This window comes from Corynebacterium ulceribovis DSM 45146 (assembly GCF_000372445.1).
Lineage (GTDB): Bacteria > Actinomycetota > Actinomycetes > Mycobacteriales > Mycobacteriaceae > Corynebacterium > Corynebacterium ulceribovis.
Genome location: NZ_AQUY01000001.1, coordinates 690,626 through 805,968, shown reverse-complemented (window position 1 = coordinate 805,968; position 115,343 = coordinate 690,626). Strand labels below are relative to the sequence as shown.

Sequence of the window (115,343 nt, the reverse complement as noted above, 5' to 3'; positions counted from 1 at the left end):
CAAGTTCAAGCGTTCGCTTGGCAGCGAAATACTGCCGAGGACGCCTTCCGGCAATGGTTCGGCAAGTTCGGCGTCCACGCCGATGGCGCGCATCTGGTTCTTTGGGGCAACGACCGCGGCTCGGAAGCCGTTGGTGTGGGTCAGGGAGCCAACTAGGCCACGAGGCCACATCGGCATACCCCGTTGGCCGCGCAGGATTGGTGTCATGGATGGGCGGCCCGTCAGGGATTCGATGGCACGGTGGGCGCACCATCGGGCGTCTCCGAATTCGGCTTTGCGGTGGTCGACTGCTCCGGATACCAAGGCGCGTTCTAGTGGATGCAGGCCTTCGAAGTGGTCTAAGGAGTTTTCGGCTGCCCGCATCTGATGAAACGTTGCTTGTGTCGGGAGCATTTCCCGGGTCAACACAATCATCGAACCTCCAATACTGGATACGGCCATTGTGTCCGCCATGGTCGGGATTCCCATTCGTGTGGGTACCCCAACGACACATCGACATGGGTTACACCGTCGACGGTGAGCTCTCGTGGCATGTGCAGATGACCATAAATGACTTTGTCAGCGTGGTAGCGGCGTGGCCAGTCCTGGGTATGCCGAGAGCCGGACCACAGCCCAATTTCTTTAACGAAAACTGCTGCCATTACTTCGCGGACCAACGGCCAGTGGTTGATCAGAACCGTAGGGCCTTGTACTTGGGCAAGGCGAAGCACGCTGTAGCGCAGTCGTTCACGGCACCATTCGACCGGATCTTTGAACGGTTTAATGGCAAATTCGTCAGTGAAGACGATCTGACGCTTATGTGCTTCCGCGATGGCTTGCTCGGGGGAAATCCCAGGCCGTCGCCAGGTGTAGTCGTACAGAGTGAACAGTGGGCAGATAGTGTGCTCACCGAACTTCGGGTATGGGTCCTCGGGAGTAAGCACACCGATGCGACGGCAACCCTCCACGAGCTCGTGGTACTTGTCCATGCCAACACTGCTGTCGGAGGAACGGGAAAACAGTTCATGGTTTCCCGGAACCCAGATAACTGTGTGGAATCGAGAGTTGAGTAGTGAGAGTGTCTTCAGGATCAACTCGGTGCGTTCAGCGACGTCGCCAGCGACGATAAGCCAGTCATCGGGTGACGTCGGCTGGACTAAATCCAGCTTCGGCCCATTCTGTTTGACGGCAATATGCAGGTCAGAGACGGCCCACAGTGTCTTCACGCTGTTTCCGCCTTTCTTGTCTGCTGAACTCACACACGAACCATAACACCAGATGTCACATCAATACCACTAATACCTCTGGCAACTTCTTTAACAGTTATTTAGTTAGCGCTAAGGCTTCCCACTCTCCGGAACGGTATCGCCAACTGACAAATGCCAGACGACACAAAATAAATGCCATCAGACCGCTCCAGATGCCCACAAGACCCCACTGGAAAACCAGTGACAGCCACACAGGCGGCAGAAAACCTATCGCTACGGACAACATCGTCGCGTTTCTCAGAAATGTTGCATCGCCAGCGCCTAAAAGTACCCCATCCAACGCAAAAACGACTCCACCTGCGGGAATCATCGCCACCAATATCCACCAAGGCCGAGCAATTGCTGATAGCACGGCGAGATCAGAAGTGAACAGCGCCGGCAGCAACCTAAAACCTGCCGCGAATATCAGCGCCAAAGCGGAGGCTAGTACCGTCGACCAAACAGTCACCGACCGTGCCGTTGTCCGAGCATGCTCCCGAGACCCAGATCCTAATGCCGCTCCCACCAACGCTTGCGCGGCGATAGCCAACGAATCCAACAGCAAGGAAATCAGATTCCATAGCTGCAGCAGAATTTGATGCGCAGCCAGTCCCGGTGCCCCACCCACACGCGGTGCCACAGCAGCAGCCGACAAAAACGCCACCTGGAAACTCAACGAACGCAAAATCAGATCGCGACCGAGCACCAACTGCACTCGGATCAGATGCCAATCTGGTCGCCAACTGCCGTGGTGATGACGAATCAATGCCGTCAAAAAGCACAGGGACGTAATGGTTTCACCAGCCAGGTTCGCCCACGCAGACCCGACGACTCCAAAGCGATTGACCATTGGCACCAAAATAAGTGTGGCCGGCACAATCCCGGCGAGCACAAAATACAGCGGCAACCTGACGTTTTGAATACCGCGAAGCCAACCATTTCCGGCTTGTGTCATCAGTGTCAAAGGAATGCCCCACGAGGCGACCTTGAGCCAGCTAGCAGCAGCACCGGCGATGTCACTATCGGCGGCTAACCACTGGGTGAACTGTCCAGCACCGGTGTGGATGACGGCTACCAGCGCCAACCCCACCAGGAATGCAATCCAGGTAGCTTGCACACCTTCATGGATCGCTCCAGCCCGGTCACCTTCCCCGAAGCGCCGTGCAGATCGGGCAGTTGTGCCATAGGCCAAAAACGTTAGCTGCGTGGTCACCATCGACAGCACAGTCGACCCAGCCGCTAACGCCGCCAACTCAACGGCGCCACGGTGTCCCACTACTGCGGTATCCAGCAGCACATATAGCGGTGGCGCCGCCAACACACCCAGTGCCGGCAGCGCCAACGACAGAATTTTGCCGAAGGACACCTGGTCCTTCGCTACTGCGTGGATGGAACCACCACTTCAACCAACGATTGCACCAACGCCGCTCGATCGCCTTCGAAGGTGTAGCCGGAAGCTCGGGTATGTCCCCCGCCGCCAAATACCTCCGCAATCTCCGCAACGTCAACAAGCTGCTGGGAACGCAGGGACGTCCGCCACACCCCTGGGGAGTACTCCTTGAACACGGCAGTGACATCGGTGTCGTTGGCAGTGCGGACAATGTCCACCACCTTCTCCACCTCGTCGTGGCCGACTGTCGACATCATGTCGTGGGTAACAGTCACGTGAATAAGACCCGAGCCACCACCCCACTCTGGGACCAAAGTCGCCGTACTCATTGCGGCGCCCAGCATTGGGAAGAAGTCGAACTTCATGCCATCGAGCAGCTCAGTGGCAATGAGCTTCGGGTCCAGTCCGAAGGACAACAGCTTCGCGGCGATGGTGTGCATCCGTGGTCGACCCCAGCGGAAGGAACCAGTATCGGTGACCAACCCGGCGTACAGGCAATGCGCAATGTCGCGGTCAAGGCCAATGCCCCACACTTCAATCAAATCGAATAGCAGCGAAGTGGTGGATTCGGCTTCGGTATCGACCAAGTTAATGTCGCAGAAGCCATCGTTGGAGTCGTGGTGGTCAACAACGATGCTGGTTTTCGCGTTGCGGACATAGTCCTCGAGGGCGCCGGTGCGGGCAATAGAGCCGCAGTCGACCACGAAAACTGCATCCACCTCGTCAACCGGCGGCAACTCGGCGTACGGGGTGAATTGGTCGGACGCTGGAATGGAATACAGCGATTTCGACAGCAGAGCGTTTTCCCCATAGGTATGCCATACCTGGCGGCCAGCTTTACGCAGCGCCAGCGCTAAAGCTGTAGCCGAACCAACAGCGTCAGCGTCCGCGTGCACATGGCAGATGACAACAACTTTCTGGGCCTTATTAATGGTGTCCAGAATCTCGTGCAAAACTGCGCCGTTACGACGCGAGATGGTAGTGCCTTCTACTGGTGCGATCACTACCACTCACCTGGCTCTTCTTGGTCAGCCTCCGGCTTACGGTATGGGTCAGCATCTCCAGAATACTTGGCACCTTCAGCTTGAGCTGCAATCTCTGCATCGCGCTGACGAGCCTTCGCCAATACCGCTTCCAAGTGGGCGGATGCCTCTGGAACGGTATCGACCTCAAACTCTAGGGTCGGGGTGTATCGTACGCCGAGCCGGCGCCCCACCATGGTGCGCAGCTGGCCGCGGGCGCGAGCCAGAGAGTTCGCGGCGGCGTCCCAATCCGGTTCATCATCGATGTTTCGACCGCGGACGGTGTAGAAAACGGTGGCGTTGTGCAAATCGCCAGTGACTTGGCAGTCAGTGACCGTCACGAGTTCAAGACGAGGGTCTTTAATCTCCGAGCCAATCGCTTGCGCCACGATATGCATAATCTGTTTGGCAAGTTGGCGTGCGCGTGCTGGGTTAGCCACGATGTCACTCTCCTCGGTCGGGAACAATTCAGATTCTAAGAGTACCCCGATTCAAAGACACACAAGACAGCTGAACCCCGCAGACGTTCGAAAACGCTCGGGGCTCGGGCTACTCGTGGGACATTTGGGCGGGTTCAGGGCTTCACACGGTCACCGTCGGAATACCATCAGCGCCATTTTTACGTTGTTGACGATGAATCGGCCGAGCTGAAAAAGCAGGTTCCGACGGCGGCGCAGCGTCCGGGCAGTAGGCAGCGGCGCATGTTCTAGAGACAGGATGTAGTCATCTTTACCGCTGGTTGGATGTCCATGTGCTGGATTATTGTCGCTCATGACAAATTCCCCTTACTCCGGAATGAACTGCCAGCCCGGCAGCCCTTTGGCCTTGTAAATGAACAAGTAGTGCAGTACCAATTTGGTCCAGTGACCTGACAAACCGATTTCTCCGGTTGTGTAGCGCAAATCACGACCAGTTCGATACTTCTTCTTATCCGGCACGACCGGCATCATCACCATCGAAGCGGCTGAACCAGTCGTCAAACCGGTGCCGGCGGATGCAATACAAGCGGCACCCATTTCCGCCATGGATGCTTTATGCGGCATCGCAGCGTTGCCGTTTTTGATGCGATCGACGATCGATAGCGCGGCTGCCTTGCCCATTTCACCGGATGGCTGACCGGTACGGGGCGGGGATGGCGCGATACTTGTTCCGTTAGGACTAACACGCGGCCGCGAAATCTGGTGCGGCGGTGCAAACGCAATCCCAACCGCCCAGATGTTGTCGAAAGCAGCAGACTGACAGGTCTGCGGCCAGTCCGCTGCGGACCACTGCTCGAACGGCTTCTTGGTGTAGTCGGCATCGACCAGCATGAAGCCATTGGGCGCAAACAAATCGTCAGAAATGTCGGTGCCGTCGGGGGCGTGTGCGCTGAGTGGAACGCCACCAAAGGGCGGTAGCAGCATGGCGAAATCAAATGGCAGCTCGTGGTAGGAGCCATCTAGAGTTTCGAAATGAATGATGCCTTCTTCGACTTTGTGGACATGCGCGCCGAGAATGGCTTCTACGTCGCGCTCACGGAAGAGTGATTCCGTCCAAATCTTCGAGGTCGTTTCATAACCTTCTTGCATGAACACCATCCCGCCGACCCCAAAATCCCCGAGCTCAGCTTCATTGGTGAGGTAGATAAGACGGGCCTTGTCGCGAACCCCTGCTGCACGCAATTCATGGTCGACATTGAAGGTGTATTCAAAAGCGGCTCCCTCACAGGTGCAGGTACCGTGTCCCATGCCAACGACCAATGTCTTTTCCTCGCCGCGTTTCAGGTCGGCGATAACTTTCTGCAGTCCTGCTCTCGCCTCAACTGCGTGGTCGGCGGTACATACTGACAACGAGTGTCCGCCTGCGTCTGGTCCAAGTCCCTCAGTCATATCGAACCGCAACTGTGGTCCAGTGGCATTGATGAGGTAGTCGTAGCGCAAGCGCTCGGTCTTTCCTTCTTGGCCGGGGCCAGCATAGGCAATGTCGACGGCCCCGCGGGAACTTGCGTCATCGCCTTCGGGCCAAATGGCGGTGGCATAGGCCTGACGGAAATCTATGCCTTTCTTGCGGTAGATAGGTGCGAGCGGAAAGACTACTTTCCTCTTCTTCATCCGCCCTACTCCGACCCAGATATTGCTTGGGATCCAGTTCCAATCGGAGTTAGGCGAGACGACTGTAATGGTGTGGCCTTCGGGAAGTAAACGGCTGAGATGGAGAGCCGCGGTATGACCGGAAACTCCAGCGCCGAGAATGACAATGTCTGACATGGTCAACTCCTAGCTAGTAGGTGGACACCCCCAACGCTATGCCCTAGGGGGTATATCTACAGCAAATGTGACATATGCCCCTTCCAAGCCACTCGCTGCATCCGATAGCTAGCAACCCGATCGGACACACTCTTTCCTGCTAAACCCCCGAGTGCTCGTCCCCGAGTGCTGGTCGCCGAGTAGACCACCTCAGACAGGAAGTTGGTCAAGAAAGCGAAAAGACCGGTCAGCAATTTGCTGACCGGTCTTCACTTCGTCGCTAAGCACACAACGTGGCGTACTTGGACTGCCTTAGGTACGTGGTACCTCAACCAGCTCGTAGGCTTCAATGATGTCGCCGACCTGGATGTCCTGGTAGGACAGCACCATACCGCATTCGTAACCTGCGGAGACCTCAGTGACGTCATCCTTCTCACGACGCAGCGAGTTGATCGATGCCTGTTCGGCAACAACCGTGCCATCGCGGACAATGCGCACCTTGTTGTTGCGGTGCACCTTGCCGGACTCGATCATGCAACCTGCAATCAGGCCGACAGCAGAAGCCTTGAAGGTAGCGCGGATTTCGGCACGGCCGAGTTCGCGTTCTTCGTAGATTGGCTTAAGCATGCCGCGCAGCGCTGCTTCCACTTCTTCCAGGGCCTTGTAGATGACCGTGTAGTAGCGGATTTCGACGCCTTCGGCATTGGCGTGCTCGGTTGCCTTGCCTTCGGAACGAACGTTGAAGGCAATGATGACGGCATCGGATGCCGCTGCCAGGTCGACGTTGGTCTGGGTGACAGCACCCACACCGCGGTCCACAACGTTGAGCGCAACTTCGTCGTCGACCTCGATCTTGAGGAGCGCTTCTTCCAGTGCCTCGACGGTACCGGCGTTGTCGCCCTTGAGGATGAGGTTGAGGACGTTGGTTTCCTTGAGGTGCTCGTCCAGGTTCTCCAGGGAGATGCGCTTGCGGTTCTTCGCCTGCAGAGCAGAGCGTCGACGTGCATCACGCTGGTTAGCAATCTGGCGGGCAATCCGGTCGTCTTCGACAACGAGCAGGTTGTCACCAGCACCTGGCACCGAAGTCAGACCCAAGACCTGCGCTGGGCAGGATGGACCAGCTTCCTCAATGTCCTTACCGTATTCGTCAATCATTCGACGGACACGGCCATGGGCATCGCCAACCACAATCGAGTCACCAACGCGCAAGGTACCGCGCTGAACAATGACGGTAGCCACTGGGCCGCGACCACGGTCAAGGTGCGCTTCAATCGCCACACCCTGTGCATCCATGTCTGGGTTAGCACGCAGATCCAGAGCCGCGTCAGCAGTAAGCAACACTGCCTCCAGCAGACCGTCGATGTTGGTGCCCTGCTTCGCGGAGATGTCGACGAACATGGTGTCGCCGCCCCACTCTTCGTCGGTCAGACCGTATTCGGTGAGCTGGCCACGAATCTTCTGTGGGTCAGCGCCTTCCTTATCGATCTTGTTCACTGCGACGACGATTGGCACATCAGCAGCCTTGGCGTGGTTAATTGCTTCCACGGTCTGAGGCATGACGCCGTCATCGGCAGCAACCACCAGGATGGCGATGTCTGTGGACTTCGCACCACGGGCACGCATCGCGGTAAACGCTTCGTGACCTGGGGTATCCAGGAAGGTTACGCGACGAGGCTCGCCGTCGAGGTCCACTGGAACCTGGTACGCACCGATGGTCTGGGTAATGCCGCCTGCTTCGCCGGAGCCGACGTTTGCACGACGGATCGAGTCCAGCAGTCGGGTCTTACCGTGGTCGACGTGGCCCATAACGGTGACCACTGGTGGACGGGAAGCGAGTTCTTCTTCATCGCCTTCGTCTTCACCGAACTGCAGGTCGAATGCTTCGAGCAGTTCACGGTCTTCGTCTTCAGGGCTGACGATTTCGACCTTGTAGTCCATCTCGTCGCCAAGCAGTTCCAGGGTTTCGCCTGGTACGGACTGGTTCGCCGTGGCCATTTCGCCAAGGTTGAACAGTGCCTGCACCAATGCCGCTGGATCGGCGTCGATCTTCTCCGCAAAGTCGGACAGGGTTGCGCCCTGACGCAGTCGGACGGTAGCGCCCTTGCCGTTTGGCAGACGCACACCGCCAACGACGGTTGGTGCGTGCATCTCCTCGTACTCATTGCGCTTCTGACGCTTCGACTTGCGTCCCTTACGAGGGGCGCCGCCTGGACGACCGAATGCACCAGCGGTACCGCCGCGACGACCGCCGCGTCCACCGCGTGGTCCGCCACCTGGACCGCCTGGGCCACCAGGTCCGCCGTGGCCACCACGACCGCGACCGCGACCACCTTCAGCACCGCCTGGGCGCTGTTGTGGCATCACACCTGGGCTTGGGTGCGCAGGCATCATGGCTGGTGTTGGGCGTGGGCCGCGTCCGGAACCGCCGGCTGCTGGACGTGCACCTGGCTTTGCGCCACCGCGTCCGCCAGGACGTGGGCCGCCACCGGAGCGTGGGCCGCCAGCACCTGGGCCTGGGCGTGGGCCGCCGCCAGGACGAGGTCCGCCACTTGGGCGTGGACCTGGGCGTGGGCCGCCACCTGGACGTGGGCTGTGGCGCTCTTCCTCACCCGTGGAGAACGGGTTGTTCGCTACGCGAGGGGCACGTGGACCTGGCTTTGGACCAGGCTTCGGGCCTGGCTTCGCTGCGCCACCTGGGCGGGCAGCTGGCTTCGGGATGTCTGCCGAAGCAGCCTTGTCCTGCTTGTCCTGCGCTGGAGCAGACGGACGTGGGCCTGGCTTTGCCGCTGGGCCTGGAGTTGGACGTGGGCCTGGCTTCGCCGCTGCGGTTGGCTTTGGCTTGTCTGCCTTCTGTTCCGCCTTCTGTGCGGCCGCCGCAGGAGTTGGGCCTGGCTTTGCACCTGGGCCTGGGGTTGGGCGTGGGCCTGGCTTGGCAGCGCCAGCCGCTGGCTTTGCCGGTGCCTTCGGGCGCGGGCGTGGGCCAGGACGTGGGCTTGGCTTTGCGTCAGGAACAGCCGACGTCAGGGATGGTCCAGGGGTTGCGTTGGCAGAAGGTGCGTCACCTTCGCCGTACAACGCCTTCATCTTCTTGACCACTGGTGGCTGAACCGTCGACGACGCCGTCTTGACGAATTCGCCTTCTTCCTTCAGCTTGGCAAGAAGTTCTTTGCTGGTGATACCGAGCTGTTTCGCCAGCTCATGTACACGAAGCTTTCCGGGCACTACTCTCCTCATGGTTGTGGGAGCTGCCCGGCTTAGCTAATCCAGGCAGGCTCCATTGTGATGGGTAATCATCGCTGATGCTTCATCGGATACTCATCATGGTTTTTGGTTCTTCCTCACTGATTGATCCACTTCACATACCTTCTCAATGTGTATGCGCACTGGATTCGCATCTACTTTCGCAGATACCTTCAACGCCCGACTAAACGCACGGCGCTGTTGGGCGATTTCCCAAGCTTCAATCGTTGGCGTCAGCCACGCTCCCCTGCCGGGTAAGCGCCGCTGTGGATCGGGAACTGCGATCACGCTATCGTCGCGGTTCTCCGCAACGATTCGCAGCAGCTCTGATTCAGGTCGGCGTTGCCGGGTTGCAATGCACATCCGCATGCGCGGCGCTGTTGCGCTGCTGGAATCTGCTTGCATCTACGGGTAACCGCACCTTCCGCTGTGATTAAAACTAAAGGGCCGTTGTCTAGGATACGCCACATTCCCGCAGAAAGGTTAACTGCCGGTTACGCGCGCCCTGTTTCCGAGCCATCGGAGTGGATGTCAATGCGCCAACCGGTCAATCGTGCTGCCAATCGAGCGTTTTGACCTTCTCGGCCGATTGCCAGAGACAGTTGATACTCCGGAACAACCACTTTCGCGGTCTGGGTTTCCAGGTCCACTACCTCCACCGACACCACCTTGGCTGGTGCCAGCGCGTTGCCGACAAATTTCGCTGGGTCATCAGACCAGTCGATAATGTCGATCTTTTCGCCGCCCAGATCATTCATGATGTGGTTAACACGCTGACCACGCGGGCCAATGCATGCGCCCTTGGCGTTCAATCCATCGACGGTCGACTTCACTGCCACCTTGGAACGGGCACCTGCTTCACGAGCAATCGACACCAGTTCCACAGCATCATCAGCTACTTCTGGCACTTCGAGTCGGAACAGGCCGCGAACGAGTTCCGGGTGGGTTCGGGACAGTTGGATCTGCACGTTGCGCATGCCCTTGGTCACCCCGACCACGTAGCACTTGACGCGCTGACCGTGTTCGTAGGTTTCGCCAGGAATCTGCTCGGCTGGCATCAAAATGCCGTCGTTGCCGTTTTCGCCACCGATGCGGACAATAACAATGCCCTTTTCGTTGGCCATTGCATCGCGCTGCACGACGCCGGAAACTACCTGCCGTTCCAGGTCGACGAATTCGCCGTAGGTCCGTTCGGTGGCAGCTTGCCGCATCCGGGAGTTGATCGCGGAGCGCACGGCGCCGGCTGCGTGGCGACCAAAGTCGCTGGGGGTGTCATCCGACTGCGAGATCAAGTTGCCGTCTTCGTCGTACTCAAAGACAGTCACGGTGACATCGCCGCTTACTGGGTCAATGTCTACCCGGTGCTGATCTGCGGCACCAGGCAATTCGGAGTAGCTTTCCGACAGTGCGCTTCGAATGGTTTCGAGCATGTCGGCGATTGCTACGCCACGTTCTTTTTCCACGCCACGCAGCGCGGTCATATCAATTTTCACTTGTTAAACCTCGAAATCGGAGAAGTCTTTTGCCACCAAGGCAGCCTGTTCGTCAGACAAAGTGGCGAACTCAACTTCTACCACTGCCCCGCCAATAGCTCCCAATTCTGCTAACTGCGTCGCACCTTTCGGCGAAATGAGAACTACCTGACTTTCGTCAGCCGATACCGCTCCTAGTCGTTGCAGGTCACCGCTTGGGAGTTTGACGAGCCGGCCTCGGTTCCGGCGGAAGTGTCGCGGGGCAGTCAATGGCGCTCCCACACCCATGGTGGTCAGTTCCAGGTTGTAGCCTTGTCCGCCAAATTTAATGGTTCCCGCTGCCTCCGCTGCGTCAAAAAGCTCGGAAACGTTGCGGGAAAGCGCTTCGAGTGCATCAAGGTCTGGTCGAGTGTCGCCATCAACCGCAATCGTGACCTGGGAGTGTGCACCGGCGCGGGTGATCTTCAGTCCTTCCAGGTCCAGGCCAGCTGCCTCCAAGGCAGGGGTGATTATCGGGATGAGCTCGGATTCTTTCGGCATTGCCATGCAGTTGAATGTAGCAGCCAAGAATCTGGCACCATAAGAGAGTGCCTTCCCACCCAGACTTCACCGCCGCCGCTCCCCTGTCCCGACGCAGCTTTTTGCGCCGTGTCATGCTCACGGGCGCGGTCGGCACGGCGGTGGCTGGCGGGGCGCTGACGGCCTGCTCAACTCTGCAGCACAGTGCCGACGATGGCATTCGTCAACTCCGAGATGTCGCCCGGATGAACGCAGATGCCTTGCAGGACAAGGACATTGCCGAGTTTCGCCGCAGCCAAGCTGACATATTGCAGGCCGAAGTGGTTCGCCAATGCGGAACCTTTGAAGATGGCACTGTGCCCGAAGCATGCCAGACGCAGCAATCCAGCCTCGGTTCAGTCTCTGCCCCCGCCGACGCAGATGACGCCCGCCTGCTTTTCGAAGCCGTCACCAGCAGCTTCGGCGCCATCAAGGCTCTGTCTGGCCCTTCAGCCGGTTTCGGCGCGTCAATTTCCACTGGCATCATGTTTGCGCTGCAACACGTCGACGCTGACCGCCTGAGCGAATTGACGGTCGATACCGGTGTGGGGCCGTTCCAAGGCGCGGAACTATTCACCTCCGAAGCCGATGTGGAGGCACTCGCTTTCGGCTTGACCAGCGAGTATGCCCTGCTGGATAACCTCACTACACTGCATGCCCGCAGCACCGATCCCGAGGAACGCGCCGCCATCGCCGCGGCGCAAAAGGCCCACCGGCTGATTCGCGACGCCGCCCTGACCAGCTTCGGCCTGCAGCCAAAGAAGAAGAAGTTGCAGGTCACCGCCCCAACACCTGCCGCAGGTTATGTGCTTATTGACGATATGACCGCCGAAGATCTGGCCAATAATGCTGTGCTGGTGTGGCGCGAAGTTGTCGAACGCGCCAATTCTGGGGACCTGCGGATCTGGGCGACCCGCTTGATGTCTTCGGCAGCACTGGCGGCGGCAGACCTGGCGGGGCTAGACCACGCCGTAACGCTGGCTAACCCCACTCCTGGTCGCTAGTTCGCGAGCAGCCCCTGCACAGTGGCCACTGCTACGTCATAGTCAATCTCGGATTTTTCGCCAGTTAGGCGGTTACGCAGCTCAACCTTCCGGTCCTGGAAACCGCGGCCAACCACAATGACATACGGCATGCCCAGCAGCTCCGAGTCCTTGAACTTCACGCCTGGGCTGACCTTTGGGCGGTCGTCGAGGAGCACTTCCACACCTGCGGCATCAAGCTCCGCTGCCAGTGCTTCTGCTGCTTCACCTGCTTCGGCGTCCTTATTCGCAATGACCACATGCACTGGGAATGGTGCCACCGCTGCTGGCCACACCAGACCTTTGTCGTCGTGCATCTGCTCGGCGAGCACGGCCACCAGGCGGGAGACACCGATGCCGTAGGAACCCATGGTTGGGCGGGCCCGGCGGCCGTTTTCGTCCAGAATGTCCAGTTCCATGGCGTCGGTGTACTTGCGACCCAGCTGGAAAATGTGGCCGATTTCGATGCCGCGGGCCAGAGTCAGCGTGCCCTGTCCTTCTGGCGCTGGGTCACCTTCGTGCACTTCCGCAGCCTCGATCACGCCATCTGGGGTGAAGTCGCGGCCGCATACCAAGCCCACCACATGCTGATTCTTCGCGTCGGCGCCGGTAATCCACGATGTCCCGGAAACCACTCGTGGGTCTGCCAACACCTTCACGCCGTTCGCCGCCAGTGCGCGCGGGCCGATGTAGCCCTTGACCAAAAATGGTGCGGCCTTGAAGTCGTCGTCTTCCAGCAGCGCTACTTCCGCTGGCTCAAAAGCCGCCTCGAGACGCTTCATGTCTACTTCGCGGTCGCCCGGCACCAGCACACCAACAAGTTCGGTCACCAGATCTGGCACCTGGCTGGCATCTCCGTTAGCGGCTTTCAGCGCAGCTTTCGCTTCTTCATCAGTAAGCACGCGGGTAACTTTCGTCATCACGCACTTCAACGTGTCGGCCGCAGTGACTGCCACACCGTTAATCTGCACACCGGCACCATTGGCCCATTCCACCAGCGCGTCAATGGTTTCGGCATCTGGGGTGTCGTGCACCACTGCTTCCGGCTGGCCCTCAATTGGCCGCTCGACGCCTGGCTGGGTGACGACTGCCTCAACGTTGGCGGCGTAGTCACCGTCGGTGGCGCGGACGAAAGTATCTTCACCGTTGGCGGACACAGCGAGGAATTCTTCCGAAGCGGAGCCGCCCATCGCGCCAGAGGTGGCGGCGCAGATGACGTAGTCGACACCAAGTCGGTCAAAAATACGCTGGTAGGCCCCGCGGTGTGCCTGGTAGCTAGCTTCCAGCCCGGCGTCGTCCATGTCGAAGGAGTAGGAGTCCTTCATGATGAATTCGCGGCCACGCAGAATGCCAGCGCGTGGGCGCTCTTCGTCGCGGTACTTGGTTTGGATTTGGTACAGCGTCGTTGGGAAGTCCTTGTAGCTGGTGTACATGTCCTTCACGGTCAGCGCGAAGACTTCTTCGTGGGTTGGGCCAAGCAGGTAGTCGGCGTCCTTGCGGTCCTTGAGACGGAACAGGCTTGGGCCGTATTCAGTCCACCGGTTCGTCTTTTCGTAGGCTTCGCGTGGCAGCAGCGCCGGCAGAGAGATTTCCTGTGCGCCAATGCCGTTCATCTCTTCGCGAACAATCTGCTCAACGTTGCGGACCGCTCGCAGCCCCAGCGGCAGCCAGGAGTAAATGCCGGGGGCAACACGGCGGATGTAGCCGGCGCGGACAAGCAGTTTGTGGCTTGGCACTTCTGCGTCGGCAGGGTCGTCACGGAGGGTGCGCAGAAATAGTTGCGAAAGACGGGTGATCATACGTTGAAGTGTATCTACTGCCCGTAGCGTTGGTGCGTTGGACTACGGTTACCGCATGCTGATTTTGCTGCCGCCGTCTGAAACTAAAGCTTTCCCTACCGCTGGGCCACCGCTGAATCTCTCCGAGCTGCCATTCCCCACCCTTTCGGACGTGCGCAGCAGCATCCTTTCCGACCTCATCAGCCTGTGCTCCACCACCCCAGATACCGCCCTTGACCTGCTCAAGCTCAGCTCGCGCCAAACTGGCGAAGTCAGCGCCAATGCGGACCTCCGATCCGCCGCCACTGCCCCAGCGCTTCAGGTCTACACCGGTGTGCTTTTTGACGCTTTGGAACCGGCGTCTTTGCCGCCGGAGGCGCACCGGGTTCTTACCATCGGCTCAGCCCTTTTCGGGCTAGTCGCGGGCAGCGACGCCATCCCGCACTACCGCTTGTCGGCAACGTCAAAGGTTCCGCACCCGGATGGCTCCACACCGACAATGCGGGCGCGGTGGGGCCGCACAATCACTGACGCCCTCGGGGACCTAGATGCTGGTTTGATCGTGGACCTGCGCTCTGGTGGCTACCGGAATCTAGGTAAGCCACCACAGGACGTACCTTCGCTCGAGGTGCGGGTGGTCACTGCAGCAGGCAAAGTGGTGTCGCATTTCAATAAGCACTACAAAGGTCAGCTGGCTCGCGCGCTAGCCTTATCCGGCGAGCATCCGGCTTCAGCCACTGAGCTCGTTGAGGTAGCCCAAGCAGCGGGTTTTGCCGCTCAGGCACTATCGCCTCAGCAGGTAGAACTGACGGTTTCATGAGACCATCAGGGTCATGACAACCACACAGCGCGGCAGCGTCTTTGACGTATTCACCACTTTTGGGCCTTTGGGCTTGACCAGTTTCGGCGGCCCTACCGCCCACTTGGGCTACTTCCGGGAAGCTGTGGTGGTTCGCCGCAAGTGGCTGGGCGACAAGGCTTATTCGGATTTGGTGGCACTCTGCCAATTCCTGCCGGGTCCGGCGTCCTCCCAGGTCAGCATGGGGTTGGGGCTGCATCGCGCCGGGCTGCTGGGAATGTTCGTTTCGTGGCTCACCTTCACGGTGCCCTCTGCCGTGGCGTTGGCGGCATTTGCTTGGGGGTTGGATTTTGTTGGTGAGCAGTCCGATGCCGGTTGGCTGATTGGTTTGAAGGCCGCCACTGTGGCGGTGGTGCTCCATGCGGTTTGGGGGATGGCCGCGAATCTGACCCCCGACGCGCGCCGGGCGTCACTGGCCTTGTTGGCGTTTTTGTCGGCGTTGCTTCTGCCTGGGTTTAGCGGACAGATTGTGGCGATTGTCGGCGCGGGCGCGCTGGGCTACTTCCTGCTGGCGGGACTGCCGGTAGCGAAGGAGGACTCAGACGATAACCTCAATTTTTCTGTCCCAGCGTGGTTGTCGTGGGCGGCGGCGGTGTTGTTTGTTGGTTTGCTGCTTGGTTTGCCGGTGGTCGCGCGCGCGGTGGACAATGTGTATTTGACGTTGTTGGATTCGTTTTATCGTTCCGGCGCTTTGGTCTTCGGTGGGGGCCACGTGGTGCTGCCGCTGTTGCAGGCTGAGACGGTCAACACTGGCCTGGTTGGTGCGGACGAGTTCCTCGCTGGTTATGCCGCTGCGCAGGCGGTGCCCGGCCCGCTGTTCACCTTCGCTTCTTTCCTCGGCGCGATTGCCGCAGGTTGGCAGGGTGCGATTGTCGCAACGGTCGCGATTTTCTTGCCGTCGGCGTTGTTGTTGCTCGCGGCGTTGCCAAGTTGGGCCAAGCTGCGGTCACTGCCGCAGGCCCGTCGGGTGCTCGCAGGGGTCAATGCCGGTGTGGTGGGGCTGCTCGCAGCGGCGCTCTACGACCCAGTCTTTATCACCGGTATCCACGGCGTGTGGACGATGGCGGTCGCCGCAATCGCGTTTATCGCACTGCATATGTGGAAAACCGCCCCGTGGATTGTGGTCCTAGGGGCGGCGGGTCTCGGCGCGGTTTTGGGCGCTGCCGGGGCTTTTTGACGATTACGTAGCGGCGGCGATGAAGCGCCGCTAGCTCGCGGCGTTGCCAGGGAGCTTGCGCTTGACAACTTTTCCGGCGTCATTGCGCGGCAGTTCGCTCACCCAGACGACGTGGTCTGGAATATTGTGCTGCGCGAGGTTCTGTGCCACCGCGTCTTTGATGTCCTGGTCTGTCAAAGCGGCTCCGGCTGGGGAGCTTTCCCGGACCACATACGCGGTCAGTACGGCCATCAGTTGGCCGCCTTGGTCACCTGAGACGTGGACGTCTTCCACACCGGGCAGTGTGCCGAGCACATCTTCAGCTTCCCGTGGGTAGCAGTTTTCGCCACCGCGGATGACCATGTCATCCGAGCGGCCATGGACGTAGAGGTAGCCTTCGGTATCGAAGTGGCCGAGGTCGCCGGTAGAGAGCAAACCTTGGTTCACCACTGGGGTATCTCGGTCGCTGATGTAGCCAGAGAACGTCAGGTTCGAGGCGGAGTGAATGATGCCAGTCTGACCGACTGGGACTTCCTGGCCGTTTTCATCCAGCACTTTAACCCGGGTGCCCATCGTTGGTTTGCCCACGGTCAAAGGGTTCACGGCGGTTTCGGGGCCGGTTGCGATAGCCACTTGGTTGTTTTCGGTGGAGCCATAGAAGTTGCACACCACTGGACCAAAGTGTTCGGTAAGTTCTTCGCACAGGTGCACCGGCAGGATGTTTCCAGCGGCAACCACAAAGTCGATATCTTTTTTGGTGTAGCCACGGCGGTCCATTTCCGCGACCTGTTCCTTCAAGAAAATAGCGGCGGAAACAATTGCATCCACGTTGTACTGTTGCAGGTCATCGACTGACTGCACGGCATCAAAGTAGCGACGCAAAATGATGGTCGACCGAGTCGACAATGCAAGGTTGACATTCAGCAAACCCCAGCCGTGGAATAGCGACGCTGTCAGCTGCAATGTCTTATTTGGCCCCCAAGGCACGCGGTCAATAATGCCACCGAGCACACGTGGGGTCCGTGGCGTCCGAATAGTCACGCCCTTGGGCATGCCGGTAGTGCCAGACGACATCACAATCATCGGCAGCGCCTTCGGACGCTTCGGCAAATCGACAGGTGCATGTTCGTCAATAAGCGATTGCAGCGAAACTTCCTGCGGACCGGAAGGATTACCAAAACCAATGATGCGGATGGTGCTGTCATCGGTGTGGATGTCTTGGGCGAACTCTTCGTCGGCAACCAGGACCGCCGGCGGGTTCTCCTTCAGCAGTGCGGTCAGCTGGGCGCCGGACGAATACGGGTTCAGCACCACCATCTGGGTGCCAAGGTAACCGCACACGACCTGTGGGTACATAATGCCGCGGCTATTGCGCGCCACGATCGCAATCTGGTCCCCGGGCTTGACGCCGCGGGCCGCCAGCGCGCAGGCAAAAGCTTTCACGTCATCGCGCAGTTCGCGATAGGTGCGGGTGCCAATATCGTCGATAAGCGCTAGGCGATTCGGGGAGACGATGGTGCCCATCTCCGCCATCATCGCCTGGGACATACCAAGCTCGAGCATCTTCAGCGCGATTTTTGGGGTGGTAACTGGGCTCAGCGGTGGCAACACACCGCGCGATAGCAGCTTCGGCAGGGATTGACCCAGGTGGAGGAGCTTATGCCACAGCGGCAAATTCGTAGGTGCAGGACGCCCAGACATCAATCTCTAACTTTCACGGTGTCGGTATGGCCAGCAGGTGACCAAAGAACTTTCTTACGCAAAACAATAGTGTGTCAGAGGACATAGCCGAAACTGACACGCATTGCAGACTACTCCTGCTTACTCGCGCTGCGCCGCAGCCTCGGCCTCTTTACCTTCAGCAATCTCCGTAGCGGAGAAATCATTAAACAGCAGCACCACAACCACCAACGCAGCAGTCAGACCCGCGCAGAGCAACAACGAGCCAGTGTAGCCCGCGGACAAAGCCTCCACTTCCACTGCTGACATCGCTGTCCGATCCAGCTGCGCATACGCCTCCCCCAGCTTGCCGCGCGTAATGGCCTCTGCGATACCGGACGCCGCAGCCAGACCCAACGGCCCGCCCAGTGTCTGCGCCACCAAACTCGTCGCCGTCAACGGACCAACATCTTCCGGTGCGACACCGGCGACCACCGATAGGGTCAGCGGGATCAGCACCAGCCCGATGGCAATACCGATGGCAAGCACCAGCACAAAAATGGTTGGGAAGTACTGGGCCTGTGGTGTGAGCTTCGACGAGAAAATGAAGCTGACAATTAGCAGCAGCCCACCGATGGTGACGATGACGCGAGGTGGCCGCTTCAGCGCCAAGTGGCCAGCCAACCCAGAACCAATCCCCATGGCGAAGGCAAACGGGATAAATGCCAACCCTGCTTTCAGCGGACCGTAACCCAGAACGTCCTGCACGAAGAACGCCACTTGCACCGTCATAGGCATCATCAACGCGCCGACCATCAAAATGCCAAAGAACGTTGCGGCGCGTGCTGGTCGGGAGAACATCGACAGCGGCATCACTGCCCCGCTGCGGCCGCGCTGCGAAATGAAAAACGCCACCAGCAGCACGACACCGGTCACTGTTGGGATAAGGGTTTCTGGACGCGTCCAGCCAGCGCCACCAGCCGTCAGGCCATACACCAGCAGGGTGGATGCCCCAGTAGCAAGCACCGCACCGGTAACATCCAGCGGAATTCGCCGCTCGGCTGGGAATACGCTGAGCGATGCCATCCCGCCGATGATGATGGCCAAACCAATCGGCACATTAATCAGGAAAATCCAGCGCCACGACGCCTCAGTCAGCGCCCCGCCAAGCACCAGCCCGAGCACCGAGCCTAAGCCCGTCATCATCGCGAACACCGAAAACGCCTGGTTGCGGGTTTTACCAGGCGCAAACGTTACCACAATCAGAGCCATCGCCGTCGGCGATGCCAACGCAGCCCCCAGTCCCTGCACTGCCCGGGCCACCAACAACAACCACGGGCCGCTGGCTAGCCCCGCCACTAGCGACGCAACGGTGAAAATACCGGTCCCGACGAGGAACATTCTCCGTCGCCCATAAGCGTCGCCAAGCCTTCCGCCGAGCAGCAACAACCCACCGTAAGCCAAGGCGTACCCAGTGATGACCCAGCTGCGGAGCGAATCAGATAGGCCGAGTTCGGTTTGGATACGCGGCAGCGCTAGGTTCACCACGGTGCCGTCGAGCACCACCATTAGTTGCAGGCCCGCTAGGACAAGCAGCGGGATACCCCAGGCGGACCCGTGCACGGGATAGCGGCTGATTTCCTGCGGAGCTTTCGTCATAAGGCTCGAGCCTACCTGCCTGGTGATGTATCACTAGTTTCATCACTCACTTTGAGCTGGTAGCCGATACGCTATAGCCATGTCATCTGTTGCGCCTCTGACGGGTCTACAGGCCCATCACCAGCTGGTTACCCACCTTGGCCCTATGGTCGCGGAACTTTTCCTGCCCGAACCACGCCGCACTGTCGATGTGCGAACGGTAGCTTCGACGCCGCTGTGGCGCGCACTGGACCTTTGCGAAATCAAAACCGCCCGCCGCACCGACCCAGCCGTGACGGACACTGATGTTGACCGTGCCACCGCTGCCCTAACCCAGGCGGTCATCGCCGAGGCGACTGAGGGTTGGCAGCGCTGTCTGGTGAACGGCGAAATTCCAGAAACTGAACTCCGGAAAATGATGCTCGGAGCCTTCAAATGGCTGGTCTACGCACCCGAACCAGTAGTCCTGCCCGCCGGCAACGACCTCGAACTCATTGTGGACACCGTCGCACCGCAGATGGCGGCGCAACAATTCCTCCACGAAGCCCTTGCGCTGTGTCGCTTCGTCGAGTCTAAACAGATGGGCCGCTGGCAAACTTACATCCGGGTCCTTGTCGACAGCATTGTGCAGGCCGACCGCACCGGCAAAATGTTGCGGTGTTTCACTGGGCTTATTGACGGACCGGCCGTGCGCGGGAAGATTACCTTCAAGCTCAAGCACACCGAGTTCACCGTCGGAAGTGAATTCAGTGCGACCCGTTCCGTCACCAAAGTGCCATATTTGGCGCTGGTGAATGTGTCGGTGGACGCTCGGGAATTTCTGCACCCAGAAGACTGGCTGCGGGTGGGACTGGCGCATGCTGGCTATGCGGCGCGGGTTCGGGCGGCCAATAGTCCGGTGCGGTTTGCTCCGCCGATTACCGCGCTGGATGTGAAAACGGCGACGCAATGGGTGGCCCATTCTGGGCTGACTCCGCGCGGGATGCACGCGGCAGCTGCGGTGTGTCGCACCGGTGATATGTCGGTGCCGGAGAAACTGCGGATTGCCCACCGTGCGTCGGTGACGCTTATTCCTGGGGCGCAGCGGGCAGTGCCCGAGGGTATTGTGCCGGACACCATCGGTATGGATGCCGTGCGCGCCAACGTCGTGGCCAATGTGCTCAAACGCCACGGGCAGGACAAGGTACATGCCATCCGCACTGTGGTGGAAGCAGAAGCAGTTCGCCGGTGGCGGGATGCTGCCGGAAGTATCGATGAAAAGAACTACCGCCAGCTAGCTGATGAATATCATCAGCTGCTGGCGGAATTCTTGGATGTTGCGCTGGCAGATGCGGAGATTTCCGCGATGCTCTGCCAGCCGTGGCAACTTGTCGAGCGGTACAGCTAGCTGGGCGCTACTTCCTGCTGGAGATTAACGCTCCAGCTTCAGCACTGCCTGGGACTCGTCCCAAACCTGCTGGTACAGGTCAGCGTCGTCAGCCAGGGTGATGCCGTAGGAAGGAATCAGTTCCTTCAGCTTAGGTGCCCACTCGCCCATCTTCGCGCCGAAGCAACGCTCAATCAGATCGATCATGACGGCTGGGGCAATGGAAGCGCCTGGGGATGCGCCGAGCAGGCCGGCGATGGTGCCGTCAGCGTGGTTAACCACTGCGGTACCGAATTCCAGGGTGCCACCCTTCCAGTTGTGGGTTGGGCGGATAACCTGAACGCGCTGGCCAGCGGCGATCAGTTCCCAGTCCTTGCCGTCAACGTTCGGGATGTACTCGCGCAGGGATTCCACGCGCGCTTCGAAGTCCTTGAGCACCTCGGTGATGAGGTACTTGGTCAGACCCATTTCCTGCAGGCCCACACCGATGTAGGAAGGCAGGTTGTTCAGGCGAATGGACTTGAACATGTCGGTCCAAGAGCCCTGCTTGAGGAACTTCGAGTTCCAGCCAGCGTATGGGCCAAACAGCAGGCCCTTCTTGCCGTCGATGATGCGGGTGTCCAGGTGTGGCACCGACATTGGTGGGGTGCCGACAGTGGCCTTGCCGTATACCTTCGCGCTGTGCTTTTCAATCAGGTCGTCGTTGGTGCATCGCAGCCACTGGCCGGATACTGGGAAGCCAGCAAAGCCGCGAATCTCTGGGATGCCCGCCTTCTGCAGCAGTGGCAGTGCGGCACCACCGGCGCCGACGAATACGAAGTTCGCACGGTAGACGCTCTGGTCACCAGTGTGGATGTTCTTAACAGTTACCTTCCACTTCGCGCCGTCACGCTTAATGTCCTTAACCTCGTGGCCGTAGAAGATGTCCGCGCCCTTCTTCGACAGCGCGTCCAGGTACTGCTTGGCCAGAGCACCGAAGTTCACGTCGGTACCGTTCGGGTTACGGATAGCGGACACTGGCAGCGCGTCGAAGTCACGGCCTTCGCTCATCAGCGGCAGGTACTCTGCAAAGCGGTCGTTGTCTTCAATCAGTTCCTGGCCGTGGAACAGTGGGTGTGCTTCCAGCGCTTCGTAGCGCTTACGCATGAACTCCATCTGCTCGTGGCCCTGTGCGAAGGTGGTGTGGTCCACTGCGTTGATGAATTCGGATGGGTCGCCGAGGGTGCCGGCAGAGACCAGCGAGGTCCACAGCTGGCGGGAAACCTGGAACTGCTCGTTGATTCGCTTCGCCTTGGAGATGTCTACCTTGCCGTTCTTGTACGGGGTGTAGTTCAACTCGCACAGTGCGGAGTGGCCGGTACCGGCGTTGTTCCATGGGGAGGAAGACTCTTGGGCCGGGGTGTCCAAGCGCTCGAAGTAGACCTGGGACCAGCTTGGCTCTAGCTCTTTGAGCAAGATGCCGAGGGTGGCACTCATTACACCTGCGCCAATGAAGAGAACATCGACGTCGTTACTGCCTTGAGCTGAAACCTTCGAATCTGACACGGCTGAAATCATCCTTAATTAGGTTAAGTTGGTTCGGCGAAATCTCGGCGCAGGGGTAACGGGCAGTTAACCCTGATTCCTAGATATGTTACTTCGCCCACCTTTGCTCTACGCATAAAGGGGCGGAACGCATCCACTTTTAACCATACGCCGATCTCGTGTTTACCCACTATTTGCTTTCCCCTTTTCCACTGCAGGGCAGGGGTTTGGGTAGGTAGGTACGGTATAGATGTGACGAATAACGCGGTTACCCCCGAATGGGCTGAAGACATACTTGGCCCCGATTTCCAGCAGACCACTTTGCCCCTCGGTATTGACCCCGAAGGAGAGGGCGACATCTTCGCTACCCTCGTGCGCTACAGCCCGACCACGGCTGCTGACCTTTCCGGTCAACCAGCTATTTTGTGGGTGCACGGCCTGAGCGACTACTTCTTCCAGCGCCACGTTGCCGAGCATTTCGCAGATCAAGGATTTGCGTTCTATGCCCTCGACCTACGCAAGTGTGGGCGCTCACATCGCGATGACCAAACTCGCCATCAAGTCACAGATCTTCAGCTCTACGACCACGAGCTCAACCTCGCTTTAGATTTAATTCGCAGTGAACACAACAGTGTGGTTGTTTTTGCGCACTCCACTGGCGGCCTACTTGCGCCACTGTGGTTGCACCGCCTCGCTGCTTCGAAGGGCCCAGCCAAAGAACGCCACTCCGCCGTTGCCGGTCTTGTGCTCAATTCTCCATGGCTTGGGATGGGCAATGTCCGTGGCATGACCGGCGCTATGCTGGCGCCGCTGGTCCGAATCGTCAATAAGCTCATGCCGAAGGCCATCCTGCCTGCCCCGCCGTTTACTGCCTACGGTGAGTCCATCCATAACTCGGCCTCCGGCGAGTGGCACTTTGACCTCGACCTGAAGCCAATGCTCGGATTCCCGATGCGTTTCGACTGGATGGCCGCGGTCATTCGGGCACAGGCGCTTCTGCATTCCGGCATTGATACACAGGTGCCGACGCTGGTGCTGCGCTCCTCCGAGTCATATTTCGCGAAAGAGTACTCACCGGCGGCAGACAGTGCCGATGTGATTCTAGATGTGCAGGACATGGAAAAATGGGGTCCGACTTTGAGTGCGGATGCGAAAGTCGAAGTCATTCCGGGTGCCCGGCATGATGTGTTTTTGTCCAAGCCGCATGCATTGGCGGCAGCATATGCCGTGACCGATAAGTTCCTAGCTGAATTGGATGTGAAGTAATTCAATGACCAAGCATTATGACTTGATCATTATTGGCGCCGGTACGGGTAACTCCATTCCGCAGCCGCAGTTTGATGACAAGCGCATTGCCATCGTCGAAAAGGCGAAGTTTGGTGGCACCTGCATGAATGCCGGCTGTATCCCAACCAAGATGCTGGTGCATGCCGCCGACCAAGCATATTCGGCAGTGCATTCTTCCAAACTCGGCATTGATGCCACGCTCAATGGTGTGGATTGGCCAGCAATTCAACAGCGTATCTTTGCTGACCGCATTGATTTGATTGCGGAAGGCGGCGAGAAGTATCGCCGGGAAGACTGCGACAATATTGATGTCTATAGCCACGCCGCTACTTTTGTTGGCCCGCGCACCATTAAAACTGGCGACGGCGATAGCGAAGTCACCATTAGCGCCGACCAGGTACTGATTGCCGCTGGCGCCCGACCACACATCCCAGAGGCGATTGAAAAGTCCGGGGTGCCGTACCACACCAGCGACAATGTGATGCGTATTCCGGCATTGCCACGACGCATGGTGATTATTGGTGGCGGTTATATTGCCACCGAGTTTGCGCACGTGTTCTCTAGCTTTGGTGTGCAGGTCACAGTGCTAGTGCGCTCCGAGGCGATGCTGCGCGAGCTCGATGCGGACGTGACGCAAGCGTTTTCGGAGATTGCGGCGAACCAATGGGACGTGCGGTTCAACACTGAAGTCACCGCCGCAGAAAGCCACGACGACGGCACGATGACTTTAACCCTCACCGATGGAAGCACATTGCTTTGTGACGAATTGTTGGTGTCCACAGGGCGTACCCCAAATGGGGATCAACTTAATCTTTCTGCCGCAGGCATTGACATGGACGGCTCACACATTGCCGTCGATGAATACGGCCGCACGTCTGCTGAAGGTGTCTGGGCACTTGGCGATGTGTCTTCCCCATTTGAATTGAAGCATGTGGCTAATGCAGAAGGCCGCGCGGTTTTCCATAACTTGCTGAACCCAGATGATTTGCAGCCGATGCCGCATAAGTTTGTCCCGGCGGCAGTGTTTACGCATCCGCAGATTGCTGCAGTCGGGTTAACTGAGCAGGCGGCAATTGATGCCGGACACGACATCACCGTGAAGGTTCAGAAATACGGTGATATTGCTTATGGCTGGGCGATGGAAGATACCACTGGTTTTTGCAAGGTTATTGCGGACCGGAAGACCGGCAAGCTGCTCGGCGCTCATATTATGGGTCCGGAAGCATCGAGTTTGATTCAAACGTTTATCACGATGCTGTCCTTTGATATGGATTGCCGTGAAGTGGCCACTGAGCAGTACTGGATTCACCCGGCGCTGCCTGAATTGGTCGAAAATGCGCTTCTCGGTTTGGAGTTTTAAATGAATGATTTGTGGGCAAAGGCCGACGCTTTTATGGAACAGGCCGATGGTTATGACCCGGCAAATGCGCCGCGGCCAACCGACTCTTTGGGCCGACCACTGCGTGTGGCTCCGTCGCACCCATTGGACCAGGCAGCTGAGCTGATGGAGCTCATTGACCAGTTGGAAATGGACGGGCGTTTCGATGAAGACGCGCCGAACCGCTCGCTGCGGTGGGCTCGTTGGCACCAGCTGTCGGCCGAGCGGCAGATCTCTGCGGGGTTCCCGGGCCGGGCAACGGACCACTTGGAGCTATGCGCAGGTCTCTACGCCAATGAAGGCCACCCGCAGCTGGGTGCACAGCTGTACAACCAGGCTGCGGAGCTCTACCGCAGTTTTGACGACCAGGACCGCGCCCGCACCGCGATGCTCAAGGCTCTCGATCTCGAGGGTTAGACCCAGAACGCTTCGCCTTCGCCTGGCACCGTCAGGATTTCGTAGCCAGTATCCGTGACCAACACCGTGTGTTCGAACTGCGCGGTGTACTTGTGGTCATTGTTCAGCACGGTCCAGCCATCATCCCATGTGTGGTACGGCAGCTCACCGATGTTGATCATCGGCTCAACCGTCAACGTCATGCCTGGTTCCAAGATGGTGTCATTGGATGGCTCGTCGTAGTGCAGCACCGCCAAACCATTGTGGAAGGTCGGACCGACACCGTGGCCAGTGAAGTCACGGACGACGTTGTAGCCAAACCGCTTGGCGTAGGACTCGATCACGCGGCCGATGACGTTGACTTCGCGGCCCGGCTTAATCGCTTTAATACCACGCATCGTCGCGTTGTAAGTGCGTTCTACCAGCAGCTTGTGCTCTTCGGATACTTCCCCAGCCAAGTAGGTGGCATTAGTGTCGCCGTGGACTCCGCCGATGTATGCGGTGACGTCAATATTGCAGATGTCGCCGTCTTGAATAACGGTGGTATCCGGAATGCCGTGGCAGACCACTTCATTCAGGCTAGTGCAGCAGGACTTGGTGAAGTCGCGGTAGCCCAAAGTTGATGGGTACGCGCCGTTGTCGCAGAGAAACTCGTGGACCACCCGGTCGACTTCGTCAGTGGTGACACCAGGAGCGACCGTCTTACCGCCCTCGATAAGGGCTTCCGCGGCAATCCGGGATGCGGTACGCATTGCTTCAATGACTTCTGGGGTTTGCACAAACGGCTCCCCCATCGCTTCCTGGACGTCGTCCTTCCAGGCATACTCGGGGCGTTCAATATGCTCCGGGACGGTACGAATTGGGGTTGGTTTTCCAGGCTTCAATGGTCCACGTGTCATACCGCTACCCTAATACTTCCCTGGTTTACTGCGTTGGCTGCCCCTCAGTTGTGCCGTCACCAGTACCGTCACCATCAAGGATGCCGAAGAAGCGGTCGGTTACGGCCACGGCATGTTCCGACCCGCCGCCCAGCACAATCAGAGTGGTAAACGCTAGGTCCCCACGGTAGCCGGTGAACCATGCATGCGAGCCGCCGTTAACTTCGGCTTCACCAGTCTTTGCGTACACTTCCCCGCGGCCAGCAATTGCGCCGCCGGTACCGCCGGTGACCACAGCGCGCATCATATTCCGCACTTCAGCTAGCTGCTTCGGGTCCAATGCGGCCGGTTGCCGGTCAACTTCAGTTTTCTGCCCAGAGACCAGCACGGGGGTTGGTAGCTTTCCAGCTGCTACAGCCGAGGACACCATGGTCATGCCGAATGGGCTGGCTAGGTCCAAACCCTGACCGTAACCAGCATCAATAAGCTCCGCGGCGGTACCTTCGGTCGCAACATTGCCGGTAATGGTGTTGAACCCCGGAATCTTATAGTCCAAGCCAAGGCCCAGTTCCGCTGCAGTTTCGGCCAGTTCTCCGTCCTTGAGTTTGTAGGCGATGTCGGCGAAGGTGGTGTTGCAGGAACGGGCGAAGGCGGACTGCAGTGGGATATTGCCGCCGCCTTGGCCGTTGTAGTTGGTGACAACGCGCGGCCCAACTTCCATGGTGCCGGGGCACGGCACGATGGAGCCATTATTGAGCTTTTGGTATTTCACGCCAGCCAGGGCCGTAATAATCTTAAACACCGACCCGGGAGGGAACTGTCCAGACATGGCGAGGTCGCCGCGCTTATCGGCTTTCTCAGTCTGCGCCATCGCCAAGATTTCGCCGGTCGACGGACGCATCGCCACCATCATCACTTCTGCATCTTTGCGGCTATCGACCGCAGCCTGCGCAGCGTCTTGAACCTTCTTCGAGATAGACACATCAATCTTCGGGCGCTCTTCCGCGGCGGTGAACGTCAATGTCGACATGACCGCACCGTCAGCATTCGCGGCCACGACTTGCCAGCCATTGGCACCAGTCAGGTCCTCCGAAATTACCGATTCAATCCGGTTCATCAAGTCCGGTGCGAAACTCGGATCCGGCCGGATCATAGAAGCTTCATCGTTCAAGCTGACCGCAGGCAGCTCCTCCAAGGATTCACGCAGCCGCTCAGCATGTGCGGTCGACAGCATGGTCACGGAAAAGTTTCCGGTCATGCCGCGCACTTCTTCCACCTGGCTGTTGGTGACCACCTTCGGGATGGTTTTGTCGGTCACTCGCGCGGCGTCCAAAATCTGCCCAATATCCCGGACACTTTCACTCGCTGCCGGGTCCGATGCATCAACAAGCACTCTGTGGGCGGTCCCTGGCTGCAACAGCGCCGAACCATCTGACCCTACGACGGTGGTGCGGGTAGCTGGCACCGACCGCAGTTCCATATGCTGACCGCTGCCAAGTTCAGGGTGCAGAGCCGTCGGGGTCCAGCGGATGTCCCAATCTTTGCTGCCTTTAGACAGGCGAACTGTCGACGTATATTTCCATCGCCGTTCCCCCGGCAGATCCCAGTCGTAGGTCACCGTGGCGGTGGAGGCGTCACCGTTGGCAACAATATCGTCAATGCTCCACGCCAATCCCTCAGCTTGCAGACCAGACAGGGTCGCACTGATCTGAGGTTCGGCGTTACGGGAGTTATCGGTGTGTTCCGCGGCGACGGTCGAGTTACGTTCCGCCAGCGCCCCAAGGAACACTTCCAATTCGTGCGCCCCCGTGTTCGGGCGCGGTGTGCATGCGGTCAGCAGAGTTGACCCCATGAGGGCGGCCAGGGCAGCGCAAGACACACGACGAAGACTCATGTGGTCAAGGTAGCACCCTGGCCTGCTAATTCTATGGAACAGACACTTCCGGCGCGCCGCCAGATTCGCCCATTTCCTCGGCAATTCGTGCAGCTTCTTCCACCAGGGTTTCCACGATTTGCGACTCCGGCACCGTCTTAATAACCTTGCCCTTCACAAAAATCTGGCCCTTACCGTTACCGGAAGCCACACCGAGGTCGGCGTCGCGAGCCTCGCCTGGACCGTTGACGACACAGCCCATCACAGCGACACGCAGCGGGGCATCCAAACCGTCCAACGCGGCGGTGACTTCTTCCGCCAGCTTGTACACATCGACCTGGGCGCGGCCACACGATGGGCAGGACACGATGTCCAGCTTGCGTGGGCGCAGGTTCAGCGACTGCAGAATCATATCGCCAACCTTGACTTCCTCAATCGGCGGCGCCGACAAGGAAACGCGGATGGTGTCGCCGATGCCCTGGGACAGCAGCGCACCGAAAGCCACCGACGACTTCACTGTGCCCTGGAAAGCTGGGCCTGCTTCAGTCACGCCGAGGTGCAGTGGGTAGTCACACTTTTCCGACAGCTGACGGTAGGCCTGCACCATGGTTACTGGATCCGAGTGCTTGACCGAGATGGCAATATCGCCGAAGCCGTGTTCTTCAAACAGGCTGGCTTCCCACAGCGCGGACTCAACGAGTGCTTCTGGGGTGGCTTTACCGTATTTTTCCAGCAGTCGCTTATCCAGCGAACCACCGTTGACACCGATCCGAATCGGAATGCCAGCATCGCCAGCGGCCTTCGCCACTTCCTTGACGCGGCCGTCGAACTCCTTGATGTTGCCTGGGTTGACGCGGACCGCCGCACAGCCGGCATCAATCGCGGCGAAAATGTATCGCGGCTGGAAGTGAATGTCGGCGATGACCGGCAGTTGCGACTTCTTGGCAATAATTGGCAGCGCATCGGCATCTTCTTGGCGTGGGCATGCCACGCGCACAATGTCACAGCCGGCAGCGGTCAGCTCAGCGATCTGCTGCAGGGTGGCGTTGATGTCGTGAGTTTTGGTGTTGGTCATCGACTGCACCGAAATTGGGTGGTCGCCGCCAACGCCAACGTTTCCAACCATCAGTGGGCGTGTTGTGCGCCGCGGAGCCAGGATTGGTGCTGGTTCTGCGGGCAGTCCAAGGTTGACTGTCATAGGTAAAGGTCCTTTCCAAAAACAGTCTGGTTTAAAACAGTCTGATGGGGTTCACCACATCGGCGATGATGGTCACTGCTCCCAAACCGATAAGCAGCGCTGCCATCGCGAAGGTGATTGGCATCAGTCGATTGTAGTCCGCTGGGCCTGCTGGGGCTAAGCCGCGTCGTTTCCGCACTGCATCGCGCACACGTTCGTAGAGCACAACTGCCACATGTCCGCCGTCCAGCGGTGGCAGCGGAATCAGGTTGAAGGCCGCTAGGAAGAAGTTCAGGTTCACCAGCATGAGCAGGAAACCTTGCCACATCGACCGTTCCACCAGTTCGCCGCCGAGCAGCGACGCACCGACCACCGACATTGGCGAGTCTTGTGCGCGTTCCGCACCGAAAATAGCCGCCACTACCCCAGGAATTTTCGCGGGCAGGCTAGCCAGGGCTTGGAAGGTAGCGCTAATCATGTCCCCGGCGAACTTCAGTGTGCCCGGCACAGCAGTCAGCGCGTTATATTCCAACAAGGCAGTATCGGGCTGGTGCGAGACACCGATGGCCGCTATTTCTACGTCTTCGCCTGCGGTGTTAACGCGTTGCACTCGCTCGACGGGGACGGTCACCTCAGTGATGTCTTTGCTCTCGGCGTCGCGCTGCACACCTAGGCGCACCGAGTCGCCGTCTGTTTGCGAAATCAGCGTCGCTACCTCGGCAAAGCTGGTTGTTTTAGTGCCATCGACGCTGCGGATAATATCACCAGGTTTAATCCCCGCTGCGGCTGCCGGCCCGTCACCGCTGCATTGTGCCAAGGTGCCATCTTTGCTTTGCGACGTTGCGACACACGTCGTTTTCGACACTATCGGGGTGAGATCTGGTGAGGTATTCGGCAAGCCCCATGCCACTGCCACACCATAGGCAATGACAAGGCCCAGCAGGATGTTCATGCCTATGCCGCCTAGGAGCACAGCAATCCGCTGCCACCATGGACGGCGCCACATCGCGTGTGGCGCCTCGTCTTCGGTGACTGGGTCTTCAGCGGTCATACCTGCGATATCGCAGAAACCACCCAGCGGAATGGCCTTGAGGCCATATTCAGTTTCGTTGCCGAGTTTGTTGCCCTTGGTGGACTTGAAGGAAAACAGTGTCGGGCCGAAGCCAATGAAGTAGCGGCGCACCTGCATGCCGGACCATTTGGCGACGGTCAAGTGGCCCCATTCATGCAGGGCAATAGTAATTGCGATGCCAACTGCGAAGAGGGCAACGCCAGCTAAGTAACTCACGGCGTGCACATTACCCGAATGCCGTTAGCTAGCGCTTCGCCATCACTTCATGTGCTCGAGCGCGCGCCCACCGTTCGCACGCGACCACATCTTCGAGACCAGCAGGGGTGTACGACCACTGGTTTGCGTCATTAAGCACCTCGGCGACGGTATCGACAATGCCGGGGAAGGACAGCTGTCCGGCAAGAAACTTTTCGGCGGCTTCTTCATTGGCGGCGTTGTAGACCGCGCCAAGCATGCCGCCGCCAGCAACGCAGTCGCGGGCGAGCTGCACAGCTGGGAAGGTGTCATTGTCTAATGGCAGGAATTCCCAAGTCTGCGCGGTAGTCCAATCCAGCTGCGGGCAAGCACCTGCGACCCGGTCTGGCCAGCCGAGAGCCAGCGCAATTGGCAGAGTCATCGATGGTGGCGAGGCCTGCGCGATGGTGGCGCCATCGGTGAACGTGACCATGGAATGCACAATCGACTGAGGGTGCACGGTGACATCAATGCGCTCGGACGGAATCCCAAATAGCAGCGCAGCCTCGATGAGCTCTAGGCCCTTGTTGACCAGAGTCGCGGAGTTCAGTGTGTTCATCTGCCCCATCGACCACGTTGGGTGTGCGGCAGCTTGGGTTGGGGTTGCTGCCTCCAGCTGCTGGCGGTTCCACCCACGGAACGGGCCACCAGAGCAAGTCAGCACCAGGCGGTCAACCTCAGCGGCACTACCCGACCGCAGACACTGCGCCATCGCAGAATGTTCCGAGTCCACTGGCACAATCTGCCCCGGCTGCGCGATGCGCATGACCAGCTCACCGCCGGCGACCAACGATTCTTTATTCGCCAGTGCCAGCCGTTTGCCGGTTTCTAAGGTGGCCAGTGTGACCCCGAGGCCTAAGGAGCCAACTAAAGCGTTGAGCACGATCGGTGCGGCGGAGTGGCGGACGAGTTCTTCGGCTGCGTCTACCCCGACCAGTACCCCACTAATCCCGGCGAGCTCTTCGACGGCTTTCGCGGCTTCGGGGTTAGCGATTGCGACTTGGCTACCGGTGAGCCCAAACTGGCGGATTTGCTGCGCGATCAGCTGAGGATTGCTGCCACCTGCGGCGATACCGGCGACCGTGAAGTCGTCGGGGTTTGCGGAAATTACTTCGATGGCTTGGGTACCGATGGAACCGGTGCTTCCGAGCAGCAAAATAGAGGTAGTCACAGTCCTATTGTTACACCCCGCGGCGCGCCGACTACACCCGCGGCTACCGCTGTTCCTGAGAATGTGCCAAAATACTTACAAATCATTCATGTGTTTAACGGAGGAAGCAGTGGCCGCAAGCAAGCACACTATCGAACCGGAAGTTCATAACGGCGTGTCCACCCTGGACGAGCCTTCGGCTGCCTGGGGCTGGCACGACATTGGTAAGCGCCCAACCCAGATTGCAGGCTGGCTGACCGTGTTCGCGCTGCTGGGCCTGAACTTCGGTAACCACGAAGGCCACGTTGAAACCGTGTTCCTTCTGGTCATCGCTGGCCTGATTGCTATTGGCCTGCTCATCAACCTGTTCGAGCCTAAGGGCAACCAGGTTCGCACCGTGACTGCCCACAACAAGCCAGTCGGCCACATTGAACCAGAGTGGGCTATTGACCAGCAGAACCGCACCGGCGCATACGCTGGCCTGACTGAGTCGCAGCAGCGTTCGTGGAACTGGCAGCCAGTGGTTGCTCCAGTTGAGCCAGAAGCAGCTGAGCTGACCAAGTAAGCGCACACGCCACACGGCATATGCCTTGGCTAGTTCAAGAAGGTCTGTCCCTTTCGGGGCAGGCCTTTCTTGCATGCCGGAATGAGACCCCCACCTGTCTGAGGTCCCAGATACACTGACCTAAGTGACCAACAACGACGCCACCCCAACTACTCCGCAGCCCGCCACCCCTGGGCCTCATCCGCGTGATCAAGTAACTAGCCGCGCTGTCACTGTGTGGGCAGTTGCGGTGTTTTTCTACCTCATTGCCATTGTGGGCCGCACCAGTTTAGGTGTTGCCGGTGTCGAAGCGATGGACCGGTTTGCTATTGACGCTTCCCGCCTCGCGGTATTTACTTCCGTGCAGCTCGGAGTGTACGCCCTGGCACAAATCCCAGTAGGTTTGGCCGTGGACCGCTTTGGCCCCCGGAAAACCATGATTGTGGGCGCCATCATCATGGCCGTTGGGCAAGTCACTTTGGCGCTTACTGCGTCCTATCCGATTGCTATTGTCGCCCGTGTCCTCATCGGCGCTGGTGACGCTACCGCTTTCCTCTCAGTGATGCGGATGATCCCGGCATGGTTCCCACTCAAGCTCACACCTGTCTTTGCGCAGCTGACCGCAGGTATCGGTACCGTTGGCCAATTAGTCTCCGCACTACCGTTCCTCATCTTGCTGCATGCGAGCAACTGGACCACCGCCTTCCTCTCCATCGGAGCAATTGGCGTGCTCACTGCGCTGTTGGGTTGGCTCGCGTTGCAGGACACACCAGAAGAACCCCGACGTCGCAAAGCCCAATCGGCAACCACCACAATGCCGAAACCTACCGCCCTGCCTCTTGGCACCTCCCTGCAACTGGCCGTCGCACATCCGGCGACATGGACCGGCTTTTTCGCGCACTTCATCGGGCTGCAGCATATGTGTATCTTCGTGCTGCTGTGGGGGATGCCGCTGATGACGCTCGGCCAAGGGCTTACGCCGAATCAGGCCAGTAGCGTGCTGGTGCTCAATGCCATCGGAATGATTGTGTTCAGCCCCGTGGTCGGCATGTTGTCGGCGCGTTTCGGGCTGAACCGGTGGATGCTGGTCATTACAGCCACCCTGCTGCTTGCGGGCAGCTTCATTGGTTTCTTCCTGCAAGCTAGCCCGCGCAGCTTCACGGCGGTCGCGGTGCTCAGCGTGATTTTGGCGATGTTCACGCCTTTTGCCAATGTCGGCTTCGACACCGTTCGCGAACATATTGACCGGCAAGTGCTTGCCACGGGTACCGGTGTGGCGAATATGGGTGGGTTCGTCTCGTCGATGGTGGCGTCGCAGGCCTTTGGTGTGCTGTTGGACCACTCAGCGCACGGCGCTGGTTACGCGTGGGCTGATTTCCGCTTCGCGTGGATTGGCGTGGCGTCGGTGTGGGCGTTCGGCGTGGTCGGCTATGTGGTGTCGCGGCTGCGGCTGCACCGGTATCTGCGCAGGCAGCAGCCGACCGAACTGGCCTAAATGGCCGGGCCGTTTAGTTGGCTGGGGACGTTTAGTTGGCTGGCGCTTCTGCCCCGCCAGCCTTAGCCTCATCGCTGACGCCCTCGGCTGCCAGCTGACCACAAGCCGCCGCGATTTCCTGACCGCGAGTGTCACGAACGGTACATGGCACCCCCTGCGCGCGCACCCGTTCCACGAACTCATCCTGCACATGCTTCGGGGACGCATCCCACTTCGACCCCGGCGTCGGGTTCAGCGGAATCAGGTTCACATGCACCAGCGAGCCCAGGTAGCTGTGCAGTTTGCGGCCGAGCAGGTCCGCACGCCACGGCTGGTCATTCATATCGCGAATCAGCGCGTACTCAATCGACACGCGGCGACCGGTCTTGTCGGCGTAGTAGCGCGCAGCCTCCAGCACTTCCGCCACCGAATACCGAGTGTTCATCGGCACGAGCTCATTGCGCAGCTCATCATCCGGGGTGTGCAGCGACACTGCCAGACGGCAGTGCAGGCCTTCGTCGGCCAGCATCCGAATCTGCGGCGCGAGCCCGACGGTGGACACGGTGATGTTGCGCTGGGAAATACCGAAACCGGCTGGCGGTTCATCACAAATACGGTGCACCGCGGCAACGACACGCTTGTAGTTGGCCAGCGGTTCACCCATTCCCATGAAGACAATGTTGGATAGGCGGCCCGGCCCACCGGACACTTCCCCATCGCGCAGCGCCTTCGCCGCGTCGCGAACCTGGTCAACAATCTCGGCGGTGGACAGGTTGCGGTCCAGACCAAGTTGGCCAGTCGCGCAGAATGGACACGCCATACCGCAACCTGCCTGCGAGGAAATGCACAGCGTATTGCGATCTGGGTAACGCATAAGGACTGATTCCAGCAAAGTGCCGTCAGTGGCACGCCACAGGGTTTTGCGGGTGGTACCGGAGTCAGTTTCGATGTGGCTGACCGGAGTGAGCAGCCGTGGGAATAGCTTCTCTGCAACCAGGTCGCGCTTGCTTGCTGGCAGGTCGGTCATCGAATCAGTGTCGGCGTCGAGGCGCGCGAAGTAGTGCCGGGAGATTTGGTCGGCACGGAAAGCCGGCAGGCCAAGGTCTTTCACTGCTTCTTTGCGTTGGTCAACGTCAAAGTCAGCCAGGTGTTTGACTGGCATTTTGCGGCGTGGTTTACCTGGAACAAGAGGAAGCTGGGTGCTCATGATGCTTCCAGTGTGCCACGACCGTCGTTGATTAGGGAAAATGTAGCGGTACTTGCGGTTTTGCCGTTCAATGGAAGGTATGAATACCGACAGCCGTAGCAATGAGCGTTTTGACGAATGGGCCGACAACGATGTTCCGCGGGTCGAGCCCGACCCGCACCCTGGAGTGCCGAGCAACGTGCAGGCAGAGCCACGTGCTGTCTCGGAGCAATCCGACGTGGCAGCGCCGGAGGTTGAATCGGAACCTGCAACCTATCCGCATACTGACCCGCAGCTGCTGGAAAAAGGGCAGCGCTCGGTGGCAGCATCGACGTGGGCCGCCCTGATTATCGGGTCCCTGCTGCTGATCCTGCTGCTGGTGTTTGTCGCGCAAAATACCCATGATGTGGCTCTGCATGTTGCAGGCTATGACTTCTCATTCCCGCTGGGCGTCGGCATTTTGCTGGCTGCTGTCGTTGGCGCATTGATTATGGCTTTGGTCGGTGGCCTGCGAATGTTTGAGCTCAGTCGGAAACTGAAAAAGACCCGCCGCGCATTGCAGCAGGTCGAATCAGGACATTAGGTTAGCGCTAGTGGCGGCCAATCCGTCACCAAGCTATACCGGCAGAGCCAAGTTCTCCGTTGCGGCTGACAGCACCACCCAGGTGACCATTGCGGATGGCAACATGCCATCTAAGCGGTCCATCATGCCGCCATGTCCTGGCAACAAGTTGGACATGTCTTTGATACCAAGGTCGCGTTTGACTTGGCTTTCGACCAAGTCGCCGAGAACAGCGCAGGCCACCAGCAGCGCGCCAAGTAGTGCGCCCCACAGGAAGTGGCGGTCGAGCATCAGCCACATGCACAGCGCCCCGGTGACAACACCGCCGACCAAGGAGCCGGCGAAGCCCTCCCAAGATTTCTTTGGGCTGACGGCAGGTGCCATCGGGTGTTTGCCAAACATGACACCGGCAGCAAAACCGAAGACATCTGAAGCAACCACGCACAACATGAATGTGATGATGTACAGCGCGCCGGCGTTGACGCCGAATCCGGCGGCGCCTTCGGTGTCGATGTGGGAAATCATCGCGGCGAAGGAGCCGAACAGCGGGATCCAGGTCAGGACGAACAGGGATACTGACATATCCCGGAGGTAATTACGCGGCGCCGTGGTCGCGCCGTGGTGGAATAGCCGCCAAATCATCACAGCCAGAACGGATGTGACGTAGCCGGAGACCAATCCTACGGTGCCGAACGGCCAAGACAACCACAACATCAGCTGGCCGCCGACGATCATGGTCCACGTCGGAACGATGTAGCCGCTATCGCGCAGCCGAGCTGCAACTTCCCAGGTCGCCAGAGCTACTGCTGCGGCGACGAGCGGGTACCAGCCGTGTGGGATGACAAAAACGCACAGCAGCACCAAGGCACCGAGGCCGGCACCAGTAGCAATTGCTTGTGGCATATTCCGCCCCGCAGAGTTGCGGGGTTTCAGGATTGGGGTGTGCCGAGCGCTCTCGGCAGCTCCGGTCGGTTCAGACACTGTGGCCTAGACCTCCATCAATTCAGCTTCCTTGCGCTCGACGAGGGAGTCGACCTCCCCGACGTAGCGGGCGGTCACTTTATCCAGTTCCTTTTCCGCTGCCTGTACTTCGTCTTCGCCGGCCTCGCCATCCTTCTGAATCTTCTTCAGCTCATCCATGCCCTTACGGCGGATGTTGCGGATAGCAATCTTGGCGTCTTCGCCCTTGGAACGCGCAACCTTAGTCATGTCGCGGCGGCGCTCTTCGGTCAGCTGTGGGATGGTCACCCGCAGCACGTGGCCGTCGTTGGTTGGGTTAACGCCTAGGTCCGAGTTACGGATGGCGTTTTCGATTTCGCCCATCATGGACTGCTCGTAAGGCTTGATCAGCAGCATGCGTGCTTCCGGCACGGTGATGGTGGACATCTGGGTGATTGGCGTTGGTGCGCCGTAGTATTCCGCCATCACGCCGTTGAACATGGCTGGGTTTGCGCGGCCGGTACGAATGGTGGTCAGGTCTTCGCGGGCGTGCTCTACCGAGTTGGTCATGCGCTCTTCGCAGTCGAGCAAGACATCATCAATCATGAGGGTTCTTCCGTTGGTTGTGTTGAATGAGTGGTTAGGACAGCGTGCCGAGCGCCAAATGCGCACCAGCAGCTAACTTATCAGGACTGCACCAAAGTACCGATGCGTTCACCAGCGACCGCGCGGGCAATGTTGCCTTCGGTCAGCAGGTTGAACACCAGAATCGGCATATTGTTGTCCATGCAGAGCGAGAATGCGGTGGCATCGGCAACCCGCAGACCCTGTTCGATCACTTCCCGTGGAGTGATTTCGTGGAACAGCTCTGCATCCGCGTTCACGCGTGGGTCGTCGGAGTAGACACCGTCGACGGCCTTGGCCATCAGGAGCACTTCGCAGTCGATTTCCAGTGCGCGCTGTGCGGCAGTGGTATCCGTCGAAAAGTACGGCATGCCCATACCGGCACCGAAGATGACAACACGGCCCTTTTCCAAGTGACGCTTCGCGCGCAGTGGCAGGTATGGTTCTGCGACTTGAGTCATCTGGATGGCGGTCTGCACCCGAGTTTCGACGCCTTGCTGTTCCAGGAAGTCTTGCAGTGCCAGGCAGTTCATCACGGTGCCGAGCATGCCCATGTAGTCCGAGCGTGGGCGGTCCATGCCGCGCTGTTGCAATTCTGCGCCGCGGAAGAAGTTGCCGCCGCCTATGACGACACAGACTTCGACGCCGTTACGGGCAACGTCCGCGATCTGCCGAGCAACGTTCTCCACGACGTCGGGATCCACACCTACTTTGCCGCCGCCGAACATTTCGCCGCCCAGTTTGAGCATGACGCGCTTGTAGCCGGTGCGTTCTAGGCTTTCGGAGGATTCCGACATTTCCGCAGTCATATCTGCAGTACCTTCCCGTTATTGTGTTTGGAAAATTGCTCTTCAGGAAGTTTACCTGAAGGCAGGAAAAAACCGACTTGCCCTAACTCCGTTTGGGAGCGGGAAGTCGGTTTTAACGTGGGTGCTATTTAAGCTTCTGCGTCTGCTTCAGCAGCTTCTGCAGACTGGCCAACCTCGTAGCGTTCGAAAGCGGTCAGCTCAACGCCAGCTTCCTTCATCAGGTCGCCAACGGACTTCTTGCTGTCAGCAACAGATGGCTGCTCCAGCAGGACCCAGTCCTTGTAGAAGCCGCCCAGGCGGCCTTCGACAATCTTAGGGATTGCCTTTTCTGGCTTGCCTTCAGCGCGGGTGATTTCTTCCGCGATAGCGCGTTCCTTCTCGATGATGTCAGCTGGGACATCTTCGCGGGACAGCCACTTTGCGCGCAGTGCAGCAACCTGCATTGCAGCGCCGCGTGCAGCCTCAGCAGCTTCGTCACCTTCACCGGTGTACGCGACGATGACACCAACAGATGGTGGCAGGTCAGCGGAACGACGGTGCATGTAGACAGCGGACTTGTCGCCTTCCAGGGTGGTTGCGCGACGCAGTTCCAGCTTTTCACCAATCTTTGCGGACAGGCGGTCCAGTGCTTCAGCAGCGTCCAGGCCGTCGACCTGAACCTTTGCCAGCTCTTCTGGGGTGTTGGCCTTGACTGCAGCAGCAGCGTCAGCAACAGCCTGTGCGAAGTCGATGAATTCGCCGGTCTTGGCAACGAAGTCGGTTTCGGAGTTGATCTCGACCAGGGTCATGCCGGACTGCGCGATGATGCCTTCAGCAGCGGTGCGCTCTGCACGCTTGCCAACGTCCTTGGCACCCTTGATGCGCAGCAGTTCAACGGCCTTGTCGAAGTCACCATCGGACTCCACCAAAGCATCCTTGCAAGCCTTCATGCCGGAGCCGGTGAGCTCGCGAAGCTTCTTAACGTCAGCTGCGGTGATATTCGCCATCGGGGGCGATCCTCCTCGTTAGTTAGGGGTGAGATTTCCGTGCCGTATCAGAGTAAGGCACGGCGGAAGGTTAAGCCGGACTTAGGCTTGTTCTGCTGGAGCTTCGGTTGCAGCTTCAGCTGGTGCCTCTGCTGGTGCTTCAGCAGCAGCCTCGGTTGCCTCTGCTGGGACGACCTCAGCTTCGCCAGCGTCGCCAGCAGCTTCCTTGGCAGCAGCGTTGTCACGCTCAGCCTTAGCGGCGCGACCTGCCTGAACAGCGTTCGTGATGATGCCGGACAGCACAGCGACGGAGCGGATTGCGTCGTCGTTGCCTGGGATTGGGTAGTCCACGTCGTCTGGGTCGCAGTTGGTGTCCAGGATGGCCACAACTGGGATGCCCAGCTTCTTCGCCTCGGAGATGGCGATGTGTTCCTTGTTGGTGTCCACGATCCACAGTGCGGAAGGAACCTTAGCCATATCGCGGATGCCGCCCAGGGTGCGCTCCAGCTTGGTGCGCTCACGGGTCAGCATGAGGATTTCCTTCTTGGTGCGGCCTTCGTAGCCGTCCTCAGCTGCGTCCATGGCCTGCAGTTCCTTCAGGCGAGCCAAGCGCTTGGAGACGGTCTGGAAGTTGGTCAGCATACCGCCGAGCCAGCGGTGGGTGACGTATGGCATGCCGCAAGCTTCAGCAGCTTCAGCGACGGAGTCCTGAGCCTGCTTCTTGGTGCCAATAAACAGGATGTTGCCGCCGTGAGCGACGGTTTCCTTGACGAATTCGTATGCTTCGTCGATGTAGGTCAGGGTCTGCTGCAGGTCAATGATGTAGATGCCATTGCGGTCGGTGAAGATGAAACGACGCATCTTTGGGTTCCAGCGGCGGGTCTGGTGACCGAAGTGCACGCCGGCATCAAGCAGCTCACGCATGGTGATAACAGCCATATTGTTTCAGGGAAGTTCCATATTTGGCAGTAGCTTCTGCCGGAGACTCCCCTTCCTCGCTTTCTCACGAATGTACGGTTAGGTCGATTGTGTGGGTTTTTATCCCACACCCTGGTGCTTTCTGCCCTAACGGCACCCGTCACCGCGATTGTGTCGGATTCGGGACCGCGCCATCAGGATGCGAATTGAAAGCACGCGAAGTCAGCAGCCGCAAATTCGCGGCACACTGCACCGGCAACTATAGCCGGTTAAAGACTGCAAATTCAATCCACCGGCTTCGGAGTGTTGCTCCCCCACACTCGAATGCAGCCCCTGCCGATACGTTATCCACAATCACCGAGCTTTCCCCACCGTGTGCCTCCGTTTGTTCGTCGCCAAGCCCAGTGGTCTGTGTAGTGCGCCAAGGTTGCGGTATGCACCTATTTTCGCCCCAACCGCGCGTATCGACGTTTACCGCCATCAACCGGGCTATTGGGCTCGTGCTGGCGGCACTAGTAATGGCGGTTCAACTGGCGGCATCGCCAGAAACGTACGCGGCAGCAGCCAAAGTGTGGCATCGCAAACCCACGGCGGGGGCGGTGACTCGCGACTACGACCCGCCACTAAAGAATTGGCTACCTGGGCATCGTGGTGTTGACTTGGCGGCAGCTGACGGGAGTGTGGTGGTGGCTTCAGCTGCAGGCGTGGTGCACTTCGCGGGAATGGTGGCCGGCACCCCGGTGGTCTCAGTAATGCACGCCGATGGGATTCGCACGACATACCAGCCGGTTACAACGTCGTTGCGGCGGGGAATGCAGGTCAGCAAAGGGCAACCAGTTGGAGTTTTGCGCCGAAATGACGAACACGACGGACTCCACTGGGGAGCCCGCCGTGGCGAGGTCTATCTCAATCCGCTGTCATTGCTTCGTCCGCGGCAAGTTCGGCTGGTGCCGCCGCGGATTCTGGACGGCTAGCGCCCGAGGGCGCTGCCGCAGATCGGTTAGGAGTTGAAGTAGTTAACGATGCGGTCGGCAACTTTGTCGGTGTCATGGACCAGCACACCGTGGCTACGTCCTTGAATGACAATCTTTTCGCCGCCCATCACGCGTTGCACTTCGTGGATGGCCTTACCGGTCACCGCATTGTCTTTGCTGTATCCGAGAATAATTGGCTTCTTTTCCAGCTTCGTGCCGGTGACAGGGCGGAAAGGACGAGGCTTTGGCCAGCCTGCACATACCTGGCCGGTGGCGATGCCATTTTCGACTACGTCCATAATGTCGCCGCCAGTCCAAGCGTTGACTAGATGCTGTGGCAGGCGGTCTAGGTGCGCTGGGGTGGCATTTTCATTGCACAAAATGGCTCGTTCAACGACTGCACCAGCATTGACCTGCAGCATGATTTCTTGAATCTGCTTCGGGGTCAGCTTCGGGTTAGTCATCTGCTTTGGCAGACCATCCCGCAACCATTTTGCGGTCTGGTCCCAGCTGCTTTCGTTGTACAGCGCACCGTAGACAGTCAGTTGATAGGTTGGCGACCCCATCGTCACGCCTGGGGCCGCTTGGAAACTACCGAAGAAGCTTTCGGTGCGGTGCTGTACTGGGAGCACTTGGTTCATCAGTGGCAACGCGGCTTCTTTATGCTGCTTAAGCCCTGCAGGCAGATCGCCAACCTTTGCTGGAGGTGGGGTTACTTCCGCTGGTCGGCCTACTTCACGGTTAATCCGGTGCGCCCACTTCCGGTACACCTGCAATGGAGTCTTACCTAGGTGGTAGATGTGGTCACGGTCCGCAATCCACTGGAAGTAAGCATTGAGGGCTTCCCGGCGAGCTGGCAACCGCGAAGCACCCAGCTGGAACCAAACATCTGATGGCGCAATGCTCGAATCCAAAATCGTGTGATTCGTGCGGTGCGGGAACATCGTGGCGTAAGTGGACATCAGTGCGCCGCCGTAGGACACACCGTAGAGGTTCAGCTGTTCTTCACCGAGCAAACGACGGGCGACGTCTAGGTCGCGGGCGGTGTTGGCGGTTGTGATGTGCTGCACCACGCCTGGGCTCGAGGATTCACAGGCGTGATAGAACGCCGCTGGACCAGCCTGAGCGACGAACGTCCCCGGAAGTCCTTGGAAATCACAGGTGACATTGCCAGCGTGGGCGTGACCGCGTGGCTGCACCGCAATCAAGTCATACTGATTACGCAGCTGCTTCGGCAGCACAATCTGGCCCTCATTCGCTGGGTCCTTCATCGATTCGGAGGAAGCGAACATTCCCAGCGCGCTGCCACCTGGGCCGCCAGGGTTACCGGCGATCACGCCGCGGCGCTGGCTAGGGCCGCCTTCGGCAGGAATGCGGCTCATCGTGATGGTGAGCTTTTTACCCTGCGGTTTGGAATAGTCCACTGGCACCTTGAAGGTGGCGCATTCAGCGCGCTTATCTGCGACAGTGAGCTCAGGGCACGCACCCCACGTTAATTTCTGTCCCGCCGGGGTTGCTGTTGCTGGAGTAACTGCGATAGTGGCCATCATCGCAGCAGCAGCAACCGGAATGGTGACGGCCTTAGTCAATCGACGGGACAACTTCATTGCGGGTCCGCAATCCTTTCGGTAGTTAAGTGTGACTTCACACTATCTAAAGGCATTTTCAGGCTTAATAGGGGCGATTCTCATTACCCCCGAGCGGGTGTAAACAATTGTGCAGCTACGCGCGCGGATGCGCCTGAGCATGAGCAGCCCGCAACCGTTCCGGCGACACATGGGTATAAATCTGTGTGGTTGCCAAACTGGAATGCCCCAGTAGTTCCTGGACCACGCGCAGGTCTGCCCCGGCTTGCAACAGATGAGTGGCAGCGGAGTGCCGAAGCCCGTGTGGCGACAATTCCGCACCAGGCACTGCCCCAGTGAGCCGATGGACAAAGTCTCGAGCTTGACGAGGGTTGAGGCGGCCACCGCGCGCCCCTAAAAAGAGTGCCTGCCCGGAATTGTTCTGCACTAGCTGCTTTCGACCGTCATCGAGCCATCGTTGCAGTGCCTTAGCTGCTGGGACACCAAACGGTACCGTGCGCTGCTTAGCTCCTTTGCCCAGCACCCGCAACGTCCGAGCATGGAAATCAATGTCAGAGGTATTAAGACCGCACAGTTCCGACACACGGATACCCGTGCCGTAGAGCACTTCTAGCACCGCAACATCGCGCTGCCCGATGGGATTATCGGCAGTGGCAAGTTCTTCTGCGGCTTGCAAGATTTCAGTTAACTGCTCTGCTCGGTCGTGCTCTGGCAGCGTCCGGTATGCCCGTGGAGAAGCTAGTCGAGCTGCGGGGTCAGATGTCATGTACTCCCGTTGCACCGCCCACTGGCAAAACGACCGACACGTCGATGTCCGCCTAGCCATGGTGGTGCGAGCCAATCCATCGCGCTGGCCTTGCGCAAGCCATCGGCGCAGATGCGCGGTCGTCAGCTCCGCTATATCCCCCAGCCCTTCGCTCATTGCGGCGAGATCCGTCGCATACGCCCGTAGCGTATGCGGGCTGCGGTTGCGTACAAGCCGCTGGTAATCCAGGTACTCCTCAATGATCGCTTCGACAGTGGCCATACCCGTAGCTTAGCCGGAACGCTGCCACTTATTTCCCTCCCGCACCACAAGCCCCTTCTGTTCCAAAGCCACCAGCATATGCACAGTCAGTGCAATCCCAAGACCAGCAACCGGCGCAACGTCCTCAGCTCTCACCGCCTTGCGCAGCTCCAGCGCATCAAAGACTCGCAGCTCCGACCGAGACAGCTGCCCCGCAATCGATTCCGACGCCGACTGCGTCATCTCCAAAGCCAACTGCTCGCCTTCTGGCACCGAACCCACGGTCTCTACTAGCTCCCGAACTTGCCCGGCGCTAGCTACCAACACCGCGCGTTGCTCTCGAATCCGCTCATGCCCAGCTACCGACATGCGCGAAGTCACCGGCCCGGGCACTGCCGCAACTGGGCGATTCATCGCTTCCGCCCAGGACACGGTACTCAGCGCACCCGACCGAAAGCCTGCTTCGACCAGCACGGTTGCCTGGCCAAAGGCGGCCGCTAGGCGGTTTCTCGTCAAAAAGCGATGACGGTGGGGCCGCTGACCTGGTGCATATTCACTCACCACCACGCCCCTGGCGCGGATCTTTTCAAACATTGGCCCGTTGGCTTGCGGGTACACCACGCCCGGGCCGTGCGCTGCGACCGCGATTGTGGCTCCGCCGGCGGACAATGCGCCCTGATGTGCCGCGGCATCAATGCCCAGTGCCCCACCGGAAACCACTGTGTACCCGGTCGCAGCGAGGTCCGCGGCGAACTCCCGCGCAATACTATCGCCGTATCGTGACGCTGCCCGCGTGCCAACAATGGTGATAGCTCGCTCCGTCAACGCGGCAAGGTCGCCCCGGCCGGACACCCACAACGCTATCGGTGGAACCGCATTGTCACGGCTGGTATCAATCCGGGCGAAGGCATCCGCGAGCAAGTCCCCCGGCCAATCGGGGTCATCAGCAGTAATGAGGCGTGCGTCTGCGGCGGCACCATCGGCAAGCATCTGCTGCGGGTTAACTGCGGACGCACGGGTTTCGGTCGCGGACAACAATGGTTCCGGCAGGTTTCGGCGGTCCCGGATGCGTAGCGCCAGCTCCACCGGGTCGATGCCCTCGGCGGTCAATAGTTGCGACAGGAGGTAGTTGGGAGGTTCAGCGACCTGGGAAAGATAGGCCCACGCTTGTTGACGTTTATGCGACATTGTTCAGCTCAGAGATGTACTCATGCAGCGCGATCGCGCCAGCGACGTCATCGATGGTCGGTTGCTGACGGGCAGCAAGGTCCGCAAGGCTCCACGCCACCCGCAAGGTACGGTCCACCCCACGCTGACTGATCTGGCCGAGCGCCAATTGAGCTTGCAAAAAGGCCATAGCAGCCTCATCGCCTGGGAAATGCCGACGCAGCAATTTGCCAGATATCTGTGCAGTGCGCAGATCCCTGATTCCCATCACAGTGCGGCTGCTGACATCTGCCGCCAGTTCTGGCGCGCTGCGCCACCGCGCATCGGCACGCTGGCGGGCTTCAGCCACGCGCTCGGCAACAATTGCCGAAGATTCCGCAGTGTCATCAGTAATGGCTGCGACTGGCTTGGCTGTTGGTACCACCAAATCTATGCGGTCGAGCAGCGGGCCGGAGAAACGATTGTTATACCGTCGCCGCACCGTCGACGCGCATGTGCATGACGATGGCTCTGCTGCCCCACAGGCGCACGGATTCGCAGCCATCACCAGCTGCGCTTGCGCCGGATACGTCACTTGATAGCGCGACCGCGTCAAACTCACCTCACCCAGTTCCAAAGGGGTTCGCAGACTATCCAAAACCCCAGCCGCAATCTCTGCAGCTTCATCCAAGAACAACACACCACAATGAGCCAAGCTGACCGCGCCGGGCTGCGGCACTCCCGAGCCACCGCCGATAAGGGCACTGCGGGTGACGGAATGGTGCGGCGCAATGAACGGCGGATGGAACACAACGGGTTGCTGTGGGTTCAGCAGTCCAGCTACCGAATGCACTGCGGATAGTTCCAAGCGTGCTTCCGGCGACAGTGGCGGAAGAATTCCGGGCAGACAGGACGCGAGCATGGACTTGCCGGAGCCGGGTGGTCCAATCATCAGTAGATGATGGCCGCCCACCGCGGCGATTTCTACAGCTTGGCGTGCCAGTGGTTGACCGATGACATCCGCCAGATCGGCTTTCGCCGGTGGAGACGGCGTCACATAGTGAACCGCTGTGGCATCAGCGCTATTAAGGCCTGCACCTGTGGTGAGCCAGTGACCGAGCTGCTCGAGGTGTGCGACACCTGCGACTTCGATTCCGTCAACAAGCAATGCTTCCTGCAGGTTTGCGGCCGGAACAATGAAACGGCGCCAGCCCTCTTCCCTGGCGGCGCGAACGGCGGGCAGCACACCGGGGATGGCGCGGACGGTGCCGTCCAGGCCAACTTCGCCGAGGAACATGGTGCCAGCGATGCGGGCGTGCATCTGGTCCGATACGTCGGTGCGGGCATCGAGCACTGCCGCAATCATCGCTAGGTCAAAGCCACTGCCGTGTTTTGGAAGTGACGCCGGCGACAGAGACAGCACCACCTTCGTTTTCGGCCAGCCCAGCCCCGCGTTCAAGCAAGCAATCCGAATGCGGTCTTTCGCCTCGGCAACTGCGGTATCACCTAAGCCGACAATCGAAATGCCGGGCAGGCCATGGCCAGCGTCGGCTTCCACGGTGACTACGGTTCCGGCGATACCTTGCAGTGCCACCGAATGTGCAACTCCTACTGCCATTAGGCCACCTGCTCATAGTGCTTGCAGCACCAGTGGCCACCCGCATTGGTCACCACAATGGCGTCAAAGGTTACTTCCGGCCAGTATTGTTCCTGATTGGCGAACCAGCGGACGGCGGCGCGGCGCATACGGCGTAATTTGCGTTCGTCAATTGCGCTGATGGCATCGCCGAAGGTGTCATTGGTGCGGGTTTTGACTTCAACGAAAGCAAGCAGGCCATCACGCTCGGCGATAATGTCCAACTCGTCGGGGCCAACGTGAACATTCCGACCGAGGATTTCGTAGCCGCGGCCGCGGAGGTATTGCGCGGCAGTTTCTTCGCCGATGCGGCCGGTTTCGTGGATAACTGACATGGGCTGGCCTTTCAGGTGTGAGCAAGGGATGCGCGTTGCTCCCTAACCACACCACGACCGTCGGCTTACAAACCGCCACGAACGCCGAAACCGGGCCGCCACTGTGGACAACCCGGTTGGTGTGAATAAGTCGCTCCTGTGGCGCTTACTCCGGCATGCGTAGTTCTGGCTTATCCAGCTCTTCGATATTGACGTCCTTGAAGGTAATCACGCGGACATAGCGCACAAAACGTGCTGGGCGATACATGTCCCACACCCAAGCATCAGACATGCGGATTTCGAAATAGACTTCGCCACCGGCTTCATGCGGGATGAGTTCTACGGCGTTGGCGAGGTAGAAACGGCGTTCGGTCTCTACGACGTAGGAAAACTGGCTGACGATATCGCGGTATTCGCGGTACAGCGACAGTTCAACCTCTGCCTCGTAATTGTCGAGGTCTTCGGTGCTCATGCCAATTCCTTCCGTAACTCGTGCTTTTCAAAAACTGCCTGTGCTTTTTGCACATTCGCGTAACTCATCCGGTGAATGGCACAGGCCCCTTGAGTGCGCATTGCCTGCGCATGCGCGGCAGTGCCGTACCCCTTGTGACCTGCGAACCCATAACCGGGGTAGGCAGAATCGTATTCCACCATAATTCGGTCTCGCGTCACTTTGGCGATGACACTCGCAGCCGCAATACAAAGCTCCTGCGCATCGCCGCCAATAATATTCGTCATCGGCATCGTCAGCCCCGGCACCTGCCACGCGTCGGTGAGCACATGCTCCGGCGCTGGCTGCAGCGCCTCCACGGCGCGCCGCATCCCACCGATATTCATCTGCTGCAACCCAAGGGTGTCAATGTCCTCGGGCGGAATGACAATTGCACTCCATGCCACTGCTTCGGCGACAATCAGGTCGTAAAAGGTATCGCGGCGTTTGGGGGTCAACTTCTTGGAGTCGGTCAGCCCCAGCCACCCATCATGCAGCTGCGGCGGCAAAATACAGGCGGCAATGACCATCGGACCAGCACACGCGCCGCGACCAGCTTCATCAACCCCAGCAATGAGCTGCACCCCAGCGGAGCGCAGCTGTTCCGAGTCGGTCACTTGACCCCACCGGTGCGTCCGACAGGCAACAAAATGGCCCGCACTTTACCGACGACCTGGTCCACGGGAATGGTGCCCTGGAATTCGTCACCGATGTGGTAGCGCGAGTCCGCCGAGTTCGTGCGGTTATCGCCCATCATGAACAGTTGGTCTTCTGGCACGGTAATTGGCCCAAAGTATGGCCCGCCGCACTGGTCCGAGCCAGTCAGTTCATCGACAGGGTTTTGCGGCGGCTGCAGCGTCATCGAGGTGTCGGCCAGCACGCCGTCGACCATCACACCGGGGTCACCAGGCAGGCACCGAATGGTTTGACCTTCGGTGGCCATCACGCGCTTAACCAAAGCGTTTTCGTCTGGCGCACCCAGACCAACGTAGGAGCCGAGGGTTTGCACGCCGCGCAGCACTGGATTTTCCGAGCGATTCGACACATACCCCTGGTTCCAAGAGTCCGTGCCGTTAAACACCAGCACGTCACCGACCTGCGGCTCGTTGAAGTCGTAAACCATTTTGTCGACCCAGATCCGGTCGCCCTCACAGCCTTGGCAGCCGTGCAGCGTCGGTTCCATCGACTCCGACGGAATCAGGTAAATCCGGCCGATAAAGGTCTGAATCATAAAGGACAGCAGCAGCGCCGCCACAATAATGATCGGCAGTTCCACCCACCAAGGTCGGCTGCGCTTTGCTTCGGTGCTTTCGGTGCCAACCTCTGGTTCGTCGGCTCGTGGGTTTTCTGCTTCTGACACGTTTTCACACTATAGCAGCGGCCCCAGACAGCCTATTTCGCTCGACTATGTATCTGCTACGCATCATCAGAGTCGTAGCGCCACAGCTGGCCGCCGTCAGCATCAGCCACCGCAATGGTCACCTTCGGCTCACCGGCAGCGTCTCCGTCGCGCAGCGTCAACTGCACATCCAAGTGGTCACCGCCACCAGGTTCACCAACCCGATAGTGGTAGTCCTGGTTTTCTAGCTTGACCGCGCTCGTGACACCATCAACCAACCACGGATGCTGTCGACGGATAGCAATCAGCGCCTGATAGGCCCGCAAAGTTCGCTCCCCAAGCGGCAACAATTCCTCTGGTGATTCCGGAAACGTTGGCCGGATCGCATCGTCGCCGTGAATATTTTCTTCCTTCACCCCGGTGAACCCCTGCTCGTCGCCGGCGTAGATAGAAGGAATGCCGCCAATGGTCATCAGCACTGTCGCTGCGACAATGGCACCATCTTGGCCTACTTGCGAGGCAATCCGCGTGACATCGTGGTTGCCGATGAAGGTGTTTGGCGTGAAAGCCTGTAGGAACTCCGCATGCCGCTGCAGCGCCCAATCCAATTCAAAGAAGTTTTGGTCCTTAATACTCGACCAAATGGCCTTCCACAGTTGGTACTGCGTCACGGAATCCACCCCGGATTCAGCGACAAATTGCGGGTAGTCGCCGTGGATGACCTCACCAAGAATCCATGCTTCCGGATGACGCTTTTTGACGCGTTGGTTCACTCGGGAAAGGAACCCAGCATCAATTGAATAGGCAGCGTCCAGACGCCAACCGTCGATACCGCGCTCAAGCCAATGCGTCATCACGTCGACGACGAAGTCTTCCACTTTCGGGCTGTGGTGGTTCAAGCGGGCAAGCTGACCGTGCCCCTCAAAGACACGCGGCGCCGGACCACCTGGCGCGTTCCAGTCAATGTCGAACATTTCCGCGGCCTCAGACGTCGGCCCCTCGACAAGAGCCTGTTGGAGCAGTGGGTGCCGGTCGCTGACGTGGCTGAACACACCATCAAGCAGGACTCGCAGTCCGCGGCGCTTGCACTCAGCGATAAGCCAGTCGAAATCCTCCTCGTCGCCGAGCCGTGGGTCAATCCGGAAGTAGTCGAGCGTGTCGTAGCCGTGGGTCAGCGAATCGAAAACCGGCCCCAGCAGAATCCCGGATGCTCCTAGCTCGATGGCGTAATCCAGCCAGCCGCCTAGCCGCTGAATGCGGTGCGCTGGGGTGCGGTCGGCGTCGTGAATCGGCGCGCCGCAGAAGCCGAGAGGGTAAATGTGCCACCAGATGGCATGGTCGATCCAGTTCATGCTTTCTAGCTTATGCCGAAATAGAAAAATCCCGCCGCACCTGAACGAGCAGGTGGACGGGATTTATGCCAAGAAACAGCCAGCGATTAGCGGCGTTCCTTAATGCGGGCAGCCTTACCGCGCAGGTTGCGCAGGTAGTACAGCTTCGCGCGGCGAACCGCACCCTTGGTGACAACCTCAATGGAGTCGATGTTTGGGGAGTGCACTGGAAAAGTACGCTCCACACCGATGCCGAAGGAAATCTTGCGGACGGTGAAGGTTTCGCGGATGCCGTCGCCCTGGCGACGAATCACAACGCCCTTGAACAGCTGGATACGCTCGTTCTTACCTTCGATAACCTTCACGTTCACGTCGACGGTGTCGCCTGGACGGAAAGCTGGGATGTCGCTGCGCAGGGAGGCAGCATCAACCTTGTCAATCAAGTTAGTCATGGAATGTTCCTTTTCAATCTGGACAGAGGAACCTAGCATCACCGCAGGTGCTTGGCCGGTTCGTGCCCGAGTCATGGCATGTGCTACCCGCCCGGCAGGACCCGCGCAGGTAATCAACTAATGGATTATCGCATAAAGCCAGGGTAAAACCCAAAACAAGTTCCTACCCAAAACCAGTTACTGTCCGAACCCTGCTTTGCGGAGCGCATCAGCCATTGAGCCGCCACCCGGGCTGCTCTGTCCGCCACGCTGGTTTCCACGGCCACCACGGCCGCCACGCTGTCCGCCACCACGGCTCTGCCCACCATCGCGAGCGTCACTGCGCTGCCTGCCACGTTGCCCACCGCGGGAACCGCCGCCCTGTTCGTCGGCAAGCTTCATGGTCAGGGAAATGCGGCCGCGGTCAATATCGACATCTTGTACCCGCACCTTCACCACCTGGCCGGATTTCACCACATCATGCGGGTCGGCGACGTACCGGTCTGCCAGCTGCGAAATGTGCACCAAACCGTCCTGGTGCACTCCAATATCAACGAAAGCGCCGAAGGCCGCCACGTTGGTGACGGTGCCTTCCAGGATCATTCCCGGCACCAAGTCAGAGGGCTTTTCGACGCCAGCTTTAAATGTGGCGGTTTTGAACTCTGGTCGTGGGTCGCGGCCCGGCTTATCCAGCTCCGCGAGAATGTCCTCAATCGTCGGGATGCCCGCCTCGGCGGTGGCGAAGTCAGATGGCTTCAAGGTCGCCAACAGCCGGGAATTACCAATCAGACCCGCAACATCAGTCCCTGCCTGCTTCGCCATAGCTTCAGCAATGCCGTAACTTTCCGGGTGTACAGCGGAAGCATCCAATGGGTTCTTCGCGCCATGAATCCGCAAGAAGCCCGCGCACTGCTCAAACGCCTTTGGCCCCAGCCGCGGCACCTTCAGCAGTTCCATACGCGAGGCGAAAGCACCGTTTTCATTGCGGTAGGCGACAATATTCTGCGCCATCGTCTCAGTGATGCCAGCGACCCGACGCAGCAGCGGTGCCGACGCTGTGTTTACCTCCACACCGACCGCGTTTACGGCGTCTTCCACCACCGCATCCAGCGCACGGGCCAGCTTCGTCTGCGACACATCATGCTGGTACTGGCCCACACCAATCGACTTCGGGTCAATCTTCACCAGCTCCGCCAGCGGGTCCTGCAGTCGGCGGGCAATCGACACCGCGCCACGCAGCGACACATCCATTTCTGGGAACTCCTGCGCCGCCAGCTCCGAAGCCGAGTACACCGATGCACCGGACTCCGACACCACGACCGCATTGGGGCGCGCCCCACCAGCTGCGGCAATCATGTCGGCCACTTCCCCAGCCAGCTTGTCGGTTTCACGCGAGGCCGTACCGTTGCCCACTGCAATCAGCTCCACCCGGTGGGTTGCCGCCAGTTTCGCCAGCGTATCGCGGGACTGGTCCCATTTGCCGGAGTGCGGGTACACAATCACGGTGTCCAACACCTGACCGGTCTGGTCGACCACGGCGCATTTCACACCATTGCGGTATCCCGGGTCGAGCCCCAAGGTTGCACGCTGACCAGCAGGCGCGGCCAACAGCAGGTCTTTCAGGTTGCGGGCGAAAACACCGACGGCATCGGCTTCAGCCTTTTCGCGCAGCTGCATCCGAATATCAACGCCGGTGGACACCCGCAGCTTGGTGCGCCAACCAGAGCGAACACATTCAGCGACCCAATCATCGGACGCACCGCCGGTCGGATGCAGGTCCATCGCATCAGCAACCATCTGCTGGTACACCAAGTCATCGCCCGCGTCGATACCAAGAGTCAGCACACCTTCGGTTTCCCCGCGCAGCATGGCCAGCACGCGGTGGCCCGGCGCGGTCCGTAGATCTTCAGTGTGGTCAAAGTAGTCGCGGAACGTTTTCCCGGAGTCCTCTTGACCAGCAACAACACTGGCCGTTACCTCACCTTGCTGCCACACGGTGTCACGCACCTGCCCGACAAGGTCCGCGTCAGTTGCCATCCGGTCGATGACAATGGCTTTGGCCCCGTCTAGGACGGCTTTGGAATCCCCATAACCTTCGGTGACAAATTTTTCCGCGGCCGCGACGGGGTCGATAGTGCGGTCAGCCAATACGTCATCAAGCAACTGCTCCAGCCCAGCTTCGCGGGCTTTATCGGCTTTGGTCCGGCGGCGCTTTTTATACGGCAGGTAGAGGTCTTCCAGGCGCGCTTTAGTATCGCAGGCAGCAATCGCCGCGGCGAGCTCGTCGGTGAGTTTGCCCTGCTCAGCAATGGCCGCGGTGATGGTTTCTTTCCGCTCCGCCAGCTCGGTCAGGTAACTGTTGCGTTCTTCGATGGTGCGCAGCTGGGTGTCGTCCAGCCCGCCGGTCGCTTCTTTGCGGTAGCGGGCGATAAACGGCACGGTGTTGCCTTCGGCCAGCAGCTTCAGGGCGGCGGCAACTTGCGGTTCCGAAACCTTCACGGTTCCGGCGGTCAGTTCGGCAGCAATGGTCGCTGAAATCATTCACCCAAGTTTAGTGGGCGGGGTTTCAGTCGCCGACAGTGGTGCCGTACCAGTTGGTTCCTTCCGGAAGCAGGTCAGTAATGAGCTTAGTGACGGTTACCGGCAGCGGCGGACCGTAGACCTGGAGTTTCACAAGGTGAAGTTGCTCATGCAATGGGGCCGATTCATGTGTGGCCATATATTGGTCCATCAGCATATTGTCGGTCTCGCAGAAATTGTGCTGAACCTGCACGTCGAGGTCCATCAGTTGGTGCTGCGCGGTCAATTCCGAGTGGATTTTTGGCACAGCCGCCGCCCAGTCCTGCGGGCTAATCAAGATCGACAAGTCGGTTGTAGCGGTGCGCAGTGAATCGACGAAGGCTTGGTCAGCGGCGGAAAACTCGGCGTGATCCAGCAGTTCTGGGCGACGGCGAGCAGTGCGCAACAGGGATTGGCGGCGGCGCCACATGTCCACCTTGCCGTGGTCGCCCGACAGCAGCACTGCGGGGGCGTCAAAGTTCCGCCAGGTGCGTGGTTTGGTGTAGCTCGGGCCCTCGAGGAGCCCATCCGAGAAACTGTCTTCTTCGTGGCTGCGCTTGTTACCCAGCACCCCGGGGATCAGCCGGACAATCGCCTCCGCCATCACCAGCACCGCCACTTCCCCGCCAACGAGGACGTAGTCACCAATGGAGACTTCTTCGACCCGCCACTTCAGAGCCGCGTCATCGACGACACGCTGGTCGATGCCTTCGTAGCGGCCGCAGGCAAAGCCGATGCGTTCTTCCTTCGCCCAGCGCTGCGCCATCTCTTGGGTAAATGGGGTGCCCGCTGGTGTCGGAACAATGAGCAACGGGCGGGTGTCGGCGGTGCCTTCTGGTGCGTCTTCGCCGACGGTGCGTTCACAGGTGCTCATCGCCGCTGCGTCTGCCATGCCCCGTACGTGTGGCACGGCGCTGCCAAGGTCTTCAGTGTCGGCGGCCGGTCCGCTGCGGTGCAATACGTCGTCGAGCGCTGGCCCCCACACGTCTGGTTTCATGACCATGCCGGGCCCGCCGCCGTATGGTGAATCGTCTACGGCTTGGTGCACACCGCTGGCCCACTGCCGCAGGTTATGCACACCGACTTGCATAATGCCGGATTCGATGGCTTTGCCGAGCAGTGCGTGGCGCAGTGGTTCGAGGTACTCGGGGAAGATGGTGACAACGTCTAGGCGCATGGTGTTAGAGCTCCAGCAGTCCGTCTGGCGGGGTGATAACTACGCAGCCGGCGTCCAAGTCGACTTCCGGCACAATGTCGTGCACGAATGGGATGAGTGCTTCTTTGCCGCTATTGTCCCCGCCGTCTAGTTCCACTTCCAGGATCTGGCGACCCGGCACATGCATGACGCCGGTGACTACACCAATGTCAGTGCCGTCATGTAGGACGCGGAGGCCTTCGAGTTCGTGGTCGTAAAAGCCGTCATCGTCTTCGTCAATAAGCGGGGCGGCGATGAATTTGGTGCCGCGCAGGCTATCGGCGGCGGTGCGGTCTGGCACTTCCTTAAATTTAATGAGCAGTCGGCCTTGGTGGACCCGAGCGGTGTCGATGGTCAATTCGTGTTCTTTGCGGCCTTGGCGGCCGGTGAGTACTTCGCCGACGGCAAAGCGCACCTCGGGTTCGTCGGTGGTGACTTCGACGACCACTTCGCCTTTAATGCCGTGGGATTTGACCACATGCCCAATACGCAATTCCATGAGTACCAAGCTTAGCCATCGCGCTACTATCCCTCCGCGATGAATCTTAGGTTCCGGTGCTGTCTGAGCGGGTTGCTAAACTGTGCTGCGGTTTAAGTTAGGCCAGCTACCCGGAAAGGCCCTGCTGTATGAGCGCGCACAAAATCGGTTTCGACCGGCAAAAATACATCGATATGCAGTCGCACCATATCCAAGAACGTCGCGACCAGATCGGCGGGAAGCTATACCTAGAAATGGGTGGGAAGCTTTTTGACGATATGCACGCTTCTCGTGTGCTGCCGGGATTCACGCCAGACAACAAGATTGTCATGCTCGAACAGCTGCGCGATGAAGTCGAAATCCTCATTTGTCTCAACGCGCATGACCTGCAGCGGCAGAAGGTTCGCGCTGACCTGGGCATCCCGTATGAGGAGGATGCGCTGCGGCTTATTGACGTGTTCCGGGAACGTGGCTTTTTAGTTGAGCACGTGGTGTTGACGCAGATGGATGACGATAACCGGCAGGCCGTCATGTTCAAGGAGCGCCTAGAACGACTGGATTTGAAAGTCGCGGTGCACCGCACCATCGCGGGCTACCCATCGAATACCAAGCTGGTGGTGTCCGAAGAGGGATTCGGTCGCAACGACTATGTGGAAACTTCCCGCGATTTGGTGGTGGTCACTGCGCCGGGGCCGGGTTCAGGCAAGCTAGCGACCTGCCTGTCGCAGGTGTACCACGAGTATGCGCGCGGTAAGCAAGCTGGCTACGCCAAGTTTGAGACCTTCCCGATTTGGAACCTGCCGCTGGACCACCCAGTCAACGAGGCCTATGAGGCCGCCACCGCGGACCTGGACGATATGAATATGATCGACCCGTTCCATTTGGCTGCCTACGACAAGCGGGTCACCAGCTACAACCGCGATGTGGAAGTGTTCCCGCTGCTCAAGCTGCTGCTGGAGAAGCTAGCTGGATCGTCGCCTTACCAGTCACCGACCGATATGGGTGTGAATATGGCGGGCTACTGCATCAATGACGATGCAGTGTGCCAGGAGGCCGGTAAGCAGGAAGTGATTCGCCGCTACTACAAGGCGGTCGTTGATGAAGCGCGCAATGACACCGATGACACTGTCTCGGAGCGGATTAACCTGCTGATGGGCAAAATGGGCATCGAAGCCACGGACCGCGCTGTGGTTGCACCAGCGCTGGACTTGGCGGCGCAAACCGGCAGCCCGGCCGCCGCCATGGAGCTTGCCGACGGCACGATTGTCACCGGTAAAACGTCGGCGCTGCTGGGTTGTTCCGCGGCGATGGTGCTCAATGCTCTGAAGCAGTTGGCGGGGATTGACCCGGAAATTCAGTTGCTGTCGCCGTCGTCCATTGAACCGATTCAGACGCTGAAGACGAAGCATTTGGGGAGCCGGAACCCGCGGCTGCATACCGACGAAGTGCTTATTGCGCTGTCCGTGTCCGCAAGTTCGGATGACTATGCGCGCCAAGCGCTTGGTCAGCTGCAGAATCTGCGGGGCTGTGACGTGCACACCACCACGATTCTGGGTTCCGTGGATGAGGGAATCTTCCGGAACTTGGGCGTGGAAGTGACCTGCGAGCCACGATTTGCCCGCAAGTCTCTCTACCGGAAGTAGCGGTTAGCGTTCGACAATATCGACGCGGACGTTATGCCCAGCCATCGCGCCAATGACTTGGCGCAGGGCTTGGGCGGTACGGCCTTTACGGCCAATGACGCGGCCAGCGTCCTCTGGGTGCACCACCACTTCGATGGTTTCGCGGCGGCCATGCCCGGTGACGGTGACATCAACATCATCCGGATTGTCGACAATCCCGCGGATAAGGTGCGCGGCAGCGTTAGCCAAAGTAGTGGAATCGGTCATAGTGACCAGTTTACGCACCTGCAGCAGACGCGGTGGCTGCCTTAGAAAGTTGCTGACGGCGCAGCAGAATAGTTGGCAGCCAGATGATCAGTGCCAACGCCGCCATGCCAGCGCCCGCCAGGGATGGTGCCGTGTAGGAGTAGCCAGCCCCAATGACCGCGCCACCGACGGCGGCACCAGTAGCATTCGCCAAGTTCAATGCCGAGTGCATCAGCGAAGCTGCGAAAGTCTGTGCGTCGCCCGAGACGTCCATCAGTCGGATCTGCAGGTTTGGAATCAGTGCCGAACCGCACAGGCCGACCACAGCAAACGCCAAGGTACCTGGAATTGCCCACGATGACAGGAAGTAGAAAGCGACGAGCGCCAGACCGATGGCAGCGAAAACGACGCCGAGACCCACTTCAAGGTTGCGGTCGGCAATCCAACCGCCAAGCAAACCGCCAATGAGCGAACCGAAGCCATAGATCATCAAAACCAGCGGTACCCACTGCTCGTTCATCCCGGCATGGGCGGAGTCGGTTAACGTCCACGAGATATAGGTGTAGACCGCGAACATGCCGCCGAAACCGACGGTCGCCATCGCAAGGGTCAACCAGACCTGGGAGCGTGCCAGCGCGCCGATTTCAGTCAGCGGCGATGTCGCCTTCATCTCGGTCATATGCGGCATGAAGAACCACAGGGCAACGGTGGTGACGACACCGACTACGGTGACCAGCGAGTACGCGGCGTTCCAACCGAAGGTTTGGCCGAGGAACTGCGCCAACGGGACGCCGCCCAAAGTCGCTACGGAAAAACCAAGGCTCAGCAGCGAAATAGCTTTGCCGCGGTTCTTTGGACCGGCCATCGAAGCGACACAGAGGCCCGAAACGGAGAAAAAAGCACCATGTGGCAGACCTGCGATGAAACGAGCTAGCAGCAGCGTCTCGTAGTTGTTGGCCAGCATGGACAGGCCATTGCCGACGGTGAAAAAGGCCATCAGGATGAGCAACAGACGGCGGCGCGGCAGCCCGCCAGTAAAGGCGGCAATCAGCGGCGCGCCGACCATCACACCAAGCGCGTACACCGAAATCAGGTGACCGGCGGCGTCTTCGGAGATACCGAAGTCGGTGGCAATGAGGTTGAGCAGGCCCATGGAGACAAACTCGGTGGTGCCGATGCCGAACCCGCCGAGAGCCAGCGCAATGACGACGATGGTCAGTTGGCGCCGGGAAATTTCGGTTTGTCGTGGCAATGGCCGACGACGCGAGCCCTGCCCCGTCGTCTTTGTAGTTTCTGCTGCCGGATTCACACCAGATTCGTCCCTTACCACAGTCACCTCTGCCTGACTTTGAATTGAACTATTTCGTTAATGCAGAATTGTTAGACTACACCGCAAGCTGCGGTCCTAACAAAGCAAAAACCGCAACCAACCTGTGGTTGCGGTTACGTTTGCTAACTGGGAATTATCCCAGTCATACGGCTGAATTACTCAGCAGCTTCGTCAGCGGCCTCTTCGGCAGCTTCTTCAGCTTCAGCTTCAGCCTCGGCAGCAGCGGCAGCTTCAGCAGCCTTTGCTTCCTTGTCAGCCTTACGCTTCTGGGTGATAGCTTCTGCAGATGGTGCATCGTTAGCTTCAGCCAGAGCCTGGTTGAACAGGTCGATCTTCGATGGCTTAGGTTCTGCAACCTTCAGGGTGCCCTCGGCACCTTCCAGGCCCTTAGCCTTCTGCCAGTCGCCGGTCACCTTCAGCAGAGCCAACACTGGTTCGGTTGGCTGTGCGCCAACGCCCAGCCAGTACTGTGCGCGCTCGGAGTCAATCTGGATAACAGATGGCTCAGACTTTGGCTGGTAGATACCCAGGTTCTCAATGACTGCGCCGGAACGCTTGGTGCGAGCGTCAGCAACAACAACACGGTACTGAGCGTTGCGGATCTTACCCATACGCTGCAGCTTGATCTTAACGGCCATGATGGCTCCATTTCTTGGTCACTGGGCAGTGCAGACACCGTCACAGGCTCGTGACGGCCGGTTCAACCCTTGGATTAACCTGCGCGTGACCACCGGTCGACCGGGGTCGATGACGGTGCTACGCAGACAACACAGAAACGGTACTGCATATCAGAGCATTTCCCCAAATCCCCGTCCCCCACAACGTCGATAAGCACCGCGGTGGGGCTACCCAACCGGCACGCCTTGCCGCGAAAATGGAACGTCGGTCCTATAGTGCTGTTGTTATCAAAAATTATACCGCCCCATTTTAGTGTGATTGCCAAGGATTATGACTTCAGCTTCCACGCAAGCTTCTGCGAAAACGTCTGTGCCCAAGGTGTCTTACCGCCACGACCTTGACGGTCTTCGCGGACTCGCCATCGCCCTCGTGGTGATTTTCCACGTATTTGTTGGGCGAGTCTCCGGCGGCGTGGACGTGTTCCTGCTGCTCTCCGGCTTTTTCTTCCTTGGCTCCCGGCTGCGCAACGCGGACAACCGGGCGCGGTCCATCAACCCGCTGCACGCATTAATTAGAACTTTTCGACGGCTACTTCCAGCGCTTATCACCGTCATCGCATTCAGTGTTGCCGCGGCCGTGCTTTTCCTGCCCCGCGCCTCCTGGGGTGACCTTGCCCGCCAAGTCACCGCATCCCTGCTGTACTTCCAGAACTGGGAACTGATTGCCCAAGGCGCGAACTACGAAGCGGCCGACGTTGGCGTCAGCCCATTCCAGCACCTGTGGTCCATGTCGGTGCAAGGACAATTCTATGTCGGCGGCATCCTGATCGTGGCGTTGCTCGGTTGGATTGTGCGCCGTAAATCTGACACGGCCTCCACCCGCATGCCAGCAATGGTGATTTTGACTATCGCCACCATCGCATCCTTCATTTACGCCACCTACCTGCACAACACCGACCAGCTGGCGAACTACTACAGCACTTGGTCCCGCATGTGGGAGCTGCTGCTGGGCGCAGTGCTGGCGCTGTACATCACCTACATCAAGGTGCCAGACCGGGTAAAGAACATCACCGTCATTGTGGGTCTGCTGCTCATCGCCATGACCGGCTTTGTCATCGACGGCGCGCAGTACTTCCCAGGCCCAGTCACCCTCCTGCCACTGGGCGGCGCGGCGCTGGTCATTGTGGGTGGCGCGCATGGCAAGCAGGCGTGGGCGTCCCGCATGTTGGCCACTGCCCCAATGCAGAAGCTGGGTAAATGGGCATACGCGCTGTACCTGTGGCACTGGCCGCTGCTGATTGTCAGCGAGCAGATTGTCGCTGACCGGGAAATCGCCTTCTTCCAGAACAACCACTGGGTGCTTGGTGTGCTGGTGATTGTCGCTTCGCTGCCACTGGCCGCGTTCACTAACCGGTGGATTGAGGAGCCGCTGCGCGAGAAGGGCCCGCAGGCAGCAAAGGGCGCGCCACTGCTGCAGTTCGACCGCAATGTGAAGTGGAATGTACAGCGCACCGGTGGTGTCGCGCTGGCGATGGCACTGGTGGGCATGCTGGCGCTGCAGCCAGTGTGGAACTGGCGCGTGGAAACGCTGAAGAACACCGGCTATGACCTGGCGACTTACCCGGGCGCCACTGCGCTGCTGGACAAGGCGCCAGTGCCGGAGGGTGTCGAGGCGGTTCCAGATCCAACAGTGATTAAGGAACTGTACCCGCCGGTCGGTGAGGACGCCTGCATGTTGTTCTCTGAGCTCGACGCCCCAGATATGGTGCGCATTGAACATATCCGCGCGCCGGAAAGTGACCGCCTGGGTGAACCATGCGTATACGGCGACGTTAATGCCGACAAGACCGTGTTCTTGATGGGCGGTTCCCACTCGGAGCAGTGGTCTGGCGCACTGGATGAGCTGGGTAAGGCTCAGCATTTCAAGATTGTGCCGGTGCTGCGTCAGGGCTGCGCCATCACCATTGATGACCCGTTCTACAACGACCCAGAAAACACCTGTGTGCGGTTTAGCCGCGTGGCGCTGGAATACGCCCTGGAGCAGAAGCCTGACCTGGTGATTACCACTTCTACCCGCCCGGGTGAAGACGGCGATGTTGTTCCAGAAGGCTATGTCAACTTCTGGAAGGCGCTGGATGAGGCGAATATTCCGTTCTTGGCGGTGCGCGATAACCCATGGGCCAAGCGCGACCACCGCGGCGACAAGTTCTACCCAACCCAGTGTGTGGTTGATACTGGCTCGGTGGAGGACTGCGCTTTGGATCGCGCGGAGCACCTCGCCCCAGTCGATCCATCTGACGCCATCATTGGTGCGATGAAGAACGGCCACAACCTGGATCTTTCCGATGGTATGTGCACCGCCGATAAGTGCCTGCCGGTGGTGGGTAACATCTACGTGTACCGCGACCGTGACCACATTTCCGATGAGTTCGCCCGCACCACCCAGAAGTACTGGTGGGAGAAAATGGAGCCGGTGTTGGCCAAGTAGGTTCGGCGCGAAAGCGCGGCTAGGAGGAATAGTTCCGGCCCGTCACTAAGCAATGTTTTTGCTTGTTGACGGGCCGGAATTGTTTTCTAGGAAACTACTTCTTACCTGGGCCGAAGTTCAGCTTCGACAGGTCAATGTTCTCCATACCTGGTGGCAACTGGCCACCCATTTGCTTTTGGAGCTCAGCCATATCTGGCATGCCGCCCATGCCTGGCATTCCTGGCATGCCGCCACCCATCTGCTGCTGCATCTGCTGCATTTGACGCATTGGGTTTGCACCGCCGCGGCCCTTCTTGCCCTTACGGCCCTTCTTCCGCTTGCGGTTATTAGCGCGGCCACCTGGCAGACCCATCTGGCCAGCCATTTTGCTCATCATCTTCTTTGCTTCGAAGAAGCGGTCCACGAGGTTGTTGACGTCGGTGACCGCCACACCAGAACCGTTTGCAATACGCTTGCGGCGCGAGGCGTTCAGAATCTTCGGATCGTCACGCTCTGCTGGAGTCATACCGCGGATAATCGCTTGGATGCGGTCCAGTTCCTTCTCGTCAACCATGTCCGCCATTTCGGACATTTGTGAGCCGCCTGGCAGCATCTTCAAGATGTTGCCGATTGGGCCCATGCGGCGAATCATCAGCATCTGCTGCAGGAAGTCCTCCAGCGTCAGTTCGCCGCTGCCCAGCTTGGTGGCAGTCGACATGGCTTCTTTCTCATCGAAGACCTTCTCGGCCTGTTCGATAAGGGTGAGCATGTCGCCCATGCCCAGGATGCGCGATGCCATGCGCTCTGGGTGGAAGACCTCAAAGTCTTCGAGTTTTTCACCGGTGGAGGCAAAGAGGATTGGCTTGCCGGTAACTTCACGAATCGACAGGGCGGCACCACCACGGGAGTCACCATCAAGCTTGGTGAGCACCACACCAGTGAAGTCGACACCGTCGGCGAAGGCTTTCGCGGTGAGGACGGCGTCCTGACCGATCATTGCGTCAATGACGAAGAGGACTTCATCTGGGTTGACTGCGTCGCGAATCGCGCGGGCCTGGCCCATGAGGGTTTCGTCAATACCAAGGCGACCGGCGGTGTCAATGATGACCGTGTCGTACTGCGCACGGGTCGCTTCCTCAATACCGCGGCGAGCCACATCGACTGGGTCGCCGTGGGAGGTGCCCATCTCGTGCTCGTAGGAGTCGATGGAGGTACCTGGGTCTGGGGCGAAGGACTTCACTCCAGCTTGTTCGGCAACAATCTGCAGCTGCTGCACTGCGCCTGGTCGCTGCAGGTCACAGGCCACCAGCATTGGGGTGTGCCCGTTGGCGGCCAAGTGTTTCGCAAGCTTTCCGGCGAGGGTGGTTTTACCCGCACCCTGCAGACCTGCGAGCATAATCACGGTCGGGCCGGTTTTCGCCATGTGTAGGCGACGGGTTTCGCCACCGAGGATTTCTTTCAGTTCCTCGTTGACGATTTTGATGACTTGCTGCGCTGGGTTCAGCGCCTGCGATACTTCGGCGCCGGTGGCGCGCTGCTTAATCTGCTTGACGAAGGCGCGGACCACTGGCAGCGACACGTCTGCTTCAAGCAGGGCCAAGCGGATTTCCCGGGCCGTCGCATTGACGTCGGCCTCGCTCAGGCGGCCCTTGCCGCGGAGGTCTTTCAGCGCACTTTGCAGCCGGTCGGACAGTGATTCGAACACGCGTCTGCTCTTCCTAGTGGTGGACTACTTTCTTAACTCCACCACCATACCCCGTTGCCGCTACTGGCCAAGAAGCGCGTCGACAAAGCTTTCTGGTTCGAATGGTGCCAAGTCATCAGCACCTTCACCCAAGCCAACTAGTTTGACTGGCACGCCGAGTTCTTCCTGCACCTGGAAAACAATGCCGCCCTTGGCAGTGCCATCCAGCTTCGTCAGCACCACACCGGTGATGTTGACAACTTCCTTGAATACGCGGGCCTGGGTCAGACCATTTTGGCCGACGGTGGCGTCCAAGACCAGCAGCACTTCGTCAACAATCGCCTTCTTTTCCACCACACGCTTGACCTTGCCCAGCTGGTCCATCAGACCGGTCTTGGTGTGCAGACGGCCTGCGGTATCCACCAGCACAACGTCAACCTGCTGGTCCATGCCCTGTGCGACGGCGTCGAATGCCACCGAAGCTGGGTCGGCGCCTTCTGGGCCACGGACGGTGGTGGCGCCAACGCGGCGGCCCCACGTCTCAAGTTGGTCTGCGGCAGCGGCACGGAACGTATCGGCTGCACCGAACATCACTTTGTGGCCCATGGATACGAGCACGCGGCCGAGCTTGCCAGTTGTGGTGGTCTTGCCGGTGCCGTTGACCCCGACGACTAGGATGACGGCTGGTTTGCCTTCATGTGGCAGCGCGTGGATGGAGCGGTCCATTTCTGGGCGGCACTGTTCCACCAGCACCGAGCGCAGCTGCGCACGGGCCTGTTCTTCCGATTCAACACCTTCAGCGGCGATGCGTTCACGCAGCTTGTCCACCACTTCCATGGTGGAGGCGGTGCCCAAGTCCGCCATGATGAGGGTGTCTTCGATTTCTTCCCACGCATCTTCATCGAGGTCACCCGCGCCGAGGATGCCGAGCACGGAATCACCGATGGCGTTCTGGGAGCGAGCCAGGCGCCCACGCAGCCGGGACATGCGGCCAGCAGCAGGCGCGATTTCCTCTACCGGCGCAGCAGGCTCTGGCTGTGGTTCCGGTGCAGGTTCCGGCTCCACCACAGGTTCTGGCTCAACAACTGGCTCCGGCGCTGGGATCTGCTCTTCAGCTGGTGCAGGTACCTCAGGGGCAATCGGCTCTTCAGTTTCAACCGGGGCTGCGGTCACCTCAGGTTCTTCAACCTCCGGCTGCTCCTCCAGCACGTCATCCAGATCAACTTCATCTGGGTCCGCAACTGGCCGCTCCGTATCAACTGGGGTTGCCGGTTCAGCGGGCACGTCAGTCGGCACATCACTTGGTACATCCGCCGGCTCGGCTACTGGCTCGCTAACCGGCTCTGCTTCCGGTTCAATTACCGGTTCTGCTTCCGGCTCCACCACCGGTGGCGCTGGCCGCTCACCGGTTGGCGGTACCGGCGCCTGCGGCGGCACAACTGGCGGCACCGTCGGCTGCGCCTGTGGCTGCGGCTTAGCTTGGCCTGGCAACTCCTGCCCCGGCAGCAGCTCCGGTTCCTTCACCGCGGCGCCAGTTGCGGCACCAGAAGAGAAGCTAAAACCGCCCTTGGCTTGGTAATCGCCGGACTTTTCCTGTTGCGTTAGCTCCCGGGTTTCTTCCTTCGGTTGGAAAGAAATCGTCTTCTGCTTGCGGCGCATATTGCCCACAATCAGCAAAACTGCCACCAAGACGATGGCAATAACGACAGCTAGACCTATCCACATCCACGTTTCCATGGTGTCCAGTTTGTCAGGTTTTTAGGTTGTCGGCGACATGCGCTGCGAAATCACCCGCGTTACCCCATCGCCACGCATCGTCACGCCGTAAAGCACGTTGGCTATATCCATGGTCGGTTTCTGGTGCGTAATCACAATGAGCTGCGACGATTCCCGCAATTCGAGCAGCAGATTGAGCAACCTGCGCAGGTTAACGTCATCAAGCGCCGCCTCCACCTCATCGAGGACGTAGAACGGACTTGGCCGCGCCCGGAAGATTGCTACCAGCATTGCTAACGCCGTCAGCGACTTCTCACCACCAGAGAGCAAGGACAGGCGCTTGACGCGTTTGCCGGGCGGGCGAGCTTCCAGTTCAATGCCGGTGGTCAGCATGTCTTCTGGTTCGGTCAGCACGAGGCGCCCCTCACCGCCGGGGAACAGCGTTTGGAAGACCGCGGGGAATTCCTTTTCCACATCCAACCAAGCCTCGGTGAACAGCTGCAGAATCGTCGCGTCCACATCCTCAATGACTTGCCGCAAATCCGCCCGCGCCCGCTGCACATCATCCAACTGTGTCGCCAGGAACTGGTAGCGCTCCTCCATCGCCGCGTATTCCTCCAACGCCAACGGGTTCACCTTGCCCAGTGCCCGCAGGTCCCGCTCGGCGCGTTTGAGCCGTTTCTGCTCTTCCGCCTCGTCGAAGTCCGGCCCCGGCGCATACTGTTCCAGCAGGTCATCGCCGGTGACGCCAAGCTGCTCCATCACGGCGGCTTCCGCCTGCTCCATCAGCACCCGCGACTCGGACTGCGCCAAATCTTCCTTATGCGCCGAATCCTTCAGCCGCGCCAGGTGCTGTTGAGTTGCACTGGCCTGCTGCCGTGCCTGCTGCAATGCCGCCTGCACCTGCGCTTTACGGCCTACAAACGCATCTTTGCGGCGGGCGGCGGCGTCTGCTGCGCCGCGCACCCGGTCAACCAAATCCGCGCCGAGTTCGGTCACCGCGACGGCCAGTTCCCGGGCGGCCCGCTGCCGGACCATTGCCGCTTCGTGGCGGCTTCGCTGTTGTTCCTCATAGTGGGCTTGGCGACGCAAACCTTCAGCCTTGCCCCGCCCCTGTCCGGCACGTTCTTCCGAGGTACGCAGCACCAACCGCGCTTCCGTTTCCGCGGCGCGCGCCCGGGCTAATTCTTCCGCGGCGCTATCGCGCAGCTCTGTCGACGGTTCATCATCGTCTGGTTCATCATCCAAGCGGGCCAACCGATCCGACAATTCGTCATATTCGGAGCGCAAATTCGCCAAGCGGTCTTCAGCCTCTTGGGTGCGCTGCCCCATCGTTTCGGCTTCCCGAACCACCGCCGCCGCGGTTTTCTGCAGCCGTGCGACATGCTGCGCCAGCGTCTTGACCTGCGATTGTTGTTCCCGCAGCGCTGCTTTCGCACCCGCAGCTTCGGTACGACGCTCTTCCGCTTCGGCTTCTGCGCCAGACAAAGTCGCAGCGAGATTGTCGAGTTCTCCTCGAGCTGCCTTCGCTTCGTCGCTAAGCCCAGCGGACTCCGCACCAAGTTCCACGGCGCTGCGCTGACTACCGGAACCACCGCGGACCCAACCCGCACCGTATATCCGGCCGTCGGCGGTCACCGCACGCAGCCGATTGTCAGCGGCGACAAGTCCGCGGGCCGCCGCAGCGTCATCCACCAGCACCACGTCGACCAGCAGTGCAGTCACACCGCCGGCAATATCCTCCGGGATGGTGATGGCATCAAGTGCCCACCGCGCCCCCGACGGCAAGTCCACATCAAGACGCCACGGGCTGCCGCCAGCTTCAATGACGGTCGCGTGACCACCATTCGCCTCGGTGAGCGCCTCCATCATGGTGTCGGCGTTGTCGTAGGCCACCACGGCATCGGCAGCGTCCCCCAACGCAGCGGCAACGGCACTATCCCATCCGCCTTGCACGGCCAACAGCTCTGACAGTGCGGTGACCTGCTGATTCTTCTGCAACCACGCCGCGCCATCGGTGCGGGAGGCCGCCACCATCGCAGCAATCGCCTCAATCCGAGCATCCAACCCGGAAATCCTGCGCTCTAATTCACGTTCCTGCTTGCGCAGCTGCTGCAGCCGCGTCTCCGCCTGGTCACGTTCCTGCGCGCGGCGTTGCTGCCGGTCCTCCAACTGTGGCATCGCAGCTTCCGCTTCCGACAGTTCCGTCGCGGCGGCGTCTGCTTCAGTTTCGGCAGCGTCGCGGCGCTTATCGACGCTCCCCGCCTGCTCCCGCAGTCGTTCAATCTCATCTTCCGCAGCGGTAATACGCGCACGAAGTGACTCTTCTGCTGCCACCAAACGCACCACGCCTTCGCGACGGTCAGCTTGCGCGCGCACTGCGGCCATATGTTCAGCATCGGCGGCGCGGGCGCGGGCTTCGGCCTCTGCGACTTGTTCCCGAATATCGGTGAGGGTGTCGAGTGCCGCTTCGACGGTGGCATCGAGTTCTTCTTGCTCTGCGTCAAGGCGATCGGCGCGCTCCCGCAGTTCCTCCGGGTCCGGCCCAGTCCAGCGTGTTTCAGTGGTTGAGCGGGCACGGTCGGCGGCGATACGCACGGTCGCAGAGACGCGTTCTTGCAGCGCGGAAAGCCGAAACCATTCCTGCTGGGCGGCATCGGCCGCTGGGGTGACTGCGGCTAAATCATCTTCCAGCGTGGTCAGGGTTTCCGCAGCCTCTTCGGCAGCTTCTTCAGCGGCAAGCACCTGCTCAGCGAGGATTTCGGCAGTGCGGGTGCGGTCGGTGAGAGCTTGTCGCTTCCGCGTTAGGTCGGCGGCAGCCAGGTTCAGTTTCGCTTCCCGCAAATCTGCTTGCACAGTCGCGGCGCGTTTTGCTGCTTCGGCTTGGCGCGCAAGCGGTTTGAGCTGCCGGTGCAACTCCCCGGTCAGGTCCTGCAGCCGGTCCAGGTTCGCTTGCATTGAATGCAGTTTGCGCTGTGCTTTTTCCTTGCGTCGACGGTGCTTGAGGACACCGGCTGCTTCTTCAATGAAGGCACGTCGATCTTCCGGTTTGGATTCCAGAATCTGCCCGAGGCGCCCCTGGCCGACAATGATGTGCATTTCGCGGCCGATACCAGTGTCCGACAGCAGCTCCTGCACATCCATCAACCGGCAGCGGGCACCGTTGATTTCGTATTCACTCGCGCCATCGCGGAACATGCGCCGAGTGACGGACACTTCGGAGTAGTCGATTGGTAGCGCACCGTCAGCATTGTCGATGGTGAGGGTAACTTCTGCGCGACCAAGGGCTGCCCTGCCGGATGTTCCAGCGAAGATGACATCTTCCATGGATCCACCGCGCAGCGTTTTGGCACTGTGTTCGCCCATCACCCACGCTAACGCGTCGACCACGTTGGACTTACCGGAGCCATTCGGGCCAACTACCGCGCAGATGCCAGGCTCAAAACGAAGAGTCGCCGCTGACGCAAAGGACTTGAACCCTTTGAGTGTCAACGACTTCAGATGCATAGATAACTAGTTTAGCGGAGCTCGTAGAAAGTCAGGCCGCGCGGCGCACCGCGTCGTGGCGTCGGCATACCCAGTTGGCACGTCGTGCCCTGTCCGCGGTGTTCTTCTTCGAATTCACAGCCTGAACAGTGGCCACTGCAGCTGGCAGTTTCGGTGCGCCGGGTGAGTTTTCCGCTGCGCTCCAAATGCTCGATTGCTGCTGCGACGGTGCTGTTACTCAATCCTGTTTGCGCGCAGATATCGCGGATGGTGCGGCTGCCGGCACGCATTGCAGCGGCGACTTGTGACAGTGGCCCTGCCATTAGAACCACACTTTAAGGAGGTTAAACGCAGCCACTGCGATGCCCCAGGCCATGAGTAATTGCACGGCCACACCAAAGAGGGTCCATTTCCAACCAATTTCCCGACGCTGGGCTGCAATCGTCGCAACGCACGGCGTGTACGCCAACATGAACAGCATAAATGCCCACACCGCCGCAATGGTGTGCCCACCGGAGGCTTGATCAAAGTCTGCCCGGACTTGGGTAGCTAACGCGGATTCGCCCTGTTCCTTGGCGCTGGCATCAGTGACATCGTCGACTGAATAGGTTTGCGCCCATGTGGAAATGACAGCTTCCTTCGCCACGAATCCGGTGAGCACTGGTCCGGCCAGTGACCATGAACCGAAACCGGCTGGGTGGAAAATCGGTGCAATAGCAGTGGAAATGACCCCATAAGCACTGTCGCGTGGTGCAAGATCTTCGGAAGCAAAACCTTGATCGGTGCTGACCGGGGTGGCTTGCAAAATGAAAATCAGCGCGACCGTGGCGACGATGATTTTGCCGGCGGTTTCTAGGAAGCCTTTCAGCCGCACCCACATGACGGACAAAGCCAACCGGGCACCAGGAATCTGGTAAGTCGGCAAGTCAATGATGAGCGCTTCGGTGCCCATCTTCCGCCACAGTGCCGCGCGCAGAGCCATGCCCAGCAGCACTACCAGCACGATAGAGACGACGTACATGATGAACACGACGGTGCCGGCATGGTCGGGAAAGAACACCGACGCGAGCATGACATAGAGCGTCAGGCGGGCCGAGCATGAAGTCAGCGGCACGAGGAGCGCTGTTTGAATACGGTGCTGCGGTTTCGACAGCACCCGAGTGGCGGAGATAGCAGGCACGTTACAGCCGAAGCCGACAATCAGCGGGATGAAGGCTTTGCCCGGCAGGCCAATCGCTTTCATCACCCGGTCGGTGACAACGGCAGCGCGAGACATGTAGCCGGAGTCTTCAAGTACCGCGAGACAAAGGAACATCAGCGCCATCAACGGCGCGAAGCTAAGGACCATGCCGACACCACCGATGAGGCCATCGATGATGAACCCGGTGAAGAACGGATGGGTGAGCCCGAACCTATCCAGCAGGCCAGCAGTCCATTCGGATAGCGGCCCGGTGAAAAACCCCTCTAGGGCTGCTTGTAGAGGTGCGGCGACGGTGGTGGTGATTTGAAAAACCAGCCACATGACAGCCAGAAACAGCACTGGGCCGACCACTGGGTGCAGGGCGACGCGGTCAATCCGCTCGGTGGTCGTGGCATCGGCGCTGCGGTTATTAGAGCGTGTTGACGCTGCGACCGCTTGCTCAATCCACGCAAAGCGCGCATCCGCGGCAGCGAAATCATCTTCGGTGTTCAGCGCTAGATCAACATCGGGGTCAATGTCCATGTCGGCCTCAGTCGTGCCCACTTCCCGCAATTGCACTGGCTCGCGCAGCATTGCTTGCGCGACCGCTTCCCCCACTTGCTCTAGGTTCGAGCGGCGCCGTGGGTCTACTGCCACTACTGGGATGCCAAGTGCCCGCGATAGCTCTGCCGCATCCACCGGTTGGCCCGCCGTTGCTGCGACATCGGACTTGGTCAGCACAATGACAGTGCGAAACGGATGCTCTGCCAGCTGAGCGACCATGTACAGGCTGCGGCTGATTGCTGCGGCGTCAACGGCGACCAACACAAGGTCGGGCCGCTCTTCTGGCTCGCAGTCGATGACCAGTTTGCGGGTCAGTTCTTCATCTGGGCTTATGGGGTCTAACGAGTAGGCCCCCGGAAAGTCAATGACGTCATAGGTGGCGCCTTGGGTTTTCCATGCGCCACGGCCAACTTCCACGGTGGTACCGGGCCAGTTGCCCATCTGCACTTTCGCACCGGTCAGGCCGTTAAACAGTGTGGATTTACCGGCATTTGGGGCGCCCACCAACGCAATCACCGGCGCGCCTTTCGGGGCGTGGGAGGTGCCGTGGCTATTACTGTGGCAGCTAGCGCTCGGCGTGACACTCACAGGTTGCAGCCCCGCAGGTCACAGCCATTGTGGGCACAGTCGGCAACCACGTTGACGGCGCCGGCAAGTTGGCAGTCCACGGCGTAGCGCATCGTGGAGACCTTAATGATTCGGCCGCCGCCGGCAGTCTTTTGGGTCACCTGCATTTTGCAGCCAGGGCGCAGTCCAAGTTCGGCGAGTCGGCGGCGTTCCTGGCAGCTCAGTCTGGCGTGATTAATCGAGGAAATCCGCAGCGGAACTTGCAGGTCTGCAGTGGTGACGGTGGTGGTCATGACGAGAAACTTTCCGACAAGATTAGTACTTAAGCAAGCCTAACCTCGCTGCCACATTATTGGCAATGCTGTGGTTGTTTATATTCGTCACGACGCCCAATCTGCCCCTACCCGGGCCTAGACCATCCGCTGGTAGGTCTCCGGCCGGGAAATCGGGTCGGAGCCATCCCAGCAGGTGATGTTCTCCCACCCCGGAAGATTCGGCAGGTCATCCCGGTGGAACACCGGCACCACATTCTTCGCCCGCTGCGCTGAGTAGTTCTTCAGCAACGCCACCGCTGCCCCACCCAGCGGCAAAATCGCCACAATATTAATTGTCGCCATAATGCCAGACATCACATCCGCCAGCGCCCACACCAACGGCACCGAACCCAGCGCGCCGCCAAGCACACACAGCACAACCAGGCCGCGCACACCATTGAGCACCGACTTCTTCTCCGTCAGGAAGGAAACATTCGACTCGGCGTAGTAGTAGTTACCGATCACCGAGCTAAACGCCAAGAAGAAGATGATGATGGTAATCGCGTGCGTCGCCCACGCACCGATCTGGCCGGATAGTGCCTGCTGGGTCAGCGAAGTGCCTTCCGCATCGCCGCCATAGGACGGATTCGACAGCAGAATGATCACCGCAGTCATGGAGCACACCACCAGCGTGTCGAAGTACACGCCGAGGGTCTGAGTCAGGCCCTGCTTGACTGGGTGGGACACCGACGCGGTTGCCGCCGCGTTCGGAGTCGAACCCATACCGGCCTCGTTAGAGAACAGCCCGCGGCGAATACCCTGCATAATCGCGGTGCCGACCGCCGCGCCAACAACTTCGCGGATACCCAAGGCATGTTCAACAATCAGCGCCAGCATCGCCGGCACGTCCCGCCAATTCAGCACCAGCACCGTAACTGCCAGCACAAAGTAGGCCACTGCCATTACCGGCACAATGACTTGGGTGAAGCTGGCGATGCGCTGCACACCGCCGAAGATGATGGCCGCAGCCAACCCGGCAAGCACTAGGCCGACCACCCATTTCGTGGCGTCCGCGTCACTGCCCGTCGATTCCACCACTGCGGCAGTAATCGAGTTCGATTGCACGGCGTTGAACACGAAACCGTAGGTCAGCGTGATGACCACAGCGAAGAGTGTTGCCAGCCAGCCCCACTTCTTCCCCAGCCCGCGGGTGATGTAGTACGCCGGGCCGCCGCGGTAGGAGTCTTCATCGCGCACTTTGTACAGCTGCGCGAGCGTCGATTCGACGAATGCGGTGGCACCGCCGAGGATGGCCAGCAGCCACATCCAGAACACAGCGCCCGGCCCGCCCAAGGTGATGGCAACGGCAACACCAGCAATATTGCCGGTGCCGACACGAGACGCAGCGGAAATGGTGAAGGCTTTAAAGGCAGAAATGCCCTTTTTGCCCTCGGAAATATCCGAAGGTTTTTCGGTGATAACTCGCAGCATGTCTGGCACGTAGCGGATTTGCACCATGATGGTGCGCGCCCCGAAGTACAGCCCTGCGGTGATGAGCAGGACAATAACGAGGTACCAGTATTTGTCGTTGAATGCTGCGATTGCGTCAAGAAGACTTTGCATAACGTTCACGCTACAGCGGTTGACACGCTGCACAGTAAAAACTACGCCGATTCATAAACTTTTCGGCAGTAATTTCTCCCCCACATCGGCTACAGAATTTCTGCCCGTAAGCATGCAGCGCGCGGCCAAAGTAGCCACTTTCGCCATTCACATTCACATAAAGCGCGTCAAAACTAGTGCCACCGGCTGCAAGTGACTCTTTCAGCACATCTGCACCAGCTGCCAAAAGCTGCTCTGCTTCCGCTTGGCTTAACCCGTCGGCAGCGCGACGCGGATGCAGCTGCGCTCGCCACAGCATCTCATCGGCATAAATGTTGCCAATGCCGCTGACCACATTTTGGTTCAGCAGCACCCGTTTAATCTCCGATTTCTTCGTCCGCAGCGTCCCCGCCAATTGCGGTAGTGCGTCAGCTGCCATCACTTCCAAGAGGTCCGGCGCAATGTGCTTAATGACGGAAGGAAGCGGACGTCCGGCGTTGACAATCGAGCTAAACGGATCGGGTTCGCTGTCACAAACTCGGATGTATCCAAAAGTTCGCTGATCCAAAAAGTGGATATCTGTGCCATCGTCCAAGGTGATCGTCGCACGCCGGTGCACGGTTGGGCTCTCCCCGATGCGCAGCTGCCCAGACATCCCTAAATGCACGACGGTGCTTTGATCGTCATCAAGCTCCAACCACAGGAACTTACCGCGGCGCTGTACTTCTACAATGGTGCGGCCCACTAGGCGGCCGACTAGTTCGGCGGCACCGCCCAACTGATTGCGGCTGGTGCGCGGGTGGAAGACTTCGGCGGCGGTGACGCGGCGGCCAACGACGTGGGGTCGCAGGCCAGCGCGGACCGTTTCAACTTCAGGTAATTCCGGCAATGTGCTTACAGCGCCAACGCGTCGAATGCTTGGTTCGCTGCCTGCATCTCCGCTTCCTTCTTGGTGTGGCCGCGGCCGGAGCCCCGTGCCACCCCGTTGATGGTGACCACTGCGGTGAAAATGCAGTCGTGTTCTGGGCCTTCTGACTCATAGCTGTACACCGGCGCGTCGAGCTTGCGTGCGGAGCAGCGTTCTGCCAGGGACGTCTTCCAGTCCATCGTGCGTGCCACAGCTGGGGCAATTTTGATGCGCTGCGCAAATAGCTTCAGCACCGTTTGCTTCGCAGTGTCCCAGCCTTCCTGCAGGTAGATGGCACCCAGTAGTGCTTCCATGGTGTCGGCAAGAATGGAGTGCTTGTCTTTACCACCGGTTTTCTGCTCGCCACGGCCCAGCAACACATGCTCGCCAAGGTCAATGCCGCGGGCGACATCCGCCAGCGCGTACATATTCACCACGCCGGCGCGCATAGTGGAGATGCCACTTTCGGTGCGCTCTGGGTAGCGGCGGTACAGTTCTTCGGCGACCGCAAGACCGAGGACGGCGTCGCCGAGGAATTCGAGGCGCTCGTTATTGGGTAGATGGCCGTTTTCGTTGGCGAAGCTGCGGTGCGACAACGCCAACTTCAGCAGGTCGTCACCAATGTTGACGCCAAGGTGATTGCGCAGCACATCATGGTCTGCCATCGCGTAGGCAGCTTCGAGCGCCTCTACCCCAGTTTTGCGGCGCTTCCGGCTCATTCGTCGAGCTCCTTGAGCTTATCCGCCAGGCCAGCCCACCGTGGATCGGTTGGCTTTTCCTTCAGGATTTTTTCCTCTTGGTAGTCGCATGGCTGCCCAGTGAACTCACATGTTGGGCTAAACGGCCACGTCACACCGGCTTCATCAATCACACTTTGGAGCAAGTTGACCGAGTCACCTTCAACGCGCGGTGGCTCATAGTCGTCGTCTTCATCTTCCTCATTGCTGGCAATGAAGTCATCCGAAGCAGCGAAAACTTCCTTGACGTGGACTTTCGCGGTCTTTTTCAGCGGGTCCAAGCAGCGGGAGCAGGTACCCGACATTGGGCCTTCCACCTCTGCGTCAACAAGCACACCTTCCCCGAGGGGGACGAGCTGTGCGGTGACGGTCAGTGGGGCCCCTTTTTCAATGCCGATCATCTCCAACCCGATTCGTTCGGGTGCGGGACCAGTTTGGGTGATAGTTTCCGGGACGCCGCCCTGCAGAACGTTGGCGACCGGAAGTTCAAGTGGAGAGGTCATACCACCAGTCTAGACGGGAGTCGAGCCTACTCGTAGTCTTGGCCGTACTCAGCGTTGTAGCCACCGGCGGCACCGGCGCCCTTACGCAGCTGAGCGCGGTCGCGGGAGACCGTCCGCATAACACCAGACAGCGACTGTTCGAACTCGGACAGTTTGCTGTCGACGTAATCATCGCAGTCGATGCGCAGCTGACGAGAATCGGCGTGCGCGCTGTCAATGAGTCGCTGTGCTTCTTCCTGGGCGCGGCGCACCACTTCCGCTTCAGAGACCAGTCGGTTCTGTTCTTCCAGACCTTCCTGAACGCTGCGCTCGTAAGCCTTGTTACCGGATTCGACCAGACGGTCAGCTTCGGCAGCGGCGCGGGAGGTGACGGATTCGTATTCGCGCTGAGCTGCTTCGGTCGTTGCATCGGCTTCTTCGCGGGCGCGAGCCACCATGCCGTGGGCACGGTTTTCGGCGTCGCGCAGCATCGCGTCGACCTTCGCTTCTGCTTCCGCGACCATCCGTTCAGCTTCCTCGGTGGCAGTGCGGCGCACGTCGTAGGCCTCACGTTCCGCTTCGTCGAGGATTTGGTCGCGCTGGTCGAGCACGTCCTGTGCGTCATCTAACTCCGCTGGGAACGCATTGCGGACATCATCAAGCAGCGCCAACGTTGTCTGACGCGGCACCATGCAGTTGGCGGTCATTGGAACGCCATATGCTTCTTCAACAGTCTGGTTCAGTTCGTCCAGGGCCTCAAATACGCGGTACATGGTGATTGATTGTACCTGGCTATTCCGGCTTGATGCGGGAACGAACCGCCTGCGCCACCGGTTCCGGCAGCAGGCTGGTGATGTCGCCGCCGTAGCGCGCGACTTCCTTGGTCAGGCTGGAGGAAATCTCGGAGAACTTCGGGTCAGTCATCAAAAACACGGTTTCAATGCCGGATAGGCGATTGTTCATCCGGGCCATCGGCAGTTCGTATTCGTAGTCCAAGGAGTTGCGCAGCCCCTTGACCAGTGTGTCAATGCCATGGTCGGTGGTGTAGTCGACGAGGAGTTTTTCCCATTTGTCCACTTCCACATTGGGTAGATGTTCGGTGGACTGGCGAATCAGTTCCATGCGCTCCGCGGGGTTGAACATGCCGTCTTTATTCGGGTTGAAGGTCACCAGCACGGTGACTTTGTCGAATAGTTTGGCGGTGCGTTCAAAGATGTCCAGGTGACCGAGGGTCATCGGGTCGAAGGACCCTGGGCAGCATGCATGCGTCATCGTCGTTATTCTCCTGCGTCTGGGTGGTGGAAAATCGCGGAGTCGAAACGTGCCGCACCGTAGGTTCGTTTCTTCAGTTTGATTTCCACCGCTTCGTAGCCGGCTGGCCATACAGTTTCCGGCCCGGCGCTGTCACGTTCAAACACCACTACTGCGCCGTTGTCCAGGTGTGGGATCAGTGCTTCGGCGATGTCGGTGAAGGCGTCGTCGGCTAGTTCGTATGGTGGGTCAGCCAGCACCATCGTATAGCGCTTGGCCCCTGCTGCGGACAGGAATGACGAAGTTTTCATGTGGTGCACTTGGGTGCCCGTCAGCTTGACGGTGGCAATGTTGCGCTGAATAACGGAGACGGCGTCCTCATTGGATTCGACGAAGTCGACGGAGCGGGCGCCGCGGGAGAGTGCTTCTAGGCCCATGGCACCGGAGCCAGCGAAGAGGTCGAGGACGATTTCGCCTTCGAAGCCGTAGCGCACCTGCAAGGAGGAGAATAGGCCTTCGCGGGCGCGGTCTGAGGTTGGTCGGGTGCCTTCTGGTGGCACCGCAATTTTCCGGCCGCGGGCCAGGCCAGCAATAATTCGGGTCACTTCAGCTCCAGGAGTACGTCGCCGCCGGTGACGTCTGCGAAATTGGCTACGTTAATTGCGGCGATCGTGCCTGGTCCGGGCGCGACCACTGGTGCCTGCAGTTTGACGGTTTCCACCACGGCGATAGTTTGGCCGGTGTCGACGGTATCGCCTTCGGCGACCTCCAGATGAACAATCCCGGCGAAGGGTGCGCAAATATTCATGGCTTCAGTTTAGCCTGCCGGTTGGGGCCCTCGTCAGCTGCGTTCGAGGAATTCGGCTTCGGTATCGGAAATGTCGGCCGTGAGTGTTTTCGCTAGTTCTGGTTGCTTTTCGACGATTTGGGTGGCTGCGCGGCGAGCTTCGACGATGATCTCGCTGTCGGTGAGCACGTCCAGCAGGCGGGTGTCTTGCTCATAGCCGGATTGGCTCTCCCCCATCACTTGTCCAATGGAGCGGTAGCGCAGGTCGAGTTCGGCCAGTTTCGCACCGTCGTTGGTTTTCGCGATTTCCTGGAGCCGGTGCCACGCTGGTGTGTTTTGTTCGACATCGGTGACGAAGAAGCAGATGCCGGCTCGGTTACCACGACCGATGCGGCCGCGGAGTTGGTGCAGCTGGGAAATGCCGAATCCGTTGGCGTTCATAATCACCATGACGGTGGCTTCGGGCACGTCAACGCCGACCTCGATGATGGTGGTGGAGACCAGCATGTCGATGTCGCCGCGGCGCAGCGCGCTCATGGCTGCGTCTTTTTCTTCCGGTTTCAGCCTGCCGTGAATAGCGGCGATTCCCCGATCCGGAAAGCGGGTCTGCATGCGTGCGGTGACATCGACCAAACTGTCTTTGCCTTCGTCAATACGCGGAACGACAACAAATACTCGGCCGCCGGCAGTCATTTCTTCGTCGACGCGCTGCCACATGCGGCGTTCCCACACAGTGTTCCATTCCGGCACGACGGCTGATTGGATCGGTTGGCGGGTGCCGGGGCGCTGGGTCAGAGTGGAGACGTCCAGGTCGCCGAAGGCAGTCATGGCGATGGTGCGTGGGATGGGCGTTGCCGTCATGACTAGTACGTGTGGGGTCAGGCCGTCGCGGCCGCGGTCACGGAGTTTGTCGCGTTGGCGCACGCCGAAACGGTGCTGCTCATCGATGACTACCAGCCCAAGGTCGAAGAATTCGACGGTGTCCGAAATCAGCGCGTGGGTGCCTACCACGATGCCCGCCTGCCCGGAAACAATCTCCAGCAGCGCTTGGCGTTTTTCGGGCACCGACATCGACCCAGTAAGCAGCGTGACATCGACGCCATAAATCCGTAGCGTGGCGGCGTGCTGCGCGGCGAGCACTTCTGTCGGCGCGAGCATGGCGCATTGGCGTCCGGCATCAGTTACTTGCAGCATCGCCAGCAGCGCGACGACCGTTTTACCGGAACCAACTTCGCCCTGCAGTAGCCGGGACATCGGTTGGGTGCGCTGCAGGTCCGCGGAGATTTCGGCGACCACCGCTTTTTGCCCGTCGGTGAGAGCAAACGGCAAATTTAGGCGGGTTTCCGGGTTCGGTAGCGCTGGGCATTGCGGTGCGGTGCGGGCATTACTGCTGGCTCGGCGCAGTGCCAGTTCCAGCTGCATTTCCAGTGCTTCGTCGAATTTCAAGCGTTCGACGGCGCGCTGGTATTCAGCTTCGTCGGCTGGGAAGTGAATGGCGCGCAGTGCGGCGTCGAAGTCGCAGTCGTGTGGCAGTGGATCGGCTTGTGGCGCAAGCCAAGTGATGACGCGGTGCATGTGCATTGCCAGCACCAGCGAGGGCATGCCTTTGCCGGTGCGCGGGTACATCGGTACCACGGGCCGTTGCAAAAGTTCGGTCACGGCGCTTTTGTCCGAGCCGCTGCGCAACATGGTTTCGAAGATTCCGGTGCCTATCACGGGAGTCCCATCGTCGCTAAGCAACAACATTGCGGAGGCACCGACCTGGTACGTTCCGCCCCACTCGGTGGCTTTCCCGGCCACTATCAGGCTGCGGCCGGGCCGGAGTCGGTCGACGAACCAGCGTTGGCCGAAAGCTTTGATGGTGAATCCGCCGGTGGTGCCGATGGTGGCGGGTCGGTGGTCTTTGGGGTTGTCCGGCTTATTGACGGAGGTCACCGTCGTGAACACGGTGATGTTCTGGCCGAGGTCGGCCGGGTTGAATCCGGCGTCGTCGCCGCCGAAGCGGTATTCGTTCGGGAAGATAGTGAGCAGTTCGCCGACGGTGTGGACGCCACGTTTGCTGGCGAGTTCTTTGGCTTGTTTTGCGGTGAGGACGTCCGCAAGTGGGGTGCGGGCGGTCTTCGAGCTCAACCACCCGAGCACTATTCCACCCCAATCTGCAGCGTATCCGCCATTCCCGTCGCATCGTAGCCGGTCAGTTCGACCCCGTCCGGCAGGTGGGTTTGGAGCTTATTGACGAGTTGGGGCTTGGCGTCGGCGCCCAGCAGGATGGTGACCAGTTCGCCGCCGGTGGCAAGCAGGCGGTGCACCGTCGCGACGAGGACTTCATCCAAACTGTCTGACTGGGCAATGATTTCGTGGCCAACTGCAGCGGTGTAGTTGTCGTCTTGGTGGCGAACTCGGGCGGCGCGCATTCCGGCGGCGGCTTCGCTCATGCCGTAAATGTCGACGGACAGGGTCGTGTGCGGGTCGTGTACGGCGATGGCGGCAAGACCTGCGGCAAGCGAAGCCGTTGGCACCATGACAATCCCGCGGTCTGAGGCATGCGCAGCGGCCTCAAGCGCGCGAATATCGCGCTGGGTGAGCAGCCCGTTGGGCAGCAACACAATGTCACCTTCAGCGAAGCGGACAATAGCGGCGAGGACAGCGGTGACGGCATCTGTGCCTGGGTCGACCGGATGCGCACCAGCTTCGGCGAAGAGCTCGGCGATACTGCCAGTTGGGGCGAGAGCGACGACGGTGCGGGTGGGTTTGGTTTCCGCGGGCAGCACTTCGATGCGGATGTCGGTGATACGTCCGTGGGACAGCGCCGTTTCGATGACTGTCCCGGCCTGGTAGCTGTGAATATGCACCATGGCTTCTTCGTCATTGGCTGGTGCGACAATGATGGAGCGGCCCAGTGGTTCAATATCGGCGCGCAGGGCTTCTGGGTTGTCGCCGGTGAACCGGAACATCACTTCCAGTTCGGCGGTGGGTGCGGTGTGCACGTGGCTGGGGATGTCTTCGCTGTGGCTGGCTTGACCATGGATGACCTCGGCGAGGGCGCGCAGCATCAGGACGTAACCGGAACCGCCAGCGTCTACTACCCCAGCCTCGCGGAGTACTTCCAGCTGGGAGGGGGTGCGTTCCAATGCAATTTTCGCCGCATGGAGCGCTTCGTCGACAACTTCCGGCAGCGCGTTGGTGCCAGCATTTTTCGCGGCAACGGCTGAGGAGCGCAGCACGGTGAGGATGGTGCCTTCCACTGGATCACTCAGTGCGCGGTCGACCAGTTCAACGGCCAGGTTCAGTGCCTGCATAAACGCGGCGCCATCGAGTGGGCCGTGTACCGCTGTTTCTGCCATCGCGCGCAGTACCTGGGACAGCACTACCCCGGAATTGCCGCGGGAGCCGAACACGGCGCCTTTGCTCAGCGCGGCGGCGACTTCATGGGTGCTAGCGGATTCGTCGAGGTGGGCGATCGCTTCGCGCGCCGAGCTCATGGTGTGCGTCATGTTCGAGCCGGTGTCTGAATCCGGGATGGGGAACACGTTGAGGGCGTTAAGTTCGTCCCGATGATCGTTGAGTGCGGATACGGCGCGCTCGGTCCAGGTGCGCAGGGCCGGACCATCGATGTGGGACAAAACAGACATGGCCGCTATGTTACAACCGCCAGTCGACAGGTTCTGCGCCAAGGCGGGAAAGCTCGGCGTTTACCCGGGAAAATGGCCGCGAACCGAAGAAACCGCGGGAGGCGGACAGCGGTGACGGGTGCGCCGATTCGATGCACGGTGTCTGCCCCAGGAAGCGTTTGGTGGTTTGGGCGTCTCGGCCCCAGAGCACTGCGACCAGTGGGCTATCTGGCCGCTGTGCCAGCGCCCGAATGGCACATTCGGTGACTTCTTCCCATCCTTTGCGGCGGTGGGAGCCTGCTTGGCCCGGCGCGACGGTAAGCACGCGGTTAAATAGTGCGACCCCGGCCCGCGACCAGGCGGACAGGTCCCCATTGTCGGGTGCTGGGTAGCCGAGGTCTGCGGTGTATTCCTTAAAAATGTTGTTCAGGCTGCGTGGCAGTGGCCGAACATCTGGGTGCACGGAGAAGGACAAGCCCATGGCGTGGCCTGGGGTTGGGTATGGGTCTTGGCCGACGATGAGCACTTTCACCTGGTCGAAGGGGTAGGTGAAGGCGCGGAGTACGTCCGTGCCTGCGGGTAGGTAGCCGCGTCCGGCGGCATTTTCGGCCCGCAGAAATTCACCGAGTTGTGCAATGGTTTCGCGGACTGGGGCCAATGGTGCTTCCCAGCTGGGGTGAATCGGCAGGGCCGGGTAGGTCTCCATTAGAAGCTGCTCCATCCGGTGGTCACCGGTGGGATATTGCCGTCGAGGGTGACATGCGCGGCGGAGTCGCGCGCGGATACAACTTTCCCTATCTCACGGAAGCCGGAGGGCGCCGCTAGTTTTGTGGTGGCCAAAATGGTGTGGTCTTCCCCACCGCCAAGTACCCATTCCCACGGGTCCATGCCCAGTACGTCGCCGGCTGCTTGCAGGTTCTCGTCGGGTGCGATGGCGCTGGCGGTGACGTTGATTGACACCAGCGAGGCATCGGCAATGACGCCGAGGTCTTGGATAAGGCCGTCGGAGTTGTCGGTCATGGCGTGGGCGCCAGCGGCCCGGGCGACATTGCCGCGGCCGAATGCGAAGTCCGGCACGGTGTGGGCGCGGACTAGTTTTTGCAGGCGTGGGTCGTCCGGAATCGCGGATCGGTCCCCGAAATGCGTCAATAAGGCCAGGCCAGCGGCGCTGTAGCCAATTTGTCCGGCGGCCACCACAATGTCGCCGCGTTGGGCGCGGTCGAGGTTGAGGGGGTGTGCGGGGCCACCGAGTTCGCCGAGCGCGGTGATGGACAGCACGAGTTGTTCCCCGCCGACGACGTCGCCGCCGACGAGTTCGGCGTTGCAGCGGTGCACGACGTCATTGATGCCGTTGGCGATGCCTTCGACGACGGTCAGGTCCATCTCGCCCGGTGCGGATAGGCCGAGCAGCAGGGCGATTGGCCGGGCGCCCATCGCTTCAATGTCGGCGATGTTCTGGATGGCGGCTTTCGCGCCGATTTCTTCTGGGGTGGACCAGTCGAGGCGGAAGTGCCTGTTTTCCACGAGCATGTCGGTGGCGACGACGGTGCGCGAGTTGGGGGTGGCGAGCGCTAGGACTGCAGCATCGTCGCCGTTGATTTTCGACGGGGATGCCGCGCGGATGACGTCAATGGTGCCGGCTTCGCCAGCTTCGCGGATCGTGGTCATAGAGCTATTTGTACACTTTGGGCATGACTACTTCAGATTCGCCCCGTCGCTGGGGGGCTTGGGCTGCGCTTGGTGTGGCGTTGACTTTTTTGGTTGTGGTGCTGGTTGCGGGCAAGTTTGTTTACGAACGTGCGACGAACCAGCCGGTGGCTCTGAGTGATATTGGGTCGCCGCAGGCCGATTCGCCGCAGTGTTCGGCGTTGATGGCGCAGTTGCCGGACAAATTAGGTAAGTATGACCGCCAGGACATTCTGGATCCGGCGCCGGCAGGTGTGGCGGCGTGGACGCGCACTACTGATGATCAGATCACGTTGCGCTGTGGTGTGCAGCGCCCCGAGCAGTACAACGAATTGTCGCTGCTGACGGACAACGATGGTTTGAAGTGGCTGCCGGTGTTCGACACCACCCCAGGCTCGGATTTGGCGACCTACTACTTGGTGTCGCAGACCCCGTCGGTGGCGGTGACCGCGAGCCGTGACGTCAATGTGCTCAAGGACCTGGAAAAGGCGCTGCGCGATGGCGACGTTGCCATTGATACGCCGGTAGAGACCGCACCGGTGCCACTGTCGGATGTCACCGCGAAGGATGACACGAAGTGTGCCCAGATGAAGGCGTCCCTGCCGAAGAAGATGGGCGACTATGAGCTTGTTGACGATTACACCGCCGGTGGCGCGATGGCGTGGATTGCCCCGGGCGTGGAGCCAATTGTTGTCAAGTGTGGTGTCGATGCGCCTGCGAACTACAAAGCTGGTGAGCAGGTGCAGCAGGTCAACGATGTGGTGTGGTTTGAGGAAACCAAGCTGGCGAATGGTTTGACCTCGAGTGTGTGGTACACCGTCGACCGGGCGCAGTATGTGGCGTTGTCGATGCCGAATGCGGCAGGTGACACCGTCATCACGGCGATGTCCGATGCGATCGCCGCGAATCTGGAGAAAACTGGCCAGTAAGTCGGGCTACTGTTCGTGCAGCCGCTCGACTTGGCGGTACCGCACCAAAGCGCGCTGCACCAAGGTGTCCAGCAATACGTCGTAAGCAACGCCGCTGGCCGCCATCATCTGCGGGTACATCGAAATTGGGGTGAAGCCCGGCAGTGTGTTGACTTCATTAATCACTGGCCCATTGTCGGTGACAAAGAAGTCCACGCGGGAGAGCCCTTCGCCGTCGAGAATGCGAAACGCCCGCTTCGCCATATCTTGGACCTGCTCCGTCATGCCTTCAGGCAAAGTCGCCGGGATCTCGGCGGTGACCACATTGTCTAAGTATTTTGCGTCGAAGCCGTAGAAGCCTTCATCGCCGCTTTCCGTATCCAGCAGGCGCGATGGCACGGATGCAGTCAGCGTTCCGTCTGGGTGTTGCAGCACACCGCATTCGACTTCGTCGCCGACTAGGTTCGCTTCAACCAAAACCTTGTCGTCGTGAGCGAAGGCTTCCTGCATCGCGGCGTCGAGCTGCGCCCAGTCATCGACTTTCGAAATGCCGATGGAGGAACCGCCGCGCGCCGGTTTGACGAACACCGGCAGCCCAAGCGCATGAATCTGCTCCAGTGGTACATCGTCAATGCTGTCGACAAACACTTGCTGCCCTACGGGGATGCCGCCCTGCGCAAGCAGTCGTTTGGTGTATTCCTTGTCCATGCCAGCTGCCGAGCACAGCACACCCGCGCCGACATAGGGCACGCCTGCCAGTTCAAAGAAGCCTTGGATGGTGCCGTCTTCCCCGTCGGGGCCGTGGAGCGCTGGGAATACGACATCGATGGTGTCGATGAGTTCACCGGTGATGCTGCGGATTTCCCCGGCGCGTGCTGGGTTGTGGGAGAAAATGATCTCGCTTCCGTCATCACGCACCTGTGGCATGGTGCGGCCCTGGCGGGTCAGGGCGGTGGTGTCGGTGGTGCCGAGGGTCCACACGCCTGCGCGGGTGATGGCGATGGGCACAATTCTGTACTTGTCGGCGTCCAGGTGCGACATAATCGCTCCGGCGGAGACACAGGACACTTCGTGCTCAGGGCTTCGGCCGCCGTACACCACGGCGACTGTTGTGCGGGAATCAGTCATGTGGGCAGCTTACTCCGTGTTTACTCCGGTTTGCGGCTGCGCCCCATCAACATGGTGACCATGTCATCGACGTTGAGGCCTTCGTGGCAGACTGCGTGCACGGCCTGGGTAATCGGCATTTCCACACCATGTTGCTGCGCAAGGCGGTGAATCGACTCGGAGGACACCACGCCTTCAGCCACCTGGCCGTGCGTAGCTTCCTGCGCCTGCGCCATCGTTTCGCCTTGGCCTAGGCGGTAGCCGAAAGTGCGGTTACGGGACAGTTCGGAAGTACAGGTGGCAACGAGGTCACCGAGGCCAGCGAGCCCAGCGAAGGTCCGCGGGTTCGCACCGAGAGCGTCACCGAGGCGGGTGGTTTCGGCAAGGCCGCGGGTAATGAGCGTGGCGAGAGTGTTCGCGCCGAGGCCTTTACCGGTGGCCATACCGCACGCCAGCGCAATGACGTTTTTGGTGGCGCCGCCGATTTCACAGCCAACCACATCGGTGTTGGTATAGGGCCGGAAGTAGGGCGCGGCCAGGGCGGACTGCACTAATTTCGCCCGGTTTTCGTCGCTGCAGGCAATGACGGTGGCAGCGGGCTGCTCCTGCCCCACCTCCCGCGCCAAGTTCGGCCCGGATAGCACTGCGATGCGTTCCGTTTCGATGCCGCCGACTTCTTCAACGATTTGGCTCATTCGCTTCAGGCTGTCCTGTTCGATGCCTTTGGCTAGCGAGAGGATTGTGGCTTTATTGGGGATGATTGTTGCCCAGCGTTCTAGGTTGCTGCGCAGCGTTTGGGAGGGCACGGCGAGGACCACAATGTCGCGGCCGGCGAGCGCTTCGGCGCCGTCAGTGGTGGCAACAATATTGTCCGGCAGCGTCAATTCCGGTAAATAGTCCGGGTTTTGATGGTCGTTGTTGATGTGTGCGGCGAGTTCTTCGCGGCGGGCCCACAAGGTGACGGGGTTGCCAGCATCGGCGAACACTTTTGCCAGCACGGTCCCCCATGAGCCGGCGCCCATGACAGCAATGTCCACCATTTCGCTTCCCTTTCGCCACAGTATGGATGTGTCACCTAGCTTAACGTGAGTAAACACCCGTAGGCTTGTATGTATGCCGCACAGCCATGAAACTGACAAAGACAACGAGAACGAACGCGTCCTCACCGGCCGCCACCAGGCAATTCCGAAAGATCCGAGTATGGGGCTGCCCCGTCCGACTTTCGCTGCCGGCGCAGTGTTGTGGCGCGGCGACCGGGAGAACCCGGCCAGCATTGAAGTTGCTGTTATTCACCGGCCGCATTACGACGATTGGTCACTGGCGAAGGGCAAATTGGATCCGGGTGAGAACCTGATTCAGACGGCGCAGCGGGAAATTTCCGAGGAAACTGGCTACGACATTCGGATGTCGAAGCTGCTCGGCAAGGTCAGCTATGCGGTCGGCGACCGCACGAAAATTGTGTGGTACTGGACTGCGGAAGTCACCGGCGGCGAGTTTGTGCCCAACGACGAAGTTGATGAGATTCGGTGGTTGCCCATTGACCAGGCCCGTGATCTGCTGAGCTACGACTTGGATGCCGGTGTGCTGGATAAGGCGAAGAAGCGGTTTGACCTCGTGGTTGATGCGCGCGTGTTGTATGTGCGTCATGGCCGTGCACTGCAGCGCAAAACCTGGATGGGCGACGATAACCTGCGTCCGCTGGATAAGAAGGGCCGCCGCCAAGCGGAAATGCTCGCCACCACCTTGCAGGCGTTTTGCCCGGATCGGGTGTATTCGGCAGAGCCAGACCGGTGCATTACTACTGTCTCCCCGCTTGCTGACGAATTGGGGCTGCCGGTTGTTGTCGACCCGCTCTTTGGTGATATCGCGTGGATAGAGCAGATGGTGTCCGCGCAGAATCGTTTCCAGCAGGTGGTGGCTGAAGGAGGCACGTCAGTGATTTGTGGCCAAGGCACAGTCATCCCGGAGATGATTGCGTGGTTGTCGGCTAATGGCACGTTGCCGATGGAAGAGTTCCCAGCGAAGAAGGGCTCGGTGTGGGTGCTGTCGTTTAGCCAGGGCCAGTTGGTCGGCGCTGACTATGTGGAGTCGGTCCTGCCGGTGAAGTAAACCGTCCGACGGAAGGTTTACTTTCCGAATCCGGCGTGGGAGCTGCTGCGCCGGACGAGGATTTCGGAGCCGTCTGAGCTTTCGACGTTGTCGATTCCGTCGCGAACTACTTCGCGGAAGTAGTTCCCAGGCCGGAAGGCTGGGGCTAGGGTCGCAGGCACTTTGATGGTTTCACCGGTGTGCGGGTTGCGTGCGGTGCGGGTGGCGCGTTCACGTCGTTCAAAGGTGCCGAAGCCCATGATGGTGATGGATTCTCCGGCGGCGACGGTGCGGACGATGATGTCCAGCATGTTTTCCACGGCGGCGGTGGCGGTTCGTTGGTTTCCGTCGAGCCGGGTTGCCAGTTCCGCAATCAGATCCGCTTTGTTCATGACGGCCCTTTACCTGTGTGTGGGCTGCTAACGCCCTTTTCGCTGTATTTTCAGCTCTCACACTAACGCGAGTACCGCCAAGTCGCAGGGCAGGCAAGCATTTTCACTTCCCTGCCCCATTGTCCAGCCACGGCCGCATCACCACACGGTTGCTGCGCCGACCGTCCGCTTCGCGAGTTAGCGGGTAGTTGGCTTAAACGCAGGCCGCTTCGCTTCGTACTGTTCGATGTCTGCTTCATTGCGCAGGGTCAGCGAAATGTCATCGAGGCCTTCCATCAGCCGCCAGCGGGTGTAGTCGTCGACATCGAATGGCAGCATCAGCGGGTCGTCGCCGTCGGATTCAACAGTGCGGGTTTCCAGGTTGACGGTCAGGGATGCGCCTGGGTTGTTTTCCAGGTGCTTCCACAGCTGTTCAATGTCGCCTTGTTCCATTTGCGCTGCCAGCAGTCCTGCTTTGCCAGCGTTGCCCCGGAAAATATCGGCGAAGCGGGAGGAAAACACGACGCGGAAGCCGTAGTCCATCAGCGCCCAGACGGCGTGTTCACGGGAGGAACCAGTACCGAAGTCCGGGCCTGCAACCAGAATCGAACCATTCTTGTACGCATCCTGGTTCAGCACGAAGTCGTCGTCTTTGCGCCAGCGGGCAAACAGGCCGTCATCGAAACCGCTGCGGGTGACGCGCTTGAGGTATACCGCTGGGATGATCTGGTCGGTGTCAACGGCCGAACGCTGCAGTGGAACGGCGACGCCAGAGTGGGAAGTAAACTTTTCCATTTTTGGTCCTTAGATTGTGCTTGTCGACGTTGTGGTTGGCGTTAGACCGTTGCTGCCAGGTCTGCCGGGGATGCGAAGCGGCCCACGACAGCGGTAGCAGCAGCCACGACTGGGCTGACAAGGTGGGTGCGGCCGCCCTTGCCCTGTCGGCCTTCGAAGTTGCGGTTAGAGGTCGAGGCGGAGCGCTGGCCTGACTTGAGCTGGTCCGGGTTCATGCCCAGGCACATGGAGCAACCTGGTTGACGGAATTCGGCTCCGGCGGCGGTAAACACTTCGTCGAGGCCTTCTTCGATGGCCTGTTCGCGAACCTTCGCCGAGCCTGGGACCACCAGCATCTGCACCGAGTCGGCAACTTTGTGGCCGCGCAGCACGTCTGCGGCGGCGCGCAGGTCTTCGATGCGGGCGTTGGTGCAGGAGCCGAGGAACACTACGTCGACTGGGATGTCGCGCATTGGGGTGCCGGCCTTCAGGTCCATGTATTCCAGTGCAGATTCCGCGGCGGCACGCTCAGAAGCATCCGACATCAGTTCTGGATCTGGGACCGCTTCACCCAGGGAGATGCCCTGGCCTGGGTTGGTGCCCCAGGTGACGAATGGTTCCAGCGCGTCGCCATCGATTTCGACGACGGTGTCGAATTCGGCGTCGGTATCCGTCGGCAAGCTCTTCCAGTATTCAACTGCGGCGTCCCAGTCGGCACCCTGCGGTGCGTGTGGGCGGCCTTGGACGTAGTCGAAGGTGGTTTGGTCTGGGGCGACCATACCGGCGCGGGCACCTGCTTCAATCGACATGTTGCAGATGGTCATCCGGCCTTCCATCGAGAGCTGTTCAACGGCGGTGCCGCGGTATTCGATGATGTGGCCCTGTGCGCCGTTGGTACCAATCTTGGCGATAACCGCCAGGATGAGGTCCTTAGCAGTCACGCCTGGCTTCAAGGTGCCGGATACTTCCACAGCCATGGTCTTAAATGGCTTCAGTGGCAGCGTCTGGGTGGCCAGGACGTGCTCAACTTCCGAGGTGCCGATGCCAAAGGCGATGGAGCCAAATGCGCCGTGGGTGGAGGTGTGGGAGTCACCGCACACCACGGTCATGCCTGGCTGGGTCAGTCCCAGCTGCGGGCCAACGACGTGCACAATGCCTTGTTCTTTATCCCCCATTGGGTAGAGGTGAACGCCGAATTCTTCGCAGTTTTTCCGCAGGGTGGCGATTTGGGTGCGGGAGGTTGGCTCAACGATAAGGTCCAGTTTGCCGCCAGCCACGTCGGTCGGGACGTTGTGATCTTCGGTGGCGATGGTCAGGTCTGGGCGGCGCACTTGGCGGCCTGCCAGGCGCAGTCCGTCGAAGGCCTGTGGGGAGGTCACTTCGTGGACGAGGTGGAGGTCAATGTACAGCAAGTCGGGGCCACCGTTTTCACCTGGGGTGACAACGTGTGCGTCCCAAACTTTTTCGGCCAGCGTGCGGGGTGCCGGATTCGTCGCGGTCATATTTACCTCCGTTGTGTGCGACTGGGTGCAGGCGACTGGGGTGAATCTCACCTACTGGAATGTTAATATCATTCTGTGGAACAGTATAGCAGCGGTATTCAACTCTTAGATAAATGCGTCCGCATTTTGCACACCGTCAACCAACACCCCATGAACCTGGCGGAACTCGCCGCTGCCACCTCCCTACCCCGCGCCACCTTGCACCGCCTAGCCACCGCACTGGAAGGCCACCGCTTCCTCACCCGCGACGCAAACGGCCGCTGGGCACCAGGCATCGCCCTCTTCGAACTCGCGCCGAGCACCCCTGCCGTATTGCAGCAAGCAGCAAATAAAGTGCTCCCACAGCTCGTTGCCGCCACCGGAGAATCCGCCCAGCTCTACATCCTGGACGGCACCTGGCGCGTCTGCGTCGCCTCCCTAGAGCCAACCACCGGCCTACGCGACGTTGTCCCCGTCGGCGCGCGCCTACCACTGACCGCCGGATCCGCCGCGCGAGTGCTACTTGCCGGCGCCGCACCCGAATTACAAAAACAGGTGCTTAGTGACGCCAGCTTTACTGTCGACGATGTTGCGGCAGCAGCCGCTGACGGCTGGGCAGCTACCATGGCAGAACGTGAGGTCGGCCTCGCGTCGGTATCGGCCGCCATCTACCAAGGCGGCCCCATCATCGCAGCCTTGTCAGTTTCTGGCCCTGCCGACCGCGTCACCGGCACCCCCTTCGACACGTGGGGCGCCGCAGTTTTAGAAGCCGCCCGCACCATGGAGGAACAGCTGTGAGTCAGACCAACTACCAGGGCAACTATCGCCATGTCATCTTGGCGACGTCCACAGTTGGTCAAGTCGGTGCATCCCTCTTCCACATGGGTGTGCCTTACCTCATCCCCGCTCTGACGGCGACAGGGTTGGCGCTGCCCACTGCGGCGCTAGTTACGTCCCTGCCCGCCATCGGCATTGTGCTGACCTTGGTGCTGTGGGGCTGGGTAGTCGACCGCACCGGCGAGCGTTTCGTGCTGGGGCTTGGCCTGTCGCTCACTGCAGTCTCCGGTGCACTTGCGGCTGCCGGTGCATTCCTTGACCAGCTGCTAATGCTCGCCTTCGGCCTGCTGCTGTCCGGCATGGCCGCGGCCTCGGTGAACTCCGCCTCCGGCCGAGTGGTGTCCGGCTGGTACCCGCCGCACCAACGTGGCCTCGCCATGGGTATTCGGCAGATGGCACAGCCGCTGGCCGCAGGTCTCGGCGCATTGGTGTTGCCCTTTGTCGCCGCAAACTACAGCATCGGCTGGGCACTGGTCACCGCCACCAGCTACACCGCTGTGGTGGCGCTGGCATGCATCCTCATTATCCGCGACCCCGACCGCCCAGAACGTGGCAGTGAGGCCGAAGCACTTGCCGCCGCCAGCCCCTACCAGGGCTCGAACTACCTTATGCGCATCCACATGACCTCCGCGCTGCTCTCGGCGCCGCAGTCCACTGTCGGCAGTTTCATGTTGGTGTGGCTCATGTCGTTGGGCTGGACGCCAGGTACCGCCGGTGCGCTCGTGACTATCTCGCAGTTCCTCGGTGCCGGTGGCCGCGCCCTCGGCGGCTTCATCTCCGACCGCGTCCACTCCCGCATGCGCCCCATCCGCTGGGTCGCCGGGGGCACATTCCTGTCTGCAGTCGTAGTAGCCGGGGCGTCCTGGCTCGGCTGGACCGAACTCGCAGTCGTCGCCATGGTGTGCCTATCCGTCGGTGCCGTCGCCGACAATGGCCTGGCGTTTACGGCAGTTGCCGAATACGCCGGGCCGCTGTGGTCGGGCCGCAGCATGGGTCTGCAGAACACGTTCCAGAACATTGTCTACTCCGCCGCCCCACCCGTTGCCGGGCTTTTAGTTGGCGCCGTTGGCTTCCCAGCGATGTGGGCACTGCTCGCTGTGAGCCCCGCCGCGGCATTCGTATTAGTACCAGAACGTGACTTACACCGCGCTGGGGAAGAATAGCCAGGTCAGCCGCGTAGCCGCCAATACGTCAATAAGTGGAAGAAAACGTGCGGAAGGCGCACAATTGAAAGGAGAACTGAACGCAGAAGAAGGGATGACCGTTGACCAGTACAACGTCAACCACCACCCACACCGGTTGGGACGGATTTGCTGCCGGACCATGGCAGGAAAAGATCGACGTCCGCGACTTCATCCAGCGCAACTACACGCCATATGACGGCGATGCCAGCTTCCTAGAAGGCGCCACCGAAAAGACCACGCGCCTATGGGAATACCTGGACCAGAACTACCTGGAAGTGGAACGTCAGCGCCGCGTTTATGACGTCGACACTGATACCCCAGCAGATGTCGACGCCTTCCCCGCTGGATACATCAGCGAAGACGATGACATCATTGTCGGCCTGCAAACCGATGTGCCGACCAAACGCGCCATGATGCCCAACGGCGGCTGGCGCATGGTGGAAACCGCCATCAAAGAAGCCGGTAAAGAGGTCAATCCGCGGGTAAAGGAAATTTTCACCCGCTACCGCAAGACCCACAATGACGCTGTCTTCGACATCTACACCCCACGGATCCGCGCCGCCCGCTCCTCGCACATTGTCACTGGCCTGCCGGATGCTTATGGCCGTGGCCGCATCATCGGCGACTACCGCCGCGTGGCGCTCTACGGTGTCGACGCACTGATTGCCGAGAAGGAAGTTGCGAAGGATTCGGTGGCGGACCAGCCGTTTTCCGAACACTGGGCCCGGTTCCGGGAAGAGCACTCCGAGCAGATCCGCGCGCTGAAGAAACTCAAAGCCATGGCGCAGACCTACGGTTTTGATATTTCCGAGCCAGCGACCACCGCCCAGGAAGCTGTGCAGTGGACCTACTTCGCCTACCTCGGCGCGGTGAAAAGCCAAGACGGTGCGGCCATGTCCTTCGGCCGCCTATCCGCATTCTTTGACATTTACTTTGAACGGGATTTGGCCGCCGGCCGGATCACGGAGCTTGACGCACAGGAAATCATTGACCAGCTGGTGATTAAGCTGCGCATTGTCCGTTTCTTGCGCACACAGTCCTATGACCAGATTTTCTCCGGCGACCCATACTGGGCCACCTGGTCGGACGCTGGTTTTTCCGAAGATGGCCGGAGCTTGGTGACGAAAACGTCCTTCCGGCTGCTGCAAACGCTCCGGAACCTGGGCCCAGCCCCGGAACCAAACATCACCATTTTCTGGGACCCGCAGCTGCCGGAAGGCTATAAAGAGTTCTGCTCCGCGGTGTCCATTGAAACGTCGTCGCTGCAGTACGAATCGGATAAGCAGATCCGGGACCGCTGGGGCGATGACGCCGCGATTGCCTGCTGCGTCTCCCCGATGGCTGTCGGTAAGCAGATGCAGTTCTTCGGCGCCCGCGTTAACTGCGCAAAGTCCCTGCTTTATGCCATTAACGGTGGCCGCGATGAAGTCTCCGGCAAGCAGATTACTGCGGCGGGCGAGTTCGAACCGATTACCGCTGAGGGCCCGCTGAACTTTGACGAGGTGTGGGACAAGTTCGAGGACATGCTCGACTGGGTCATTGGCACCTACGTCGAGGCGCTGAACATCATCCACTACTGCCACGACCGCTACGCCTATGAGGCGATGGAGATGGCGCTGCATGACTCCGACATTGTGCGCACCATGGGTTGCGGCATCGCAGGGCTGTCGATTGTGGCTGACTCCCTCTCGGCGATTAAGTACGCCAAGGTCACCCCAGTGCGCGATGATTCTGGGCTGGTTGTCGATTACATCACCGAGGGTGACTTCCCGCGCTACGGCAATGACGATGACCGCGCTGATGATATCGCCGCGACGATTGTGCACACCGTGATGGCGAAACTCAATGAGATTCCGATGTACCGCGATGCCATCCCAACACAGTCGGTGCTGACGATTACCTCCAACGTCGTCTACGGCAAGGCCACCGGTTCCTTCCCATCGGGACACCAGGCTGGTACCCCATTTAGCCCAGGTGCGAACCCTGAGAACGGCGCGGATACCCACGGCATGGTTGCCTCCATGTTGTCGGTGGGCAAGTTGGACTACAACGACGCGTTGGATGGCATTTCGCTGACCAACACCATCACCCCATCTGGCCTGGGTCGCACGAAGGACGAGCAGGTCGGTAACTTGGTCGGCATTTTGGATGCCGGCTTCATCATGGACGAGACCCCAACCCCGGACGAGAACTAGGAGAACCCTGTGTCCAAGAAAACTTTCGACGAACGCATGGCCGATATGAAGGCCAGCCGCACCGCCAATGAGCAGGATGCGGGCCTGTATCACGCCAATATCAATGTGCTGGATAAGAACACGTTGGAAGATGCGATGGCGAATCCAGAGAACTACCCGAATTTGACTGTTCGGGTGTCTGGCTACGCGGTGAACTTTGTGAAGTTGACGAAGGAACAGCAGCAGGACGTGCTGGCACGCACCTTCCACCAGTCGGCGTAAGGAGGCAGTGTTTGTGGCTGATGGTGTCAACACCACAGTGACCATATCCCCTGGTTGCGGGCCGCGTCGGCGTGGCAACGCCCAGGGGTTGGGCGTCGATGACGCTGACGACGTGGAGGAGCTCTCCCGTTCTGCGCTGCTGGCTGCCCGCAACACCGGCGAAGTCGGCATGGTGCATTCCTGGGAATTGGTCACCGCGGTCGACGGCCCGGGCACTCGCCTGACGGTGTTCCTGTCGGGCTGCCCGCTGCGCTGCCAGTATTGCCACAATCCGGACACCATGCGGATGCTTGAAGGCACCGTCGAACGCGCCAGCGACATTGTCGCCAAAGCCAAGCGCTACCGCTCCGTTTTCCGCGCCACCGGCGGCGGCTTGACGCTATCCGGCGGGGAGCCGCTGTTTCAGATTGCGTTCGCCCGCCGCATCTTAGCGGAGGTGCACGCGGCGGGTATTCACACCACCATCGATACCTCAGGGTTTTTGGGGAAAAGGCTTAGTGACGAAGACCTGGCCAACGTGGACTTGGTGTTGCTGGACGTGAAGTCGGGTATCCCAGAGCTCTACCGTGACGTGACCGGTGGCCGAAATTTGCAACCCACTATTGATTTCGGTGACCGGCTCAACCAACTGGGCAAACGCGTCTGGGTGCGGTTTGTGCTGGTACCGGGTCTGACGGATGCGCCGGAGAATATTGCGGCGGTCGCTGACATTGTTGCGCGTTGGCGCAGCAATGTCGAGCGTGTGGAAGTGTTGCCGTTTCACAATATGGCGACCGATAAGTGGGAGCACCTGGGGATGGCGTATCGCCTGCGGGATACCAAGCCGCCGACTCCGGAGTCGGTGGCAGCGGCGCGGGAGGTATTCCGCTCCCGTGGCCTCGAGGTGTACTAGCCCTCGAGGTATATGAGAATGTGCCCGATCCTGCCCCGACAGGGATCGTGCTAGTGGCGTGCGCCGTACTGGCGCACCAGGGTGTTCATATCCCGTTCAATCCAGCGGTCCACGCGCACGCCACCGATGGTGACTTCTTTGAACAGTCCGCCGCCCATGTAGGAGGTGTGCTCTTCCACGAAGACAACCAGTTTGAGTGTTTTCCCGAGCCCATGGTTCGGGTCTTGTGCGGTCTCCAGAAGCGTCAACAGCCGGTCAATGTCATGGTTGCCGGTGATGTCGTGTTCGGTGATCGTAACTTCGGAAGCGATCATCGCTTCGGTGATTTCCAGACCGGTCAGGCGCAAGGTAGCGCGCTGGCCTTCACTCAGGCCTGGTGCCCGAGCGGCAGTATTAAATAGGTTCCGGATATGTGTGTATTCGCCGTGTGTGATGGCGTACAGGATTTTGCTAGCGTGCGGCGCCAAAGCGCGGGCGGCGCTTCCGTCATTAAGCATGGACTGCAGGGATACTGCCACGTGGTAGTCCGGGTGGAATTCGGTGCGCAGTTCTTCGGCGGCCGCGACTTTGGCGGCAGGCTGGTCGGGGTACGAGGAGCAGACAATGTCTTCGGGGGCGCAGAATTGGCGGACTTTGCCGGGCAGCTTCGCGAATGCACCGGCGGGTTTGCTTCCGGAGACGCCGCGGGTGCCGACCGGTGGGATGCCCTGGTCGACGGGGATGAGGATGGCGCCGGCTTGGGTTGGCACGCCGCGGGTGCCGGTGTTGGTGGTGGCGAGTCCTAGGCGCAGCGGGCTGCGTTTCGGCGCGGAGATGACGTAGGCCCCGGCAACGTCATCAGGTTGAATGGGACCCTTACCTGCAGAAATAGCTTCGAGGACGTCGCTGGTGACGGCAGCTCCTTGGGAGAACCCGCTGAGCACGAATTTGATATCCGGGCACTGTGCCTTCTTCGCTTTCAGGTGTTCGGTGACTTTGGCGATGCCTTCAGCTTTGGAGATCACCAGCGGGTAGAACTTTTCGCCGCGGGGTTCCGACACGGAGTTCAGCACGCCAACGGAGGCATTGTAGGGGGTCTGCCAGGCGCTGACATCTTGGTAGCGGTCGGCAATATTTTTGGTGAAGTTCACGCCGTTGGCGAGGCCAATGATGTCGTTGGGGTCGTCCTTCGGGCTGGATTCATTCGTCCCAGCGGTGGTCACCAGGTGCACTTTTGCGCATTTCGCGTCTGCCGGTGCCGCGGTAGCGGGTTCGTCCGCGGTTCCTGCGGTGGCGGCGGGTGTGCTGACGCCTAAAGTGCAGACTGCGAAGGTGCCGAGGACTGTGGCGAGGGCCGCCCGAATTCGGGTGCCCGCCGCCGGAGAAGCAAGGTGAAAGGCGTACGACATGCCCTATATCTTAGGGCACTGCTGCTATTTTGCTGTCCGTGCCCCGTGCTGTGTTGCCAGGGCCGCCATGTCCGCCGCGATCCACTGATCTACCCGCACTCCGCCGATCGTTGCGGCTTTGCCTTCGTTGCCGGTGTAGGCGCCGTGGGCTTCTGGGAACGCCCTGATTTCCCCGAGTTTTCCCAGGCCATTGTCGCTATCGGCGAGGGAATCAAGCACATCAATCACTCGGTCAACATCCGACACACCAGTGACATGACGCTCCGGGATTTTAATCCGCGCCGACCCCATCAACTCAGCCAGCTCCACCCCGGTGAGCCGAAGCGTGGCCCGCTCCCCCTTCGTCAACCCCGGCGTGCGGGCTGCACGTTCAAATTGCTTTTTGACGGCTACCAGGTCGCCAAAGGTGATTGCTGCCATGAGTGCAGTCGCGTGCGAGCCGATGGCTCGGGCGAAGCTGCCGTTTGCTTGCATCTGTTTCAGGGATACCGCGCTGTAGTAGTCCGGATGCACAGCGGCCGGGCGTGAGGCGTGGGCGCCGATGCGGGCACTGGGTTCATCCGGCAGGACGGCGCAGGCTTTGTCATCTTTGGCGCAGAGTTGGCGAACTTTCCCCGGCAGGTTCGCGAATGCACCATCGGGCCGGTTGCCGGTCAGGCCGTGACTGGTTTTGCGTGGCAAGCCTTGGTCGAGCGGAATGAGAACAGCACCGGCAGTGGTGACAATGCCGTCGGAGCCACTACTTGTGGCTTTCGCGGTGGGCGTGAGGGTGGCGCCGAGGTCGCTGCGAGCAGGGTCGCCGAGAAGGTACGCCCCCGCGATATCCTCTGGGGTAATCGTCACCTTTCCGGCGCTGATATCGGCTAGGACATCGCCGACGGCGTCTGCACTTTGTGAGTAGCCAGCAAGAATAAATGAGGTGCCGGGGCAGCGTGCTTTCTGGTCAGCGAGGTGCTCAGTGATCGCCGTGGCGGCTTGTTTCTTGGAGGCAGCGTACGGCAGGAAGTGCTTGGCCCGGGATTCGCCATTGGAGCTAAGGATGCCTGCGGAGGCATTGTATGGGGTTTGCCAAGCGCTGATGCCATCGAAGCTATCGAGCAAGTCCTGGGTGAAGTTGATGCCCGAGCCAAGGCCGCGGATTTGGCGCGGGTTGTCGTCCGGGTTGGATTCGCCCGTGCCAGCAGTGACAACAATGTGCACTGGCTCGCAGCGCTCCGAGGCCAGTGGGAGGACTTCCCTACCGCCAGGCTGTTGCGATGACTGTCCTTTTTCTGCGCTCAGCTCTGGTGCTGCGTGGGCTGTCGATGCGGAAACGACCAGGGCGGTCGATGCCAGTACAGCCGAGGTGAACGCGGTCAGAATTCGGGAAGCTCGCCACATAGCTGACATCTTATGTCATTTGAGACACTTTTGTTGCAAAAATAGTGCTGCTTTGTGGTCGGTGGCTTCCTACAATTGGGGCATGACCGCCACTTCGCCTCACCGCCGTTCACTGCTCACCGCTGCTATTGCCATGTGTTCCGCTGCTACCCTGACGCTGGCGGGGTGCACTGACAATGACAACCAGCAGTCAGCTGGCGGCACCACCACCGTGACCGTGGAGCAGTCCGACGCTCGGGGCGAAGGGTCATCCGCTGGCGAAAGCAAGGCGGATAAGAGCGCCGATGAGTCCAATAAGAAGGACGAGAAGAAGCCCGATAGTTTCTTTTCCGGTGAGCCGTCACCTGCGAACCCGCCCGCTTCCCCAGATAAACCGAAGCAGTCGCCAAGCTCTGGCGGGCAAGGCGCTGGCAAGCAGATAATGGATCAGCTTGCGGCGGGCTTAAAGAATGGCGACAAGCTGCAGATTGGCAACATGTCAGCCACTGCGTGTGTGGTCGGCGACGGTTGGGGCACGCATGTGTGGGCAGGAGCCCCGAATACCAGTTGTGACTTTGTGAAAGCCGTCGGCGACGAGCTCACCCGCGGCGTAAACGCAACGACTGAGAATGTGCGATTGACGCTGCCGAGGACGGTCAACGTCAAAAGCCCTACCACCGGCCAGACCTATGAAATGGCCTGCACAGTGGACGGGGACAAACTCATTACTTGTCGCGGCGGCAATAACGCCGGCGTGTACATGTACTAGTGGGTGTAAGGCATCCCTCTCAGGCGCGGTGATACATGCAGCTACAGCGCTGGCCAGACGGAGTTCATCTCTTTGACTGGCAGGTATTGCGCTACAAGGCTCCGGAACAGACCGTAGAGCTCAAGCCGACGATTTTGATATAGCCATTCCCAGGTGGTTCGTTCGTAGAACCTCTGGAAGTAACGCCATAGCTCAACAAGTTTGAGGGTGTCGACGAATCCCAATCCTAGGTCGCAGCGGACATAGGTTGGGAAGTGGTCCAATACGAGTGGTCCGGTGTTCGGCTCGAGCACCCACAGTGTTGCTTGGCCTGGCTCCACGTCATCGGTCCAGACGAAACCGAATAGGTTCTGGTTTGCACAATCGAGATCCAACATGGCCCCGCCTGGAAGAAGGCTTGAGTGTGGAAAGTCTTCGACGTCTCCAATAACTGCAAAGACTGGCTCTTCCCGCGATTCAGGGTCCGCGTCTTCGAACATCGCCAATCCATCGACTCGCTTCCAGCGCTCCTCTTGATGCGACAACTTTTCTCTCAAGTAGTAATACTCGCGGAAGCTATATCCTCGCAGTTCATCGTCTTCGTCAACCACTGTTTTGGTTGGGCTAAAACATTTTTCGAAGATGATAGTTCGCGCTGCATCCGGACCTAGGTGCTTTTCCAAAGCGCGGGCCGCATCCGCGTACTCGTCCGGAATGACGAAGTCGGATTCTGAGGGAACCACAGACGATTCAACAGTCTTGACACCCCGTTCGACGGACTGAAAAATCTCGTCGACGTTTTCCGGTGCGAAATACTCACGTAGCTGCGCAAGTACCGAGCCCTCGTAACCACATTCTTGAAAAACGACTCTCGGCCGCCAATCACGAGCTGGTAGGAAGTGGTCCTCTGTCAGACGGTCGCTGTCTTCCACATCGCACAGACCGCGCAAGTTTTCGTCGACGAGCAGGAGCCCCATTGGCATGTCAGCGCCCGGAACGGCAAACCAAAACAGCAAGTTCTTGCCCTCAGCGAACCATTCTGATGTGTCCAGCACGAAGCATTCTTCGTGCTCAATGCCTTCTCCGTCGTTATCGTCGTCGAATTCGTCGAACTCGTCCATGTCTAGTCGGGCACCGCTGACTGCTTCAAGCGCTTCAGGGGTCGGTTTGCCACTCAATCCGATCTTGATATGCCCACGTTGACTGCATGGACGTCCCAAAGCATCGTTCTGCGATGCGAAACGAACTCGTGGGATGCTCGGCTTTCCGACGTCCAATTCAGCTGGCTCAAATCGAGTTCTGTCGTGACAGCTTGTGGCTGCACTTCGCAGCGGAAGCCAAGCATTTTCAGTGTGTCAGGTTCTGGTTCTGAAGCACCGCGCAGCTGCAATTCTCGCGGCAAGGCAGATTCGGAAATGCCGAGCTTGTCAGCAGCAGTGCGCAGGCCGACTGGGTCGAGGAAGAAGAAGTTCTCACCAGTCAGTGGATAGAAGGCGGGAATGGGCGGTGGGGAATAAATGAGGACCATGCCGCTACTAAAGCACAGCACTTCGACAGCCCAAGTTTAAGGAAATAGAACACACTTTCCCTCGCGCTGTAGAAATTCAGCCCGCTTTCTAACTGCGCTTTTTGTAACTTTCCTACCCTCTTGCCACATAATTGTTGGGTACCCATTCACATGTCCCCCAGATTCTGGGGTTTAAAGGATTGACATTATGTCTCCACAAGCGCTTTCGGAGGATGCGAAACCCGCGTCTTCCCAGCCGCTCCACGAGCTCACGCTCCGTGCGGTTATCCTCGGTGGCCTCATCACTTTGGTGTTCACCGCCGCGAACGTTTACCTAGGTTTGCGCGTCGGTTTGACCTTCGCCACCTCCATTCCCGCTGCAGTGATTTCGATGGCGCTACTGCGCCGCTTCAAGAATCACTCGGTGCAGGAAAACAATATTGTGCAGACCATTGCATCTGCCGCCGGTACCTTGTCGGCAATCATTTTCGTGCTGCCAGGCCTAGTCATGATTGGTTGGTGGCAAAACTTCCCATACTGGACCACCGCCGCGGTTTGTGCCTTCGGTGGCATTTTGGGTGTCACATATTCCATCCCACTGCGCCGCGCCTTGGTCACTGGCTCTGACCTGCCCTTCCCAGAAGGTGTTGCCGCCGCGGAAGTGCTGAAGGTTGGCGATGAAAATGCCGACACCGAAGAAGCTGCTGACGAAAACCGCCGCGGCCTGAAGGTGATTTTGGTCGGTGCCCTCGCATCGGCCGGGCTGTCTCTGCTCGCCGCGATGAAGGTCCTCGCTGGCAACGTGGCTGCGTTCTTCCGCGTTGGTGCCGGCGCGTCGACCGCGGGTTTCTCCGTTTCGCTTGCCCTGATTGGTATCGGCCACTTGGTCGGTATTTCCGTCGGTATCGCGATGATTGTTGGTCTGCTGATTTCCTACGGTGTGCTGCTGCCGATTTACTCGGCCGACCAGATTCCAGCTACCGGTGATATCTCCGAGATTGTCAGCACTGTCTTCTCCTCTGAGGTTCGCTTCATCGGTGCCGGTGCGATGGCGGTAGCGGCGATTTGGACGCTGGTGAAGATTATTGCGCCGGTAGTCAAGGGCATTCGGGAGTCGCTGGCGAGCAACCGCGCCCGCCACGATGGCCAGGAAGTGCCTGTCACTGAGCGTGACTTGCCGTTTTCCACCGTTGTTATTGTCACGCTGGCGTCGATGCTGCCGATTGGTCTGCTGCTGTGGCTGTTCGTGAAGGATTCGCCGGTCACCCACCACATGGGCGGTCTGATTGCCCTGTCGATCTTCTATGTGCTGTTCCTGGGCCTGGTGGTGGCCAGTATTTGTGGCTACATGGCAGGTCTGATTGGTGCGTCGAATAGCCCAATTTCTGGTGTCGGCATTATCGTCGTCATCTCCGCGGCGCTGCTGATCAAGCTGATTACCGGCAACGAAGCCGATACGAACCCAACTGCATTGGTGGCCTACACCTTGTTCACGACGGCCGTGGTGTTTGGCATTGCGACGATTTCCAACGACAACCTCCAGGATTTGAAGACTGGCCAGCTGGTAGGCGCGACTCCGTGGAAGCAGCAGGTTGCTCTTGTGATTGGTGTGCTCTTTGGCGCGGCGATTATTCCGCCGGTGCTGCAGCTCATGCTGACCGGTTTCGGTTTCGTCGGGGCCCCTGGTGCTGGTGATGGCGCATTGGCTTCCCCGCAGGCGGCGCTGCTGTCGTCGGTTGCGGAGGGCATTTTCGGCAACAACTTGGACTGGAACCTCATTGGTTTGGGCGCTCTGATTGGTGCCGCCGCCATTGTGTTCAATGAAATCCTCGGTGCTGTTTCCAAGGGTCGGTTCAGTGTTCCGCCGTTGGCTGTCGGTATGGGTATGTACCTGCCGGTGTCGCTGACGCTGATTGTGCCGATTGGTGCAGCGCTGGGTCTGCTGTACAACAAGTGGGCGGCGCGTCAGGCGAAGCCGGAGTTCACCAAGCGGATGGGTGTGCTGATGGCCACCGGTCTGATTGTTGGTGAATCGCTCTTTGGTGTGGCAAACGCCGGCATTATCGCCGCCACCAGCAACGGTGACGCACTGGCGGTCATGCCGGATTCCTACGAACCATTCGCCCAGCCACTGGCGGTTGTGCTCTTCGCAGTTCTGGTCGCGGGCATGTACAAGTGGGCGCAGAAAGTGACCACCAAGAGCGCTTAGTAGTTCCCTAAATAGGCGCCATTAAGATTCGGTTGGCTCGGTAAATACCGCTGAGCCAATCGATTCAACTTTTTCTGCCTCCAAGTCCCCAAGTGAAATGCCAGTTTCGGAAACCCATTCCCGGTTGCCATTTAGCGACGCTCCCCCGGCAAATCCTGCCGCACCCGAAGGCGAGTTAAACAGCGTGTCCTTTTGCAGGATGTAGTCGTCGCTAATGCGGTCCGCGTATTTTTCGCGGGCTTTGCGGGCGGCCCCCGGCGCACTGCTGGTTAGGGTTGAGGCAAGCCGACTGCCTGCCAGCACTACAAATCCTTCCGGGGTTCGTCGTCCGCGTGCATCTGCCCCTCGCACGGTGCAGCGCATCAACTCGCCTTCCTGCACGTTTTCATCCGAAGTTCGGACTGGGTCTGATTGGCTCACATCAGGAACAATTTGGGAACTGACCAGCGGCTCAAATACTTTGTAGTTCAGCGTGCCGACGATTAGCCGCGCGTAGTACAGAAACTCGTCGAGCTCGCTTTCTTTTTCTTCGGTGACATTTCCCGGGTTCGGTTCGTTGCCATTGCGAACGATGTACCGGTCAGCTTTCACCGCGAGGTTCCGCAGTCGGTTTTCTAGATAGCTGATGTCGGTTGGCCCAAGAATGTCATTCGATGTGGTCAGAACGACAGCTTCAGTCCACCAGTCACTATCAGTTTTCCGCTCGTGTTCCATCCACCGGTTCACCACACCTTCACCGTTCTTCCGAACCACGGCCTGCCCGATGTATACAGCGGAGTCACCGGTTTCTGGGTCCGCACCAAACAGCATGTACACACCGGTTTGGTTCAGCGCTTTGATAGACCGCGCACTATCCAACATGCTGCGCGGAATCTTGTAGGCGACACCGGTCCAGTTCGCCAGGGAGCACTTAATCTTGCCGGTCGGTTCGCCGTCCATCAGAAACAGGTTGATGCTTTTGCTACGCGGCATTGTGTCCCCTTTGTCCCAGTGGTGTTATGTGTTTCAGATTATCAGCCCTGCTTAGGTTGCATTTCTCCCTATACTCGGGTGCACGAGCAACACTGATCCGCACCCGAAGCTAGCCGTCTGCGAGGCAGGTTCCCCAGTTGGCGTGGAAATCATCACCTCCCGCGAGGTCCCGCTCGGAGGTCCGCGTTCGATGACGGTGCGCCGCACGTTGCCGCAGCGTCAGCGCTCCCTCATCGGCGCGTGGTGCTTCGTTGACCATTACGGCCCCGATGACGTGTCGCGGACCGGCGGCATGGATGTGGCGCCGCACCCACACACCGGGTTGCAGACCGTTAGTTGGCTTTTTGACGGAAACATCCAGCACATCGATTCCGGCGGCGCGGAAGGACTAGTCCGCCCTGGCGAAGTCAATTTGATGACCGCTGGTGCTGGCATCTGCCACTCCGAAACCTCCACCGCGGAGACGAAGAACCTGCATGGTGTGCAGCTCTGGGTGGCGCTTCCCGATAACGCTCGGTCCACTGCCCCACGCAAGTTTGAGCATTATGAGCCCGATCGGGTTCACTTTGATGGCGGCCCCGCGCTGGTGTTCATTGGTTCCTTGCTTGGTAGCGAAAGCCCAGTCGAAGTATTCACACCGCTGGTCGGCGCGGAAATTACCCTCGAGCCGAACGCTGACGTTGAGGTTGCTATAGACCCGACATTTGGGTACGGTGTGCTGGCTGATTCTGATGGTGTGGAACTCGAAGGTGCTGCAGTTCCCCGTACCGCTATTGGCTACACCGGTCTGAATGCCACTGCCCTGCGGCTGCGGAATGCCTCGGGCAAGCCGGCCCGGGTCATTCTTATTGGCGGCGAGCCTTTCGCCGAGGAAATTGTCATGTGGTGGAACTTCCTTGGGCGCACAAACGAGGAAATTTCCCAGTACCGCAAACAGTGGCAAAACCGTACGGAACGTTTTGGCCAGGTCGAGGGGTACGTCGGCCATGGCGGCCCAAATAAGAACGCATCTGGCATGGGCTGGCTACCTGCCCATACTCTGCCGAATATTGTGATCAAGCCTCGTCGTAATCCAGCACCGGAAGCACGCCCGAAGTATTTTAGGATCACCTAACTGCCTCTCAGGCCCCACTGAAAGCTCGGGTTTTGGCGGCCAAACGGCCGCGCTTTGTCAGACTAAGCGGGCCCCTACGATGCGTGGGATGCCGCAATGTTCCACGAGATCCGCCGTATCCACCGCACCAGCAATACCAGCACTACCACAGTGGCACCCACAATCGCCCACATCCACCATTGCCATCGCGTTCCGGTGTCTGTGAATACGGTTTCCTCATCTGGTTCTATTGGCACTCGGTGACCAGTAACCAAGATGCGATGTGTATTGACACCGTATGGGGTACAAGTGACTAAGGTCACTAGGTCACGACCGGGTTCTCGACGAAGTCTGTCGCTTTCTTCTGGTGTAACAACTTCAATCTGGTGAATCTGGTATTTCAGCTTGTGTCCAGCCACCGCTATATAGAACGCATCACCTCTTGCCAATTTGCTGAGGTTATCCCATAACGTCGCGTTTGGCAGGCCTGTGTGGGCAGATAAAACGGAGTGCCTACTTGTGCCACCCACGGGCAGATCCGTGCCATAGAGGTGGCCCACTCCCTTCCTCAGCGATTCATCCGAGGTGCCATGAAAAATCGGCAAATTGGAATCGATTGCTGGGATCACGATTTGGCCCATAGCATCGGTGCCGGACAGCTGAGACAGGTAACTCCTGTAACGGCGATACTCAGGAGTATTTTCGTCGATAGTGTCAGTCCATGCGTCTACGATGGAGACTTCCCCAGCTTCAGCATTGTAGATATGCGCGTCGTCCCAGGACTTGTCCAACACTTCCTGCGGGGTAGCTTGTTCGATCTGAGCATACTGCTCAGCAGCCTGCTGCTGTTGCAAGTTATTCCATTGCGTAGCAACCACGGGGTACAACAGCACTACGAGCCCAAAGCCCACTAACACCATGGCTACTATCGCATTCCAGTTCCGCTTCTTCTTCACCTCAAATTGAGTATCGTGTGACCGCTTCTGGCCCATTATGAACCCCACTTCCTCGACCGGCTACCTTTTAGCTTGCCAGAAGAGGCATGCAATTAGTTCTACACAAAAGTGCCTCCCCACCTCTAAGACGTAAATCACAGAATGCATTTTTTAGCGGCCTTACCGCAATTTGGGTTAGAATTTCGCACTTTTTACAAGTTCAAGCAAGGCAGCTTCAACCATGCGTTTTCACTCTCCCCATTGAATCAGTTCAAAAATTCTCCACCAAATCATTCAGTGGCTTGACTCACAGCCGTGACCACGAAGAACAATTATCTGATCACCCTAAGAACTGCTAGTATCAAATGTGACAGTTCGCAGCTTGTGATCTTCGTCAAACCTAACGGATTTCATGTTGCGGCGGACTGACGCCTTCCTTCTCTAACGGTCTATTACCTATACCGACATTCCTTTAGAAAGTGCTTTAGAACGAAAACTAAAGTTGCTCTCTTATTGGGGTGGTAGTCACTGGATAATCAGCCAAGAGGATGCAGGACTGTTCCACGCTTACCCAGGAAAGCCTTCCGACAGGGTTATGCACTTCGATCATTTTCCTTGAAAAGGACTTTGCTTTGAATAAGCACTCCTACCTTGCACGTTCTTTGGCCGCCGCCGCTGTCATCGGTCTGTCTTCTGTGGCCATGTCTCCTGTCGCTGTCGCACAGGAACCTGCTGCGTCGCCTGTCATTACCCAAGACACCGGTACGCTGACGATTCATAAGTACGCCAACCCGGACACCACCGGAACCCCAACAGGCGAAGCCGGAGACCTACCTTCCGGCACCACTTTGGACGGTGTCGGTTTCACTGTCTATAAGATTGATGACATCGACCTGAACACCAACGCAGGTCTTGCAGCAGCTGCCAACATTAAAGCTTCCGACTACGTCAACGGAACGGATGTCACTGGAGCAACCCAAGAGGGTGATGAGCGTTTCACCGCCGGGGGCGGTCAGATTGTCCTGAATGACCTGCCAATCGGCGCATATTTGGTAGTTGAGACCACTCCAAAGGATGGCTACTCACCAGCGGCGCCATTTATCGCATTTGTCCCTATGACTTCCGGAAATGCGGAAACCGGTGGCACAAAGTGGAACTACGATGTCCACGCATACCCGAAGAACTACGAAAACACGGCAACGAAGGAAGTCGAAGACTCCAACCAGAATGCTGGCGACACCGTAGCTTTCACCATCACTTCGGACGTACCACCGGTAGCAGAAAACGCCACTTCCATCTCCAAATATGTCGTTGAAGACGACTTGCAGGAAAATCTGCTCGAAGCGGGCCAAGTCGTCAGCGTTAAGGGCAGCAACGGCACCGAATACGCTCTTAATGACGACTACAGCGTGACAGTCGACGAATCTACCCAAAAGATCACGGTTACTTTCACCGAGACTGGACTCGGCAAACTGACTGAAGCGAAAAAGGCAGATTCGAGTTTCAAGGTCGTCACTACCATCAACGCAACGGTGAAGGCGCCTTCTGAGACTGGCAAGCTGGTCAACGAAGCTACCGTCATCAGCAACAATGGCTCCGGTGGCGGTGACACCACCGTCAAGACCAACGAAACCGTCTCCTACTGGGGAAACATCAAGATCACCAAGGTGGACGCTGGCGATCCGGAAAAGACATTGGACGGCGCAGTTTTTGAACTGTACAACGCAGGTGACAACGGTACCTGCGAAGCAGCGGACAAAAACGACGACCAAAAAATTACCTCGAATGGCGAATCTTCATGGGAGACCAAAGACGGGGGAACTCTGACCATCACCGGACTTCACGTCACAAACTTTGATGACAACACGGCCGAAAATTCAGGTCAGGCACCAAAGTACTGTCTGTTTGAGGTCAAGTCTCCTGCCGGCTACGAACTGTTGTCAAAGCCAATCGACTTTGAGCTGACCAAGGAAAATGTTGATGCCACACCTGGTGTTTACACTCTGACCTCTGAGGTTAAGAACCTTAAGGACACAACCCCTAACCTGCCGATGACCGGTGGTATGGGTATCGGTGTTCTTGCTGCCATTGGTGCAGCCATTATCGGTATCGGCGCGTGGTTCGCCCGCCGAGGTGCCAAGAACTAATCAGTAGTTCCGCATCAGCTTTTTGCTCCTTTTCTGCAAGGCATCTTGATGAGTACTCCCATGTCACCTCTTAAAGTTCGAAATCACGGGCGGCACGCAGCGCCTTCGCCGAGTAGAACTCGGCTAATAGTCCCCGCGTTGCTGGTGATAATGGGAGTTTTTGTCATGCTGTATCCGGTTATTACCACCGTATGGAACAATCAGCAAGCAGCTCATGTTGCTGAAGAGTACTCTCGCTTAGACAACGACATTTCCCAGGAAACAAAAAATCAGGAGTGGGAAGAGGCCAAACGCTATAACAATGACCACGCCACGGGCCCCATCCTTGATCCCTGGATTAATAAAGTGCGTGGCAAATCCAGCGCATACGAGAACTACCTGCAACTGCTGGATTCAAATACCGCAATGGCTCGACTGGTAATCCCCCATATCCAAGTCGACTTGCCGATCTATCACGGCACCGACAACGAAACACTTCAAAAAGGACTCGGACACCTGTATGGCTCTGATCTTCCCGTCGGGGGCGATGGCACCCATTCGGTAATCACAGGGCATACCGGATTGCCCAACGCTACAATGTTCGATAATCTTCGAGATGTTAAAGAAGGAGATTCCTTCTTTATTCAGGTTTCCGGTCACAAACTTAAATACACGGTCGACCAAATCCAAGTCGTGCTTCCTGAAGAGGTCGATTCCCTGAAAACCGGCACTCAAGGCGACTATGTCACCTTGATCACTTGTACCCCTTACGGAATCAACACGCATCGGCTGTTAGTCCGGGGGCATGCCGCGCCTATAACTTCTGAAGACGCGCAAGTTTTTGACCAGGTTCATGCACAAATTTGGGCTTGGTGGATGTACTTGTTAATTGCGGCGGCTGGAATTGCTTTACTGCTTCTTGTTCGATGGCTGATAAAGCAACATCGGGCAATCAACAAGCGCGGCGAGATCGCTGAACCGCAGGCGTACACGCCCACTTTGAGTAGAGAAATTAATGATACACATTAGACTTTCGTCAAACCGCTTACCTTTAGCGGTCCTTGCCGCGTCGACTGCACTAACTTTGAGTTGTGCTTCACCCACTTTCGCAGCACCTGTCGTCGGCACTAACCCGGTGACAGGAGCCGTTTCTATTTCGGGCACTCATGACCTGCGTATCACGTTGACCAGAGGAAATCCTGAAATCGACGCGCCGGAACTCCAAGGTGAAGTAGCGGGAGTGACAATAGTGTTGCATCGTTTAACGGGCATCAGCCCCAAAGACGCTGCAGATATGCAACGAGTCGCATCCACAGACCTTTCAGAGATTCAGGCTCAGTGGCCAAGGGGCTTGCGGTTGGAATCCAAAACCGATGGCAACGGAGTAGCAGTGTTCTCGGGACTGCCGGAAGGCATTTATCTGGTTACCTCCGAGTCGCCGGACAACGGGACTACTTACCGGACAATTGAACCGTTTTTGGTTTCTATCCCTTTTCATGTCTCCCAGCCGAGCGGGCAACCAATCCCAGGGGTCATTATCGCCAAGTCTTCCAATGAGGATCCGAGCACGCCGACTACTACCCCACCGGTAACTACACCTACTACCATCCCGAGCACCACGGCGACCACTACACCGGCAACCCCGACACTGGCTATTCCTTCAGATCCACAGCGGAGTCCCGGCATCGGGGCAGCAACCGGTGTGCAGATTGCCGGTGCACTTATGGTTGCAGCTGGGTTGATTCTTGGGGTGTTTCTACTGATCGGCGTATTACGCCGCCGACATAGTGATGAGTGAGCATCGCGCTGGAGTATTTCGCCAAAACACCTGTTTTGGTAACTATCTCGGTTCTTAGCGCATACCCGACTCCGCTGGCCCACCGGTAGCATGAATGAAAATCTAAGAGATACCGGCGATTACAAAAGTTGCCAAAATACCTACTAGGCGGCGATGCGCACTGGACTGTTGGTTCATTGTCATCGCCCGCCTCCCTTCAGTCGGCGCGCAATTGACCAGCCAACTAAGACATGGCTGACAAATACCGCTTTCGATTAAGAACACTGTTCTTGGTTTGGAAAGCGGTATTTTTGCACTTTAAACCGGTTTCGTAGCTAGCGGCAGTTCTCAGTATCTAGCAAGTTGGGTCGGCACTGGACGTGAGGTCACTGTCGCTTCTGGTGATAAATTCGCCGATTTGTCGATCTGAGATGAAAGTACAGATGCGTCCAGGCCTCGTTGTGGACCACAACGGTCAGGGTTGTGGTTCCGGCATGTACGCGGCCTGCTTAGACGCTATGTGGCTTTTCTTCATTAGCTATGCACAGCTAGGCCATCGAAATCAGTTCATCGTCGGCATAAGGCCTCGCAGCGGCTTATCATCAGACCGCTACGAACCTGTGTGTCGACTGAATTATCAGATGGAATATATTGAATATAAGGCTGAAGTCAATTCAGTATGCATTAAATGGCGTGCCCGAAGGTCTATTTTGAAAAAGCACTCCTTCTGACTACTGTGTTGTCCGCAATACAGTCCTAATTCTGTCGGCGAGAGAATCCCACCCCGGCAAGAAGCAAAGTACCAGCTGCAAGCAGGTAAGGCACTAACCCCTCTCTACCAGTTTTTGGCAATGTGCCCTGGCTGACGTCAGCTACTTGGATCAAACCAATGACTCTGTCAACTTCTGAATCACCTTTGGCACCTCCAAAAATTAGCGAGCTGCCGCCTTCGCTAACCACTAATACTGCTTCACCGTTCTCATTCCACTGGGTGCTGAACTTCACCGGTTCTGCCAAAAGCATCATTCCTTCTGGTGCTTTCGTTTCCAGTAAGTAATAGGTTCCTGGAGTTAGCACTTCCGCGCTAAAATTGCCTTGTCCATCGCTAGTCACAGGCACCTCATGCTCAGCGTTCTGAACAAGGCTGCCGTCAGCTGCCGCAGTGAAGAGTTTAAACTCCGCACCGGGCAGTGGGGCTTGACTCCCATCGGCGCTGAGTTTCACAATTTCCAACGTCATATTTTTGTTTTTTGGAAAGTCAACACAGTCTTCTGCGACCTTCTCCCCTACTGAGACGCTGTTAACCAAGCCAGTCGCTTCGTCCGAGCATTTGCCCAAAGCGGGGTCGGTTGTGAGCTGTAACTGGTCTGCGGTAAACCGCACTTCCACTTTGAAGACCAGCTCCTCACCTTTTTGCAAGACACCTGGTTCAGCAAGTACATACGCCTCAGGGTTTTCCGGGGAAGGTTCTACTTTGACAGCCTCAGATTGGTGTGGTCCAGTCAGGTAAACCGATTGCACGGTAAACGCATCAGCTAGTTTTGGCGAATCGATAACATAATCGTACGTGCTCGGTTCGCTGCCAACATTCGCTAGTTTCACGTGATAGGCGACCGTGTAAATACCGCTTTCGTCTGGTCCTTGAACGTCGTTATCGTCGACTTTTTCATCACCATTAGTGTCTATCGCAGTCTTGGTTAGTTCAACATCACAGCTTGAGGTCGATGTGTTGTTGCCGATCTCAGGGTCGTTCTCGTTGCTATTGACTGTCACTGTGTTTGCCACGCACGCGTCAGGAGTATTGGTGTCTTTCAGCCCAGCGCTGATCCGCACACTTAGTTGCGGCTTGGTCTCGCCCGATTCGCGAGCAATTAGATTGCCGAACTGGATGGTCAGCGAGGTTCCTTGGGTGTCAACAACCGACGGTACATTCAGACCGGCGGCCTGCTCGATGGTCTCTAGTTTAATGTCATTAAACTCTGGGCCGAGGGCATCGTGCAGAGTGAAACCACTGACACCGTCTGGACCATTATTCCAAATGTCAATCCACCAATATAGCCGTCCATTGTCAATCTTCTCTCGGCGTTTGAGCACCTGAAGATCTGCACTAAATGGAGAGCTGTATCCGTTACTGGTGCCATTAGTATTGTACGCGGTCGGCGCATTGCGCAGTACGCTCTCCAAAGTAAAACGCGGAAAAAGTTTGCCTGGGTTGTTAATTGCGATTCGAACCACATCTGAGTTCGCGCCACTGGAACCAGTACCTAGACCTAAAGTGCCGTCACCATAGACCCATGCCTTACTCCATTGGTTTCCTACTGCAATCCGCTGACCGGTCGGAGTGTGTAAACCCGTGATGTCGAAGCGTTTTTTGGAGCCGGTAGTCAAGTTCACCCGCTCCAGATAGAGTCTGCCACCTGAATTCCACGCATTAACGATGCCCCAGGCGTAGTTCGGTGCCGAAGGCAAAACGGCATAGTCTTCAGCACCTGCCCGCCTCGCGCGCCCCCAGTCGCCGCTCACACGGCGATCATTACTCGGATTTGCTGAGCTCAGTGGATAGCTCGTGGTAGCAGTCACACTATTGATGTCAACTTTGTAGAACGCTCCAGAACCAGATATGGATGCATTTGAAGCCCATAGGCTTCCCTGACTGTCAAAGAACCCCGCGTTTACTCCGCCCCAAAGATCATTCGGCCATGCAGCACCATATTCACCTTGAAAACCGTAGCCCTCTGAATTCTCTGCCGTGGTTCCGGCGCCAGGACCTACTTTGCCAAGATCAACAATATGGCCCGTCACCGGATGAATCTGGAGCAAATGTCCCGCCGGGTAGCACGGATCTTCATAAAACAATGCATCTGTCCCGTTGACGGCAGTATTGTTTTTATACGGCTCCTTGACACCATCAGTCATGCCGTCTCGGCCCTGGCTAATGCCATACAGATAGTTGTCTGTCGAGTTAAACGCCAGTGCGTTAACGATCCAGCCGGTTGGTTCACCGATTTTGACAAATTCGCCTGAAACCCCCGTCTGTAAGTACAGCTGGGAGCTCAACCGTGATTGTCCGGAGGGCGAGGCGGCTGTCACGTAGACCGAGGTGCCGCGTTGCTTTTCTTCGTTAGTCAGTTCACGCGGAGCCATCCTGCTGGTGCTGGTACCACTTGGCCGTGGATACGGGTCCGGTCGGAAGACTCCGTTAACAGTCCTATCTAACGGGCTACTGCCTGCCTCGCAGGTAGTGGGGACGTCTGGGGTCAGCCGGTAGCTGATATCACCGGGGCCCGTGGGCGACAGTGCTGTCGGGTCTGAGATTTGCGCCCCGACAGTACGAAACGGCATTTCCACTACTATTTGGTAGCCAGGTTCGACCCTAATACCGTCAGCAGGAACAGACACCTTGAGCTTTCGATCTTCAATACCTCCCCAGCCATTGGTCGGACCGGTTAGCGCTGACGCTGGTTTTAGGGTGAAGCTACCCGGACGGTCCGCATTGGAATAGACAACACTGCCACCGGCATCCAGAATCTTCACGACGGTTTGCTTAGCGCCATCCAAATCGTAGCCATTTTGGTTTTCAGTTCTTGCCACGATAGGCCCCGTTACATAACCAGACTGGGTAATGTTTTCAGTCATGGTGACCAGTGGACTGCTGCCCTGAGTGGCGCTGAATGTTAGCTCGTCTTTGGTCCATTCTCTGGGCGGTTCAGGCTCTCCAGCCCATGCGTGCAGTGTTGCCTGTGAAACATCGACCGCTGCAGCGAAAGCGATTTGGATTTCAATTTGTTGCCCTGCTTGCACCGGAACTGGTTCAGCAAAAGTCACAGTGATTTCGCCAGTTGCTGGGTTTCTGCCGAGAGAGGAAATTTCCACCTGCCCGGTGTTGAGCAACACCTCTCGGGCTTTTTCGGTGCCGCCGATCAGCAGTCGACTATAGGCACTCGGTGAGATAACGCCAGCTGTCGGTTGGCTAGGCAAGTCAATATTCAGCTGGACTATCTCACCTTCTTGAAGGGCTGTTGCCGAAAATGCGCGTGGGTATGGGACACGATTCGACAAGATGGTGCCGCTAGTTGGGCCCGTTGAAATTTCGGCTAGCGGAACCTGTGCATCTGCCTGCGGCTCCTTAGCAACAAGAACTACTGTCGCGAAGACCGCAACAAGGAAGATAAGACCGGAGAGGAGCTTTTTAGATGCTGCCATTCGGTGGTGCGTGGACATTGCCATCCTAGGTGATGCAATTCGGCACAGTTGCCGCTGTATAGTTACTACATCCCCGTTATCGCCCACCCGCTTGACACACTCAAATCTGATACCTAAAGCATCTTCAGGTTCATCACAGGCAGAGCCGCCCCTATGCGTTCGTAACGCACTCCCTTACAATGTTGCTTCGGCCAGGGCTTGCTCGATGTCGGCGATAATGTCGTCCCCGTTTTCCAGACCGATGGACAGACGCACCAAGCCTGGGGTGATACCAACCGATGCCAGATGGTCATCAGGAACCTGGCGATGGGTGGTCGAAGCTGGGTGCAACACACAAGAGCGTGCGTCAGCGACGTGAACTTGGCGGGAGACCAGCTCAAGCGAGTCCATGAACTTGGTGCCAGCTTCGCGGCCGCCCTTCAGGTCGATGGACAGTACACCAGAGGCACCCTTTGGCATGTACTTCTGCGCCAGTTCGTAGTACGGCGAGGACTCGAGACCTGGGTAGCGAACGTCATTAAGCACATCGGTCCGACCAGCCAAGTACTCCGCGACCTTCTGCGCATTGTCGCAGTGGCGGCGCATGCGGACATCCAAGCTTTCTAGGGACATGTTCAGCAGGAAGGCCGAGTGTGCGGCCGGGTAGGCACCGAAGTCGCGCTGCAACTGCATGCGGGCCTTAATGATGAACGGTGCGACGGCGTAATCCTTGGTGTAGACAACGCCGTGGTAGGACTCGTCCGGCTCTGTGAAGTCTGGGAACTTGCCGTTGGTGTAGTCGAACTTGCCGGCGTCGACAATCATGCCGCCGACCTGCACTGCGTGGCCATCCAGGTACTTGGAGGTCGAGTGGATAACAACGTCCGCACCGTATTCAATTGGCTTGCACAGCACTGGGGTGGCGAAAGTGGAGTCCACAATCAGTGGCACGCCCTGGCTGTGGGCGACGCGGGCGAACTTCTCCACGTCCAGCACGCTCATGGCCGGGTTCGCGATGACTTCACCGAACAGCGCCTTGGTGTTCGGCTTGAACGCGGCCGCAATTTCCGCTTCGGATGCGTCCTGGTCCACGTAAATAACCTCAATGCCAAAGCGCTTCAAGGTGGTGGAGAACAAGTTGGAGGTGCCGCCGTAAATCTCGGAAGACGCCACGAAGCTGTCGCCTGCCGAACACAGGTTGAGGATGGTCAGCGTAGTCGCTGCCTGGCCGGAAGTGGTGGCCATCGCGGCGGCACCGCCTTCGAGCGCCGCAATCTTGTCTTCGACGGCCATGACGGTTGGGTTCGCGAAGCGGGAGTAAATCAGCGCGTGGGTTGGCTCGTCGAACACCGCGGCAATGTCGTCGGAGGAATCGAAGGTGTAGGTGGTGGACTGCACGATGGGAACCTGGCGTGGGTCCTTGTTGCCTGGCTGGTAGCCGGAGTGGATGAGCTTGGTTTCGTCGTGCAGCGTCATATGTTCTTCCTTCGGATTGAGTGCAGAAAGTGCGTTAACCAGTCTAGACAGACCAAGCTGTCCAGACAATGCTGTCTATTGAACCATAAAAAGTGCTGCCACTACTAGCGCAGGTTTTCCGGCGGAATATGGGTTACCCCTTCCACATCACGCAACAAGTCGCGATCAATGGTTTCATTTCGCCGGATAATGGTCATCGCGCCGCGCGATTCCAAGATGACAACGCCCACTTCGTCAATATGCAAAATGCCTGCCTGCCGCAACCGCATCTTTAACATCTGCGGTGACAACGTGCGGCGGCTCAGGTGGTCGTAAAGGATTTTGCCGTCCGCCAACACAACGATGGCACGGCCGGAGACGTGGTCTAACGCTTTGAAACGCTGCCCCCATTTTTCGGATTCGCCGAGCTTTTCCAGCAGCCCGATGCCGCGGCGGAAAATTGCTTCCATCACGATGAGCATTGCCATGGCAATCATGCCGCCGACCAGCGTCGGGGAATTGCCCAGCATGGCACGGGCGGCGAGCGCACCGAGCAGCAAAGTCACACCGATGGACAAGATGGAGGGGCGGGCAGTCAGGCGTGGGCCGGACCTGGACAAAATGAAGGTGAAGAAAAGGTACATCACGGCGGTGGCGATGACTACGCTGAGCGCCCCGGCCCAGGAAATACCGACATGGAACCACACTTCTTCCCAAAAACTGTCGTGGCTGACGGCTCCAGTGCTTGTCATGCCTCTACAGTACGCGCGCTACCGAAAATCCCCTTATGGTCGAAAGCATGACGCGCCATCGCCGCACCCCGGCCCTCCGCACCGCCGCGATAGCAATTGTTGCGCTGCTGATGGCGGCAACGGTCAGCTTCTTCGGATTGGGCATCTTCGTCTACCTGCAAACCAGCCAGCTCTCCTCCCCTACGTCGGCAAGCTCAGACGCAAGGACACCGGCGAAGACGTCAAAGAAGATTGAGCAGGTGGCCGCGGAAAATAATGCCAAGGCGGAGTTTTATGACGTGACGGCGTCCAGGGATGGTCACCGAATCCCGGTGCTCAGTTTTGCTATTGACGGAAACCTCGACCGCGATACCGTGGTGCTGCTCCACGGGCTTGGCGGGAACAAAGAAGGCGTGACGCGGATAGCGGACATGTACCTGAAGTTCGGCTACAACGTGCTGGCGATTGACCAGATGAACCACGGTTTTAATACCGCGCATCACAACATGATGGGGGTTGGGGAATCCGAGGAAACGCTTGATGTGCTTACGCATGTCGCCGCGCACCAAAGTGGTGACAAAAAGCTGGCGCTGTGGGGAATGTCCTACGGCGGTGAAACGGCAGCGTTGACTACGGCGAAGGCGCCGACGGGGATGCTGGACTATGTCGTTTTAGATAGCCCGCTGTTGGAAGGCCGCGACAAGGTGCGACGAGTGCTGGGGAAAGATATGTCGCCGAAGAGTCCGTTTTTCCGGCTGGCTAGCAGCTCTGGGGAAATGGTGTGGAAACTGCGGCAGGGCATCGATTACGCCGATATGGACGCAACGATGCAGCTGTACCAGCGGCAGAATGAACTGCCGCCAATACTTGTGATTCAATCCCGCCAAGATAAAACTATCGAGCCGCATATGGCGGACCGACTGAAAGATACTTTGGGTGACCGCGTCCAGGTCCAGTGGACCGATGGTGGACATGCGGCCTATTCGGCGACGCACACCGAACAGTACCGCATGTGGCTAGCGGAGTTTTTGGAGGAACCTAGCGGCGGAAGACCTTAAACAGTTCCGCGACCTTTTCCGGCAGCTTCAGCCACGTAGCAAGGCTAAACAGGCCAAATAGGCCAAGAACGGCAGCGACAATCCAACCGAAGGCACCACGTGCTTTTGGCTGGTTCTCTTCTGGTGCAGGCTGCTCTTCTTGCTTGCCTTCTTCACCACTGAGGACTCAAATGATCAATTCCTCGTTGTCCTCCTCAAATTGCTCCACGACAATGTCGCCTTGAGGACCATGGACGTTCAGAGCCACAACCAGAGTTTCGCCGAGGAATGTATTGGCACCGATGTTTATTTCGATCTTCTCCGTACCCTCGCTCTGAGTGACTTGGACAACTCGTACCTCAGCCAGCCCAGTTAAATCGCCTCCGCCAGCTGTCTTCTTCTTCAATAGTTGTACGAAGAACTGGTGCTTGCCAAGCGAGAAACCTTTGTAGTCCAAGCTAATAGCGACTCAGCCACCAGTCGCGGGGATGGTGTGGCTGCCGTCTTCAGCGTTAGTCGCCGTGATCCGAACGCTGGCGCCAGCATCTTGTGCTTTTGCTGGAGTGGCGAAGCCCATCGCCAAGGTGATGGTGAGTAGTGCGGCGAGGAGTACTCGCCAGGAAATTGATTTAGACATCATTCCTTCCAAAAGGTTTTGCATGGTAGTTGCACTTTCCTTACTGAAAATGCAATGTAATCTAGCAGTTTACCTGCCCACCACCCGATTTTTAACCAGCTGCAGCCCTGGCTGCTACCCGCGCCACCGGCACCATAGACACTAGGCAGACAACCGCCCCGAACAGCAGGCACGTCATCATTCCAACCAGTGGCGCAATCAGTGAAA

The 115,343-nt window shown here is 58.9% G+C and carries 102 protein-coding genes and 1 pseudogene (2 of these 103 running past the window's edge); 26 read left to right on the top strand and 77 right to left on the bottom strand.

Features of this window, described 5'->3' with window-relative positions; all coding sequences use genetic code 11:
• From A3EC_RS0103700 to rimP, 11 genes are all read right to left on the bottom strand, one after another.
• Nucleotides 1-414, bottom strand: partial view of a 4'-phosphopantetheinyl transferase family protein gene (locus A3EC_RS0103700; protein WP_018023823.1) — the 5' portion only. The gene continues 237 nt to the left of window position 1, outside the view; 414 of the gene's 651 nt are visible here — the first part of the coding sequence; it begins with the start codon at nucleotides 412-414; the stop codon falls past the left edge of the window.
• Nucleotides 411-1,205 (bottom strand): metallophosphoesterase family protein, encoded by a 795-nt coding sequence (locus A3EC_RS0103695; protein WP_018023822.1) that lies wholly within the window; start codon nucleotides 1,203-1,205, stop codon nucleotides 411-413. Before A3EC_RS0103695 ends, A3EC_RS0103700 begins: the two co-directional genes overlap by 4 nt.
• Before the next feature lie 97 nt (nucleotides 1,206-1,302).
• On the bottom strand, nucleotides 1,303-2,592 hold the full coding sequence (locus A3EC_RS0103690; protein ID WP_018023821.1) for an MATE family efflux transporter: 1,290 nt from the start codon (nucleotides 2,590-2,592) through the stop codon (nucleotides 1,303-1,305).
• A gap of 11 nt (nucleotides 2,593-2,603) precedes the next feature.
• Nucleotides 2,604-3,620 (bottom strand): DHH family phosphoesterase, encoded by a 1,017-nt coding sequence (locus A3EC_RS0103685; protein WP_169331389.1) that lies wholly within the window; start codon nucleotides 3,618-3,620, stop codon nucleotides 2,604-2,606.
• On the bottom strand, nucleotides 3,620-4,078 hold the full coding sequence (rbfA, locus tag A3EC_RS0103680) for a 30S ribosome-binding factor RbfA (protein ID WP_018023819.1): 459 nt from the start codon (nucleotides 4,076-4,078) through the stop codon (nucleotides 3,620-3,622). Before rbfA ends, A3EC_RS0103685 begins: the two co-directional genes overlap by 1 nt.
• A 150-nt stretch (nucleotides 4,079-4,228) precedes the next feature.
• On the bottom strand, nucleotides 4,229-4,411 hold the full coding sequence (locus A3EC_RS11260) for a hypothetical protein (RefSeq protein ID WP_040427905.1): 183 nt from the start codon (nucleotides 4,409-4,411) through the stop codon (nucleotides 4,229-4,231).
• 12 nt (nucleotides 4,412-4,423) lie between these two features.
• Nucleotides 4,424-5,884, bottom strand: coding sequence for an NAD(P)/FAD-dependent oxidoreductase (locus tag A3EC_RS0103675; protein WP_026162166.1), 1,461 nt, complete (start codon nucleotides 5,882-5,884; stop codon nucleotides 4,424-4,426).
• A 291-nt stretch (nucleotides 5,885-6,175) separates the two neighbouring features.
• Entirely contained in the window at nucleotides 6,176-9,085 is a 2,910-nt protein-coding gene (infB, locus tag A3EC_RS0103670; RefSeq protein WP_018023817.1) for a translation initiation factor IF-2, read from the bottom strand.
• A 96-nt stretch (nucleotides 9,086-9,181) separates the two neighbouring features.
• The gene (locus A3EC_RS12700; RefSeq protein WP_245532942.1) at nucleotides 9,182-9,466 is read right to left on the bottom strand and encodes a YlxR family protein; all 285 of its coding nucleotides are present in this window, start codon (nucleotides 9,464-9,466) and stop codon (nucleotides 9,182-9,184) included.
• A 131-nt stretch (nucleotides 9,467-9,597) separates the two neighbouring features.
• Nucleotides 9,598-10,596 carry a transcription termination factor NusA gene (gene nusA / locus A3EC_RS0103665; RefSeq protein WP_026162165.1) on the bottom strand — a complete coding sequence of 333 codons (999 nt, stop codon included), beginning with the start codon at nucleotides 10,594-10,596 and terminating at the stop codon, nucleotides 9,598-9,600.
• 3 nt (nucleotides 10,597-10,599) lie between these two features.
• Nucleotides 10,600-11,121: a ribosome maturation factor RimP gene (rimP, locus tag A3EC_RS0103660; RefSeq protein ID WP_018023815.1), complete on the bottom strand. Its 522-nt coding sequence runs from the start codon at nucleotides 11,119-11,121 to the stop codon at nucleotides 10,600-10,602.
• A gap of 41 nt (nucleotides 11,122-11,162) precedes the next feature.
• Here rimP and A3EC_RS0103655 point away from each other — a divergent pair, with 41 nt between their 5' ends.
• The gene (locus tag A3EC_RS0103655; protein WP_018023814.1) at nucleotides 11,163-12,137 is read left to right on the top strand and encodes a DUF4439 domain-containing protein; all 975 of its coding nucleotides are present in this window, start codon (nucleotides 11,163-11,165) and stop codon (nucleotides 12,135-12,137) included.
• Here the strand turns inward: A3EC_RS0103655 and A3EC_RS0103650 are convergent.
• The gene (locus A3EC_RS0103650) at nucleotides 12,134-13,954 is read right to left on the bottom strand and encodes a proline--tRNA ligase (RefSeq protein WP_018023813.1); all 1,821 of its coding nucleotides are present in this window, start codon (nucleotides 13,952-13,954) and stop codon (nucleotides 12,134-12,136) included. The genes A3EC_RS0103655 and A3EC_RS0103650 overlap by 4 nt on opposite strands.
• A 37-nt stretch (nucleotides 13,955-13,991) precedes the next feature.
• Here A3EC_RS0103650 and A3EC_RS0103645 point away from each other — a divergent pair, with 37 nt between their 5' ends.
• Complete coding sequence (locus A3EC_RS0103645; RefSeq protein ID WP_018023812.1) at nucleotides 13,992-14,753, top strand: peroxide stress protein YaaA; 762 nt, start codon at nucleotides 13,992-13,994, stop codon at nucleotides 14,751-14,753.
• Between the two features lie 13 nt (nucleotides 14,754-14,766).
• Nucleotides 14,767-15,969 (top strand): chromate efflux transporter, encoded by a 1,203-nt coding sequence (gene chrA, locus A3EC_RS0103640; protein WP_018023811.1) that lies wholly within the window; start codon nucleotides 14,767-14,769, stop codon nucleotides 15,967-15,969.
• A gap of 30 nt (nucleotides 15,970-15,999) precedes the next feature.
• Here chrA and A3EC_RS0103635 read toward each other — a convergent pair whose 3' ends face one another.
• Complete coding sequence (locus tag A3EC_RS0103635; RefSeq protein WP_018023810.1) at nucleotides 16,000-17,649, bottom strand: AMP-binding protein; 1,650 nt, start codon at nucleotides 17,647-17,649, stop codon at nucleotides 16,000-16,002.
• Between the two features lie 120 nt (nucleotides 17,650-17,769).
• Nucleotides 17,770-19,266: an MFS transporter gene (locus A3EC_RS0103630; protein WP_018023809.1), complete on the bottom strand. Its 1,497-nt coding sequence runs from the start codon at nucleotides 19,264-19,266 to the stop codon at nucleotides 17,770-17,772.
• A 79-nt stretch (nucleotides 19,267-19,345) separates the two neighbouring features.
• Here A3EC_RS0103630 and A3EC_RS0103625 point away from each other — a divergent pair, with 79 nt between their 5' ends.
• Nucleotides 19,346-20,632, top strand: a complete 1,287-nt coding sequence (locus tag A3EC_RS0103625; protein WP_156812812.1) for a hypothetical protein — start codon at nucleotides 19,346-19,348, stop codon at nucleotides 20,630-20,632.
• A 24-nt stretch (nucleotides 20,633-20,656) separates the two neighbouring features.
• Here the strand turns inward: A3EC_RS0103625 and mqo are convergent, their stop codons facing one another.
• Entirely contained in the window at nucleotides 20,657-22,156 is a 1,500-nt protein-coding gene (gene mqo / locus A3EC_RS0103620) for a malate dehydrogenase (quinone) (protein WP_018023807.1), read from the bottom strand.
• Nucleotides 22,157-22,387: 231 nt separating this feature from the next.
• Between mqo and A3EC_RS0103615 the strand changes: the two genes are divergently transcribed.
• From A3EC_RS0103615 to A3EC_RS0103605, 3 genes are read left to right on the top strand one after another with little or no spacing between them, the layout of a single operon-like run.
• Nucleotides 22,388-23,401: an alpha/beta hydrolase gene (locus A3EC_RS0103615; RefSeq protein WP_018023806.1), complete on the top strand. Its 1,014-nt coding sequence runs from the start codon at nucleotides 22,388-22,390 to the stop codon at nucleotides 23,399-23,401.
• 4 nt (nucleotides 23,402-23,405) lie between these two features.
• Nucleotides 23,406-24,782: a mycothione reductase gene (gene mtr / locus A3EC_RS0103610; protein WP_018023805.1), complete on the top strand. Its 1,377-nt coding sequence runs from the start codon at nucleotides 23,406-23,408 to the stop codon at nucleotides 24,780-24,782.
• Nucleotides 24,783-25,217 (top strand): hypothetical protein, encoded by a 435-nt coding sequence (locus A3EC_RS0103605; RefSeq protein ID WP_018023804.1) that lies wholly within the window; start codon nucleotides 24,783-24,785, stop codon nucleotides 25,215-25,217.
• Here A3EC_RS0103605 and map read toward each other — a convergent pair.
• Genes map through dxr form a run of 5 tightly spaced genes read right to left on the bottom strand, consistent with a single transcriptional unit; the run spans nucleotide 25,214 to nucleotide 31,601 of the window.
• Nucleotides 25,214-26,095, bottom strand: a complete 882-nt coding sequence (gene map, locus A3EC_RS0103600) for a type I methionyl aminopeptidase (RefSeq protein ID WP_018023803.1) — start codon at nucleotides 26,093-26,095, stop codon at nucleotides 25,214-25,216. The two genes, A3EC_RS0103605 and map, sit on opposite strands and share 4 nt — an antisense overlap.
• Before the next feature lie 25 nt (nucleotides 26,096-26,120).
• A complete protein-coding gene (locus tag A3EC_RS11255) occupies nucleotides 26,121-27,968 on the bottom strand; it encodes a penicillin-binding transpeptidase domain-containing protein (RefSeq protein ID WP_156812811.1) in 1,848 nt (615 codons plus the stop codon).
• 31 nt (nucleotides 27,969-27,999) lie between these two features.
• The gene (ispG, locus tag A3EC_RS0103590) at nucleotides 28,000-29,145 is read right to left on the bottom strand and encodes a flavodoxin-dependent (E)-4-hydroxy-3-methylbut-2-enyl-diphosphate synthase (RefSeq protein ID WP_018023801.1); all 1,146 of its coding nucleotides are present in this window, start codon (nucleotides 29,143-29,145) and stop codon (nucleotides 28,000-28,002) included.
• A 31-nt stretch (nucleotides 29,146-29,176) separates the two neighbouring features.
• Complete coding sequence (locus A3EC_RS0103585; protein WP_026162162.1) at nucleotides 29,177-30,412, bottom strand: M50 family metallopeptidase; 1,236 nt, start codon at nucleotides 30,410-30,412, stop codon at nucleotides 29,177-29,179.
• Nucleotides 30,413-30,440: 28 nt separating this feature from the next.
• Entirely contained in the window at nucleotides 30,441-31,601 is a 1,161-nt protein-coding gene (gene dxr, locus A3EC_RS0103580; protein WP_018023799.1) for a 1-deoxy-D-xylulose-5-phosphate reductoisomerase, read from the bottom strand.
• A 109-nt stretch (nucleotides 31,602-31,710) separates the two neighbouring features.
• Between dxr and A3EC_RS0103575 the strand changes: the two genes are divergently transcribed.
• Both A3EC_RS0103575 and A3EC_RS0103570 read left to right on the top strand, forming a co-directional pair.
• Complete coding sequence (locus A3EC_RS0103575) at nucleotides 31,711-32,145, top strand: DUF2631 domain-containing protein (RefSeq protein WP_018023798.1); 435 nt, start codon at nucleotides 31,711-31,713, stop codon at nucleotides 32,143-32,145.
• Nucleotides 32,146-32,269: 124 nt separating this feature from the next.
• Nucleotides 32,270-33,619, top strand: coding sequence for an MFS transporter (locus A3EC_RS0103570; protein WP_026162160.1), 1,350 nt, complete (start codon nucleotides 32,270-32,272; stop codon nucleotides 33,617-33,619).
• A gap of 31 nt (nucleotides 33,620-33,650) precedes the next feature.
• Here the strand turns inward: A3EC_RS0103570 and rlmN are convergent, their stop codons facing one another.
• A complete protein-coding gene (gene rlmN / locus A3EC_RS0103565) occupies nucleotides 33,651-34,805 on the bottom strand; it encodes a dual-specificity RNA methyltransferase RlmN (protein WP_018023796.1) in 1,155 nt (384 codons plus the stop codon).
• 79 nt (nucleotides 34,806-34,884) lie between these two features.
• Between rlmN and A3EC_RS12695 the strand changes: the two genes are divergently transcribed.
• Nucleotides 34,885-35,367 carry a LapA family protein gene (locus tag A3EC_RS12695; protein WP_018023795.1) on the top strand — a complete coding sequence of 161 codons (483 nt, stop codon included), beginning with the start codon at nucleotides 34,885-34,887 and terminating at the stop codon, nucleotides 35,365-35,367.
• 33 nt (nucleotides 35,368-35,400) lie between these two features.
• Here A3EC_RS12695 and A3EC_RS0103555 read toward each other — a convergent pair whose 3' ends face one another.
• From A3EC_RS0103555 to rpsB, 5 genes are all read right to left on the bottom strand, one after another.
• Nucleotides 35,401-36,249 carry a phosphatidate cytidylyltransferase gene (locus tag A3EC_RS0103555; RefSeq protein WP_018023794.1) on the bottom strand — a complete coding sequence of 283 codons (849 nt, stop codon included), beginning with the start codon at nucleotides 36,247-36,249 and terminating at the stop codon, nucleotides 35,401-35,403.
• An 84-nt stretch (nucleotides 36,250-36,333) separates the two neighbouring features.
• Nucleotides 36,334-36,891: a ribosome recycling factor gene (gene frr, locus A3EC_RS0103550; RefSeq protein WP_018023793.1), complete on the bottom strand. Its 558-nt coding sequence runs from the start codon at nucleotides 36,889-36,891 to the stop codon at nucleotides 36,334-36,336.
• An 80-nt stretch (nucleotides 36,892-36,971) separates the two neighbouring features.
• Nucleotides 36,972-37,706 carry a UMP kinase gene (gene pyrH / locus A3EC_RS0103545; protein WP_026162157.1) on the bottom strand — a complete coding sequence of 245 codons (735 nt, stop codon included), beginning with the start codon at nucleotides 37,704-37,706 and terminating at the stop codon, nucleotides 36,972-36,974.
• A 140-nt stretch (nucleotides 37,707-37,846) separates the two neighbouring features.
• Nucleotides 37,847-38,704 carry a translation elongation factor Ts gene (tsf, locus tag A3EC_RS0103540; RefSeq protein ID WP_018023791.1) on the bottom strand — a complete coding sequence of 286 codons (858 nt, stop codon included), beginning with the start codon at nucleotides 38,702-38,704 and terminating at the stop codon, nucleotides 37,847-37,849.
• Nucleotides 38,705-38,785: 81 nt separating this feature from the next.
• Entirely contained in the window at nucleotides 38,786-39,622 is an 837-nt protein-coding gene (gene rpsB, locus A3EC_RS0103535) for a 30S ribosomal protein S2 (protein ID WP_018023790.1), read from the bottom strand.
• A 413-nt stretch (nucleotides 39,623-40,035) separates the two neighbouring features.
• Between rpsB and A3EC_RS0103530 the strand changes: the two genes are divergently transcribed.
• Nucleotides 40,036-40,575 (top strand): M23 family metallopeptidase, encoded by a 540-nt coding sequence (locus A3EC_RS0103530; protein ID WP_211206058.1) that lies wholly within the window; start codon nucleotides 40,036-40,038, stop codon nucleotides 40,573-40,575.
• Between the two features lie 26 nt (nucleotides 40,576-40,601).
• Here the strand turns inward: A3EC_RS0103530 and A3EC_RS11250 are convergent, their stop codons facing one another.
• From A3EC_RS11250 to rimM, 13 genes are all read right to left on the bottom strand, one after another.
• Nucleotides 40,602-42,182 (bottom strand): alpha/beta fold hydrolase, encoded by a 1,581-nt coding sequence (locus A3EC_RS11250; RefSeq protein WP_018023788.1) that lies wholly within the window; start codon nucleotides 42,180-42,182, stop codon nucleotides 40,602-40,604.
• A 115-nt stretch (nucleotides 42,183-42,297) separates the two neighbouring features.
• Entirely contained in the window at nucleotides 42,298-43,188 is an 891-nt protein-coding gene (locus tag A3EC_RS0103520; protein WP_040427902.1) for a tyrosine recombinase XerC, read from the bottom strand.
• 9 nt (nucleotides 43,189-43,197) lie between these two features.
• Nucleotides 43,198-44,355, bottom strand: a complete 1,158-nt coding sequence (locus A3EC_RS0103515; protein ID WP_026162155.1) for a DNA-processing protein DprA — start codon at nucleotides 44,353-44,355, stop codon at nucleotides 43,198-43,200.
• Nucleotides 44,345-45,931 carry a YifB family Mg chelatase-like AAA ATPase gene (locus tag A3EC_RS0103510; RefSeq protein WP_018023785.1) on the bottom strand — a complete coding sequence of 529 codons (1,587 nt, stop codon included), beginning with the start codon at nucleotides 45,929-45,931 and terminating at the stop codon, nucleotides 44,345-44,347. The genes A3EC_RS0103515 and A3EC_RS0103510 overlap by 11 nt, the downstream gene beginning before the upstream one ends.
• Nucleotides 45,931-46,284 carry a YraN family protein gene (locus A3EC_RS0103505; RefSeq protein WP_018023784.1) on the bottom strand — a complete coding sequence of 118 codons (354 nt, stop codon included), beginning with the start codon at nucleotides 46,282-46,284 and terminating at the stop codon, nucleotides 45,931-45,933. The genes A3EC_RS0103510 and A3EC_RS0103505 overlap by 1 nt, the downstream gene beginning before the upstream one ends.
• A 145-nt stretch (nucleotides 46,285-46,429) precedes the next feature.
• Nucleotides 46,430-46,735 (bottom strand): DUF2469 domain-containing protein, encoded by a 306-nt coding sequence (locus tag A3EC_RS0103500; protein WP_018023783.1) that lies wholly within the window; start codon nucleotides 46,733-46,735, stop codon nucleotides 46,430-46,432.
• Nucleotides 46,732-47,370: a ribonuclease HII gene (locus A3EC_RS0103495; RefSeq protein ID WP_018023782.1), complete on the bottom strand. Its 639-nt coding sequence runs from the start codon at nucleotides 47,368-47,370 to the stop codon at nucleotides 46,732-46,734. Before A3EC_RS0103495 ends, A3EC_RS0103500 begins: the two co-directional genes overlap by 4 nt.
• Nucleotides 47,367-48,113 carry a signal peptidase I gene (lepB, locus tag A3EC_RS0103490; RefSeq protein WP_018023781.1) on the bottom strand — a complete coding sequence of 249 codons (747 nt, stop codon included), beginning with the start codon at nucleotides 48,111-48,113 and terminating at the stop codon, nucleotides 47,367-47,369. The genes A3EC_RS0103495 and lepB overlap by 4 nt, the downstream gene beginning before the upstream one ends.
• Before the next feature lie 56 nt (nucleotides 48,114-48,169).
• Nucleotides 48,170-49,444 (bottom strand): alpha-amylase family protein, encoded by a 1,275-nt coding sequence (locus A3EC_RS0103485; RefSeq protein WP_018023780.1) that lies wholly within the window; start codon nucleotides 49,442-49,444, stop codon nucleotides 48,170-48,172.
• 86 nt (nucleotides 49,445-49,530) lie between these two features.
• Nucleotides 49,531-49,875 carry a 50S ribosomal protein L19 gene (gene rplS, locus A3EC_RS0103480; RefSeq protein WP_026162154.1) on the bottom strand — a complete coding sequence of 115 codons (345 nt, stop codon included), beginning with the start codon at nucleotides 49,873-49,875 and terminating at the stop codon, nucleotides 49,531-49,533.
• Between the two features lie 177 nt (nucleotides 49,876-50,052).
• Nucleotides 50,053-52,395 (bottom strand): Tex family protein, encoded by a 2,343-nt coding sequence (locus A3EC_RS0103475; RefSeq protein WP_018023778.1) that lies wholly within the window; start codon nucleotides 52,393-52,395, stop codon nucleotides 50,053-50,055.
• 25 nt (nucleotides 52,396-52,420) lie between these two features.
• Nucleotides 52,421-53,590 carry a tRNA (guanosine(37)-N1)-methyltransferase TrmD gene (trmD, locus tag A3EC_RS0103470; RefSeq protein ID WP_018023777.1) on the bottom strand — a complete coding sequence of 390 codons (1,170 nt, stop codon included), beginning with the start codon at nucleotides 53,588-53,590 and terminating at the stop codon, nucleotides 52,421-52,423.
• A 4-nt stretch (nucleotides 53,591-53,594) separates the two neighbouring features.
• Nucleotides 53,595-54,107 carry a ribosome maturation factor RimM gene (rimM, locus tag A3EC_RS0103465; RefSeq protein ID WP_018023776.1) on the bottom strand — a complete coding sequence of 171 codons (513 nt, stop codon included), beginning with the start codon at nucleotides 54,105-54,107 and terminating at the stop codon, nucleotides 53,595-53,597.
• Nucleotides 54,108-54,235: 128 nt separating this feature from the next.
• On the opposite strand from rimM, the gene A3EC_RS0103460 reads away from it, so the two are divergent.
• Complete coding sequence (locus A3EC_RS0103460; RefSeq protein ID WP_018023775.1) at nucleotides 54,236-55,729, top strand: DUF1846 domain-containing protein; 1,494 nt, start codon at nucleotides 54,236-54,238, stop codon at nucleotides 55,727-55,729.
• A gap of 3 nt (nucleotides 55,730-55,732) precedes the next feature.
• On the opposite strand, the gene A3EC_RS0103455 is transcribed toward A3EC_RS0103460, so the two are convergent.
• The 3 genes from A3EC_RS0103455 to rpsP form a co-directional block, all read right to left on the bottom strand.
• Nucleotides 55,733-55,975 carry a KH domain-containing protein gene (locus A3EC_RS0103455; RefSeq protein WP_040428068.1) on the bottom strand — a complete coding sequence of 81 codons (243 nt, stop codon included), beginning with the start codon at nucleotides 55,973-55,975 and terminating at the stop codon, nucleotides 55,733-55,735.
• 10 nt (nucleotides 55,976-55,985) lie between these two features.
• Complete coding sequence (locus tag A3EC_RS0103450; protein ID WP_026162152.1) at nucleotides 55,986-57,263, bottom strand: MFS transporter; 1,278 nt, start codon at nucleotides 57,261-57,263, stop codon at nucleotides 55,986-55,988.
• A gap of 176 nt (nucleotides 57,264-57,439) precedes the next feature.
• Nucleotides 57,440-57,922: a 30S ribosomal protein S16 gene (rpsP, locus tag A3EC_RS0103445; protein WP_018023772.1), complete on the bottom strand. Its 483-nt coding sequence runs from the start codon at nucleotides 57,920-57,922 to the stop codon at nucleotides 57,440-57,442.
• Between the two features lie 310 nt (nucleotides 57,923-58,232).
• Here rpsP and A3EC_RS0103440 point away from each other — a divergent pair, with 310 nt between their 5' ends.
• The gene (locus A3EC_RS0103440; protein WP_026162151.1) at nucleotides 58,233-60,389 is read left to right on the top strand and encodes an acyltransferase family protein; all 2,157 of its coding nucleotides are present in this window, start codon (nucleotides 58,233-58,235) and stop codon (nucleotides 60,387-60,389) included.
• Between the two features lie 94 nt (nucleotides 60,390-60,483).
• On the opposite strand, the gene ffh is transcribed toward A3EC_RS0103440, so the two are convergent.
• From ffh to A3EC_RS0103350, 18 genes are all read right to left on the bottom strand, one after another.
• A complete protein-coding gene (ffh, locus tag A3EC_RS0103435; RefSeq protein ID WP_018023770.1) occupies nucleotides 60,484-62,073 on the bottom strand; it encodes a signal recognition particle protein in 1,590 nt (529 codons plus the stop codon).
• A 60-nt stretch (nucleotides 62,074-62,133) separates the two neighbouring features.
• Nucleotides 62,134-63,789: a signal recognition particle-docking protein FtsY gene (gene ftsY, locus A3EC_RS0103430; RefSeq protein ID WP_026162150.1), complete on the bottom strand. Its 1,656-nt coding sequence runs from the start codon at nucleotides 63,787-63,789 to the stop codon at nucleotides 62,134-62,136.
• Nucleotides 63,790-63,810: 21 nt separating this feature from the next.
• Nucleotides 63,811-67,275 carry a chromosome segregation protein SMC gene (gene smc, locus A3EC_RS0103425; RefSeq protein WP_018023768.1) on the bottom strand — a complete coding sequence of 1,155 codons (3,465 nt, stop codon included), beginning with the start codon at nucleotides 67,273-67,275 and terminating at the stop codon, nucleotides 63,811-63,813.
• Between the two features lie 11 nt (nucleotides 67,276-67,286).
• Complete coding sequence (locus tag A3EC_RS0103420; RefSeq protein ID WP_018023767.1) at nucleotides 67,287-67,577, bottom strand: FeoC-like transcriptional regulator; 291 nt, start codon at nucleotides 67,575-67,577, stop codon at nucleotides 67,287-67,289.
• The gene (gene feoB, locus A3EC_RS0103415) at nucleotides 67,577-69,514 is read right to left on the bottom strand and encodes a ferrous iron transport protein B (RefSeq protein WP_018023766.1); all 1,938 of its coding nucleotides are present in this window, start codon (nucleotides 69,512-69,514) and stop codon (nucleotides 67,577-67,579) included. Before feoB ends, A3EC_RS0103420 begins: the two co-directional genes overlap by 1 nt.
• Nucleotides 69,515-69,582: 68 nt before the next feature.
• A complete protein-coding gene (locus A3EC_RS11245; protein ID WP_018023765.1) occupies nucleotides 69,583-69,858 on the bottom strand; it encodes a FeoA family protein in 276 nt (91 codons plus the stop codon).
• Nucleotides 69,859-69,975: 117 nt separating this feature from the next.
• Nucleotides 69,976-71,442, bottom strand: a complete 1,467-nt coding sequence (locus tag A3EC_RS0103405) for an alanine/glycine:cation symporter family protein (protein ID WP_026162149.1) — start codon at nucleotides 71,440-71,442, stop codon at nucleotides 69,976-69,978.
• A 10-nt stretch (nucleotides 71,443-71,452) separates the two neighbouring features.
• Nucleotides 71,453-72,310 carry a bifunctional DNA-formamidopyrimidine glycosylase/DNA-(apurinic or apyrimidinic site) lyase gene (mutM, locus tag A3EC_RS0103400; protein WP_018023763.1) on the bottom strand — a complete coding sequence of 286 codons (858 nt, stop codon included), beginning with the start codon at nucleotides 72,308-72,310 and terminating at the stop codon, nucleotides 71,453-71,455.
• A gap of 5 nt (nucleotides 72,311-72,315) precedes the next feature.
• The gene (gene rnc / locus A3EC_RS0103395; RefSeq protein WP_018023762.1) at nucleotides 72,316-73,047 is read right to left on the bottom strand and encodes a ribonuclease III; all 732 of its coding nucleotides are present in this window, start codon (nucleotides 73,045-73,047) and stop codon (nucleotides 72,316-72,318) included.
• Entirely contained in the window at nucleotides 73,044-73,568 is a 525-nt protein-coding gene (locus A3EC_RS0103390) for a YceD family protein (RefSeq protein WP_018023761.1), read from the bottom strand. The genes rnc and A3EC_RS0103390 overlap by 4 nt, the downstream gene beginning before the upstream one ends.
• Before the next feature lie 26 nt (nucleotides 73,569-73,594).
• A complete protein-coding gene (locus A3EC_RS0103385; RefSeq protein ID WP_018023760.1) occupies nucleotides 73,595-74,320 on the bottom strand; it encodes a DivIVA domain-containing protein in 726 nt (241 codons plus the stop codon).
• A 19-nt stretch (nucleotides 74,321-74,339) separates the two neighbouring features.
• Nucleotides 74,340-74,819 carry a pantetheine-phosphate adenylyltransferase gene (gene coaD / locus A3EC_RS0103380; RefSeq protein WP_018023759.1) on the bottom strand — a complete coding sequence of 160 codons (480 nt, stop codon included), beginning with the start codon at nucleotides 74,817-74,819 and terminating at the stop codon, nucleotides 74,340-74,342.
• Between the two features lie 5 nt (nucleotides 74,820-74,824).
• Complete coding sequence (gene rsmD, locus A3EC_RS0103375) at nucleotides 74,825-75,403, bottom strand: 16S rRNA (guanine(966)-N(2))-methyltransferase RsmD (protein WP_018023758.1); 579 nt, start codon at nucleotides 75,401-75,403, stop codon at nucleotides 74,825-74,827.
• Complete coding sequence (locus A3EC_RS0103370; protein WP_018023757.1) at nucleotides 75,400-75,606, bottom strand: acyl-CoA carboxylase biotin carboxyl carrier protein subunit; 207 nt, start codon at nucleotides 75,604-75,606, stop codon at nucleotides 75,400-75,402. The genes rsmD and A3EC_RS0103370 overlap by 4 nt, the downstream gene beginning before the upstream one ends.
• Nucleotides 75,607-75,639: 33 nt before the next feature.
• On the bottom strand, nucleotides 75,640-77,715 hold the full coding sequence (locus A3EC_RS0103365; RefSeq protein ID WP_245532925.1) for an ATP-dependent DNA helicase RecG: 2,076 nt from the start codon (nucleotides 77,713-77,715) through the stop codon (nucleotides 75,640-75,642).
• Between the two features lie 11 nt (nucleotides 77,716-77,726).
• On the bottom strand, nucleotides 77,727-79,217 hold the full coding sequence (locus A3EC_RS0103360; protein ID WP_018023755.1) for a DAK2 domain-containing protein: 1,491 nt from the start codon (nucleotides 79,215-79,217) through the stop codon (nucleotides 77,727-77,729).
• Nucleotides 79,218-79,227: 10 nt separating this feature from the next.
• Complete coding sequence (locus A3EC_RS0103355; protein WP_018023754.1) at nucleotides 79,228-79,902, bottom strand: uracil-DNA glycosylase; 675 nt, start codon at nucleotides 79,900-79,902, stop codon at nucleotides 79,228-79,230.
• Nucleotides 79,902-80,864: a thiamine-phosphate kinase gene (locus A3EC_RS0103350; protein ID WP_018023753.1), complete on the bottom strand. Its 963-nt coding sequence runs from the start codon at nucleotides 80,862-80,864 to the stop codon at nucleotides 79,902-79,904. Before A3EC_RS0103350 ends, A3EC_RS0103355 begins: the two co-directional genes overlap by 1 nt.
• A gap of 23 nt (nucleotides 80,865-80,887) precedes the next feature.
• On the opposite strand from A3EC_RS0103350, the gene A3EC_RS11240 reads away from it, so the two are divergent.
• A complete protein-coding gene (locus A3EC_RS11240) occupies nucleotides 80,888-81,811 on the top strand; it encodes a DUF3515 domain-containing protein (protein WP_040427897.1) in 924 nt (307 codons plus the stop codon).
• A gap of 6 nt (nucleotides 81,812-81,817) precedes the next feature.
• On the opposite strand, the gene A3EC_RS0103340 is transcribed toward A3EC_RS11240, so the two are convergent.
• Nucleotides 81,818-82,918 (bottom strand): D-alanine--D-alanine ligase family protein, encoded by a 1,101-nt coding sequence (locus A3EC_RS0103340; protein ID WP_018023751.1) that lies wholly within the window; start codon nucleotides 82,916-82,918, stop codon nucleotides 81,818-81,820.
• A gap of 20 nt (nucleotides 82,919-82,938) precedes the next feature.
• Nucleotides 82,939-83,937, bottom strand: a complete 999-nt coding sequence (locus A3EC_RS0103335) for an NAD(P)H-dependent glycerol-3-phosphate dehydrogenase (protein ID WP_018023750.1) — start codon at nucleotides 83,935-83,937, stop codon at nucleotides 82,939-82,941.
• Between the two features lie 73 nt (nucleotides 83,938-84,010).
• Here A3EC_RS0103335 and A3EC_RS0103330 point away from each other — a divergent pair, with 73 nt between their 5' ends.
• Complete coding sequence (locus A3EC_RS0103330; protein ID WP_018023749.1) at nucleotides 84,011-85,006, top strand: NUDIX hydrolase; 996 nt, start codon at nucleotides 84,011-84,013, stop codon at nucleotides 85,004-85,006.
• Between the two features lie 17 nt (nucleotides 85,007-85,023).
• Here the strand turns inward: A3EC_RS0103330 and A3EC_RS11235 are convergent, their stop codons facing one another.
• The 3 genes from A3EC_RS11235 to leuC all read right to left on the bottom strand — a co-directional run bounded on the left by A3EC_RS11235 (nucleotide 85,024) and on the right by leuC (nucleotide 87,632).
• Nucleotides 85,024-85,377 (bottom strand): HU family DNA-binding protein, encoded by a 354-nt coding sequence (locus A3EC_RS11235; protein WP_051060977.1) that lies wholly within the window; start codon nucleotides 85,375-85,377, stop codon nucleotides 85,024-85,026.
• A 177-nt stretch (nucleotides 85,378-85,554) separates the two neighbouring features.
• Nucleotides 85,555-86,151: a 3-isopropylmalate dehydratase small subunit gene (gene leuD, locus A3EC_RS0103320; protein WP_018023748.1), complete on the bottom strand. Its 597-nt coding sequence runs from the start codon at nucleotides 86,149-86,151 to the stop codon at nucleotides 85,555-85,557.
• Nucleotides 86,152-86,192: 41 nt separating this feature from the next.
• Nucleotides 86,193-87,632 (bottom strand): 3-isopropylmalate dehydratase large subunit, encoded by a 1,440-nt coding sequence (leuC, locus tag A3EC_RS0103315; RefSeq protein WP_018023747.1) that lies wholly within the window; start codon nucleotides 87,630-87,632, stop codon nucleotides 86,193-86,195.
• Between the two features lie 75 nt (nucleotides 87,633-87,707).
• On the opposite strand from leuC, the gene A3EC_RS0103310 reads away from it, so the two are divergent.
• The 4 genes and pseudogenes from A3EC_RS0103310 to pflA all read left to right on the top strand — a co-directional run bounded on the left by A3EC_RS0103310 (nucleotide 87,708) and on the right by pflA (nucleotide 92,980).
• The gene (locus tag A3EC_RS0103310; protein ID WP_018023746.1) at nucleotides 87,708-88,409 is read left to right on the top strand and encodes an IclR family transcriptional regulator; all 702 of its coding nucleotides are present in this window, start codon (nucleotides 87,708-87,710) and stop codon (nucleotides 88,407-88,409) included.
• Nucleotides 88,406-89,611: an MFS transporter gene (locus tag A3EC_RS0103305; RefSeq protein ID WP_018023745.1), complete on the top strand. Its 1,206-nt coding sequence runs from the start codon at nucleotides 88,406-88,408 to the stop codon at nucleotides 89,609-89,611. The genes A3EC_RS0103310 and A3EC_RS0103305 overlap by 4 nt, the downstream gene beginning before the upstream one ends.
• A gap of 101 nt (nucleotides 89,612-89,712) precedes the next feature.
• Nucleotides 89,713-92,088: pseudogene (gene pflB, locus A3EC_RS0103300) on the top strand (formate C-acetyltransferase).
• Between the two features lie 13 nt (nucleotides 92,089-92,101).
• Nucleotides 92,102-92,980, top strand: a complete 879-nt coding sequence (pflA, locus tag A3EC_RS0103290) for a pyruvate formate-lyase-activating protein (protein WP_026162148.1) — start codon at nucleotides 92,102-92,104, stop codon at nucleotides 92,978-92,980.
• A 50-nt stretch (nucleotides 92,981-93,030) separates the two neighbouring features.
• Here pflA and A3EC_RS0103285 read toward each other — a convergent pair whose 3' ends face one another.
• Together A3EC_RS0103285 and A3EC_RS0103280 are read right to left on the bottom strand one after the other, a co-directional pair.
• Nucleotides 93,031-94,368, bottom strand: a complete 1,338-nt coding sequence (locus A3EC_RS0103285) for a cutinase family protein (RefSeq protein WP_018023741.1) — start codon at nucleotides 94,366-94,368, stop codon at nucleotides 93,031-93,033.
• Nucleotides 94,369-94,392: 24 nt separating this feature from the next.
• A complete protein-coding gene (locus tag A3EC_RS0103280) occupies nucleotides 94,393-95,748 on the bottom strand; it encodes a cutinase family protein (protein WP_018023740.1) in 1,356 nt (451 codons plus the stop codon).
• Nucleotides 95,749-95,830: 82 nt separating this feature from the next.
• Here A3EC_RS0103280 and A3EC_RS13160 point away from each other — a divergent pair, with 82 nt between their 5' ends.
• The gene (locus tag A3EC_RS13160; protein ID WP_051060976.1) at nucleotides 95,831-96,496 is read left to right on the top strand and encodes a hypothetical protein; all 666 of its coding nucleotides are present in this window, start codon (nucleotides 95,831-95,833) and stop codon (nucleotides 96,494-96,496) included.
• Nucleotides 96,497-96,537: 41 nt separating this feature from the next.
• Here A3EC_RS13160 and A3EC_RS0103270 read toward each other — a convergent pair whose 3' ends face one another.
• The gene (locus tag A3EC_RS0103270) at nucleotides 96,538-97,653 is read right to left on the bottom strand and encodes a hypothetical protein (protein WP_018023738.1); all 1,116 of its coding nucleotides are present in this window, start codon (nucleotides 97,651-97,653) and stop codon (nucleotides 96,538-96,540) included.
• The gene (locus A3EC_RS0103265) at nucleotides 97,650-98,003 is read right to left on the bottom strand and encodes a hypothetical protein (RefSeq protein WP_018023737.1); all 354 of its coding nucleotides are present in this window, start codon (nucleotides 98,001-98,003) and stop codon (nucleotides 97,650-97,652) included. The genes A3EC_RS0103270 and A3EC_RS0103265 overlap by 4 nt, the downstream gene beginning before the upstream one ends.
• Before the next feature lie 187 nt (nucleotides 98,004-98,190).
• On the opposite strand from A3EC_RS0103265, the gene A3EC_RS0103260 reads away from it, so the two are divergent.
• Complete coding sequence (locus A3EC_RS0103260; protein ID WP_018023736.1) at nucleotides 98,191-100,191, top strand: OPT family oligopeptide transporter; 2,001 nt, start codon at nucleotides 98,191-98,193, stop codon at nucleotides 100,189-100,191.
• A 21-nt stretch (nucleotides 100,192-100,212) separates the two neighbouring features.
• Here A3EC_RS0103260 and A3EC_RS0103255 read toward each other — a convergent pair whose 3' ends face one another.
• A complete protein-coding gene (locus tag A3EC_RS0103255) occupies nucleotides 100,213-101,163 on the bottom strand; it encodes a GIY-YIG nuclease family protein (RefSeq protein ID WP_018023735.1) in 951 nt (316 codons plus the stop codon).
• Between the two features lie 190 nt (nucleotides 101,164-101,353).
• Here A3EC_RS0103255 and A3EC_RS0103250 point away from each other — a divergent pair, with 190 nt between their 5' ends.
• A complete protein-coding gene (locus A3EC_RS0103250; RefSeq protein WP_156812849.1) occupies nucleotides 101,354-102,277 on the top strand; it encodes a pirin family protein in 924 nt (307 codons plus the stop codon).
• Nucleotides 102,278-102,351: 74 nt separating this feature from the next.
• Here the strand turns inward: A3EC_RS0103250 and A3EC_RS0103245 are convergent, their stop codons facing one another.
• Complete coding sequence (locus tag A3EC_RS0103245; protein ID WP_018023733.1) at nucleotides 102,352-103,248, bottom strand: class C sortase; 897 nt, start codon at nucleotides 103,246-103,248, stop codon at nucleotides 102,352-102,354.
• 575 nt (nucleotides 103,249-103,823) lie between these two features.
• On the opposite strand from A3EC_RS0103245, the gene A3EC_RS0103240 reads away from it, so the two are divergent.
• From A3EC_RS0103240 to A3EC_RS12865, 3 genes are all read left to right on the top strand, one after another.
• A complete protein-coding gene (locus A3EC_RS0103240) occupies nucleotides 103,824-105,338 on the top strand; it encodes a SpaH/EbpB family LPXTG-anchored major pilin (protein WP_026162147.1) in 1,515 nt (504 codons plus the stop codon).
• Between the two features lie 48 nt (nucleotides 105,339-105,386).
• A complete protein-coding gene (locus A3EC_RS0103235; protein WP_342661858.1) occupies nucleotides 105,387-106,346 on the top strand; it encodes a class C sortase in 960 nt (319 codons plus the stop codon).
• A gap of 328 nt (nucleotides 106,347-106,674) precedes the next feature.
• On the top strand, nucleotides 106,675-107,115 hold the full coding sequence (locus tag A3EC_RS12865) for a hypothetical protein (RefSeq protein ID WP_156812809.1): 441 nt from the start codon (nucleotides 106,675-106,677) through the stop codon (nucleotides 107,113-107,115).
• A 735-nt stretch (nucleotides 107,116-107,850) separates the two neighbouring features.
• On the opposite strand, the gene A3EC_RS12365 is transcribed toward A3EC_RS12865, so the two are convergent.
• The 3 genes from A3EC_RS12365 to A3EC_RS0103220 form a co-directional block, all read right to left on the bottom strand.
• Entirely contained in the window at nucleotides 107,851-111,297 is a 3,447-nt protein-coding gene (locus A3EC_RS12365; RefSeq protein ID WP_156812808.1) for a prealbumin-like fold domain-containing protein, read from the bottom strand.
• A 174-nt stretch (nucleotides 111,298-111,471) separates the two neighbouring features.
• Nucleotides 111,472-112,752 (bottom strand): O-acetylhomoserine aminocarboxypropyltransferase/cysteine synthase family protein, encoded by a 1,281-nt coding sequence (locus tag A3EC_RS0103225; RefSeq protein WP_018023729.1) that lies wholly within the window; start codon nucleotides 112,750-112,752, stop codon nucleotides 111,472-111,474.
• Between the two features lie 104 nt (nucleotides 112,753-112,856).
• On the bottom strand, nucleotides 112,857-113,483 hold the full coding sequence (locus A3EC_RS0103220) for a YetF domain-containing protein (protein WP_018023728.1): 627 nt from the start codon (nucleotides 113,481-113,483) through the stop codon (nucleotides 112,857-112,859).
• 47 nt (nucleotides 113,484-113,530) lie between these two features.
• On the opposite strand from A3EC_RS0103220, the gene A3EC_RS12360 reads away from it, so the two are divergent.
• Nucleotides 113,531-114,520 (top strand): alpha/beta hydrolase, encoded by a 990-nt coding sequence (locus tag A3EC_RS12360; protein ID WP_051060975.1) that lies wholly within the window; start codon nucleotides 113,531-113,533, stop codon nucleotides 114,518-114,520.
• Between the two features lie 166 nt (nucleotides 114,521-114,686).
• On the opposite strand, the gene A3EC_RS0103210 is transcribed toward A3EC_RS12360, so the two are convergent.
• The 3 genes from A3EC_RS0103210 to A3EC_RS0103200 form a co-directional block, all read right to left on the bottom strand.
• The gene (locus A3EC_RS0103210; RefSeq protein WP_018023726.1) at nucleotides 114,687-114,956 is read right to left on the bottom strand and encodes a hypothetical protein; all 270 of its coding nucleotides are present in this window, start codon (nucleotides 114,954-114,956) and stop codon (nucleotides 114,687-114,689) included.
• Nucleotides 114,957-114,968: 12 nt separating this feature from the next.
• On the bottom strand, nucleotides 114,969-115,136 hold the full coding sequence (locus A3EC_RS0103205) for a hypothetical protein (protein WP_156812807.1): 168 nt from the start codon (nucleotides 115,134-115,136) through the stop codon (nucleotides 114,969-114,971).
• 91 nt (nucleotides 115,137-115,227) lie between these two features.
• A protein-coding gene (locus A3EC_RS0103200; protein WP_211206057.1) for an MFS transporter crosses the window boundary here: on the bottom strand, nucleotides 115,228-115,343 show its 3' portion. Its footprint extends 1,111 nt past the window's final position; only the last 116 of its 1,227 coding nucleotides appear in the window; its start codon lies beyond the right edge, outside the window; the stop codon is at nucleotides 115,228-115,230.

Excerpts from the sequence above, each read along its gene's own strand:
- rimM (WP_018023776.1), bottom strand. The coding sequence starts at position 54,107 with ATGGAATTGCGTATTGGGCATGTGGTCAAATCCCACGGCATTAAAGGC.
- A3EC_RS12700 (WP_245532942.1), bottom strand. The coding sequence starts at position 9,466 with ATGTGCATTGCAACCCGGCAACGCCGACCTGAATCAGAGCTGCTGCGA.
- A3EC_RS11235 (WP_051060977.1), bottom strand. The coding sequence starts at position 85,377 with ATGAACAAAGCGGATCTGATTGCGGAACTGGCAACCCGGCTCGACGGA.
- A3EC_RS0103510 (WP_018023785.1), bottom strand. The coding sequence starts at position 45,931 with ATGGCAGTAGGAGTTGCACATTCGGTGGCACTGCAAGGTATCGCCGGA.
- A3EC_RS0103475 (WP_018023778.1), bottom strand. The coding sequence starts at position 52,395 with ATGATTTCAGCGACCATTGCTGCCGAACTGACCGCCGGAACCGTGAAG.
- chrA (WP_018023811.1), top strand. The coding sequence starts at position 14,767 with ATGACAACCACACAGCGCGGCAGCGTCTTTGACGTATTCACCACTTTT.
- A3EC_RS0103360 (WP_018023755.1), bottom strand. The coding sequence starts at position 79,217 with ATGTCTGTTTTGTCCCACATCGATGGTCCGGCCCTGCGCACCTGGACC.
- frr (WP_018023793.1), bottom strand. The coding sequence starts at position 36,891 with ATGATTGATGATGTCTTGCTCGACTGCGAAGAGCGCATGACCAACTCG.
- A3EC_RS0103385 (WP_018023760.1), bottom strand. The coding sequence starts at position 74,320 with ATGTACCGCGTATTTGAGGCCCTGGACGAACTGAACCAGACTGTTGAA.
- A3EC_RS0103235 (WP_342661858.1), top strand. The coding sequence starts at position 105,387 with ATGAGTACTCCCATGTCACCTCTTAAAGTTCGAAATCACGGGCGGCAC.
- A3EC_RS0103265 (WP_018023737.1), bottom strand. The coding sequence starts at position 98,003 with ATGGTCCTCATTTATTCCCCACCGCCCATTCCCGCCTTCTATCCACTG.
- A3EC_RS0103280 (WP_018023740.1), bottom strand. The coding sequence starts at position 95,748 with ATGTGGCGAGCTTCCCGAATTCTGACCGCGTTCACCTCGGCTGTACTG.
- A3EC_RS0103390 (WP_018023761.1), bottom strand. The coding sequence starts at position 73,568 with ATGACCTCTCCACTTGAACTTCCGGTCGCCAACGTTCTGCAGGGCGGC.
- A3EC_RS0103260 (WP_018023736.1), top strand. The coding sequence starts at position 98,191 with ATGTCTCCACAAGCGCTTTCGGAGGATGCGAAACCCGCGTCTTCCCAG.
- A3EC_RS12695 (WP_018023795.1), top strand. The coding sequence starts at position 34,885 with ATGAATACCGACAGCCGTAGCAATGAGCGTTTTGACGAATGGGCCGAC.
- rlmN (WP_018023796.1), bottom strand. The coding sequence starts at position 34,805 with ATGAGCACCCAGCTTCCTCTTGTTCCAGGTAAACCACGCCGCAAAATG.
- A3EC_RS11245 (WP_018023765.1), bottom strand. The coding sequence starts at position 69,858 with ATGACCACCACCGTCACCACTGCAGACCTGCAAGTTCCGCTGCGGATT.
- rimP (WP_018023815.1), bottom strand. The coding sequence starts at position 11,121 with ATGGCAATGCCGAAAGAATCCGAGCTCATCCCGATAATCACCCCTGCC.
- A3EC_RS0103355 (WP_018023754.1), bottom strand. The coding sequence starts at position 79,902 with ATGGAGACCTACCCGGCCCTGCCGATTCACCCCAGCTGGGAAGCACCA.
- A3EC_RS0103330 (WP_018023749.1), top strand. The coding sequence starts at position 84,011 with ATGCCGCACAGCCATGAAACTGACAAAGACAACGAGAACGAACGCGTC.
- rpsP (WP_018023772.1), bottom strand. The coding sequence starts at position 57,922 with ATGGCCGTTAAGATCAAGCTGCAGCGTATGGGTAAGATCCGCAACGCT.
- A3EC_RS0103225 (WP_018023729.1), bottom strand. The coding sequence starts at position 112,752 with ATGACGCTGCACGACGAAACCAAGCTCATCCACTCCGGCTACCAGCCA.
- A3EC_RS13160 (WP_051060976.1), top strand. The coding sequence starts at position 95,831 with ATGACCGCCACTTCGCCTCACCGCCGTTCACTGCTCACCGCTGCTATT.
- A3EC_RS0103340 (WP_018023751.1), bottom strand. The coding sequence starts at position 82,918 with ATGACTGATTCCCGCACAACAGTCGCCGTGGTGTACGGCGGCCGAAGC.
- A3EC_RS0103205 (WP_156812807.1), bottom strand. The coding sequence starts at position 115,136 with ATGTCTAAATCAATTTCCTGGCGAGTACTCCTCGCCGCACTACTCACC.
- coaD (WP_018023759.1), bottom strand. The coding sequence starts at position 74,819 with ATGACGCATGCATGCTGCCCAGGGTCCTTCGACCCGATGACCCTCGGT.
- A3EC_RS0103350 (WP_018023753.1), bottom strand. The coding sequence starts at position 80,864 with ATGACCACGATCCGCGAAGCTGGCGAAGCCGGCACCATTGACGTCATC.
- rnc (WP_018023762.1), bottom strand. The coding sequence starts at position 73,047 with ATGAGCCGGAAGCGCCGCAAAACTGGGGTAGAGGCGCTCGAAGCTGCC.
- A3EC_RS0103635 (WP_018023810.1), bottom strand. The coding sequence starts at position 17,649 with ATGTCTGGGCGTCCTGCACCTACGAATTTGCCGCTGTGGCATAAGCTC.
- A3EC_RS0103515 (WP_026162155.1), bottom strand. The coding sequence starts at position 44,355 with ATGTCGCATAAACGTCAACAAGCGTGGGCCTATCTTTCCCAGGTCGCT.
- A3EC_RS0103335 (WP_018023750.1), bottom strand. The coding sequence starts at position 83,937 with ATGGTGGACATTGCTGTCATGGGCGCCGGCTCATGGGGGACCGTGCTG.
- A3EC_RS0103455 (WP_040428068.1), bottom strand. The coding sequence starts at position 55,975 with ATGACCGATTCCACTACTTTGGCTAACGCTGCCGCGCACCTTATCCGC.
- A3EC_RS0103555 (WP_018023794.1), bottom strand. The coding sequence starts at position 36,249 with ATGCCACAAGCAATTGCTACTGGTGCCGGCCTCGGTGCCTTGGTGCTG.
- pyrH (WP_026162157.1), bottom strand. The coding sequence starts at position 37,706 with ATGTCGGAATCCTCCGAAAGCCTAGAACGCACCGGCTACAAGCGCGTC.
- ftsY (WP_026162150.1), bottom strand. The coding sequence starts at position 63,789 with ATGGAAACGTGGATGTGGATAGGTCTAGCTGTCGTTATTGCCATCGTC.
- A3EC_RS0103630 (WP_018023809.1), bottom strand. The coding sequence starts at position 19,266 with ATGACGAAAGCTCCGCAGGAAATCAGCCGCTATCCCGTGCACGGGTCC.
- A3EC_RS0103605 (WP_018023804.1), top strand. The coding sequence starts at position 24,783 with ATGAATGATTTGTGGGCAAAGGCCGACGCTTTTATGGAACAGGCCGAT.
- rplS (WP_026162154.1), bottom strand. The coding sequence starts at position 49,875 with ATGACTAACTTGATTGACAAGGTTGATGCTGCCTCCCTGCGCAGCGAC.
- A3EC_RS11260 (WP_040427905.1), bottom strand. The coding sequence starts at position 4,411 with ATGAGCGACAATAATCCAGCACATGGACATCCAACCAGCGGTAAAGAT.
- A3EC_RS12365 (WP_156812808.1), bottom strand. The coding sequence starts at position 111,297 with ATGGCAGCATCTAAAAAGCTCCTCTCCGGTCTTATCTTCCTTGTTGCG.
- A3EC_RS0103520 (WP_040427902.1), bottom strand. The coding sequence starts at position 43,188 with ATGGCCACTGTCGAAGCGATCATTGAGGAGTACCTGGATTACCAGCGG.
- map (WP_018023803.1), bottom strand. The coding sequence starts at position 26,095 with ATGACACGTGGACCATTGAAGCCTGGAAAACCAACCCCAATTCGTACC.
- rpsB (WP_018023790.1), bottom strand. The coding sequence starts at position 39,622 with ATGGCTGTTATCACCATGCGTGAGCTGCTTGATGCCGGCGTGCACTTC.
- leuD (WP_018023748.1), bottom strand. The coding sequence starts at position 86,151 with ATGGAAAAGTTTACTTCCCACTCTGGCGTCGCCGTTCCACTGCAGCGT.
- A3EC_RS11255 (WP_156812811.1), bottom strand. The coding sequence starts at position 27,968 with ATGAGTCTTCGTCGTGTGTCTTGCGCTGCCCTGGCCGCCCTCATGGGG.
- mtr (WP_018023805.1), top strand. The coding sequence starts at position 23,406 with ATGACCAAGCATTATGACTTGATCATTATTGGCGCCGGTACGGGTAAC.
- A3EC_RS0103250 (WP_156812849.1), top strand. The coding sequence starts at position 101,354 with ATGACGGTGCGCCGCACGTTGCCGCAGCGTCAGCGCTCCCTCATCGGC.
- A3EC_RS0103460 (WP_018023775.1), top strand. The coding sequence starts at position 54,236 with ATGAGCGCGCACAAAATCGGTTTCGACCGGCAAAAATACATCGATATG.
- tsf (WP_018023791.1), bottom strand. The coding sequence starts at position 38,704 with ATGGCGAATATCACCGCAGCTGACGTTAAGAAGCTTCGCGAGCTCACC.
- A3EC_RS12360 (WP_051060975.1), top strand. The coding sequence starts at position 113,531 with ATGACGCGCCATCGCCGCACCCCGGCCCTCCGCACCGCCGCGATAGCA.
- A3EC_RS0103245 (WP_018023733.1), bottom strand. The coding sequence starts at position 103,248 with ATGGGCCAGAAGCGGTCACACGATACTCAATTTGAGGTGAAGAAGAAG.
- smc (WP_018023768.1), bottom strand. The coding sequence starts at position 67,275 with ATGCATCTGAAGTCGTTGACACTCAAAGGGTTCAAGTCCTTTGCGTCA.
- A3EC_RS0103530 (WP_211206058.1), top strand. The coding sequence starts at position 40,036 with ATGCACCTATTTTCGCCCCAACCGCGCGTATCGACGTTTACCGCCATC.
- ispG (WP_018023801.1), bottom strand. The coding sequence starts at position 29,145 with ATGACAGTCAACCTTGGACTGCCCGCAGAACCAGCACCAATCCTGGCT.
- A3EC_RS11250 (WP_018023788.1), bottom strand. The coding sequence starts at position 42,182 with ATGAAGTTGTCCCGTCGATTGACTAAGGCCGTCACCATTCCGGTTGCT.
- A3EC_RS0103675 (WP_026162166.1), bottom strand. The coding sequence starts at position 5,884 with ATGTCAGACATTGTCATTCTCGGCGCTGGAGTTTCCGGTCATACCGCG.
- A3EC_RS0103625 (WP_156812812.1), top strand. The coding sequence starts at position 19,346 with ATGTCATCTGTTGCGCCTCTGACGGGTCTACAGGCCCATCACCAGCTG.
- A3EC_RS0103650 (WP_018023813.1), bottom strand. The coding sequence starts at position 13,954 with ATGATCACCCGTCTTTCGCAACTATTTCTGCGCACCCTCCGTGACGAC.
- A3EC_RS0103370 (WP_018023757.1), bottom strand. The coding sequence starts at position 75,606 with ATGAATATTTGCGCACCCTTCGCCGGGATTGTTCATCTGGAGGTCGCC.
- A3EC_RS0103505 (WP_018023784.1), bottom strand. The coding sequence starts at position 46,284 with ATGTCAGTTATCCACGAAACCGGCCGCATCGGCGAAGAAACTGCCGCG.
- A3EC_RS0103440 (WP_026162151.1), top strand. The coding sequence starts at position 58,233 with ATGACTTCAGCTTCCACGCAAGCTTCTGCGAAAACGTCTGTGCCCAAG.
- A3EC_RS0103255 (WP_018023735.1), bottom strand. The coding sequence starts at position 101,163 with ATGCCGCGTAGCAAAAGCATCAACCTGTTTCTGATGGACGGCGAACCG.
- A3EC_RS0103405 (WP_026162149.1), bottom strand. The coding sequence starts at position 71,442 with ATGCAAAGTCTTCTTGACGCAATCGCAGCATTCAACGACAAATACTGG.
- A3EC_RS0103485 (WP_018023780.1), bottom strand. The coding sequence starts at position 49,444 with ATGAACTGGATCGACCATGCCATCTGGTGGCACATTTACCCTCTCGGC.
- leuC (WP_018023747.1), bottom strand. The coding sequence starts at position 87,632 with ATGACCGCGACGAATCCGGCACCCCGCACGCTGGCCGAAAAAGTTTGG.
- A3EC_RS0103220 (WP_018023728.1), bottom strand. The coding sequence starts at position 113,483 with ATGACAAGCACTGGAGCCGTCAGCCACGACAGTTTTTGGGAAGAAGTG.
- A3EC_RS0103285 (WP_018023741.1), bottom strand. The coding sequence starts at position 94,368 with ATGTCGTACGCCTTTCACCTTGCTTCTCCGGCGGCGGGCACCCGAATT.
- A3EC_RS0103420 (WP_018023767.1), bottom strand. The coding sequence starts at position 67,577 with ATGGCAGGGCCACTGTCACAAGTCGCCGCTGCAATGCGTGCCGGCAGC.
- A3EC_RS11240 (WP_040427897.1), top strand. The coding sequence starts at position 80,888 with ATGACTACTTCAGATTCGCCCCGTCGCTGGGGGGCTTGGGCTGCGCTT.
- A3EC_RS0103500 (WP_018023783.1), bottom strand. The coding sequence starts at position 46,735 with ATGAGCACCGAAGACCTCGACAATTACGAGGCAGAGGTTGAACTGTCG.
- trmD (WP_018023777.1), bottom strand. The coding sequence starts at position 53,590 with ATGCGCCTAGACGTTGTCACCATCTTCCCCGAGTACCTCGAACCACTG.